The sequence below is a fragment of the Halobacillus hunanensis genome (genome assembly GCF_900166655.1).
Classification (GTDB): Bacteria; Bacillota; Bacilli; order Bacillales; family Halobacillaceae; genus Halobacillus_A; species Halobacillus_A hunanensis.
On the sequence record NZ_FVZB01000007.1, the window covers coordinates 286336 to 401678 of the forward strand.

A 115343-nucleotide genomic window follows, 5' to 3' on the forward strand; every position below is an offset into this window, starting at 1 on the left:
CACCACGTACATACAATAGCCCCTGTGTTGGAAGAGGCGATTCTACGAAACCCTCAGCTTGAACCGCTTTATTTGTTTGGCGGAAACGACCCATTAGAGGAAATGCAAAATAAGTTTTTGCAAGGTCCAGAGATGCAAGTAGATCAAATCGTAACAGAAGGCTCTCTGTCTTTGGGTTCATTGCAGGGAGAGGCGTATTTATTACCTGGGCATAGCTATCATCAACTTGCTCTTCACATTAAAGGTGTCTTATATGCGGCCGACAGCTATTTTAGTGAAGAACAATTGCGTAAGCACAAAATTCCGTATGTGACAGATGTGGATTTAACACTTAAAAGCCTGCACAAGCTCTTAGAACTTTCCTGTGAAGGGGCTTTGCCGGGCCATGGAGATTATGAAGAGGAATTCAAAGAGACCATTCAGGCAAATATAACGTATCATGAGCGACTCTTACACTGGCTTGAAACTTATCTGCAGTCACATCCAGAAGGTATTACTCATGAACAAATTATTTCAGCTATGTGCCAAAATTATGAGGTGAATGCTCCTCAATTTTCTCAATGGCTGTTATTTAGAACGGCTGTTACGGCCTATCTCGTTGCCTTAAAGAAACAGGAGCGGGTACAGGATAAGGTGGAGAAGTTTCGCTGGACTTTTTACCCTGTTAGTAAGGCATAATAAAAAGCTGTTCACCCGGTGTGTATTCAGCCATCAAAATTTGGTCCACACTCGAAAAACTTTGGTTGCGTAATTCATTTTGCAGCCATTGTTTATCAAATCCGGCTTCTTTCAGGTTATCCCAAATGACTTCTCCATCGCTTATAAAAATACTCGATAAAGAAACAGTAGATAAAGGGAGGTTCAAATCTTTCCTGGTCGGCGTCTGATGCTCCGATTTCTTTAACACGGAAATCGATCCATCGGTTTCAAGTACAGCATATTGTACGTCTTTTATCGTGAACACATCTTTAGAGCGCAATAAATGCTGAAGCTGATTAATATCTAATTTATTCTTCTTCAACTGCTTTTTCATGATTTTACCTTCATGAATGACGAGGGAAGGACTGCCTTCGAGAAGATGCCTTGTCCCTTTGAATTTTTGAGTTATAAGTTCGGTTACGGAGATCAAAATCCCCCAAAGGACAATCATAAACGCCATTTGTCTTAGTCCAACTTCGCCGTCATAAAGGGCATTCCCCACTAGCTCGCCTAATACTAAAGCAGAGATAAAGTCAAAGGGCGTAATTTGAGTAATTTGAGTTTTCCCAAGGAGCTTGGTTATAAGAAATAGGGCGAAGAACCCAAAAATAATTTCAGCGAACATTTGTAGATAAGCCATACCATCACCTGTTCCTCTAGCGTATTGTCTAGCTATCATTCTAGACGAAAAGGGTGGCTTCTATACAAAAAAGATCTGCCTGTGGTTAGGCAGATCTTTTTCATTTATAAGTCTTTAATCATGGTAACGTGGGGTATGCCGGCGTCCATAAATTCTTCAGAAACTGTCTGATATCCAAGACTTTCATAAAAGCCTTCCGCATGCGTTTGGGCATTGAGTTTCGCCTTCGAATAACCTGCGTGTTTAATGACGTTTTCCATATGGTCAATCATTTGCTGGCCATACCTATGACCTCGGTGAGCTCTTTCCACGCAGATTCTCTCAAGCTTTGCATAATCTTCGATAAATCGAAGTCTGGCTGCTGCAAAGGGCTTCCCATTCAGGTAGCCGACGAGATGTTTAGCGGAATCGTCAAAGGCATCGTGTTCATCGGCTTCTGAGACACCCTGTTCATCAATGAACACATTCCGGCGTATCTGAAAGGCATCGGTTAATTCTTGAGGATTTCTAACGGTGCGGATATCCACCTGCATTACTCGTCACCGAATCGAAAGGTTTCGTAAACACTCCAGGCTCCATTTTCTAACTGATAAAGCAGTTGAAAGCGATCCACTTTGTCTACGATATCAAAGCTATCCATACTTAAACTTCCATATACATCGGAAAACTCTTCATCAGAAAGCTTTTGCGCGATCGTAATGTGAGGTACAAAAGCATACTCCTGATTATCAGGCATGGTGCCATTACGTAATTTCTCGTTCAGTTGAATAATTGGGTCAGTGGGATTGACTTTTAAATAAATCGTGTTTGTTACAGGTGAAAAAGAACTGACCTTTGTTACTTCTACTGAGAATTGAGATGTATCTTTGGCGATTTTTTCTAACTCTGGAATAACTTCTGCTTCCAGCTTCTTTTCCTCTACTTCAAACGGTTCTTTTAGAGTAATATGTGGTGGAATCAGAGCGTAATGCGGGTCATAACGTTTACGATAAGAGTTCGCTTCATCCTGTACTTTTTTTGATGGAAAAATTGCTATACCATATTTCATTCGATTGATCCCTCCTAAATCTTTCTTTACACGCTACTTACGGCAATTAGCCAAATATCGTTAATAAAGCTCGTTTGAAATCCTGCTGCCAGGACTTCCAGGTATGATCACCATCGAGCTCATGAAACACATAAGATAAAGACTGCTGAGATAAGTATTGTTGTAGATCGAGATTGGGCGTTAGGAAATCTTTAGTTGCCCCATCTGTCGTCTCCACAGCGGTTTCTTTATTCCCAATCGTATGGTAAATCGTCAAAGATGACAAATCTTTAGCTGATTTTACAACTTCCATCACATGAGGATCTACATAAGGGCTTTGCATAATTACATTGCCAAATACGTTTGGAAATCGGGTTGCTGTCATTAAGGCCAGCGTACCTGCAAGTGAATCTCCAACGAGAGTACGCCCATTTCCCATATAGAAACCGGGAAGCTCTTCTTCTAGAAAAGGAACAACTTCCCTTACTAAAAAGTTAACATAATCACCTTGCTTGTTTCCATCAGGATGGTACTTGTCCCGACGATCATGCTTATTATGATAATGAATGCCAATGAAAATTGTGTTTTCAATCTGTCTATTCGCATGAAGCTGATCACTCAGCGTCGCAGCGCGTCCCATCTGAAAGTAGTCGTTTCCATCCTGCATAATACAAAAATGGTATTTATACAGGGGTGAGAAATTTTCAGGTGTGTACACTTTTAGTTTCATTTCTTCATTGAGATACTGGCTGTCGATGCTGTATTCAGTCATCTTCCCGTCTCTCCCCATTTGACCACCTCCTAACATCCGATCGAGTTCGCGCATGGAAATTCCCGTATCGTAAATCGTGTAACGTATCCCTTTTATTTTATCATATAATTGTGAAAAAAAGGAGAAGGGAACCGATTTGACCAGGTAGAAAATTTTCCAAACTAAAAAATTATCGAAATATGTTGACATTGATGTCATAGCATTGTATATTAATAGTTGTCCTAACAACAAGATGTTACATAATATGATTCCGTAGCTCAGCTGGGAGAGCGCCACCTTGACAGGGTGGAGGTCGTTGGTTCGAGCCCAATCGGAATCATCCATCAAAGTGCCGGAGTGGCGCGGTTTCCTATTAAAGGGGAGGCCGCGTCACTTCTTTTGTTTTTGGATTTTATCCCCCAGCATCCAGCCATGCTGCTATACGTATATCGGGCTACTTCCATCGTGAAAGGTATTATCACTTTTTGTAAGCTGGTGACTTTATTTGACTAACCTGTTCCATCTCTGAAAAGAAGTAGTATAATGTTATTTGTTGTCACTTGTTAAACTAAGGAAATAAGATTCAAAAAGGAATCTGCATCTCGCTCTAGGAGATAGAAGAATAATAAATGTCAACAGACATAATTAGCTACTATTAAAAAAAGCCAAGGTGTTGGGGCACCCTGGCTGAAAACAGAATGAGCATGAATGACTATTACCGTCTATTTTGCTGTAGAAACGCTATCAGCATACCAAAGCTCAACATTATGCTTATCGCTTCAAACGGAGTCACAGTAATCACCTCACTATGAGAGAGTTACTCATTCTGTGCATAGGACTTGCACCGTTAGTGTAACATAGATTACGTTATAATTTCAGAATATTACAAAAACTGGCGAAAATTACCTAATTAAGAATACCCTATATTGGTCCGTGTTACTGTGTCACTCCGTTTGGCAACTTCACTGTCAATGTATCCGTCTAAGGCTAAAATAAATATTTCCATTGCTACTGAGGATCATGCTCTCAATAAGTTATTTTAAATTAAGGCATTCCTTTTGTGGATTGTGATGGCTTTGAGGCTTCTAATTGTTCCACCATCCATTTGATGAGCTCCTCTTCTTTATCAGTCAACTTCCTACCTAATCCCTGCTCAAAGTCTTGCACAAGTGATGTATATTCATCTGTTTTTGACATGTATATACCCACTCCCTTAATAGACATTGTAGCAATTTCCCCAATAATTTGATAGGTGTATTTGTATTAGTGATTATTTCTTTTGTGATTTTTTTTGTAACAGATGGCAAAAGCTCCTAGTGTGCTCCTTATAAGTTACTAATAGTAGGGCTGGCAAAAATCCACAGAGGTAATCCCTGCGATGTGGAAGAGTATGATGATTTAATTGAGGTGGAGGAAGAGGAAAGAGTTCTTTTTTTCAAATGGTGGGAGACAGCTTGATGGACGGGTTTAAAGTTGTGATTATCGTTGCTGCTATGCTCTTGGGTTTATGGGGGTTCCGATGGGCAAAGGCTGTACAGGCAGGTGGAAACATGGCAACCAAGATTGTTACAAATGAATTTGTTGCTATGTTAAGTTTTGGTGAAATCTCTAGTAGTCTATCAGAAAAAACAGTGGCTACAATGTCTGCCTTGGCCTGGATTCAATCATGGATCCCCTGGTATCCGCCTTATAAAAGGTATGGAAAAAGGCTGAGACAAAACTGAATAAAGCATAAAATAGAGGTTGGAACAAAAGTAATTTTATCAATTGAAAATCCGAACTTAAGTAAAACTGTAATTGGTGCATATAACCGCTGCGAAAATATACTTCGCTTATACAGCCTTCGTTCGTCTTTTTACTTTAGATATTTACTTATGTCCCAGCCTCTTCGGTTGACGGAAGCAATACCTATGAAGTTTTAAACCCCTAAAATTTGTAACTCCCTTGGAAAAGAAGTTAGTACCTTAACCTTTCCGCTTTTATTTATATAAACTTCATCTTCAACGCGTACTCCGCCAAAACCAGGGATATAAATTCCGGGTTCGATCGTAAACACCATACCTTGTTCAGCTAGACCCTCATTCTTTTCATGGATCGATGGTTCCTCATGAACCTCTATACCTAGACCATGCCCAACACGGTTGTTAAAGTAATCTCCATAACCGTGGCTGTTTATGACCTTTCTAGCTTCGATATCGAATGTTTTGACAGGGGCGCCAGCTTCTACGGAATTCACTCCAGCCTGATTGGACTTCAGGACAATGTCATAGATTTCTTTTTGCTTGTCCGCTGCCTCGCCAATTATAAATGTTCTGGTTATATCTGAACAGTATCCGTCCTTAATGACCCCCATATCAATTAATAGGAAGTCACCTTTTTGAAAAGGCCGATCACCCGGGCTGCCATGGGGAAGAGCTGATTTTTCCCCAGATAATACAGTTGTTGAAAAGGAAGGACCTTCTGCTCCGAACTTCTTCATGAGATATTCCAATTCAGCAGTTAATTCTAGTTCAGTCATCCCTATTTTTACTTTTTTAATTCCTTCTGCAAGAACCTTTTCAATGATATAGACAGCCTGTTGTACGTAACCCATTTCACTTTCAGATTTTCTTAATCGTTGTGCGTTAATGGATGGTTGGATGTCTACATAAGAAGCTTCAGGAAAATGAGTTACTAATTGATTATGCTGATACATGCTTACACTCTTCATCTCAAGACCGAAGGATGTGATGTTCTCCCCGAGTGTATCTTTTAGTTTCTTAAATGGGTTTTCTTCATCTGAAATCGGAACGACCTGTTTAACAATAGATTCGTCAGCAGCTACTTCTTCATCCAATGCGGGAACAAATAAGGTGTATTCCTGGTTGCGGTTATCAGCAATTAATCCCATAAATCGTTCGTGTGGATCTGAGTTGAAGCCAGTATAATAGAATACATTTGCAGGTGATGTAATCATAGCCACATCAATATTTTGATTTTCAAGAGAGTTTTGCAGTGTTTCTAATCTGTTTTGATAATTGATAGCCATCGTAAGAACCTCCTATTCTGTTTGCTGAATTATTTATCGTAGTGATTAATATGGATATCGAAATATTGTTCCAGGACAGACGGTTTTTCACTATTGCTGACGTTCGTCTTTTGTTTTGCCTCATGACGAGTGACGATTAAAGAATTCCCTGAAAGTGTAACACGTCCATCCAAGGTGGCCAACGATACGATTTCCCTTTGCGTAAAGTGGGACTCTGGCGAGGTCTGATTAAAATGGCAGGCTTTTTCAAACTCTGATAGTTTTCTTGGTTTCGTGTCGAGGCGAAATAACGTTTCCGATTCGCCTTGGTTATCCTGTCTTTTTAAATCATAAATTCCCTCTTTTATTTTTACCATACAGTACACTCCACTAACATCTTCCCGTGTTTCACCAGTTAAAGGAAGTGGCATCCTAACGGAATCACCGAAACCGACATCCACTAAATACGGCTGGTCCATCTCGACAATAAGGCAAGCATGGCTCCCTTCCATGGTCCAAGAGCCGTCGGGACGCTTAACTGTAGCAGATACAAAACGGCTATTGAAACCAAGGCTTTGTAATAGCCAGTTAAACAGACCATTTAATTCATAACAAAAACCACCACGGTGGTTTAAAATTATTTTTCGATAATAATTTTAAATATCTAATGGGATCGGAACATGGTGGATCACGTTCAAATTCTCAAAAGGGATATGTAGCATATGTTGTAACTGAAGCTCATGAAGTGTCTCCAAAGTTACCCCCTTCGTATCAGCAAGACCCATTCGTTTTAAATACTGATCAACCTCCATTACCAGAATCCTCCTTTTGATTATGGAAAATAAACCGTATCATTCCTACTGATTCATCAATTTAATAATATCTGGATACATATTTTTTTCTTGAAGTTTTAGGGCATCATGACATGGAATGCCGAGGTAATCGCCATTTGAAATGCACGGATAACATCCTCAATGTAACAATCGAACAAAAAGAATACCTGTTGTCCAAGGTCTCTGGATGAATCCATTCCACCGCCTGAGCCCGTCAAGGTTGCCGCAACGAGTACCGCACTTAAAGGTGCGCCGATTTGAACAGCGCTGAGAGCCCCTTGTATGGCAAATGAAGCCAACCCCATCGGATCAAAAAGAATACCCCATTTATCCCAATATTGCAGCCACGGATTCGGTAGTAAAAATATAACGATATTCGTCAAGAAGACGGCGATAAATAAATCACCTTGCGTCTAAATGGTTGCAATTGGTATGCCAATTAACAAATTACGAATCGTACTGCCCCCAAATGCCGTTGTGAATCCTAACACTTGGACACCTAATCAAGGCACCGCTAATGGCAAAAGCAAGGGTGCCTATGATGTTAAGTACTTCCCACGTCATTGTATTTCTTCCTTTTTTAAGTTTAATGATATTCTATAACGATTCGTTCATTTTTCCAACTCATGCATGTTAGACGTTAATCTTATGAGAATTTTGGTCGGTTAACGTAGAAAAATAAAGGGTAGACTTAATTCAGAGGTGATAATATGGATCAAGAACAAGCCAAATCATTTCGGTTGGTGAAGAGGCGGGAGCTGTTGGTGCACGTCAACTGACAAAAGAGGGGTATGCCGATCCGTTAGATGCCCTAATCGTTGCGGAACCAACGCAAAACCACATCAAAATTGCTCACAAAGGGGCATTATGGCCGCAGATTGTCACATGCGGGAAAACGGCTCATGGTTCGATGCCGGATATGGGAACGAATGCGGTGGCTCATATGAATGAAATTATCCATAGGATGTTAGGTGAAGAATTTGAATTAACATACGAAGAAGACGATCTGCTTGATGGATCTACTTACAGCATTAACGTCTTCAACGGGGGAGCCAACACAAACGTTGTGCCTGACCAATGTTTCGTGAATATTGACATTCGAACGGTCCCGTCTCAGGATCATAATCAAATCATCGATCAAATCGACCAAATCATACAATCTACAAAAGGAACATACCCTGATCTTAATGCGGAAATCCGTATTTTGAACGATCAGACTCCAGTGAAGACTTCAAGTGAGGACCTTTTGTTAAACTGGTACAAGACACCGCTGAATCCTCATGTGGTTCAACAACACTGGGGGGAATAACCGGCTACACGGACAGTTCACAATTTACACATGCAGATCTTGTCCAAACTAAAGTTGAGTTCATTCTGTAAGTCTCGTCCTGAGAGAGATTCCCCGTTTTCGGCGGGAATATCATAAATCGTTATTTTGTGTTAGGGTATTTTTTATTAGAAACATTTGCATTTTGTACGAATGAACATAAATGATCCTACAAACAATTTGGTTACATAAAAAGGAGATCGCCATGAATAAAAATTCAAGGAAAGTGGAAATTCTGCACGCTGCAGCGAGCATTGTCAGTCGGGAAGGTATTTTCAATTTTACACTGGAGGCTGTGGCTAAAGAGGCTGGGATGAGCAAAGGTGGTTTACTTTACCACTATCCTTCCAAAGAGGCACTTGTGCAGGGGATGGTAGAGCATCTGGCAGAGAGCTACACAGGAAAAATTGAAAGTAATGCAGAAGATGATCCCGATGATATTGGTAAATGGACGAGAGCTTTTCTCAATGTCACGTTTAACCAAACCTACCCTAATAAAGATATGAACGCAGGGTTATTAGCTGCTAAAGCGGTTAACCCAGAATTGCTGAATCCGATCAAGGAAGCCTATGGCGAATGGCAGCATAGGATCGAACACGATGGGTTGGATCCCGTCATGTCGACCATTATCCGCCTGGCTACAGATGGAATGTGGCTATCTGAACTATTGGATATTTACCAAATCGAAGAGGATAGAAAAGATCAAGTATTAAGAACGCTAGAAGAGTGGGCCAAGAGTAGTCAACTAAACGACACAAACGACTGAACTTCCACCACTCAAACACTTCTTGATCAATTTGCCCTATCTTAATCCGGTTAATCCTCTATGCTCAATTGATGTTCTTAAACAGTTTTTAACGGGTTGTCTCAGATATTAAAATGGACCGTTATAAAAGGCACCTCCATATGTCGTGATTGTATATACGACGTCTGGAGGTGTTTTTTTATGCCATTAATTGGATTAATTTACTGACTCTTTATCATCTTTACGGTTAGAACTAAAAAAATAAATTGCATAAACTGTTTGTTTTAAAATTTTTTTGTTTTAAGCATTGCCATCAAAGGGTTTTTCAAATTCATATGGACCAACACTAATAATTTCCTTTTGAAAAGTGAACCGTCTGGATGGTATAGTAAAATTTGTGTTTTCAAGAAAGCAAAAGATTGACGAATCCAAACGAAAGAATACCATTCATACAGAACTAAGTTAGGAGGAATTTAGATGAATAACAAAACGTTAGTAACGGCAGCTGTTACAGGTGCAGGGGACACCCTTAAGAAGAATCCAAACGTTCCGGTGACCCCGAAGGAAATTGCGGATTCAGCAATTGCCTCCGCGAAGGCAGGTGCAACGGTAGCTCACGTTCATGCGCGTGATCCTGAGACAGGAGGCATCAGCCATAATGTGGAGCATTATCGTGAAATCGTTGATCGGATACGGGAGTCTGAAACAGATGTCATCATCAATATCACATCTGGTGGGGGCGGTGATTTTATTCCGAGCCTCAATACGCCTGCGGCCGGCGGGAATGGGACAGATATTCAAACACCTGAAGAGCGGCATGAACCGGTCGGAGAACTGCTTCCGGAGTTGTGTACACTCGATTGCGGCAGTGTGAATTTTGGAGACATGATTTACATGAGTCCGACCGACTGGCTCCGTAAGCAGGCGAAGTTAGTTCAGGAAAGTGGTGTGAAGCCGGAGCTTGAGTGTTTCGACACGGGTCATATTCGTTTTGCCAAGCAGCTTGTTGAGGAAGGACTTATTGATGGAGACCCGATGTATCAATTTTGCTTAGGTATCCCTTGGGGAGCAGATGCAGATGCTGAAACAATGCTTTATATGAAAAACCGCCTTCCGGACAACGCTCATTGGTCCGCATTTGGCATCGGTCGTATGCAGTTTCCGATTGTGGAACAAACCTCGCTGCTTGGCGGAAATGTCCGTGTTGGTCTTGAAGACAACATTTATTTGAAAAAAGGTGTTGCTGCCCGTAATGAGCAGCTTGTAGATAAAGCGACAGAAATTTTACAGGGGCAAGGAAAAGAACCAATGACACCACAGGAAGCAAGAGACTTACTAAACTTAAGAAACCCTTATGGAGGCTCTAACTAATGGCTGAACTGATTAATGAGGTTAATAAGGTAGCTGTAGTAGGAACAGGTGTAATCGGAAACGGCTGGATTGCTCGTTTTCTAGCTCAAGGATATGACGTTACAGCAACTGATCCAGCTCCGGGAGCTGAAGATCGTATGCGTGAGGCTGTTAACCATGCGTGGCCGGCCCTTGAAAAAATGGGACTGGTAGAAGGGGCATCACAAGATCGACTTCATTTTGAATCAGATCTGCAGAAAGCAGTAACTGATGTTGACTTTATTCAAGAGTGTGTACCTGAGCGTGAAGATTTAAAAAGAAAAGTGTTAGCTGATGTGGATCGCCACACAAAACAAGATGCAGTGATTGCGTCTAGTACATCTGGGATTATTCCGAGTACCTTGCAGGCGGATTGCCAGTATCCTGAACGCGTTATTGTGGCTCATCCCTTCAATCCGGTGTACCTTATTCCACTAGTTGAACTTGTCGGCGGCGAGAAAACGAAATCGGAAGTGATCGAAAAAGCAAGAGTGTTTTATGATTCCATTCAAATGAAGTCGTTAGTCATCTCAACTGAAATTGAAGGACATGTAGGCGACAGGCTTATGGAAGCGATTTGGCGTGAAGCGCTGCACCTTGTAAACGATGGTGTAGCGACTACCGAAGAGGTTGATGCCTCCATTGTTTACGGTCCTGGGCTGCGTTGGGCATTAATGGGGCCATTTTTGACACTTCATCTGGCCGGTGGAGATCAAGGGATGCGTCATATGCTTGAACAGTTTGGTCCTGCTCTGAAACTTCCATGGACGAAGCTTGAGGCGCCTGAACTAACTGATCAACTTTCCAACCGAGTGATCGAAGGCTGTGAACATCAAACAGAAGGCCAATCCGTAGCTGAACTAAACAAGCGACGCGATGAGTTTCTTATTGAACTTTTAGAATTACTGGAAAAATACTGGCCTGCAGCTAATTTAAACGGAAGATTATAAAGTCAATAGAAGAGTTTTCTGAAGGTGAATTAAAAAAACAGAATGGAGGGAAGTTACGTTGTCATTACAGGAAGTTGTTATCGCTAGTGCGGTTCGAACACCGACCGGATCGTTTTCTGGGAGCTTGAAAGACATTTCAGCTCCTGATCTAGGATCCATCGTGATCAAGGAAGCATTAAAAAAAGCAGGAGTCGATTATAAACAAGTTGACGAAGTGATTATGGGCAATGTACTTCAAGCGGGACTTGGACAAAACCCAGCCCGCCAAGCTGCAATGAAAGCAAAGATTCCGGAAACAACCTCATCGATGACCATCAATAAAGTGTGTGGTTCTGGTCTGAAGGCTGTCCATCTCGCTGCTCAATCCGTCATGCTTGGCGAGCAGGACGTTGTGGTTTGCGGTGGAATGGAAAACATGAGTCAGGCACCTTACGTATTGAAGGGGGCAAGAGAAGGCTACCGGATGGGTCATCAAACCGTTGTTGACAGTATGGTTCATGATGGCCTCTGGTGTGCATTCAACGATTACCACATGGGGGTCACGGCTGAAAACGTCTGCCAATCCCATCAGCTATCTAGAGAAGAGCTTGACGACTTTGCTGCTGCAAGCCAAAGGAAAGCGGCTGAGGCTATCGAAGCAGGTCGGTTTAAAGAGGAAATCGTACCTGTTTCCATTCCACAGCGAAAAGGGGAGCCGGTCTTGTTTGATCAAGACGAAGGTGTAAGAGCGAATAGTACGAGAGAAAAACTAGGTAAACTTCGTCCTGCCTTTAAGAAGGAAGGAATGGTTACGGCAGGTAATTCATCGGGCATTAACGATGGAGCCGCTGCCCTGGTTGTCGTAAGCAAGAAAAAAGCGCTGGAATTAGGGATTGAACCATTGGCAACGCTTCGTTCCAATGCCAGTGGCGGTGTGGATCCAAGTGTTATGGGACTTGGTCCGATTCCAGCAACGAAACAGGCACTTGAAAAAGCTGGACTGTCGATGGACGATATGAATCTGATTGAGGCAAATGAAGCCTTTGCAGCACAGTCGCTGGCAGTCGGGAAAGAACTAAACATTGACGATGAGATTTTAAACGTAAACGGTGGAGCCATCGCACTCGGTCACCCGATTGGTGCTAGCGGGGCGCGTATTCTTGTTACGCTCCTGCACGAGCTGATACGCCGGGACGAACGGTATGGTCTGGCCACACTCTGTATCGGAGGAGGTCAAGGGGTGGCAACGATCGTTGAAAGATAGCGTTAGTTAATTTTTTTCAAGGAGTGAGTAAATATGAAACCGATCGTGTCTTCATTTGAAGAAGCAGTAAAAAACATTCATGATGGGGCGACCATTCTAGTCGGCGGATTCGGTCTTGTCGGAATCCCGGAAAATTTAATTCTTGCCCTGAAAGATTCAGGTGTAAAAGATTTAACGATCATCTCAAATAATTGTGGTGTCGATGATTGGGGGCTTGGTCTGCTTCTAAAAAACAAACAGATCAAAAAAATGATTGGCTCTTATGTAGGTGAAAATAAAGAGTTTGAACGCCAAGTTATGGCTGGTGAAATTGAGATTGAGCTTGTCCCTCAAGGAACTCTTGCTGAGAGAATGCGTGCAGGCGGCGCAGGCATTCCGGCGTTTTATACACCTGCAGGAGTCGGAACGCCGATAGCAGAAGGACGTGAGGTCAGGTCGTTCGATGGAAAAGACTATTTGCTTGAAAAAGCGATCTCGGCAGACTTTAGCCTTGTGCGAGCCGCAAAAGCCGATACCATTGGGAATTTAATTTACAACAAAACCGCACGCAACTTTAACCCAATCGCTGCAGCGGCTGGCGAGGTAACGATTGCTGAAGTGGAGGAACTCGTTGAACCGGGTGAGTTAGATCCAGGGCAGATCCATACACCGAGCATTTATGTTCAGCAATTGATTGTCGGAGAACAAGAAAAACGCATTGAACGCCTAACAACAAGATAATCATCGAAGGGAGGAATCATGATGACGAAACAGGGCAAAGCAGTGATAAGAGAAAAGATCGCTAAAAGAGCGGAAAAAGAACTTAAGGATGGATATTACGTCAACCTTGGGATTGGGATGCCGACCCTTGTGGCGAATTACATTCCAGATGATAAGTGGGTGATGCTGCAATCGGAGAACGGTTTGCTTGGAATCGGTCCCTATCCATCTGAAGATCAAGTGGATCCCGATTTGATTAATGCTGGAAAGGAAACCGTCACTGAAGCAAGAGGAACTGCATATTTCAATAGCGCGGATTCATTCGGAATGATTCGCGGGGGTCATATCGACGTAGCCATTTTAGGTGGAATGGAAGTATCCAATGACGGAGATCTGGCCAACTGGATGATCCCAGGGAAAATGATTAAAGGAATGGGTGGAGCGATGGACCTGGTTCATGGGGCTAAACATGTGATTGTGATCATGGACCATGTCAATAAAAACGGTGATCCGAAAATTGTAAACGAATGCAGCTTGCCATTGACGGGAGCCGGTGTGGTTGACCGGATCATTACCGATCGTGCCGTTATAGATATCACACCAGAAGGTCTTGTACTTGTTGAAGTAGCAAAAGGATTTACGATAGAAGAAATAAAAAACCTGACTGAACCAGAGTTAATGGTCAGCGAAGATTTGAAGTTGGAAACTTATTAAACGAATAGTGGGAGGTGGTATGTATGAATAGACCACAACTTGATAAAAGAATTTTTTGGGGTGCGATTTTCGTCATTTGTTTGTTAGTTGCTCCTTTAGCTTTAGGTCCTGAGCAAGGATTAGCTATATTAAACGGTATACGAGGGTTTCTCACTGAAAAATTCGGCTGGCTGTACATGCTGTTTACAGTTGCCATTTTTGGCTTTTTAATCTGGTTAGCCACTGGTAAGTATGCGCATGTGAAGTTTGGTGAAGGGGAACCTGAATTTTCAACACCTAGTTGGATTGCGATGATGTTTACCGGCGGTATCGGAGGCGGCATTATGTATTGGGGGGCCATCGAGTGGGCTTTCTACTATACAGCTCCTCCTTTTGGCTTGGAACCCAAAACGGCTGAAGCAGCTCATTGGGCCGCCACCTATGGACTCTTTCACTGGGGGTTTACGGCATGGGCCATCTTCTGTTTACCAGTTCTGCCGATTGCTTATGCGTATCATGTTCGGAAACAGCCGACATTAAGTTTAAGCGGAGCTTGTAAAGGTGTTATTGGTAAATACGCTAGTGGATGGATTGGTAAAATAATCGACATCTTTTTCATATTTGGTTTAATTGGCGGAGCCGGCACTTCGTTAGGATTAGAGGTTCCGATGATATCTCAGGGAGTTTCTGAATTATTGGGCATCCCGAGATCTGTTACATTGGATGCGGTTATCATCGTCATTTGGACTGGGTTGTTCGGGCTAAGTGCTTTTCTAGGACTAAAAAAAGGAATCAAACTATTAGCGGATGTAAACATGTACCTTGCACTGATACTTGGAGCATTTGTGTTTCTATTTGGTGCAACGGTATTTATATTAACGACCTTCACGAATAGTGTTGGGCTGTTACTTCAGAACTTTATAAAAATGAGCTTTCATATGGACTTTACCAACGGATGGGAGTTTACTCAAACTTGGACCATCTTTTACTGGGCATGGTGGATTGCTTATGCTGCATTTGTAGGTTTATTTACAGCCAGGATTTCCAGAGGCCGAACGATAAGAGGCGTTATCTCTGGTATGATTATTGCAGGAAGTCTCGGGTGCTGGATCGTCTTTTCGATTTTCGGGAATACAGGACTTTACTTTGAACTGAATGACATTGTACCCGTTACTGAAATCTTAGCAAATCAAGATGCCTATACGGCCATCATTTCCATTGTCCAAGCCATGCCATTAGGTAATATTGTACTCGTTTTATTTTTAATGCTCATGATGGTTTTCTTGGCGACAACGCTTGATTCATCAGCCTTTACATTGGCTTTTGTTGCTACAAAGGAAATTAAATCAGAAGAAGACCCACCAAGGTGGCACCGGATTTTCTGGGCTTTTATACTGGCAGTTATATCTCTTGTGTTGCTATATAGTGGAGGACTGGGGGCTCTCCAAACGCTTTCGGTGATTACGAGTTTTCCGCTGATCTTTATATTTATCATTATGGTCATTTCCTTTATGAAATGGCTGAGGGAGGACTATCCGAAGGGTACAACTAAGGATGACTCATCTATTAAACGATCTGAAGCGAATAACAGAGACCAATAGTTCCTTAAATTTGGAAGCAATGATCCTTCCCTCCCAAAGTATTTTGCAAGACTGTTCTTATTCCACATGTACTTCTTCAAAATGATCTTTGTGGTGTCCACTTATAAGTCACTCTTAATACTTTACAACGTCTAAAAGGTATAAAGTGATAAGTAAGGCTCCTCTTTATGTAGAGGGGCCTTTTTTTCGTAATAAAAGATAGCCTTGGCTAATTGTATGTCTCAGTAGATGCAGGCGCTTGAATTCAGCTTGTAATTACATAATAAATATCCTCAATCTCTATACGAAACGATCATGGGGTGGATTAGACAAAAGTTTGAGATTATGGCCTGTTATTTTGCTTCATGCGTTGATTAACCAGCAAAGAAATTTATGGACTGAGGTTTTTTATGTGAAAAAAGAAGGCTGGAGCTATGTAGCTAGTGAGAGTGGCCTTGTTACAATTCTGCTCACGTCTATTGCTGAAATTTATATCTGTCAAAAATTCGATTCGTTAAAACCAGGATACAGAGTCAATAAAGGCTTTAATCTGTGACAATTTTCCCTGGAAAGGAAAACGAACAAATATTATAAATTAATTTATAATATTCGTGTTTATTCAAAATGCCTTAAGATTAACCAAGTAAGCGCTAACAATAAGAAAACGAGTGAAGATACTAGTTTTTCACCCCTTGAATAGTTGTGAAATATAATTTATAATCCAATAATACAAATTTTCCAACTTTTAAAAACGAACGATGTTTTTAAAAGCTATTCGTCTATAACTATATAATGAGTTTGCGTTGATTGTTATGGGTCGCACTATAGCAGGAGCAATTTCTGGAGAGAATGCAATTCGTTGCATCGCCGAAGGGTTCACAATCTCAGGCAAAGGGACAGGAGGATAATAAATACTTATTTGTTATTCTGACATCTAAAGAGGCTGGGGATCCCCATTCTCTTTTTTTTATTTTCATAAAACATAGTGGTTCTAATCAATTGAATAAGGGAGTTAGGATAACATGGAGAGAATTTATAATTTTTCAGCGGGTCCTTCTATACTGCCGCTGCCAGTATTAGAGAAGGCGCAGCAAGAGTTAGTGAATTATGCTGATTCAGGCATGTCTGTGATGGAGTTAAGTCATCGTTCGGAATTATTTACAGAGATTATTACAGGTGCAGAGCAGCTGCTGCGAGAGCTGATGACGATCCCGGAGAATTACAAAGTGTTATTTGTGCAGGGGGGAGCTTCGCAGCAATTTGCCATGGTACCGATGAATCTTTTGGGCAAAAGTGGCAAAGCGGATTACGTCAATACGGGGTCCTGGTCGAAGAAGGCGATCAAAGAAGCCGAGAAATATGGGGACATTCGCGTCATCGCTTCTTCAGAGGATGCAAATTTCACGCATATACCGGCTGTCAACAGCAGTATAATTAATCCAGAAGCTGATTATGTTCATATTACGACGAATAACACCATCGAAGGCACGGCATTTCACAACATTCCAGATACGGGAGATGTACCACTTGTAGCGGATATGTCATCTAATATTTTATCTGAAGATATAGATGTCTCTCAATTTGGGTTGATTTATGCAGGAGCGCAAAAAAATATCGGACCTGCCGGATTAACGGTTGTGGTTATTCGTGAAGATTTAATTGGGAAAGCATCGGAAAACTGTCCGGCGATGCTCAATTATCAAACACACAGCGACAGCGGATCCCTTTATAATACGCCGCCGACATTCGGCATTTATATGGCGAAGCTCGTTTTTGAATGGATTAAGGAAGCTGGCGGGCTGAAGGAAATAGAGCAGGTTAACCGTCATAAAGCTGAGATCCTCTATGATTTTATTGAGAAATCAGATCTGTTCTCATCTCCTGTAGAGAAAGGCAGTCGTTCGATCATGAACATTCCTTTTGTGAGTACGTCTGCCGAGCTGGATGCTGCTTTTATTAAAGAGGCAAAAGTGCGGGGGCTTGAGACATTAAAAGGTCACCGTTCTGTAGGCGGCATGCGTGCCAGCCTTTATAATGCGATGCCGGTTGAAGGAGTTCAATCATTGGTTACGTTTATGAAAGAATTTGAAGATCATTATAAATAAAAGGGGAGATACTGATGGGGACAGTAACAGTAGATAAATTGAACACGATCAAAACGTTTAATAACATTGCGCAGCGTGGCTTGGATGTATTCGACAAGGTGAATTATACAATAGATAACGAGAGTAAGAGCCCTGATGCAATTGTGGCTCGCAGTTATAACATGCATGAGATGGATTTTGACAAAAATTTAAAGGCGATTGCAAGAGCGGGGGCGGGGGTCAATAATATTCCCGTTGATGACTGCACGGAACGTGGAATCGTCGTGTTTAACACACCAGGGGCAAACGCAAATGCTGTCAAAGAAATTGTGCTAACCTCATTGATGGCGCTATCCCGCAATCTATTCTCCGGTGTATCCTGGGCCCAGACGTTAAAAGGGAAGGGCGAAGAGATTCCAAGTCTTGTAGAAACGGGCAAGAAACAATTTATCGGGCAAGAAATTAAAGGGAAAACTTTGGGTGTGATTGGTTTGGGAGCGGTTGGGTCTCTCGTAGCCAATGATGCACTGGACCTGGATATGAATGTGGTTGGGTTCGACCCGTTTATTTCGGTCAACACCGCCTGGAACCTCTCCCGCAATGTACAGCGCGCCATGTCCATGCAGGAGCTGTTTGCTTATTCTGATTACATTACAGTTCATGTTCCGTTAACGAAGGATACGAGCGGCATGTTTAATGAAGAAACCTTTAACACGATGAAACAAGGTGTAAATATTTTAAACTTTTCGCGCGGTGGTTTGGTGAATGAAGAGGATATGGCCGCGGCCCTTGAAAGTGGCAAGGTTGGCAAGTATGTGACGGATTTTCCGAATGAAAAGATCCTGGAAATGGAAAATGCTATTCCTCTTCCACATCTTGGTGCTTCTACGAAGGAATCAGAGGAGAATTGCGCGATTATGGCGGCTCGTCAAGTACAGGACTTTCTGGATACAGGAAACATTAAAAATTCAGTGAACTTCCCGAATGCGTCACTACCTTATACAGGAAAGCGTCGTGTGACAGCCTATCATCACAACGTTCCCAATATGGTCGGGCAAATTACGTCTGCTTTATCAAATTACAACTTGAACATTGCAGATATGGTGAATCGAAGCCGGGACGATTATGCATACACTATGATTGATATTGATAATGAAGTAAATGGAGATATTCTTCCTGACTTAGCAGGTAACATTGAAGAGATTGAAGGAATGGTTTCGGTACGGATTATTTAAACAGGTATATTAATAGCCAGAACATTACTGCGCTTTTTGCAATAATGTTCTGGCTATTTTTTTGGAGGTTGTGGGACGCTAAAAATGAGGTATTTAAGAATTCGGAGTAGTTATTTGAGAATCGTGCTTCGTTATTTGAGAATCCTAGTTCGTTATTTAAGAAAAGCATCTGTTTATTTCAGAATCAGTCCATGTTATTTAAGAATCACGCAGGAAAAACGTCACTACATGTTTGAAAAACGGTCCATAAGATTCAAAAGTATTTTTTATAGATTTGCTTAGCAGTCCTGGTGGCTAAAACCTGAGTGGTTAAGGTCGGATTTGCACTTCCGAGCCCGTTATTTAGGACACTGTTGTCTGCTATAAACAAGCGGCTGACTTGATATGACTCACAGTTTTGGTCGACGACATACCCCATTCTCATGGTGCTCATCATATGGATCATCATGCCGTCGGGCCAATCGGAATGGACCACTTTTCTTGCTCCGGCCTGGAGAAGAATGTCTGCTGCGATTTTTACTAATTGCTGCTTTTTTCGTAGCGTGTTTGTGGTTGGCGTATAACGTATTGATGGGATGGGGCCGTTTTCATCAGAAGCAGCGGCTGAAACCGAAACACCGTTTCTCCTGTCAACTTCATCATCCGTACAAATTAAGATATTAAGGGATGATTTATAATCTGCCATGAGCTCTATTAAATCTTCTCCCCTCACGCGGCCTTTTTGAATGGGATTGTGTGCTGACTCTTTCGTTCTTGATTTACCTAACGCATAGGTGAAGCTTGCCATTAATCCTGGGCTGGTTCCGATCGTTTGGATAGACCCTAAGCCGGGATAATCAAGCCTGGCACCAGATGTGTGGCCGACATATGGGTTTACCGAAGGACTTCCTAAGATAGAGAGCAGATCTTTCTCATTAAAAATTCCAGTGACCATATCCATCTGATGATTTACAAGTCCACGACCTGCCCATTTGTTAACAGGCAGAGCGGAATTCAGCCACAAACGGGGAGTTTCGATGGCACCCGCCGCTGCAACAATGCAGTCGGCAAATAATTCTTCCTGTTCTCCTGTCCATGTGTTCCTTGCTTTCACTCCAATTGCTCTTACTCCTTCCGCAGGGTGGTTTTCTGTGATGATTTTATAAGAGAATGTATTGGGCTGGACCTCTATATTGCCTGTCTGTAAAGCTGAAGGTACATAGCTGACATTTGTGGAACGCTTAGCAATTTTAGCGACAGAAGGGCCGTGCGGACAGCCGTTTATACAGTGCCCCGCAAGTGTACAGCCTTCCATCCATGACAACTGCTCTTCGGAGTAGGATGGATTAAGCAGTTGTGAATTAGGCGGCAAAATCGCGTTAGGCTGAGGTCGGTATCCAGGAGTTTTAACATCGAGAGTAGGTAATAGGTTCCAGCCGGCTTTTTTTGCACCAAAATAAAAAAGCTCTTCTTTAGAGGTCGTGGGGGCGAATTCTACAGGGAGCTCGGCCTCCACTTTTTCGTAATAAGGGGTCAGTTCGCTGTAAGTGAGCGGCCAGCTCCTATCAATAGAAGCTGGAAAGGCACGGGGAGAATTGGCTAAGTAGTGTTGTGTCGTCCCACCCACGCCTGAATTTTGCCAAACAAATCCCCTTTGGTGATAGGATCTGTTCCAGGGAGGATGTTCTCGATCAGCAGGCCCCCAGCGCAGCTTACCTGAAATTTGATCATTCATATTATTTTCTAACTTATTGTAATTCTCCTTAAACAGGACAACATCTAGATCATTCGGGCAACTGCTGGAAACACCTCCTGGTTCGATGTTTGGATGAGGCCATTTTTTGTTTCCATACCATGGCCCCGCTTCCAGCACAAGCACTTGCAGCCCCAGTTCTCCCAGTTCCTTTGCGATAACCGCTCCTCCGCCGCCTGCTCCGATTACAATTACGTCCGGTTTTTGCATGTAAAATCACTCCGATTTTAAGTTTTGCATGTTTAATAAGTAACCTCGGAAATCTCGATAGCCAAAAGATGGCCCGGGATATCCCGTATAGGACCAGCTGATTGGATACGTACAAAGATGTCTGAAGCTCGGTGGGTTACAGCGGGTTTCACCATAGCCATACCATTCAGAATAATACCCAAAATAAGTTAATTGATAGATAGAATCGACGGTGATCTGGATGAGGACGGGATCATTTCTATAAGGAACTGGAAGCATACCGGGAGGAATTTGCAGATTTAGTAAATAGTCCAGGGCGACGAATCGGTCCTTCCTGGATAACGTTGAGAAAAGTCCTTCGCAGGGAGAAAAAGACGAATGGCCGTACTCTTTATATATGAAAAAAGCGGCTACATCAAGAAGGTGGGAGGTTTTGTTTGCCAGTGGTGTTGGCAGACTGTCAAAAGACATCATAAGGTATTCCCAAGTACACAAGTCCACACCGCCATATTGAAACGTCCAACCAGATTGGTATGCCATGATACTGGATGGGATAAGCGTATCAACCACGGCCTTGAAATTTATTTGGGTAGAGTATGGGCATATAGGGTAACAAGCTGATGTGATCATGTAACCACCTCGTTATTTACCTGCTTAAGGATATAAATTATGGGTTACATTATTTTAGATCTTCTGGAGCGTAAATATGATGAATGAATACTTTTTTTAATCTTGAGAGGTGAAAAGGTCGTAATCACGAAATGAATAAGTCTATTATGTAGAAACCATCCGGCATAAAAAATGTACTGGTTATTACTTGAAAAGCGAGAGCAATACTAATACCTACTACTACAACTGTTGTGATCATATCTATAGCTTTAGTCAAAATCGATCCCTCCGTCTTTATGGTCAACCTCATTATCATCACAGTAACAAAGTATTTTCTATTATTCGAATAAGTTGTAAACTTTATGAAGGTTTAATGGGAAATCGGCGTCCAAAATATGGTAAAATATAGTTGGCATCAGTTATTGTGAGACCGGAGGAAGTTTTATTAAAGCAGGCGGGGGAGATTAAGATGGACAAAAAAATGAAATCGATAATTGGAGTAATAGGCTCTTTTCTTGTATGTTTTTTTGGTTTATATCGCTTACTGGTTGAAACCACATCGACTGCTGACTTATTGCTTGTTCCTATAGTGTTTGCGGTAACAGGTTTTATAGGTGTCATTGGAAATTCTCGTAATTTAATGATGCTAAATAACAGGTCACATTAAACATATGAAAGAACAATACGACTGGATTCGGTGTACAAGAGAAAAACTATTTCAATATTGTGAAACGATTACAGCAGAAAATTATACGTGTGAACTTGATCAATTCGGCTGGGGATCGATTCGAAACCTGCATGTACACGTTGCGGAATGTTATCAATCTTGGCTTGGTAACTTTGGGCTGCAAAAAGGTCTAACATTAGTAACGCCGGAGCTGGCCAGGAATGTGGAAGATATGAGAGAAATTTTTGAAAAAGTAGACCGGTTTGTTTATGAGTTTCTGGATGAGTTTGAAGGCCAGTGGAACATTACTATTTCAGGTCCTGTGTCATGGAAAGAGGGGGAAGAAGAGTTAACTCCTCTTTGGCTCTACACTCATACAGCTACTCATGAATTTCATCACAAAGGGCAAATGGTGTCGATGAGCAGGCAGTTGGGCTACATACCTGAAGATACCGACCTTATTGAACCAGAGAGATAGATAGTTATTAGTACAGCTATGAATGACACGATTTTCTGCTAAGGTCAGCTCGTGTCATTTCTATTTTATTTTCTGCTTTAGAAACTTTAAACCTGCTTGCGTGACATGGGGCTCAGATAAAGAGACAACTAGAAAATCATCAGGCCTTTTGTTTAAGCCGAAACCTGAGGCAAGGCGGTTTTTGAGCGTATGTTCAAGGAGATCATAAAAGGATTCTTCACTTAGGTGTCCTTGCCAGCGATCGACTTGCTTAGGATACTGCTGAATTGCGTCAAGGACTCGCGCGACTTCGCCATTAAATTCCTCAATCGATTTAAAAATGATGAGCACTCCCTTCTTAGTATCTAGATTATTAGATTTTGTGTTGACGATCATATCTCAAAAGAATATGTGTTGTGTTTCTTATACCCTCAATCCTGCATAACGAAGCACGAAATGTCGGGCAGGCGACAGCGGAATCTTGTTACTCTGGAAAGGAAGGAGGTCAGCTAATGGATTCGCTGAAAAGTATGAATGAAGCCATCAATTATATGGAAAAACATCTTCTAGACGAGATTGATTTGAAAGAAGTGGCAAGACGGGCATATTGTTCGGAGTATCATTTTAAGCGAATGTTTTCGTTTTTAGCCGGTGTGCCGTTATCGGAATATATTCGCCGCCGTCGACTGACACTGGCAGCATTCGAGCTTAAAAACAGTCAGGAAAAGGTTATTGATCTAGCGATGAAGTACGGTTATAACTCGCCAGATTCTTTTTCCCGAGCTTTTTTCAATATTCATGGCCTTACCCCATCTGAAGCCAGAAAAAATGGCCATTCTCTTAAAGCTTATTCGCGAATGACCTTCCAATTAGCCATTCAAGGAGGAGAAGAAATGAATTATCGAATCGAAGAAAAACAGCCATTTCGAATTGTTGGCAGGCAGAAAAGGGTTCCGATCATTTTTCAGGGAGAGAATCCGGAGATTACAGCGATGTGGAAAACGTTAAGTAAAGAGGAGATTAGTAAACTTAAAGATCTTTCTGATGTGGAACCAGCCGGATTGATTCAGGCGTCGACGAACTTTTCTGAAGGCAGGATGGAGGAAAAAGGGGAGCTTGACCATTATATTGGTGCTGCCACGACAAAGGAGGCCCCGGAAAACTTCGCCCAGCTTGAAGTTCCAGCCTCAACGTGGGCGGTGTTTGAAGCGGTTGGACCGTTCCCTGATACGCTGCAAAACATTTGGGGCCGCATTTATTCGGAATGGTTTCCGTCCTCGTCTTACGAACAAACAGAGGGTCCGGAAATATTGTGGAACGAGCATATGGATGTAACGTCTCCAACTTTTACAAGTGAAATTTGGATTCCCGTTATTAAAAAAGATTAGCTTTTTGACTAACAAAAATCCCCATTCCTAGGTGCAGGAGGGGATTTTTGCGTTTTTCTATTGATCGGTCAGTTCAATTATATAGGTCCCACGCTCTGTGATTAACGAAAAACGTGTATTGTCAAATTGGTATAAGCTCGTGTCCTCGAGTGGTATTTCGTAAAAAGATTCCGGGAGCGGCTGGGAATTGGGAGTTTCCGTTTGAATGGTTCCTGTTCCATTTAATTGCAGGGCATGCATCGGTTCGTACTCATCGAGTCGTCTCGTATTGGTTTCATATGAGATTGAATCCAGCTGCATCAAGGTTTCGTCGTGATCTTCGAGTTCTTGTTTAGTCACTTTAATGGTTTTGCCGCTCCAATGCTGGAGCAATTCGTTAAATTCCTCAACGGATAAGTATTCTCGGTTCATCATAATCCCTCCTGCTCTTTAGATTTTCCTAAGAGGTATGGAATCATACGGAAACCAAGGTTTTCGGGAGTGTGCGTGCTTGTACTTTTGAATTGTAAGACAGATTAATTGACGGAAGCAGTGCCAAACAGCTAAAGTTACCAGTAATAGGAATTAATTAGATTCTACTCTAGAACGCGTTTGTTTAAAGGGGAAAGCTGTATGCTGGAAGAGATGACAGAAGGGATTTACAAACTGGTGGTTACATTTCCATCAGGGATGCAAGAAGTGAATTGTTATTTGATCGAAGGTGTGCGGGGTTACACCGTCATTGATACAGGCACCTATTCTGAAGAGGCCAAGGCGGGCTGGGAGGAATTGCTGAAATCAGGAGCAGTGATCGAAAAAGTTGTGTTGACACATACTCATCAGGATCATATTGGGCTTGCAAGGTGGTTTCAGCAGGAGAAAGGGGTTCCTGTTTATACATCAACGATCAGTTACAGTGAAATGAAGAAACACCGTGATACGAATGTCGCACGCAATATCGATTGTTTAGTCACACGTCATGGCGGACCTGGTGTTCCCGAGGATGTAGCTGATGATTCGTTTATTTACGATTTCGAACCCGATGGTTTTTTTGAGAAAAACGATCAGATCCAGTTGGGCGACGATCTCTATGAGACGATTTGGACGCCAGGTCATGCTTGGGATCACGTGTGTTTTTATAATGAAGAGAAGCAAGTGATGATGATTGGCGATCATTTGTTAAATCATATTTCCCCTGTGATCGGGCTTTGGCTGGGCGAGGAAAGTAATGTCTTACAGGAGTACTATGGTTCTTTGGAACGCATCAGGACGTATAATGCTCGTGTTGCACTGCCTGGCCATGGGGAGGCGATCAATAATTTAGCTGAGCGGATAGATGAGGTCAGGAATAGGCATGATCAACGGCTTCAAGAAGTGTTGGATAGGGTTCAAGATCAATGGACCACAGCCCATGACGTATGTCAGGCTATGTATGGAACGTTACATATTATTTTATTTTTAAGTCCTTTCATGGCAACACTCACTCGGTTGATTTATTTAGAAGGGCTTGGAAAAGTGGAGCGGAAAATGATTGACGGGAAGGTGTTGTTTCGAGCGTATTAAACGAGTTGCCATAGGCTGCTACAGGGTATAGAACGGAAGGACTTTACTTTGCAAATTGGGGGAGAGTTAAGTATGGATGTTTTAGAAGCCATCAAGGCAAGAAGAGAAATTACTTCTTATAAGGATGAACCGGTTCCTGACGACATCCTGCGAAAAGTGGAGGATGCGGGAGTTTTTGCCCCGACAGGTAATAATCTTCCGTCAAAACATTTGATTGTAGTGAAGGAACGGGGGACGTTGGATAAGTTAGCGGAGACCACTCCCTATATGTCCTGGATGAAAAAAGCGCAGGCAGCTATTGTGGTGGTGGGGAAACCGGAAGTGAGCAAATATTGGCTGCAGGATGCTTCGTTTGCCTGTGCGTTTATTTGGCTTGAGGCTGTTGAAGTAGGCCTTGGTTCAGCCTTTGGAGCCATCTATCATGCACAGGATCAGCAAGAATCAGAGGAGCGCGAAACGCATGTAAGGAAACTTCTCGAGATCCCAGAGGAATGCCGCATTGTAGCGGGACTTGGACTCGGGTATCCGGACCAAACGCCAAAGCCAAAGACCCATGTGCCAAGAGATGAAATCGTCCGCTACGAAACATTTTAAAGAAGATAGGAAGGAATAAGGTTGTCCTAAAAGTGTAAACCACTTAAAGGACAGCCTTTTTACATATAATTCCCACCTCAGGTCATCCATTCATTTCCATTTTCAATAAAGGATCTACTGAACTCGCCTCGCTTTATCGATGTATTGAGATAGCTCCTTAACGTGATGCGATAACGTCCTGTCTCATAGAGATAGCGCCCTGTCTCAAAAAGATACCTCCCTAACTCGACGTCATAAAGACTTAACACACAAACATAACGCCCTAACTTAATCTAAGGCTGCTTGGCAGTAGCAGTGGTTGTTCTACCCTCAGCTGAGCTTAGATAGGGCTTGTTCATAAGCGGCAAGTGTACGCTGAACCTCCTTTTCCCCGTGAACCGTCGACAAACTGTAGCGATTTAATGGCTTCGTATAAATACCTTCGTTTAACAAAAGAAAATCCAACTGTTTTCTCATCGAAAAATTCGCTTGTTGAAAATCTCGATGGTTCCGTATCTTTTCTTTATCGGTGATCACTACATTGAAAATAGATCCGAGACCAATTGTCTGCATAGAAATTCCCTTTTTCTCAAACAGCTCACTGATTCCTTTTTTCAACTGGCGGGTTGTGGCCAGAACATGGTCGATCTCCTGTTCGAGTACGTTAATGGTGGCGATTCCTGCAGCTAGAATCGTTGGATGGCCGTTGTATGTGCCGCTATGAAACAAAACATCCCTTGCTTGGGAGGCATTACTTTGGCTGGAGTCGAACACATCCGAGTTGGAAGTCGGAGCACTTGTCATGAGCACATCTTGTTTTCCTCCTACAATCCCCACCGGAAAGCCGCCTCCGATTACTTTTCCTAATGTAGTAAGATCAGGAATGATCTCGTAAGCGGCCTGAGCGCCACCAAGTCCAATGCGAAAACCTGTCTTGACTTCATCAAAAATAAGCAAGATGCCGAGGTCTTCGGTAATCTTGCGAAGTCCCTCCATAAAGGATTGATCAGCTGGAATAAATCCGCTCTGAATGGGCTCCATAATTACCGCGGCAATGTCATCTTTCTTTTTACGTAAAATTTCTGCTGCAGCATCGATGTTGTTGAATGGCAGCACGATGGTGTGTTCCTGATGATACGGGTCGATTCCTTTTGATTCAATAACAGATGATGGCTCCGCAGCGGGTCCGGCATTGTCTATCGAAGGATTAACGCTCAAGAGGACTTGGTCATACCCTCCATGATAGTGACCTTCAAACTTGGCAATTTTGTGCTTGCCTGTGTAAGCATGGGCCATACGGATGGCTAAAAGGGTCGCTTCTGTACCTGAGTTTGTGTAACGGATTTTCTCCATACTCGGGTAATGCTGCATGATTTTGTGTCCCATCTCTATTTCAAGGCGGTGCGGGGTTCCGAATAAAAACGTCCCACTATCCTCCATCTGGGACTGGATAGCATGCGTCACGGCTGGATGGCCGTGGCCGAGCATCAGCGCCCCGTAGGAGAGGAGATAATCTACATATTTATTACCGTCAATATCATATAGATACGCGCCAGCGCCCTGATCCATAATAATTGGATAAGGATCGAAGGCTTTAATATTGGCTGTCACACCGCCGGGCATCACCTGTTTGGCATTTGCCGAGAACTCCTTGGAATTTGATGTTTTGCTTAGGAATTCCGCTAACGCTTCGTTTTTGATTTGCATAGGTACTCCACCTTTCTAGGAAATTTATATTGCTTATTTTATTTAACATGAAATTTATATTTCATTTTACATCGACGAATCAGATTTGTGAATAGGTGATTTCTTTTATATAATAAATATGAAATATATATTTCATCAATAACTAGGAAATTTCATAGTAAAGGAATCGATAAAGTATGGAAGACAATATTTATCAGTTTATGGCTGAAAAAATTTCACTTATGAGTAAATCACAGAAAAAAATAGCTTCCTATGTTTTGGAAAATACTAGCAGCGCTCCATTTTTAAATGTAGCTAAACTCGCGGCGGTAGCTGGAGTTAGTGAGGCAACGATCGTGCGGTTTGCTTTTTTTCTAGGATACTCCGGCTATCCAGAACTTCAGCAGGCTATGCAGCATGCTGTCAAACAGCAACTATCCACGACAGAAAGACTGAAGATGTCTTCAGAAGTGGGGGGAGGGAAAGAGCAGACAATCTATGATATGTTCCATCATGACCAGGAAAACATTCGCTTAACGATGGAACAACTAGATAAAACAGCTTTTTTTCAGGCGGTTGAATCATTACTTGAAGCAAAAAGCATCTATATTTCCGCTAATCGAAGTGCCGCTTCACTCGGTGTATTTCTTCAATATTATCTCAGTATTATGCTAGGTAATGCTGAAAGAGTTGGGACGGTGGAAAACAGTGCGGAACAGTTATACGAACTAGGGAAAGGGGATGTGGTATTTGCGATTAGTTACTCCCGTTATACACGAAGCACGATCAACATGGCAGCTTACGCAAAACAACAGGGAGCCACAACGGTCGTCCTTACCGATTCTTTGTTATCCCCACTCATACCGCATGCGGATGTGGCATTGACAGCTTCAAGCCAGCTCCCGACATTTATTGATTCTTTTGTAGCGCCTTTCAGTGTAGTTAATGCGCTGGTGGCGGCGATTGGGAAGGAAAGAAGGAGTGAAGTAGAGGAGCGTCTTGAGAAATTTGAAGATATCTGGGGTAATCTGGATATTTTTTATAAGGAAGAAGATTAATAAACCTAAAAGACAAAATTCAAGTCTGCATCATTCAACATTTTTGAATGGTGCAGGCTTTTCTATTATAAAAATTTTGTATAGGAACATCTCAATAAAAGGTGTGGTTTCTCAATGAAATTTGCGCCGAGCCATAAAACAGAATGACTTCTGCAACTTGGCTAAGCTCTATATATTGTTGTACCCTAAAAAGAGTTAATACTTATCATTCAATTCCTTAGCAGTCGTTTTCGGATCAAGAATCGTCATTATAATTGTGATCATGATATCCATTGTCTTTTTCAATGAAGAGCCTCCTTTTCATAAGCTTTGATCACATTATAGAAGCATCCTTGATAAACAAATAGAGAATAATATTAAAGGAAACTTACATTTTTGTAAGGTGTTCTTTTTAGAGAGGAAGATCGGTATGCCGAGCATTATGGTTGTAGAAGATAATCAGGAGTTAAGGAGCCTGTTGACTGATTATTTATCGAAATATGGATATGAGTGTAAGGCTGTTGATAATTTTCAGGATGTCTTAACAGAATTTCAGGAAATTAGTCCTGATCTCGTATTGCTTGATATCAACTTACCGGCTTTTGATGGGTTTTATTGGTGCAGGCAAATAAGAAAATACTCGATGTGCCCAATCATTTTCATATCGGCTCGAGAAGGAACGATGGACCAGGTGATGGCCATTGAAAATGGAGCGGACGATTATATAACAAAGCCGTTTTCGTTTGAAATTGTAACGGCGAAGGTGAAAAGTCAGCTCCGTCGAACGATGGGCGAGTATGCTCTCAAGCAGGAAGAAAAGCTAATTGAATTTGAGGGGTTGACCTATTATCCTGAAAAATTAGAGCTTGAATTTAACGATCAGACTTGTGAGCTGTCCAAAAAGGAAGCAGCGATGATCGAGGTTTTATTGGAGCGGGGAGATAAGGTCACGAGCCGTGATCGATTGATGGAGAAAATGTGGGATACGGATATGTTTGTTGATGAGAACACACTCAATGTGTACATATCAAGACTTCGTAAGCTGCTTAAAGATATGGGGATTGTGAATGCCATTGAAACGGTTCGCGGTGCCGGCTACCGAATAAGAAATACGTGGGATGGATAAATATGAAACTATTTTTACGGAGTCATTTGGCGTTAGGGTTAACCGTTATAGCACAAGGCGTGTTTACGTGGATCTATTTATGGTTTCTAGGGTTTCAAGGCTGGGAGCATGCGCTCTACGTGATTTTGATGCAGGTTTTGTTTATCTTCGGCTATCTTTCCTATCGCTGGATGGAGGAATATAAATTATATAAATGGATCGCATCAGAGGAGGATGGAACGAGGATAGTTCCAAACTTGGGGAATAGTTTTTTCTCAAAAGCACTGCAGCAGAGAATCCTTGCAGAGAAATCTGCATCCGATAAGAAAATTATTGAGAGTGAGGCGGTTGTAAAAGAGAGAGCTACCTTTATGAATCAATGGGTCCACCAAATGAAAACGCCCATTTCTGTCATTCAGTTGATGATTAAAGATTACGATGATCCTGTGTTTCAGGATATTCGAAAAGAGATTTTCCGTCTTGAAGAAGGGTTGAAAACCGTGCTTTATTCATCAAGGTTATCCTTGTTTGAAAAAGATTATTTTATTGAGTCTTTTGCGATTCAGCCGTTTATGCAAAATCTTATTAAAGAAAATAAACGGTTGTTTTTTCAGTTTGGGGTGTATCCGAATATCACCATGGAACAGGAAGAATTGTCGATTACCTCTGATCAAAAGTGGCTCAAGTTCGTGATCGAGCAAATCCTGGCCAATGCTGTCAAGTATTCCACAAAAAAATCGGATAAGCTGGATATTAAGGTGGAGGCACAAAGCGAGCAGGTGAAGTTAACGATCACGGACTATGGAATCGGTATCCCTGATCAGGATCGAAGAAGGGTATTCGAACCTTATTTCACTGGGGTAAACGGAAGGAAGTATCATGAGTCGACCGGGATGGGGCTGTATCTCGTCAAAGAAATTCTGGATAAGTTGACTCATGAATTTTCGATGGAAACGAAAGTAAATGAAGGAACGTCCTTTTGTATTTATTTTGAGGTGTAAAGGAATTATAGAATTAAGGCCTTGCTGTAGTTACAGGGAGGCTTTTTGTTGTTTAACGTAATTATACAATACTTGGCTATGGGTAAGGTTATTTTTGAAATTGGCTACATTCAGCTCGCAAGACTAGTTCATCACCACGGCGCAACAGGACGTGGGTGTTAAGTGTGAAAATATAGCTGAAGCCGGGAGAAACTACCTTCTACCATTGTGAAGTGTGGTTGTTTTTAAACATAGTTCTCTTTTTCACATTGGGTTTGAGGTCATACCGTTATTCCGTAATCGCTTACTTATCCTGAAGACTCAGCTTCGATGCACTTTGGGTTCGTTACGATATATGGGCTCAGGTGGCTGGGAAACGACTCGCTTTCCTGCGGGGGAAATGGCCAGCCTCTTTTAAGCGAAGCCTTCCGGATGCTTGTGAACCTAGAGTGTTTCCGTTTTTCTCACACCATCCGAAGCAACGGAAACATCCCCATAATGCCGGTCTTAGTCGAACATCGCCAAGCCTTCTCTACCAGGACGCACCGGTATTTTGTACATTCTTACAAAAGTGTAAGGTTCATGTAAGGATATACTATCGTAAACACCTTAAGTTCTTTTTACAATAGAGGCACAGTCATTCAAGGAGGTTTCAACAATGGAACATGTGCTTAAAGTGAATCAACTAAACAAAATTTATGACGGAAAAAATCCGTTTCAAGCCTTAACCAATATAACCCTGGACGTAGAACCCGGGGAGTTTGTCGGAGTAATGGGACCATCAGGATCAGGTAAGACAACATTCCTAAACCTTATTTCAACCATTGACCGCCCAACGTCAGGTGAGGTGATTATCAACGGGCAGCAGCCGCATCAACTAAAAAAAGAAAAGCTGGCTAAGTTCAGAAGACGTGAATTGGGATTCGTCTTTCAGGATTTTAACTTGCTCGATACGTTGACGCTGGAAGAAAACATTATGCTGCCGTTAGTGTTAGAGAAGGAGAAACCTTCTGTTATGGAAGAAAAACTGAGCAAAATTGCTAAAAAACTTGAGATTGACAAGATCCTGAAGAAGAGAACATTCGAAGTGTCAGGAGGACAAATGCAGCGTGCCGCTATTGCGAGGGCAATTATTCATAATCCGGCCTTGCTGCTTGCCGATGAGCCGACAGGGAATTTGGACTCAAAATCTTCTAAAGCCGTTTTGGAAGCGATGCTGGATATTAACCGACGAGAGCAAACAACGATGTTCATGGTGACGCATGATCCGTTAGCCGCCAGCTACTGCCACCGTGTCGTATTTATTAAAGACGGTGAACTCTACAATGAAATTTATATGGGAGATAACAGAAAGGTATTCTTCCAGCAAATTATCGATGTCTTGTCGATGCTTGGAGGGAATGCTGATGAACTTTTATCAACTCGCGGTTAAAAATGTTACCCGAAATTTGCGGTCCTATTTGGCTTTTTATTTGAGTAGTTCCTTTGCTGTGATGATCTTTTATCTGTTTGCCATGTTTATCTTTCATCCAGCTTTAGAAGAGGGGTATATGAACAATATTGCTCAGAAGGGCATGGCCGCAGCTGAATGGATTATTTTTGTCTTTTCGATCTTATTTGTTCTCTATTCTGTTAGTGCCTTTTTGCAAACGCGAAAAAGAGAGTTTGGTGTGTTGACAATAACAGGGACTTCACCACGGCAGTTACGCATTTTATTAACGGTTGAAAATATGCTGATTGGTCTTTCCTCCATCGTTTCGGGAATTGTCGGTGGAACGATTTTAGCTAAGCTGTTCTTTGCAGCAGGTGGATATGCCCTTAATATGGAGCCGTTATCATTATATTTCCCGGGAAAAGCGATGGGGCTCACAGCTGCCGTTTTCCTGCTGCTCTTTTTCCTCATTTCTCAGTTCATTCTTTTCTTTATTAAATCAGAGAAGACTGTTGCTCTGTTGAAAGGAGCGAAGGCACCTAAGCGGGAACCAAAGCCGTCCATATGGTTGTCTATCATCGCATTAGGCTTCTTGTGTACAGGGTATGGCATGGCTTTGACAGCTCAAATCAACATGCCGAACGCGGTGATCATTTTGATTACAACGGTGGTTGGCTCGTATTTCTTTTTTAGTCAATTAAGCATTTGGGCAGTAAAGCTTTTGAAAAAGAATAAACGCTTTTACTTAAAAGGCTTTCATCTCTTATCGGTTTCCGACTTAACCTATCGTTTAAAAGACAATGCAAGATTATTTTTTATCGTCAGCATTGTCTCGGCAGTAGCTTTTACGGCAACAGGAGTTTTGACCGTTTATAAAACAAATCTGCATGCTGAACGTACCCAATATGAAATCGAATATCTCTCTTTGCCTGATAATGAGGAAGAGGCGGCACACATCAATTCGATTGAAAAAAGTCTGAAAGAAAATGGTTTTGCTTTTACAACCGATGAAATCAAGACGATCGAGGCGCGGTATGAAAAAGAAGATGGATCAGCACCGCCTGTATTAATTTTCTCACAGGAGCAGTTCTCAACATTGCAGCCTGCTGTTCAAGAAGAATCACTTCAGGCTGGTCAGGCTATTTTTTACAAGGATAACCGTGGGGTTTTGAGCAAAGAGGATATCCCGGCAAACTTAGATCTTATGGATACGTCCCGTTCGATTGAGGTGAAAAAGGTCGAGTCCTCTGTGTTATCGATTTCCAGCGCGATGGTCGTGAATGAGGAAACGTTTCAGGAATTAAGGACATCCCTCGAGCCTTCTACTTTGTATGGATATAACTATCAAAACTGGAAGGAAAGCGTGGCGATTACTCAACAATTAAAGGGTCAGTTGTTCGGTAACTATTCAAACATCAATTTTGACTTTACTGCTAAGGCCGTTACGTATTTTATAACTGTGCAGCTCCCTAGCCTAAGCTTATTTATCGGTTTATTTGTAGCGATTGTTTTCTTCTTAGCAGCGGGAAGTTTTCTGTATTTCCGTTTATTCACGGATTTAGAAGCGGAACGTGAAAAGTATAAAGCCTTATCTAAAATTGGGTTAACTGAATGTGAGATGAAGCGAAGTGCCACCTGGCAATTAGGGATTTTATTTTTCCTGCCTTTTCTCATGGCTACTGTTCATACAGGATTCGCCTTAATGGTTTTAGAGAGGGAGGGCTTCTTCAATGTTTTCGCGCCGTCTGTGATCACGCTTCTTGGATTTCTAATCTTACAATTGATCTATTTTATAGTAGTTCGTTTTAGTTATGTAAAAAAATTAACAGCATCCTTCATGGATTAGCACAAAGGGGAGTAGGAGAACATGAAGAAAATAATGGGAATGTTAGTAGTGCTGGCTGTTGCTATCGTAGGATTTATGGCACTTCCGAATGAAGTGACCGATCGGTTGAATCCGTTAGTCCCTAAAGATGAGATTTTTGTACAAATTACTGAATCAGGAACTCCGCAAAGCCCAGGTGGATATGATTACACATTAGCGGGTTTTAACGCAGAGGGTGAAAAACGAGAAGTCACCTTTTATGCGGGTAAGGAACTGCGGAAGAACGCCTTCTTAAAGGTGTATGCGAAAGGAAGTTATGTTGGAGACGTGGGAAGAAGTTCAGGGTGAAGCATTGCCTGAAAAAGCGAAGTGGAAGTTCCTACATTAAAATCATGACAAGAGGGACCATAAGGCAAGCAATGATATCAAAAAACGAACGATAAAATATTAAATCATATAATCGCAGTCATTAGCGCAGTCAAAATACGAAGACTCCTGCGGCAACAGCGCGAGCCAAAGATCCCACAGGAAAGCGTTCTTTGCATTCCGAGGAATCTGAGGCCGTGCTCGCGGAAAGCGAAGTATTTTGACGGAGCGATGGTAGACTCCTTTCATTGGGCACAAATAATCCGAACTGATCTAATCGTTCGGATTATTTTATGCTTCATTCAGTTTTGATCCAGCCTCGTAACTAGCTCGGATTGTCTTTTTTGGAGTTTTTTAATAACGTCATCGTCTTGCGTACATATACAAAGGCCAAATATCCGAATCCGATCACAAGCAGCCCGCACAGCACCACCCAGGCTCCGTTCAGCCACTGCGGAACAAAGAGGGTAAGGAGCGTTAACAGAACCGCTGCGACCATAAAGGCAGATACCAATCGAACGATCATAGAGATCCCTCCAGAACATAATCAATTTTCTTTATTATAACGTTTCGCAATCTATTTTGTCGAAGAGAGAGATTGGTGGAGGATTATGATAAGGAACCACACCGTATGACTTTATCATCTACTCCTCCTGCTTTTGTACCATCTTGACTAATTGGCTGTAACATCGGCTTTTCCTCTTTTTTTTAGTGGTGGTTTAACTTTCCTGTATACATCTAAAGGCCTTTTGCATATAATAAGAACAAACGTTCGTACAAAAGGTGAGGGAAAATGGACTATTCAATTTATCCTAGAAATGATGTCTTGTGCATTGATATGAGATCTTTCTATGCAAGTATAGAGTGTGTCAAGCGCGGTCTTGACCCGAAAACCGCATTACTGGCCGTGGTGGGAGATACAACCAGGCGCGGCAGCATCGTTCTGGCTGCTTCCCCTTCTCTTAAAAAAAAGCATGGAATCAGTAACGTGAGCCGCTTCTTTGAATTGCCGGAGGACCCGGAGCTGGTGATTGCTCCCGCTCATATGGGGGACTACCTGGCCGTATCTGTAGAGATTACAAAGATGATGAAGAATTTTGTACCCAAAGAAGCGATTCACGTATATTCGGTAGATGAATTATGGGTGACAGTAAACGGCCTGCGGACGCTTTATGGTTCTCCTTATGAGATTGCTGAGCTGATTCAGTCCCGGATTCGGGAACAGTTTGGAATTGAGTGTGTCGTCGGCATTGGGGATAATAAGTTTTTGGCAAAAGTCGTTATGGATATTCATGCGAAAAAAGCGAGTGATGGAATTGCCGAATGCCGCTATGAGGATGTCGAGGAGTTGTTATGGCCATGCGACATCCATGAAATATGGGGGATTGGCTCACGGATGACAAGAAACTTGAATCGTATGGGCATTGTGACGCTCGGGCAGCTGGCGAAACATCCGTTGAAATACCTGAAGAAGAACTACGGGATCATGGGTGAACAATTATATTGGCACGCCTGGGGAATTGACCTCAGTCCTGTGTATGGAAATTTTGTTAAAACGGAACAAAAATCATATGGACACGGGATTACTTTGCTGAGGGATTATCAAAAGGAGGAGATCTTTGCCTGTCTGCTTGATCTGTGTGAAGAAGCCTGCCGGCGGGCGCGTTATGACGGCAAGGAAGGCAGGACCGTACACCTGGGCATCGGCTATTCAACCGAAACAGGCGGTGGGTTCAGTCGATCATTATCTGTGCAGATGCCGACAAATTCTACGATGGAGGTTTACCATATGTGCCTGCGCCTATTCAATCGGTTTTACGATGGCTCAAGCAAGATCAGGAGAGCTTCTGTAGCTCTTACCAATTTGGGAGAAGAAACGGACGTTCAACTGAGCCTGTTTGAAGATCGATCAAAAGAGAAAGCACTCGGGGCTGTGATGGACACGATTCGTGATCGCTATGGATCGACAGCTTTGCTGCGAGCCAGCAGCTATACGAGCGGTGGAATTATACCAGAACGCAGTCAGAAAATCGGCGGTCATTATGCGTAAAAGAGGTGAAAGAGATGGAAGGGTTATTAATTCGTGCAATGGAACAAAAACAAAAGCTGGAAATGATTTATTTGGATGCAGACGGCTATATGTCACAAAGAACCATCAGAGTTCTTGAGGTCAGGGAGGAGGACATTCTTACTTATTGTTATTCGCGGAGGAAAGTACGAATGTTTAAAAAAGCAAGGATATTGTCTCTAACCCCTTTAATGCTGCGGCGAAGACGATTGGAGGCACAATAATGGAAGATCGAAATCGAGATAGAGGGACAATCAAATGGACGTCGTTAATGCTGCCGGAACACGTGGAACTTATTAAAGAAGTCTGGCAGGAAGATGAAGGCGTTCCGAAGAAGGTGATCGATGAACAGCAGGCTGAGGAGAATGAGCTGGCCCTTCAGCGTGCAGTCCAAGAAGGGTTACTCGTCAGGATCACTTATTACAATGGATTTAATTATAGCTATAGGAAAGCAAAAGTATTGCATCTGGACCCTCATAGAAAAAAGCTGTCCTGCATGAGCACCAGCCATGAACGCATAACGATGGAGTTTGAGCAAATTTATGAGGTTGTACTGGTATAAGGTAAGTGAAGATTTATTCGTACGTTTGCACAAATAACCCATCATCTTTCAGCCACTCGGCTATGAAAACCGTTTGGGGATGGGAAATACCCTGGACGTTAAGCTGCTTTTGTAACCAGGCTTCATCAACGCCTAAATCAGCAAGTTCATCCCGTAGTACTTTCCCATCCCGGATCAGGGTGACAGGGACATGGACAGAGGCGATGGGCATATTGAAGTCCTCCTGTGTTGTTTTTTGATACTTCGTTTTTTTCAGGATACTGATGGACCCGTTTGCTTCTAAATAACAAAAAGCCACTTCCCGGATGGAGAAGGTTTCGCTTTGTCTGAGCAAGCTCTGCAGTTGATTCAAGTTCATACGATTTTTCTTTAATTCCTCCCGATCTACAACTCCATTTTTTATTAAGGCAGACGGTTTTCCTTCAGAAACACCTCGAAAGGGCAGAAACTTTTGCCCAAGGTATTCTACCAGAAATAATAACACCCCCCACAGGCTCACAGAGTAGATAATATAGAGGACGCCAATTTTATGATCGTAGAGGGCGTTTCCCAATAACTCGCCCAACACAATCGATGCGATAAAGGTAAAGGGAGTAATTTGACTAATAATTTTCTTACCGACAAACTTCACGATGATAAAAAGCAGAACAAACCCTATCAAAAGCTCGGTGGTCAGATAGATGAATTTCATCCATAATTGCTCCTATCTTAGTTGAAAAGTACAACTTTAGGGTTCCCGGTTACAGAGGGTTATACCATCACTCGGGTTCAAGATGCGAAAATAGTCGATCATGGACAGATCCTTGAGGTATAAAACTTATATAGTAGGTCAACAATTCTATTATGTGAGGGGGATTGTCCGTGTATTTTAAATCATCTAAAAGAAATAAGAAAAAAGAGCAAGATTATTCAAAGCGAGAGGACTTCTCCATTGAATTATCAACGAGTTTGGAAGAGAACATCATCAATATTAAGAAAATGCTGGATCAGCCAGGCGATCTGCTAACCAGACCTTTTGTTATCGGGGAAACGGGTCCTGCTTGTGCCATTATTTATATAGACGGTCTAACCGATACGAAAGTAATAAATGAAAGTATTATGAAAAATATCCAAAGTGGAGCCGATGAAATTGGGAAAGGGTTTGAGGAAGCAGAAACAGCTTTATTAGATCGTTTGTCGTATCATGTCATTTCAAGTGCCAGCGTAAAAAAAGTCACGACACTCGACGATGCATCACTAGCTATTTTATCAGGTGAAACAGCGCTTTTCGTTGATGGGACGGACGAGTTATTAATTATCGATACAAAAGGATGGGAAGACAGAAGCATCGAACAGCCTGTTTCCGAAGGGACAATCCGTGGACCAAGAGATGCATTCACGGAAAACATCCGGACGAATACGATGCTGATCCGCCGTCGTATTCGGGATGCAAATTTACGGTTTAAATCACATCAAATTGGACGACGCTCAAAGAATAATTTAACGGTTGCTTTTGTAGATGGTATCGTTCATCCGGAGCTAATCAAAGAGGTTAACAGAAGGCTTGAGACCATTGATTTAGATGATGCTCCGGAGTCAGGTTATATCGAGGAATGGATTGAAGATAGTTTTTTATCACCTTTTCCACAGATGCATAATACGGAGCGGCCGGACAAGGTGGCTACGGCGCTGACGGAGGGGAAGGTGGCGATCCTGCTAGATGGGACGCCATTTGTTCTAATTGCCCCCGCTACATTTGGGGCTATGATGCATTCCCCCGAGGACTATTATGAACGCTGGATGATCGGGAGTTTGCTCCGTACGTTAAGGTATTTTGCTGCGTTTCTTGCTGTTTTTTTACCTGCTTTGTATATTGCACTCGTTTCTTATCATCCAGGGCTGATTCCGTCAAAACTGGCTTTTTCGATTGCGGCGACAAGGGAAGGACTCCCGTTTCCTGCTGTAATCGAAGCCTTTTTAATGGAAATTACGATGGAACTTCTTCGTGAAGCCGGGATCCGTTTGCCTAAGCCTATCGGTCAAACAATTGGAATTGTAGGTGGTTTGGTCATTGGAGAAGCGGCTGTATCCGCTGGTATCGTAAGTCCGGTTATGGTCATTATTGTGGCTGTTACGGCGATAGCTTCATTCTCACTGCCCAGTTATAGTTTTGCGATTTCCATTCGGATGCTGCGTTTTGGATTCATGATTGCAGCAGCCTTTCTCGGTCTTTATGGGATTATTCTTGCTTACATTCTTATCAATATTCACATTGTCAATTTAAAAAGTTTCGGAATTCCTTATACAACACCGTTTGCTCCTGGATTTAAATCAGATTGGAAAGACTTGGTGTTACGCTTTCCGATTCCAATGATGACTAAACGTCCTAAGTTCATGCAGACAGAAGATGATACACGGATCGACAAGGAGGGTAAATCATGAAGTCGTTTGAATACGCCGATGAAGAAATAGGTAATAGTGAAATCGGATATGTGATCCCCTCCGTTGTGATTGGTGCCGGCATTCTATCCCTTCCGCGCGTTTTGGCGGAAGGGACGGTATCTGCCGATGGGTGGCTGCCTATCTTCGCGGGAGGTGGGATAGCGGTTCTGTTCACCTGGGTAGTGGCAAAATTGGCGTCGCGCTTTCCGAAGCAATCATTTCTAGAGTATAGTTCTGTACTCGTTTCTAAACCGCTTGCCTTTGTTCTAACAGCATGTATAGCACTATACTTCATGGTTTTTGCCTCTTATGAAATTCGATTCGTTGCAACTTTATCGCAACAATACTTATTCGCTTCGACCCCCAAAGAGGTATTATCTTTTGTTTTTTTACTTGTGGTCACGTATGCAGTTGCAGGTTCCAGGGTGGCCCTATTTCGATTGCATCAACTTTTTCTCCCTATCATCATTGGCATATTATGTATTGTTTTACTGATGACACTTCCGTTGATTGAAGTGAACCATATCCTGCCCCTTTTTAAAACAGATTGGAAGGGATACTTGCAAGGAACAAAATCTACTCTGCTTTCTTTTATGGGGTGGGGAGTTCTGTTATTTTATACGGGATTAATGAATAAGCCGAAAAAAGCCGTTAAGGCGGGTATGATCGGCATGTGCGTACCGATTATTTTATATGTGCTTCTTTATTTAGCGGCTATTGGAGTAATGTCGAACGTTGTAACAGCAAACCTCACTTACCCTACCAATGAACTAGCAAAAGTGGTTGAGGTCCCAGGTGGCTTTTTTGAACGAATGGAGATTATATTTTTTACCATATGGGTAATGGCGCTTTTTACGACCTCCATAGTCTTCTTTGATATTTCCGTGATGGCCATAAACTCTATTTTTAAAAAAGTGAAAAAAATAAAGTTGGTTCTTATTTTGGCACCTGTTATTTACTTGATGGGTATGCTGCCGCAAAACCGTCTCCAGCTTGCTAAAGTAAGCGAGGGTCTTGGATATGCGGGCATTTGTGTGTCGATTATTATTCCGGCATTATTAATAATCCTGGCTAAGTTTAGGGGGATAAGAGGAGATGGGTAAAAGAATATCTTATATCATTCTAGCTAGTCTATCCCTCCTATTCCTCACTGGATGCTGGGATCAAGTTCAGATTGAGCAGCGCGGTTTTGTCCTTGGTGCAGCGATTGACCTGGCAGATGCTCCATCAAATGGAGATCCTTCGTTTGCCTTAACCTATCAAATCGTAGCACCTGGAGGTTTAGGAGGAGGGAAAGCCCAGGGGCAGAGCGGACAGCAGAAGCCTTTTTTTAACGTGACTGCTCGGGGCAGCACCATGTTTGACATCACGAGAAATATGGCATCTGAAACGAGCCGAACGCCCTATCTCGGGCACAACCAACTGGTTATTATTTCAAGCGAAGTGGCGAAAATTCCCCATGCGTTTACTAATATATTAGACATCTTCCTCCGCGATCATGAAATGCGGAGAACCGTGAAGGTATTGATTGCCGCTGATCAAGCTAAAGGTGTGCTGCAATTTAAATCTCCTACTGCAAAACTGCCGGTTGCCCACATTGTTTCCATTGCAGAAAACGCACGTAAAAATATCGCGATTGCTCCTCCGTTACAAATTGGGGAGGTGCATGAATATCTGCTAATCGGAAGAAGTGTAGCTATCCCTCTCATAACCATGTCTTCGCAGGGTAAAAAAAAGCCTCAAATCAATCGGATGGCCGTGTATCATGGACCCTCCGAAAGAATGGTGGATATTCTTAGCAACGAGGAGACCAAGGGACTGAATCTAATTAAGGGAGAGGTTCAAGGAGGGGCGATCACGGTTGAGATAAAAGGAGAATCGGTTGTTTACGAGATTAGACGTGCTAAGTCAAGTATTGTGCCAAAAATAAAGGGGAAAGATGATATTAAGTTTAACGTAAAGATTGAAACAGAAGGAAAGATCGCAGAATCATTTGCAAACATCGATTACAGGGATCCTGCTAATGTTTCTAAAGTAGAGAAAAAAGTAGAAAAGGAGCTTGAGCGGCTGGCAACTGTCACGTTAGAAAAGCTTCATGAGGATTTACAAGTTGATGTGTTCGATTTTGCCCGTTATGTAAAGAAGGCTGATTATCAATTGTGGATGTCAATCAAGGAGGATTGGGATTCAGGAAAAAATTATTTTTCTCAAAGTACCATTTCTATTCAAACAGACACAGTCGTAAGAAGTGAAGGCGCTGTAATTGATACAGAGGAGTAACTGAAGTGGAGGAGAGTGTATATGTGGGATAATATAGTAGGCCGGTTCCCAACCACAATGATCATTATTTGCACGGCGCTTTCTTTTGCAGTCCCAATGGCTGTATATAAAGTGAATCAAGCTATCCATCAACATGGGGACCCTCCCTGGAAAAAGAATAAAGACAAGCAGACGAATCAATCAAAGTAAATTATGTAAGAGGGCTTTCGACCCTCTTTGTAAATCATCATGATTTAAGTGTTTGGAGCATTCGGGGCATCTTCGTAAGGCTGTTCTGTATCTTTGCCTTTTTCGTCGTGCGTTGGGTGCGCCCCGGGTACCTGCCGCGGCAAGTTCTGGTGCAAGTTGCGGTTTTCGTAGGTGAAGGCGCTATAAAACTGCTGATCACCTTCCCATGGTGTTTCCTTATTTTCAACCGGTGCTTTGTCATTAACCGGCGCTCCATAAGGTCCTTCCACAAACTCTTCAGACGTCAAAAAGTTACGCTGTGTTTCCACATTTGAGAAATCAGTGTATTGTCTTTTTTTACGTGCCATCCTAACACCTCAAATCATTTGATTTACCTATAGTGTTGCCTTGATGAGAAAATTTATTATGGGGAGACAGAGATAGGTTAAATGGAGGTTCCTCAACTGTGGAGCAGGAATAGAATAGACATAAGGGCAGGAATCATACACTTCCTGACATTCATGAACAAGAGGGATTGAACCATGGAAAATGAAATTATGCAGCAGGTTCTCCTTTTCACGACAGTGATTAGTCCATTCGTTTTTGGCGTCATTGAAGTAGTGAAAAAAGCGTTTCGGATTCCAAAAAAATATATCCCGCTATTAAGTGTGGGGATTGGTTTACTAGCCGGGATCGCGGCATTTCCATTCACAGATATGAGCCTTATGCTCAGAATTTGGGCAGGTGTCGGAGCTGGGTTATCCGGAACTGGACTGTTTGAGATGGTTAAGAAACGTGAAGGTTTTTCAAAAAAAGATAGCGATACAGAGTCATAGTCACACGTTTAGCAAGCGTGTGACATTTTTGTGACAAAAAAAGAAGGATAAGCCCAGTCGTGATGGGTAGTATCATGGTAAAGGATGAAAGAAACAAATTGGGTTTTTGAGATAAATAAGAAAAAAACTCAAACAATAAATAGTTCGGAATCCTTTTCATAGCTTGGATGTAAACGCTTAACTTAATAATCGAATAATCTAATAGTTCAGAAAACTTTTAAAAAACCTGTTGACCTTCTGCGAAAATGGAGTTAAAGTAGTCCTCAATCAACTTCATCGCTTTCAAAAGATTGCGCCTAGTTGATTCATGTGGAAGACCGACCCCGGACCCTGACAAATGTAGGAAATTCTTACACAGGGTCCCCCATATTAATTACTATCTTTGCCCATTTTAAACATTAAACTATTAAAGAAAGGAGTGCTTTGAATGAGCAGCCAGTGGATTTATTTAAGTGGCGAATACGTCGACAAAAGTGAAGCCGTTGTGTCAGTTTATGACCATGGTTTTCTCTATGGAGATGGGGTGTTTGAAGGTATTCGTGTCTATGACGGCAACATTTTTAAACTGGAAGAGCATCTAAATCGTCTCTATGATTCAGCAAAGTCCGTTATGCTTCACATTCCATATGAAAAGGAGGAACTGGAGCAGATTATTGCTGAAACTGTCCGCAAGAATCAACTGGAAACGGCGTACATTCGTGTGGTTGTCTCTAGAGGCGCCGGCAACCTCGGGCTTGACCCGACGAGTTGTGCTGAGCCACGAGTGGTTGTCATTGCCGAAGCACTTGCTTTATTTCCTAAAGAATTATATGAGCGGGGAGTTCGTCTGGCTTCTGCATCAAGCCGCAGAAACAGACCAGATATCCTGCCTCCCCAAGTGAAATCATTAAATTATTTAAATAATATTCTGGTGAAAATGGAAGCCAATCAAGTAGGTGTGGATGAAGCGCTTATGATGAACGATCAAGGATATGTTACGGAGGGTTCGGCAGATAACATTTTTATTGTCAAGAATGGCACGATCTACACTCCTCCGGTGTACCTTGGAGCGTTGGAAGGCATCACTCGCAATGCGATTATCGATCTTGCAGAGCAAAAAGGTTATAAAATGAAGCAGGAACCGTTCACAAGGCACGATGTTTATGTGGCTGATGAAGTCTTTTTAACAGGCACGGCTGCTGAAGTGATTGCAGTCGTAGAAGTGGATCAGCGAAAAGTGGGTGACGGAAAGCCTGGAGTCGTTACGAGCCATTTACTATCTGAGTTTAGAAAAATTACGACGACTGATGGCGTTCAAGTTTACCCGTCTAAAAATAAAGAGCAAGTAAGCTAGAAACGAAAAACAACTGAATCCAAAAACTCGAAGACAGGAATAAAGGAATAAGATCAAGCTTTCCCAGAGAGCCGGGGTTGCTGGAAGCCCGGAATTGCTGCTTATTCTGACATCATCCTTGAGTGTCCCGACTGAACGATTTCGTTAAGTAGGTGGGACCAGGTGTTAAAAACACACCTGTTATCAAAATGCGAGCTTGAAAACGATAAGCTCCTTAAGGCGTACGATTGTACGCGAATGAGGGTGGTACCGTGGAATAACAAGAAGACCTTTTCACCCCTCTTTCTCTCTACCAATCTGTGTAGAAGAGAAGAGGGAGGAAAAGGTCTTTTTTTATAGCTAAAGTGATCAACACTATTACTTTTTAGGAGGGATTAAAAATCTATGAAGGCTGAAGCAACTCACAACGTGAAGACAGCACCACGTACGGGAGCAGATTTGTTAGTAGAGGCACTAATCGAACAGGGGGTTGATACGTTATTTGGATATCCGGGTGGAGCTGTACTCCCGGTTTATGATGCGATCTACCGGGCAGGAGAGTCATTTGATCATATTTTGCCACGTCACGAACAGGGCGCAATTCATGCAGCTGAAGGCTTTGCACGAGTATCAGGGCGTCCGGGAGTTGTAATCGGTACTTCAGGTCCGGGTGCTACTAATTTAATTACCGGAATTGCTGATGCAATGATGGATTCTCTGCCGGTTGTCATTTTCACCGGGCAAGTGGCCAAGGGAGTGATCGGAACCGATGCCTTTCAGGAATCGGATGTGATGGGGATCACAACACCGATTACAAAGCACAACTACCAGGTTCAGCGCATTGAGGAGCTGCCAAGGGTCGTTAAAGAGGCATTTCATATTGCCACAACAGGACGTCCAGGACCGGTTGTAGTGGATATCCCAAAAGATATTTCTTCAACGGTTCACGAAGCAAAAGTGGATGCAAGCTTTCATTTACCGGGCTATCAGCCGACACTTAATCCGAACCCACTGCAAATCAAAAAGTTACATGATGCCTTACTGCAAGCGAAGAGGCCAGTAGTTTTGGCAGGAGCGGGTGTCATTCATGCAGGTGGATCTGAGGAACTCAGCAAATTCGTCGAGGCTTATGAACTGCCAATAACGACAACGCTATTAGGATTAGGGAGTTTTCCAGGCAGCAGCCGGCTCTCACTCGGGATGGCCGGGATGCACGGGACATACACAGCGAACATGGCGCTGTACGAAAGTGATCTGCTCATCAATATCGGAGCACGATTTGATGACAGGCTGACAGGGAATTTACAGCATTTTGCTCCGCACGCTAAAGTCGCTCATGTCGATATTGATCCAGCCGAAATTGGTAAAAACGTCCCTACCGACATTCCGATTGTATCGGATGCAAAGACTGCATTAGCAGCTCTGAATCATCATCCTTCTGGAAAACTTGAACACAGTGATTGGCTCGAAAAGACGCAGTCCAATAAAAATGAATTCCCACTGTGGCATCAGGACTTTGATTCCGACATTGCACCGCAGTGGCTCATGAAAAAGGTTCATGACTATACGAACGGGGACTCGATCGTGACAACTGACGTTGGGCAGCATCAAATGTGGGCGGCACAATATTATAGTTTTCATCAGCCTAATCGCTGGGTCACATCAGGCGGACTTGGAACAATGGGATTTGGCTTTCCGGCAGCGATCGGGGCACAAATTGCCGATCCAAATGCGAAGGTCGTATCTGTTGTTGGAGATGGCGGATTTCAGATGACCTTGCAGGAACTTTCGCTTCTTCAGGAAAGAAAGCTGCCGGTTAAAGTGGTCATTGTCAATAACCAGGCATTAGGGATGGTAAGGCAATGGCAGGAGAGTTTTTATGATAAACGTTACTCCCATTCGATTATTGATACGCAGCCAGATTTTGTGAAATTGGCGGAAAGTTATCAAATCCCGGGCTATCGACTTGATTCAAGGGAACAAGTAGAGGAAGTTCTACCGTCCGTATTAAATGATCCTCATCCAGCCGTTATTGACTGCCGAGTCATTCAAGAAGAAAATGTCTATCCAATGATTGCACCAGGAAAAGGGCTGCATGAAATGATCGGGGTGAAACGATGAAACGTATTGTCACAGCGATCGTTCACAATCGAAGCGGTGTGCTAAACCGTGTAACCGGCTTACTTGCCAAACGCCAGTTTAACATTGAAAGCATTTCGGTAGGCCGTACCGAAACGGAGGGCATTTCAAAAATGACCTTTGTAGTGGAGATCGAGGATGAACGAAAGCTTGAACAGCTGACGAAACAGCTGAATAAACAGGTAGATGTCTTAAAGGTATCTGATATTACTGATAAAGCAATCGTCGCCCGCGAACTGGCGATGGTGAAGGTCATCAGCAATCCGCAAGTTCGCAGTGAGATCCAGGGAATCATTGAACCGTTCAGGGCAACGGTGATCGATGTTAGCCGTGAAAATACGACGATTCAAGTAACAGGGAACTCAGACAAAGTAGATGCGCTGATTGATTTGCTTCGGCCATACGGCATCAAGGAATTAGCCAGAACAGGCTTAACCGCCTTCACTCGGGGCCACCAAAAGCAAGTAGCAGAAATAAAGTCTTACTCATTATTGAAATAAGGTGTTTTATCGATGAGTTTATGAAAAGTAAACCGATGATATAGAGGTTGATTGGCGCGGAAGGTGCGAGACTCCTGAGGGAGAAGCGGACAGGTGAGACCCCGCAGGCGGAGAGCGCCGAGGCGATAGCGCGTATAAGGAAGTTCGACTAAGAGCGGGAACAGATAGGAAGTTCGGTTAAGACCGGCACGTCCTGTGCCAACACCGAACTACCCCACATCCTGTGGGGCAAAAAATTAAAATTGGAAAGGATGAATGAACAATGGCACAAGTTTACTATCACAACGATATCAAAGATGAGGTACTAAAAAACAAAAAGGTTGCAGTAGTAGGATACGGTTCCCAAGGACACGCACACGCACAGAATTTGAAAGACAGCGGTTATAACGTTGTCGTTGGATTGAGAAAAGGGAAATCATGGGACCAGGCCGTAGAAGACGGAGTAGAAGTTAAAACAGTCGCAGACGCAGTAGCTGAAGCCGATGTTGTTATGGTGCTGCTTCCTGATGAGCATCAGCCAAAAGTGTATGAAGAGCAGATCAAACCAAATCTAAAAGCAGGATCAGCTTTAGCTTTTGCTCATGGCTTTAATGTTCATTTCAATCAAGTGGTAGCTCCTGATAACGTGGATGTTTTCCTCGTTGCTCCTAAAGGACCAGGACACCTTGTTCGCCGTACATTTGTAGAAGGAGCAGGAGTTCCTTCATTATTCGGTGTCGAACAAGATGTGACAGGTTCAGCCCGCGAAGTTGCTTTAGCGTATTCAAAAGGAATCGGCAGCGGTCGTGCGGGTGTATTGGAAACAACGTTCCAGGAAGAAACGGAAACGGATCTGTTCGGAGAGCAAGCTGTTCTATGCGGTGGACTTACAAGCTTAGTAAAATCTGGATTTGAAACGCTGACAGAAGCAGGTTATCAACCGGAAGTGGCTTACTTCGAATGTCTGCACGAGTTGAAGCTGATCGTTGACCTCATGTATGAAGGCGGACTTGAAGGCATGCGTTATTCTATCTCAGATACAGCCCAGTGGGGGGACTTCGTATCAGGGCCGCGTGTCGTGAATGAAGAAACAAAAGCTCGCATGAAGGAAGTTCTGAATGAAATCCAATCCGGTAAATTCGCGAAAGGCTGGATCCTTGAAAACCAAGCAAATCGTCCTGAATTTAACGCCGTGAATGCCCGCGAGAGCCAGCACCAAATCGAGAAAGTAGGGGAGGAGTTACGTGAATTAATGCCTTTTGTTAAGAAATCTCAATCAAAAGAAAAGGAAGTGGTCACTCATGGCTCACGTTAATGTATTCGATACAACGCTAAGAGATGGAGAACAATCTGCCGGCGTGAACTTGAATCGTTTAGAGAAGATTGAGATTGCTAAACAATTGGAACGACTGGGTGTAGATATTATGGAGGCGGGCTTTCCCGCTTCCTCCCAGGAAGATTTTGAAGCAGTCAGGGAAATAGCGAATACGGTTCGAAACTGTTCTGTGACTGCCCTTGCCCGATCGTATAGAAGCGATATTGATACAGCATGGGAAGCGCTGAAAGAAGGCGCTGAGCCACGGCTTCACATTTTTCTGGCTACGTCACCGATTCATATGACGCATAAGTTGAAAAAAACACCAGATGAGGTCGTGCAAACAGCGGTAGAATCCGTTGCCTATGCAAAAGAGAAATTCCCGTTTGTTCAGTGGTCAGCTGAAGATGCAACACGCTCTGACTATGATTTTCTCGTTCACATTATCGAAAAAGTGATCGAGGCGGGAGCAGACGTGATTAACCTGCCGGATACTGTGGGCTATACGACTCCTGTAGAATACGCTAAACTTTTCAATTATGTAAAAGAGCATGTGAAAAATATCGACCAGGTCACGCTGTCTGCTCACTGTCACGATGATCTCGGCATGGCGGTCAGTAACTCGCTGTCAGCGATTGAAGCAGGAGCTGGACAGATCGAAGGAACGATCAACGGAATTGGTGAACGCGCGGGAAACGCGGCACTTGAGGAAATATCTGTAGCGCTTGAAATTCGGAAAGATCACTATGATTTTCACACAGGATTGGTCTTGAAGGAAATCAAAAGAACGAGTGATCTCGTTAGTAAGCTGACCGGTATGCAAATCCCGGGCAACAAAGCAGTCGTCGGCCGCAATGCCTTCGCTCATGAATCAGGCATTCACCAAGATGGCGTATTGAAAGAAGCTACGACGTACGAAATTATCACTCCTAACATGGTTGGTATCGATTCCAACAACCTTGTTCTCGGAAAACATTCTGGTCGTCACGCCTTTAAGCAAAAGGCAGAATCACTAGGATTCCAATTGACAGACAGCAAACTGAAAGAGGCTTTTCATTCGTTTAAAGATTTGACCGGCAAGAAGAAAGAAGTGACGGATGGGGATTTGTTTGCGATTCTTACCGATAAACAGACGGAAAGTGAAGATGTAGCGAAATATGAATTGAAAGCTTTTCAAGTTCAATATGGCAGTATCAACCGGCCAACGGCTACGATCCTATTAACGAGGCCTGACGGCAAGGAAGCAGAGAAAGCGAGCACAGGTGAAGGCAGTGTTGAAGCGATCTACAACACGTTGGATGAACTGCTTGATGAAGAAGTGCACTTGCAAGATTACCAGCTCAGTTCAATTGGCAAAGGGAGAGACGCCCTTGCGGAAGTATACGTGCAGCTGACCGTTAACGATGTCACAACATCAGGACGCGGGTCCGCACAGGATGTATTGGAAGCTTCAGCTCACGCCTTTTTAAATGCCGTCAATCGTACACTGCAATCCAATGAACAGCAAGTAAAAAAAGTTCAAGCATAAGGAGGGAAAGCAAATGAAAAAGCATATTGTTCTATTGCCTGGTGACGGTATTGGCCCGGAGGTAACAAAAGCAGCGAAGAGAGTGCTGGAAACAACAGCAGAACAGTTTGGTCATACGTTTACGTTTGAAACACAGGACATTGGGGGAGCGGCGATTGATTATCAAGGAACTCCTCTTCCTGAGGATACTTTAGCTGCCTGCCGTAAAGCAGATGGAATCATGCTTGGCGCAGTGGGCGGACCGAAATGGGATCATCTGCCTGGCCACCTTCGCCCTGAGAAGGGATTGCTCGGAATTCGTAAACAGCTCGGATTGTTTGCAAATCTTCGACCGGTCAAAGGGTTCCCATCGCTTTTACATGCTTCTCCTCTAAAGCGAGAGGTTGTGGAAGGCAGTGATTTGCTAATTGTAAGGGAGTTAACAGGTGGTCTTTACTTCGGAGAACCGCGGGAGCGCCGCAATCAGAACACAGAAGTCGTAGACACCTTAACTTATACACGAGCTGAGATTGAGCGGATCGTTGATCAAGCCTTTCAAAGTGCACAGCTTCGGCGCCGCCATCTGACTTCAGTCGATAAAGCGAACGTGCTGGAATCAAGTCGAATGTGGAGAGAAATCGTGGAAGAGAAGAAACACGACTATCCGGATGTAGAAGTAGAACACATGCTCGTTGATGCTGCAGCGATGAAATTGATTACAAATCCGGGCTATTTTGACGTATTGGTTACGGAAAATATGTTTGGGGATATTTTAAGCGATGAAGCCTCCGTACTGACAGGGTCACTTGGCATGCTGCCATCAGCAAGTATTCGCCAGGACGGTCTTGGGTTATATGAACCCGTCCATGGCTCAGCACCAGACATTGCCGGTCAGGATAAAGCTAATCCGCTTGCTGCCATTTTGTCAGCAGCTATGATGCTCCGTCATTCTTTTCAAATGAGTGAAGAAGCGGATGAGGTAGAAGCAGCTGTTCATGCCGTGCTTCAGGACAAATATCATACAGCCGACCTTAAGGTAGCTGGCGGAGTGGTAGTAAGCGGGAGTGCTCTTGCTCGTAAAGTATCTGAACAAATGAGTTCCCATGATACGACGGAAAATATTATGCGATGTTATGTCTAAGCTGGGGAAGGAGAGGTCATAAACATGGGTCAACCGAAGACGATTATTGAAAAAATTTGGGATCAGCATGTGGTCCATCAAGAAGAAGATAAACCAGATTTGCTCTATATTGATTTGCATTTGGTTCATGAAGTCACTTCTCCTCAGGCTTTTGAGGGCCTGAGGATGAGTTCTCGAAAAGTTCGTCGCCCGGACCGCACGTATGCCACGATGGATCACAACGTTCCGACGGTCCATCGCAATGTGATTAAAGATGCAGTGTCTAAGAAGCAAATGGAAACACTGGAGAGCAATTGTGAGGAATTTGGTATCCGTCTCGCTGACATCAACCATCCTGATCAAGGGATTGTCCACGTAATTGGTCCAGAGCTTGGGTTAACGCAGCCAGGTAAAACGATCGTGTGCGGAGACAGTCATACGTCCACGCACGGAGCTTTCGGATCGTTAGCTTTTGGCATAGGCACGAGCGAAGTAGAGCATGTATTAGCAACGCAATCATTGTGGCAGGCTTCCCCGAAAACGCTGCAAGTGAAAGTGGATGGTGTGCTCGGTACAGGAGTAACAGCCAAGGATTTGATTCTAGCTATTATTGCTAAGTTCGGTGTTCGTTTTGGCACAGGCTATGTGATTGAATATACTGGCGAGGCGATTAGATACTTGTCGATGGAAGAGCGGATGACGATTTGTAATATGTCGATTGAAGCTGGAGCAAGAGCCGGACTGATCAGCCCTGACGATAAGACAGTGCAGTATTTAAAAGGGAAACGTTACGTTCCTGATGGCGAAGAATTTGGAGCAACTGCAGACGAATGGAAAGCGTTAGCCTCAGATCCAGGTGCTGTTTACGATGCGACCGTTGAAATCGACGCAACTAAGGTAGAACCACAAGTGACATGGGGAACCAATCCATCACAAGGTGTCCCAGTAGGAGCTGCCACGCCTGATCCGGCAGCACTTGATGATGAGCAGGAGAGAGATAGTGTACAGCGGGCCCTTGATTATATGGGACTGCAAGCCAATCAATCGATCCAGTCGATCCCTATTGAGCATGTATTTATCGGTTCCTGTACGAATTCGAGGTTAAGTGACTTACAAAAAGCTGCGAAAATCGTCAAGGGCGGTAAAGTAAATGAAAACGTCAGGGCCCTCGTTGTCCCTGGCTCCCAAACGGTCAAAGAGCAAGCCGAGGCTGAAGGGTTGCATACCATTTTCCTAACCGCTGGATTTGAGTGGCGTGACGCGGGATGCAGCATGTGCCTGGCGATGAATGATGATATTGTTCCGCCTGGTGAGCGATGCGCTTCAACGTCCAACCGTAATTTTGAAGGGCGGCAAGGGAATGGGTCGAGAACTCATCTCGTTAGTCCAGAGATGGCAGCCGCTGCTGCCCTCGAAGGTTATTTTGTCGATGTAAGAAAATATGCTGCAGCTGTAGGAGGGTAAGCGATGGAACCATTTCAACGACATAAAGGATTGATTTATCCTCTCGACCGATCCAATGTCGATACAGATCAGATCATCCCAAAGCAGTTTCTTAAACGAATCGAACGACAAGGGTTCGGACAGTTTTTATTTTATCATTGGCGGTTTCACGATGATGGAACACCGCGCGAGGACTTTACGTTGAATGATCCGAAGTATAAACAGGCCACAGTACTAGTGGCCGGTGAAAACTTCGGATGCGGATCTTCTCGGGAGCATGCACCGTGGGCAATTCAGGACTATGGATTTAAAGTGGTCATCGCCCCGAGTTTTGCAGATATTTTTTATAACAATTGTTTTAAAAACGGAATTCTTCCTATTGTATTGCCGAAGGAGCAAGTCAATGAATTGTTAAGGCAAGCTGAGGAAGAATCATTGCAGATAGAAGTGGATTTAATCGATCAGTTCGTAAAAAGCGAAAATGGTGTAAAAGCGTCATTTGAAATCCAGCCCTATCATAAGAATATGTTAGTAAATGGCTGGGACGAAATATCAGTGACACTTAATTATGGAGAAGCCATTGATCGTTATGAAGCACTGCATGCAAAATAAATTTTACGAGGAGTGAAGACATTGGGGATTTCTTAACATTACCACGGGTGTTTGAGGCGAAGGAACACCTCTATGATGTGGTCCATCAAACATCGTTCAAAACATCAGAAACTTTCAACCAGTCAACAGGAAGCCAAGTGTACATGAAGATGGAGAACCAACAGAAAACAGGTGCGTTCAAAGTGAGGGGAGCTTCCTTTAAGATTGCTCAATTAACCGAGTCAGAAGCACGGTGCGGGGTGATTGCTGCTTCCGCTGGCAACCATGCCCAAGGTGTCGCTCTGGCTGCTGCCAAACGCGGAATTTCGGCGAAAATTTTTATGCCGGAAGCGACACCAAAAGCAAAAGTGCAAGCCACTGAAGCCTACGGAGCCGTTACTGTTCTCACTGGTGAATCCTTCCAAGAGGCCTATGGAGCGGCTATGGAGGAGCAGAAACGCTCAGGAGCCACTTTTATTCACCCGTTTGACGATGTCGACATTATGGCAGGGCAAGCAACCGTGGCCGTTGAGATGTTGCAGGAACAGCCTGATCTTGACACGATTGTCGTACCAATTGGCGGGGGAGGGCTGATTGCAGGAATTGCTTATGCTGCAAAACAATTGAAGCCGTCCATTAACGTCATTGGTGTTCAGTCATCCGAAGCGTCGGCTACCTGTAATGCTTTTTATAAAACGGGTCCTAAAAAGTTGACCACTGTGTCAACGATTGCAGATGGCATCGCCGTGAAAGAGCCTGGCACATTGACTTTTCGTTACATTAAAAAATATGTAGACGGAATTGTCACGGTCAACGAACAGCAAATCGCCAGTGCGATTGTTCATTTGCTCGAGCGGGAGAAGACACTCGTAGAAGGGGCAGGAGCTGCTGCACTCGCAGCTGTGTTAGCGGAAAAATTAGCCCTATCCGGTGAGAAGTGCGGTGTCGTCGTCAGTGGCGGCAATATGGATGTCTCTCGATTACCTCATGTACAGCAATTGGCTTTAGCCAAACGAATGGTAATGGTTTAAGGTAATCCAAGTAAAAGACACCACTTCAGAATGAATCTGGATGGTGTCTTTATTCATGTGAAAAGCCTCAACCTGGTGGTACCAGATTGAGGCAGTGATTAGTCATCCAGCTGCTTTTTAATGGTTATTTTCTCGGGATTTAATCCATTCCCGAGAGATCCGTACAGACTTCCTTGCGAGGGATCAATCAACTCTCGATTGTCAAAATAAGCCCGTGGTGTTTTCCATAAGGCAACAAGCGCTTTGCTAATCGGCATCTCATGATAGCGCTCTGGCCACATTTTTTTAATATGATGTTTAACCAGCGGGTAGTGCTTAGAACTCATACCTGGGAACAAATGATGTTCGGTGTGGTATGAAAAATTAAAATGAATGTAATCGATCCATTTCGGAACGGTCACAGTCAGGCTATTCGCTAACGGATCATTGACAGGAACGAGCGGGTTCAAACGGTGGTTGGTTGAAATGTAGCTCATTACGATCAAATTAGCGATCAAGAGCGGGATAAAGAAGGCAAACAACCACTTTTCCCAGCCAATGATAAACAGCAGCCCAATCCAGGTGACCCATGGAAGAATCATTTGCAGCCAAACTTCAGGCTGCTTCTTCGGTTTGAAATCCTTAATATAAGCGAAAAACATTTTCAGTGAGTGGGCAGAAAATTGAATGGCTAGTGAGGCAAACGCAAAAAAAGCTCGAATGAACAAGGGAAGTCGGTAGATCCAGCGAACCATTTTACTTTTGCTCAACCGTTCAAGTGTCGGCCATGCATCGGGATCGTTCTCATCGTGTTGTGTATGAATGTGATGGTTTAAGTTATGCCACTTTCTCCAAAGCTTCGGCCCTGTACTGAGCGGCCAGAATGCAATGGCACCTAAGAGATCCCGAATCCACGGCTTTTTCACGACCGTGCCGTGTAGAATCTCGTGGCCCAAGAACCCCATGCCGGCAAAACTTGCCCCAAGAACAAGTGAAATCGGTAAGTAAATGAGTGGGTGCCAATCAAACAAACTAATTAGCAATAAGCCTGTAATCACAATAGCTAAGTAAGCTAATCCTCCCCACAAACGTTTCGGAGCAGGTTTAAAAACGCCCTTCGGCATATGTTTAGCGATACGCTTGGCGTACCAGCCGTATGAATGAAAATCTTCCATGAAATTCTCCTTTTTTACGAGACCGGGGAGCTTAAGAGACCTACCGGAATCCTAATTCCTTTAATAGTAGCAAGTGGAGCCATAGCGTGTCAATTAAAAAATATAGGCTGGTCCTAATAACAAGTCTTAATAATAGAAAGGAAATTGAGCATTGACACATTTGTGAGTCTTAGGTATGATTACATTGATGATAATGATAATCTTTATCATTTAGCTAGTTGGGCATGAGAAAGAAATAAGATGATACAGGTTGGAAATCCTAAACGATACATATATATGATAACCTGTTTTGTTCCATATATATCCATGTTTTTTTCTTAAGATGGCCTATAATAGAAAGGATGGAGAAAAAGGTGAAAAAACTCGGTATAATCAGTTTGTTTTTGATGATAGCTGTCCTGACAGCTTGTAGTGGAGGAAATGAGAATTCCGGCGAGGAAAGCAGCAATGATTCTCAGTCAAAGGAAGAAACGCGTTCAGTGAACATTAAGGATGCAATGGGGGAGCAGACGATTGAAGGGACTCCTAAGAAAGTCGTTGTTTTAGAATGGACATATGCTGAAAATCTTCAAGCTTTAGGTATGGAACCTGTCGGAGTTGCAGGACTTGACCAATATAGCCAGTGGGTCAACGTCGGCATCCCTTTCAGTGACAAGGTGAAGAATGTAGGCACACGTGCTGAACCGAACCTTGAAGCCATCGCAAGACTCGATCCGGACTTAATAATCGGGGTAAAGTTCCGTCATGAACAAATTGCAGATCAACTAAAAGATATCGCTCCTACGGTAATGTTTGCACCGTACTCAAAAGAAAGTGCACAAAACCAGTATCAGAATATGATCGATGAATTTAAGAAGATGGCTAAGATCCTCGACAAACAGGAAAAAGCCGAGGAAGTTCTCACGGCTATGAAACAGACGTTTAAAGAACAGCAAGCTCGTCTTGAAGAGGCGGGGCTTTCGGATATCAATTATGTGATTACCCAGGCGTTTACGGCTCAGAACACCCCAACATTACGGTTGTTTACCGACAATTCTATCGTCGCTCACGTAATGAAGAATATGGGAATGAACAACGTCTTTGAGTCAGACAAGCTGGAGACTTATGGCTATACACAAACTACGGTCGAGACGTTACAAAATTATCAAGATGCTCATTTCTTCTATATTGTACAAGAAGAGGACAACATCTTTACTGATCAGCTGGCGGGGAACCCGGTTTGGGAAGAGTTAGCTTTTGTAGAGGAAGGCCGTACTCACCAGCTTCCTGGAGAAACGTGGACATTCGGCGGACCTTTATCTGCTGAAGTTCTAGCCAAACAAATTGTAGATTCTGTGGTAAAATAATCTAGGTTGATCAATGAACCTTCATGAAGTGAAATCCCGTCTTGATCTTTTCTCGTTCAAGGGCGGGTTTTTGCTTATATACATAGTTTACGTTTTTACCTAACCGGCTTGATCCGCTTTTACTTTATCTAGCTTTTCAAGGCAGGGACTCGTGACATAAGCAACTCCACTTATGAGATCAAAGAGCGGATCTCGAAAGTGTTTTTGCTTATGCAATCGTCCCTAACCGCCTTGATCCGCTTTTAAGAGAGAGTAGTGATGTTATGAATCAAATGATGAAACAAACAATGATTGGCGTCCTGACTTTTGGAGGCGGGGCTGCTTTGTTGTGTATATTAACGTTTATCCATATTAATCAGGGGAATGTGGCTATTCCAGCTGGGACAGTCATAGAGGCAATCTTAAATCCTCAGGATAACTTAGATCATCACACAGTTCGGATTCTGCGGCTGCCGCGTGCTGTAATGGGTATTCTAGCGGGAGGAGCGCTTGCAGTGTCAGGGGTTGTGCTGCAAACCGTAACGAAAAACCCGCTGTCCTCAAGCAGTACGCTTGGCATTCATTCAGGAACCTATTTTGCCGTCGTCTTGTCCACGATCTTTTTCCCGTTTGCGATGTTCGGAAATGGAATTATTACAGCCTTTATCGGAGGGGTTGTCACGTTTCTGATTGTCTACTTGTTATCAGGAGCAGGGAATGCTACTCCTGTACGAATGGTGTTAGCAGGGATGATCGTCACCTTTTTATTTTCTTCCTTGACTGCGGTGTTGCAAATTTTTTACGAAAATGAAGTACAAGGTCTCTTTCTGTGGGGATCTGGCACACTGGTGCAGAACAACTGGGAAGGTGTACAATTTTCCTCCCCGTTTATTTTGGTATCGCTCGTCTTATTATTAATCTATGCTGGAAAACTCAATACGCTGACCCTTGGAGATGATGTAGCGACCGCATTAGGGCAAAATGTCCGTTCCGTCAAATTCATTACGGTTATCGCAGCGGTGCTATTAACATCTGTGACGGTGAGTGTTGTCGGTCCGATCGGGTTTGTCGGCCTAGTTGCTCCGCATATTATCAAGCTGATCGGTTATCGTTCTCACATTCCGCTGTTGATCGGTTCCTTCATATGGGGAGGCAATGTCCTGCTGTTGGCTGACGTCATGGCTAGAATCATTGATCCTTCCTTCTCTGAACTGCCGGTCGGAGCGATTACCGCTCTCGTAGGATCACCTTGGTTAATTTGGCTTGTCCTTCGGATGAGAAATGACAACAATACGGAGGAGAGCGGAACGATTATGGCTGGTAAGGCCGCAGCCAATATCTCGTTAACAAAAATTGTTCCGACCTTATCGGTAGTCATTCTCATCACAGTTTTCGTCAGTATGGCCTCAGGCAATTTCGGCTTTGAACCCATACTAACGATAAACGCCCTGTTTGGAAATGCAAATGAGTTTATTCGGAATTTCATCATTGAGTTAAGACTTCCTCGCTCGATGGTGGCCCTGTTCAGTGGGGCGATTCTCGCAGTCAGCGGACTGATTTTTCAAGGTGTGCTGCGTAATCCACTGGCTGACCCATCGGTAATCGGGATTACATCTGGAGCTGGGGTTGGGGCGTTGACCACCATGTATTTATTCAGTGTATCAGCGGTCTGGATCCCTGTTGGGGCAATGGCCGGGGCTTTCGTGTTCTTTCTGTTCGTCATGATTCTTGGAGCAAAAGCTAACTTTCATCCGACTACACTTGCTTTATTAGGAATTGGCATATCTGCATTTGGCTCAGCGATCATTCAAATTCTGGTCGTGCAGGCTGATATGGGCGTAGCTTCTGCATTAACTTGGCTGTCTGGAACGACATATGCTAGAGGGTGGCCGGAATTGCTGCAATTCCTGATTTGGCCGGTACTCTTATTTATTCCGATATTAGCGGTTCACATTAAGACATTGGATGTGCTGTCCCTTGGCGATGAAACAGCGAAAGGTTTAGGGCTTGGAGTGACATCGGTTCGCTTCCAAATGGCCCTTCTGGCTACGTTACTGGCAGCATGTAGTGTAGCGGCAGTCGGTTCCATCGGATTCGTAGGCTTAATTGCTCCGCACTTTGCTAGACTGCTAGTCGGCAGTGCCAATCAAAAACTATTACCCGTTACAATGTTGATCGGCGGTTTCTTACTCGTTTTGGCCGATTTATTCAGCCGCACGTTGCTGGCTCCAAATGAAATTCCCTCAGGGATTTTGGTAGCCTTGATCGGAGCGCCTTATTTCTTATGGCTGATGAAACGCCGTTCGGTATAAATGCGCGAAATATGCTATGATAGGTTAAAAATTAAAGGGAGTTTACGTATGATTGAATTTATAAAATGTCATGGATCAGGAAATGATTTTATTTTAATTGATGAACGATCTGAAGCGTATTCGTTTTCAGAACAAGACCGTTATGATCTTTCAATGTTGCTTTGTAATCGTGTGGACGGCGTCGGTTCTGACGGCATCTTATTTGTCCTCGACAGCACTAAAGCCGAGGCCAGAATGCGCATGTTTAACTCAGATGGTACGGAAGCTGAAATGTGCGGCAATGGGCTGCGTTGTGTTGCGCGCTATATAATAGAAGAAACTGGTAAGCAAGCGGTCGAGATTGAAACGGACAAAGCTGTTCTTGCCGTAAGTCAAGTAGACCCGATATATTCAGGAATTGATACATTTTCGGTAGCGATTGAACCGGTTTCTTTTGCCGTTGAATCCCTGCCGATGAATCATTCTGGAGCTGAAGCGGTAAATGTCGAAGTGCCGGCACTGTCAAAAGACTATCGTTTCACTGCTTTAAGTGTACCTAATCCACATATCGTGGCCGTGGTAGACGATTACCAAGAAGAAGAATTTGCAGCGATCGGTAAAAAAGCCAATCAGCTGCCGGACGTTTTTCCAAACGGGGTTAATGTCAGCTTTATGAAACTGCTGGGACCGAACAAAGTGTTTGTTCAAACATATGAACGCGGAGTTGGGTTAACGAATGCCTGCGGAACCGCTATGTCGGCTTCCTCGCTTGTCTCAACTTTGCTTGGAGGAAACGATCTTGACACGCCGATTGTAGTCATTAATAAAGGCGGACTCGTTAATTGCGTTGTTAGTCACGAAAATGGACGTTATTCTATCCAACTGCAAGGGAATGCTACCTATGTGTACCGCGCCACGCTTGAAGTTGACTTAGATAAAATGACTTGGAAACAGGCAGACTCTGAAACATTTCAGGAGGAAATTGCTACGTATAAGCAACTTGAGCAATACGCTGCATCACAACTCTGATAGAGGGAGAGATGAAATCCAATGATGAAAACATTCTCAGTCCATACAAATCATCATGATCAAATGGTTGACATCACGCGTGATATTGTCAATTGGATCAAGGAACAAGGGGTCACGGATGGGGCAGTTATTGTATCATCCATGCATACGACTGCCGGTATCACGGTCAATGAAAATGCCGACCCTGACGTGAAAACGGACATGCTGAGAAGGTGGGATGAAATTTTTCCATGGGAAGATCAAAGAGATAAACATATGGAAGGCAATACAGCGGCCCATATGAAAACGAGTTACGTCGGTCACTCTCAAACCCTAATCATTGAAAACGGTGAGTTGGTATTAGGGACGTGGCAGGGGGTTTACTTCTGTGAATTTGATGGTCCGAGGCGGAGAAAAGTAAGCGTTAAATTATTGAAGTAAGAAAAAAGTGTCAGTTCCTCATTTAAGTGAGGGGCTGACGCTTTTTTTGCACCCCGCGAATGGGGGATTGGTGTTGTTCCGGACCTCCTTGAGAAGGGATTATGATGCCACGTCATGATGGGTCCTCTGAAAATTGGAGAGCTATTTAGTGTACGAACAGCTCTCCATTTATGCGCAAAAAAAGAACCTGGAAAGTTTTGCCAGGTTCTTTTATATTGCGAACAAACGAACACGATGATATAATCATATCACGTCTGTGATATTCCTGATGAGTATAATTATATCCTATTATACTATAATCTTATCATGGAGGTAAGTTCCTGTCAAATGTTTTCGCAATTTTATGGTGAGGAGAGATAATGGATGAGTTGTTCTTTAGTTCTCGGTTTTCATGAAATGGAAAAAACGCAGCAATCGCTCGTTGGTGGAAAAGGGTTAAATTTAGGGGAATTATCAAAAATTGAAGGAATACAAGTACCTGAAGGATTTTGTGTGACAACAGCGGGATATCAAAAAGCCATTGGACAAGACGAAAGGTATTATGCTTTATTAGATCAACTAACTTTGCTAAAAGTAGAGGAGCGAGAACAAATTTGTGAAATTAGCAGGAAGATTCGTCAACTCATTATGGAAGTAGAAATTCCTTCTGATGTTGTGAAAGAAGTTGGTCATTATCTCTCACAGTTTGGCGCAGAATATGCCTATGCAGTGCGATCTAGTGCGACTGCGGAAGATTTACCACATGCCTCATTTGCTGGCCAACAAGATACCTATTTAAATATCATCGGAAAAGAAGCAATCTTACTGCATATCAGCAAATGTTGGGCTTCGCTGTTTACGGAACGTGCGGTAATTTACCGTATGAAAAACGAATTTGACCACAGCCAAGTTCATTTATCTGTTGTTGTTCAAAGGATGGTTTTTCCACAGGCTTCAGGGATTTTATTTACCGCTGATCCAATTACTTCTAACCGGAAGCAACTGTCAATCGAGTCCAGTTTTGGACTTGGAGAAGCACTGGTCTCTGGCCAAGTCTCTGCTGATTGTTTTAAAGTACAGGATGAGAAAATCGTTGATAAGATGATAGCGACTAAAAAACTGGCTATCTATGGACAAAAAGAAGGCGGAACAGGGGCTCAGCAGATTGAAATTGATCAGCAAAAGACTCAAACCCTCACTGACCAGCAAATTTTACAGCTAGCACGCCTTGGGAGACAGATCGAGGCTTATTTTGGATGCCCACAGGACATTGAATGGTGTTTGGTTGAAGGTACGTTTTATATTGTCCAGACTCGTCCCATAACGACTCTATACCCTATACCTGAAACAAATGATCAAGAAAATCACGTCTATATATCTGTTGGACATCAGCAAATGATGACCGACCCTATGAAACCATTAGGAGTATCATTATTCCTATTAACAACTAATGCGCCTATGAAAAAAGCTGGTGGAAGGCTGTTTGTGGATTGCGCAGCTTCTCTAGCTTCACCTGTCAGTAGAGAAAATTTATTGAATGCCATGGGACAATCCGATCCGCTTATGCATGACGCACTCATGACTATAGTAGAGAGGGAAGGCTTTATAGAGTCGTTACCGAATGATGAAAAAGCACCGAGGCACAATGAAAGTAATGAAGATAAGCCTGAAAGTTTTTTGGAACAAGTCGGAAATGACCCGTCAATCGTTCATGAATTGATTAAAAATAGTGAAGCATCATTAGAAGAGTTAAAACATAACATTCAAACGAAATCAGGGCCGGAATTATTAAAATTTATTCTAGAAGATATCCAGCAATTAAAGCAGATATTATTTGACCCACAAAGTTTGCTCGTGATTAAGGGAACTATGGACGCTTCATCCTGGATTAATGAGAAAATGAAGAAATGGTTAGGGGAAAAAAACGTAGCAGACACGCTGTCTCAATCTGTACGAAACAATATTACATCGGAAATGGGTCTGGCACTTATGGATGTCGCAGATGTGATTCGTCCTTATCCGGAAATAATTGATTATTTACAACATGAAAAAGAGGATAACGTTTTCGATGACCTGATTAAGTTTGATGGTGGACAGGAAGCCCGAGACGCTATCTATGCTTATCTCAAAAAATACGGAATGCGAGGCAGCGGAGAAATCGATCTTACTAAAGATCGTTGGAGCGAAAAGCCATCTGCACTTATTCCAATGATTCTAAGTAACATCAAAAACTTTGAGCCTAATGCTAGCAAACGGAAATTTGAGCAAGGGCAACAGGAAGCTTTGAAAAAGGAACAGGAGTTATTAAAGCAATTGAAGCAATTACCAGGCGGTAAACAAAAAGCCGAAAAAGCAAAACGAGTGATCAGTTTTATCCGCAATTTTATCGGTTATCGTGAATATCCAAAGTACGGCATGATTAATCGCTACTTCGTTTATAAGCAAGCTTTACTAAAAGAAGCCGAACGACTCGTTCAAGCCAATGTTATTCATGATCAAGAAGATATATATTACCTTACTTTTGAAGAACTTCGCGAAGTTGTAAGCACATGTAAACTGGATTATAAGATCATCAGCAAACGTAAAGACGAGTACAAGGTATATGAAAAACTAACTCCTCCACGTGTTTTCACGTCTGATGGTGAAATCATTACAGGTGAGTATAAACGAGAAAATCTCCCGGCCGAAGCTATTGTAGGTCTACCTGTTTCTTCCGGAGTTATAGAAGGAAGGGCACGTGTCATCTTAAATATGGAAGATGCTGATCTAGAAGGTGAAGATATATTAATCACCTCCTACACTGACCCTAGCTGGACACCGTTATTTGTTTCTGTAAAAGGGTTAGTAACTGAGGTTGGCGGGCTGATGACCCATGGAGCAGTGATCGCACGTGAATATGGCTTACCAGCAGTTGTCGGTGTAGAAGATGCTACCAAACTGATAAAAGATGGGCAGCGAATTCGCGTACATGGAACAGAAGGGTATATCGAGATATTGTAATTGCTGGATACGTTCAGATGGTAACATTGCTTTTCAACCACCCATTCATTTTCGGTGGTTGAAAAGCAACTAACAAATATAAAAAAGCCGCATTATTCCGTTTTGGAAAATGCGGCTTTTTACTGTTGAAAGAAAATTTGTACTGAACACTTAGTGCTTTTTAACAGATAGAATCTTTCGGGCTTGGATTGCTTAATCCGAACATCGGCCGGATATACAAGGCCAGATACGTTCCAGCCAAGGCCATAATCGCCCAGACCCAGCCGTGAAGGCTGAAGGATGCAATGCCGCCAAAATAAGCGCCAATATTACAGCCGAACGCCAGACGTGCTCCATAACCCATAAGAATTCCGCCTAGTATAGACGAGGTCGCTACTCCAGGTTTGACTTTCCCTGGTTTAAAATTACCCTGGAAACTTGCGGCAATGAAGGCACCTAAAATAATTCCAAAATTCATCACACTTGTTGAATCTGTTAGAACAGATTGATTAAGAGCTTCCGTATTCCCTTGCCAATACCCCCAGCTGGCGACATCTACTCCGAAGGTTTGCAAGAATTTAGATCCCCACAGTGCGAAGGCTGAAGTAATTCCCCACGGATTGCCGCGCACTGAGAGTGTAATGGCGTTGAGGACAGCTAATACAACAGCTGCCACGAGCAACGGCCAGGCACCGCGCCAGATTTTTTTCCAACCTGAAGTTGTTTTCAGCGGAGCCATTTGCGGCGGGTTCTTCTTTCGGGCGATCTTGACTGTAATCGCATAAATCCCTGCAAATACAACGAGCTGCAGTACCCAGCCGCCTAAATAGCCGAGGCCAGTGCTTTCGGCCAGTGAAATCGCGGGCAGGGCAGGCAGGTCACGCCAAAACACAATGTGGTAGGCACCGAGCACAGAGCCGCCGATAAAGCCTAACAAGGTCAGTACCATTGACGATTGGCCTCCACCAACCGTATAAAGGGTGCCGGAAGCACAGCCTGAGCCCATTTGCATGCCGATTCCAAACATAAACGCTCCGGCAATCATTCCAATACCGACAGGAGATACGTAGCCAGAAGGCGTCGTTCCAGTAAAGCTAAAACCGGTTGCGAGAATGATAGCAAATAGAGTTGTTGCTACAGCGAGCATCACCATATGTGCCTGTAATCCCTGCACATTTCCGACAGACATTAAACGTCTAAAGGCAGAAGTAAAGCCAAAGCGTGCATATAGGAGAGCGAGGCCAAAGGCGATTCCAATGATAAATAAGATTCCTTGGGTAACAGTGGTTACGGATACGATCGTTATAAATAAAAGGAGTGCAGCCAGAATACCTATAATCACTAACGGTTTTTGCACGGGGTTTAATGGAGCAACCATTGTCGTGGATTGCTTATTCCACGGTTTTAATTGGGTAGCCATATTAATCCTCCTTATTCCTAGTTGTAAACTTTGTTTTAAGATCGTCATTATCATAAAATAACTGAACCTATTTGTAAAACTATTGAACTCGAAATCAATTTTTATTAAAAATAGCGAATAATTTTTAAAATTGAGGTTAAATTGTAAAAAGAACGGGTAAAGAAATGGATAGTTACATAAAGGATGGTGAATAAATTGGCAACAAGTAAGAAATCATGGCATGTTATTTTCTTGCTAAAAAGTGACCGGGTTGTTGCCCACGATCTTGATTTAAGCGAGGAAATGACAGAACGGGAAACCTCTGAGTTTATTGTGAAACAGCTTGAAAAAGGAGAATGGTGGTTTTTAGAAGATGGTGTAGCCATTCACACAAATAGTGTGGAAAGCTTCTATCTGGATAAGGCAGCCAGGCATACAAGATTCTCCCGTGAATAGTTGTATAGGGAAGGCCAGCTCTCAATAGGAGCTGGCCTTTTTTGTGGGTTGGATAATGGGTTCTACCCAAAATAAATAGAATTCTCCCCTAAATGAATAAGATTCGGCCGAAACTCTGGAAGGTTCGGCCGAGGCAGTGGAGGATTCGACCCATAACGAGCATTATTCTTCCCTAACAGCAAAAGATTCTCCCCAAACCGAAAATTCCTTTGCAAACGACAGGTTCAATTTCAGGATTCCAGTATTTTCACCTGAATTTGCTGACGTCCAAACTTTAATGCTTCATCAAGTTCGCTCATGAAGATGTCAATTCGGTTTCCTTCAATTGCACCGCCAATATCTCCTGCAATAGCCACTCCATAACCAGGAACTTTGACCTTAGAGCCTAGCGGGATCACATCGGGGTCAACGGCAATCACTTTTTTGTTAGGATTGGCAAACAGGTCGATACCGGTATAGGTTGTCCCGCTGCATCCTTCGCAGCTCGCTGTATAAGCTGTTGCCTCAACGTTTACGACTCTTTTCACCTTGTCAAATCGTTCATGGTCGGATGATTTTTTATCAAGGTCGAGCGTTTTCCTTTCGGCTTTATGGATAACCTCTTCTTCTGCCACTTCATCGGCATGAATAGCTGAAGAAGCTGGATCTATATGGGGTAAACCGATTAAATAGATGAATAGAAATGATAGCGTTATGATAGATGCTTTCATGACTTTTGTCCCCTTTCTTTTTCAGTCACTCGAGCATTATAACAACCTTAAAGGTACTAAACAATTAAAAAAGGCCTACAATATGATTACGGTACTGTTACAAAACAACCATTCTTTACATGGGCAGGAAGGACTTGCTAACTATACTGGGAATTGGCTTTATGGAAGGTGTTTCTATCAAAAATTTGAATGTTTTTCTAGACTGTGAATCTCTATCGTGTTTAGAGCGGGCTTGCTATAGATGCTATTTTTTCCAAAGTCAATATAGGCTGAAAGAATGATCCCTTGATCAGGCTTGTCCATAGGAAGGTCAAGATACATCTGGTCGATTCTGACTTTCTGATTCCGTTGCAAACAAGAGTCTTTCTTACGTGTATGCAGTCTTATTTGCCCATCATCATCTAATTTTTTGTCCCATTGATGGCGACCGGACATGGGAGCTGTGCTCTTTCCCATACATTCTCCATTCAACTTACTTTCAATGGAAGAGTCGAGAGTGAAGACCAACTCTGGCATCGGTAAATCAATTTGCGTAAGGTTTTCTACCGTAAATTTGAGGTGAGTTCGAATTTTCTCATGACGATGGTCGATGACTAGATTGTGTGTGAAATAGCCAAACACGAGCCTCGGCTGATTCAGAACGCTGTCCAGGTGTTGAACTCGGCCGTTAAGCCTGTCCGTAAATCGTTCTCCATTCATTACGTTCATCTCCTTAGTGGTTACTAGAAAAATTGAATTATTACTAGTATATGAGGAGACGTATGGATTATGGCTTTTATTATGCTAAGTGGACCGCTACCTAGTCAGGAGCGGTCCATGGTTGTTTATAATAGGAAATCATCGATCTGTTCGACGTTTCTTTCCACAGCAAGAGGTGCGCTTTTTGGGTGTTTTTTTCTGAGGGCGTACTTTTTCTGGACGGTCGCTCAATGAGAACACTCCTTTCGAAAAGTATGAATCTGAATAGGAAAGACTATTGTTTATCCTATGCATCAGAATAAGAAGGGGCCCGTGTGTTCAACTAATTTGTCAAAAAAGCTAAAAATATAAGTCGAAAATGCTAAAATTGGCGGTCGGTAATAGGGAAAATCATGATATAATGTTCTTACTATGTTCGCTGATAAAATCAACTATATTTTAGAAAATAAAAGGAGGACGGGCCCATCAAATTTTGTGAAGAATGTGGAAGTGGAAATAGCCCGGGCTCGCATTATTGCTCCCAGTGTGGTGAAAAATTAAAGAGTGAAGATTCACCTATACCCGTGAACTCCCTACTCCCTGTGCACAGGAATCGGAAGTGGACCATTATTGCTCCTCTTCTTACCTTCATTCTTGCTTTAGGGGGAATTGGTCTTACATATATGTATGAAAAGAATGTGAATGAAGAAACGCTTGCGATCAAAAAAGAAGCTGAACAGGCTGCCCTAAAGGGAAAGTATGAAAAGGCTGAGTCGATGTTATCCGAGGCAATCGAGAAACGGCCTGATTTTACAGCGCTTCAAAAGGATTTGACAAGTGTGCGTTCTGTTCTAGTTATGAATAATGATCTCAATAAAGTGGCGGAATATATTAAAAATAGTCGGCTGGAAGAGGCCCAAACAAGTTTAACAACTATCCAAAAGCAAATTTATAATGAGCAAAGTCAGCTATCGGTAACGCTTCTCCCCAAAGTTGAACGACTAACTTCAAAAATAACAATCGGTGAAATAAACAATCAACTAAAACATCTGACCAATATTGATGAGTTAGCCGATAAGTTAAATACGCTGTCAGGGTTGGATTTGAAAGAAGCCGCTCGTGCCCGTAGTAAAATTAATGAAAAAATTGTTTCAATTGCTGCTAAAAAAGCAGAAGCGGCTATGGCTGACAAACAATTTAATGAGGCGATCGCTACGGTAGATGAAGGGCTGCAGTACGTTGTGAACAATGAAAAACTGATTCAATTAAAGAACCGGGTCAAACAGGAACAGCAAGCTTTTGAGCAGCGTCAGGAAGAACGGATTAAGCATGCCATGGAGAAAGCGGCAGAAGAGGACCTTATGAATCGAAAACATGCGGTGAAAGTACTTGAAGTCAAAGCTTCTAAAGATAAGTATGGAGATATCAAAGTAACCGGTGAAGTCGGCAGTGAAGCGACGAAAATCGTCAGCTCCATTAAGGTGACATTTGAATTGAAAAATAAAGATGATGAAGTTGTGAAGACGGATACAGCTGAAGTTTATCCGATGTATGTTAATCCGGGAGACAAGGGCAAGTTTGAGAAAATGTATTATGAGCTTAAAGAAGAGGAAGTAACAGTAAACATTACGAACGTTGAGTGGTACGTAGAATAGGAGGACGGCGAATGGACCGAAGATGGCTCATAAGCCTGATCGTTATGCTCTTATGTATAGGGGCAGGAATTGGGGGCAGTGTTTACGTTAAGAACAGTGTCCCAAAGCAGCTCGAAGCAAGCTCCAAGCTAAGTCAGCCCGTCTCGAAGCAAGCCAGTAAGACCATGGCGAAGAGCACTCAGGATATTATTTATGAATCTCAGAAATTGGTTGTCCAAATTGAGCTGAAAAATGGATCAATCGGGTCCGGATTCCTCTACAATAAAAAAGGGGATGTGATCACGAACGCCCATGTGGTGGCTAATGCCAAAGAAGTGACGGTCGTAACAGCTGATTCGAAGGAAATGAAAGGGGAAGTGATTGGGATTAGCCGAACGACAGATGTAGCGGTTGTTCGTGTCCCTGGCCTTAAAGACCGATCCCCTCTGCCAATTGATACGAACGCAGATGTAGAACTTTTGACGGAAGTGCTTGCGCTTGGAAGTCCGCTTGGTTTGCAAAACACGGTTACTACCGGGGAAATCAGCGGTCTTAACCGAAATTTTGAACTCGCGCCATTTACTTATGAAAATGTTTATCAAATCTCCGCGCCGATTTCACCAGGCAATAGTGGCGGTCCGCTGTTAAATGGGAAAACGGGGGAAGTGATTGGCATTAATTCGGCAAAACTTGGTCAGGAAACCATTGGGTTCAGTATCCCGATTCTCGATATCCTTCCCATGGTAAAGAAATGGTCGCAATCTCCTATGAAGGAACTGCCCGAATTTCCTGAATTGAAGGCTAAGGGGGAGAAGAATACTCCTGTTCATAGCACAGATGCGGATCAAGCCACCTATGTTGTGCAATACTTTTACGATAGTATAAACCAGGGCGACTTTGTGACTGCCTACTCGTTATTAGGAAGTAAGTGGCAAAGCAACACGTCTTACGAGGAGTTTCGTGCCAGCTACAATCAGAAACTGTCTGCAACGATCGATCATATCGTAGCTGACCCTGTAGAAGGGGAGAAGGTGGAAGTGACAGCTTTTGTTACAGCAGAAGAAACGAAAACAGGCAGCGTTGAAATGAAAAAATATAAGTACCATTATGTAGTAGGCTTCGAAAATGATCAGATGAAAATAATCTCTGGCAGTGGAGAACAAATCTAAAAAGAAATGATCCCTTTTGATATAAAAGAGGGATCATTTTTTTATGTTCAATTTGCAAAAAACTGTGACGAAACTTTTATAAACACATAAAATGTAACTATAACTAAAAAAGTTGCACTAAGGAAAGTTTTCCACTACACTATGGTTAGGTTAACTAGAAGGAGAGAGGATGTATGGATGAATTATTGCTTGCTTTTGGCCTGACATTAATGGCTGGATTAGCCACCGGAATCGGCAGTGTGCTGGCTTTCTTTACGTCGACCACCAACACAAGATTTCTGTCGATAGCGCTGGGATTCTCAGCAGGTGTCATGATCTATGTATCGATGGTAGAGATCTTTTTTAAAGCCAAAGAATCACTTGTCGGGAGCATGGGCGTTCAAGCGGGAAGCTGGGTCACGGTCGCGAGCTTCTTCGGCGGGATGCTTGTCATTGCCATTATTGATAAAGCTATTCCAAAACAGGGGAATCCCCATGAACCGAAAAGTGTAGAGGATATGTCCAAACCTCGTGCTGAGGTTAAAAATCAACAGTTGTTAAAGATGGGAACGTTCACAGCCCTAGCTATTGCGATCCACAATTTTCCGGAGGGAATTGCCACGTTTACTTCTGCCTTGCAGGATCCGTCGCTTGGAATTGCCATTGCGATTGCGATCGCGATTCATAACATTCCTGAGGGGATTGCTGTGTCGGTGCCAATTTATTATGCAACAGGTGATCGCAAGAAAGCTTTCAAATTATCTTTCCTGTCAGGATTATCTGAACCTGTCGGGGCGATCGCTGCATACTTAATTTTGATGCCGTTTCTTAGTGATACATTATTCGGTATCCTCTTCGCTGGAGTGGCGGGGATTATGGTGTTTATCTCGTTAGATGAACTGCTGCCGGCATCCCGGCAATATGGAGAAGCTCATTTGTCTATCTATGGTGTAGTGGGCGGTATGGCGGTAATGGCTGTCAGTTTATTATTATTTATATAGACAAAAATGGCTGCGCGGAAACTCATTTACCGCGCAGCTTTATTAGTAAGTTCGTTCTTCGATTAAGTCATCGATTACGGTGGCAATCTTCTGTTTGGACCGTTGAATTAATCGCCAATTTAAATAGATCGTTCGCTCGTCTTTATATCCTAACCTTAATTTGTCTGGCTCAGGTAAGATCGTCCATTTATGGAGGGTGCTAAACTTTTCCTCTGCCTTTTCTTTCAGCCACTCTTGCTTTACTCGTTCAAGCTCTCTTTGCTTGTCCTGATGTGTGAACTGTTCCAGATAGGTGTAATAAAACTTCCCTTTGCTAAAATGGAAACTAACTGCAGAGCCTGCTTCCATTATGACTTGATAGGACCTCCCTAAGTACGTGATTCGAACTGGCTGCTCAGTTTCCCATTCGACTGTTTCATAAAGATCGTGATGGAGTTTCTGCCATTTCTCATTCATCCATTGTGTCTTTTTATGTAAAAAGTCATCTACCTTGTTCGATGGCTTCGCTGCAGGTGCTGTTACCTGTACGCCATTCAAGTCATCCAAATAAATTTTGATAAAGTGAACATCGGATAATGTCGTTAACGTATACTCAATTTTCCTTTGTTCGTCTTCGATGATGGGCATAATAATCCCCTTTCTTGTTATCTATGAAGTAAGTAATTACTGTTCTTTTCTATATTGAACTTGAGCTCAGTGGTTTACCGCTAGGATCTGGTTAAGGTTCCGTATTTTTTAAGTAAAAGGACGAACGATGTGTTGTTTTAGCGGAGAAAATATATGGAGACTCCTGTGGGAGGAAAGGCCTAGGTGAGGCCCCGCAGTGCGCCAGCACGAGGAGACTCAACAGCCGCCCGCGGAAAGCGAAGTATATTTTCGTAGCGGTTTTTATGCACCAATCATAGTTTTTACTTTGTTCGGATTTTCATTGGTATGAACAATTTTGTACCAATCCCACGGAAAGCGAGTTATTTTCCCCGACCACCTTCTTCTCATTACTATTTTAATAGAGAGGAAGAAAGGCGTCAAAACAGAAACATAGCCCGAAGACTCGCTTAAGAGGTCTCCGAGCTATGAGCTTACTTACATACTGCTGCCCCGATGATGATTAAAAGGATAAATAGAACAATGATCAGGACAAATTCATCACCGCGACGACGTCTTCCACAACCACAGCCTCCGTAGTACCCCATTAACACCCCTCCTTTTAAGTCATACGTTAATGTATGATTGCCTAGTTAGTTGGTAAAGGCGGATGTCCTGGATAGAAAAAAGTTCTTCTACACAGAGGAGATCTATAGAGAAATCTTCGTTTGCCGCTGCTGGAAATCTTCATCCGGATAATAGGTGTTTTTTACTAAAATGTTTGGACCCAGGCATTTAACGGCTGGGCAATGACAGTTTAAACTGGCCGCCGTTTCGGTCCGATTCCACGCCTTATAAGCTTCCGGCAAAGATGTATCTTGAATATTGCCAAGCCCAGGTTCATCACCAAAGTCGGTGACGATAATATCACCGGTAAAAATATTCACATTCAAACGAGAGCGTCCGTCCGGATCGTTTCTAACAGTGACATTTTTCTCCGCGTAAAGACGTTTCAGCAGTGCTAAATCTTTTTGGTTTGAACTGCATGGATAATAGGGTAATGTACCAAATAACATCCATGTGTTCTGATCCCTGTGATCAAGCAGGCGGGTAATCCCTTCACGCATCTCCTCAAGGGATAAGGTTTCAAGACTTGAAGCAAAGTCTACTGGGTACATAGGGTGAATTTCGTGTCTCGCACAGCCCATTTCCAGCACGTGATCGTGGATCTGTTCTAAATAAGGATAGGTGCGCTTATTTAACATCGTTTCCGCAGACACCATCACGCCTTCTTTCGCAAGTCGCTGCGAATTCTCCACCATTCGGTCAAAGTACATTTGGCGGTTGGCTTCAGAAGGTTTTCGTTCCATATTGGCAAATCCGGTATGAATAAATTCTTCGATCGTTCCCCAGTTATGGGAGATATGCAGCACATCTAGATAAGGAATAATCGGTATGTATCGCTCATAAGGCAATGTTAGATTGGAATTGATTTGGGTTCGGACTCCCCGCTCGTGAGCATAGGCAAGCAGCGGCAATACATATTGCTCCACAGACTTCTTCGACATCATTGGCTCCCCGCCGGTAATGCTCAAAGTCCGCAGGTGGGGGATTTCATCTAATCGCTTCAGTATCAGCTCAATCGGCAATGCGTCAGGATCCTTATTCTGCAACGTATACCCGACAGCACAATGTTCGCAGCGCATATTGCACAGATAGGTTGTTGTAAATTCGATATTCGTAAGCGTCATCTCGCCATGTTCATCAACATCCATATAAGCCTCCCATGGATCATAAGAAGGGGATAGCTCTTGTAACTTGTGGTTCATGAAAAACGACCTCTCTTGTAGAAGTATTTCTGAAAATCACTCTCTAGTTTATCATGATTATCCCCTCTATAGGTGGGATTAGCGAAAATCAATCGATAAGCAGGGAGTCGTCAGCTTATCTTGAATTAAAGAAAATAGGAGGGAAATCGCTTTGCAATCTACGATCATCATTACAGGAGCGTCAAGCGGATTTGGCTACCAGACAGCGTTAAAATGTGCCGAAAAAGGCATGCATGTGATTGCCACGATGAGAAATATCAACAAAGCAAAGATGTATGAATCAACTGAAATTCATGAACGTGTACGAGACAACATTGATGTGTGGCCGCTTGATGTAACAAAGGACGCCTCCATTGAACAATTTAAGCAGCAACTCAGCCAATTAGAACGGGTCGACGTGCTCGTCAATAATGCTGGATTTGCCCTTGGCGGCTTTCTGGAACAGGTGCCGCTTGAATCTTATCGACGCCAGTTCGAGACGAATCTGTTTGGAGTAATTGCCGTTACGCAGGCTGTGCTGCCGATTATGCGTCAACAAGGAAGAGGAAAGATTCTCAACGTCAGCAGTATAAGTGGTCGCATCGGCTTTCCTGGTTTATCTCCTTACGTTGCTTCTAAACATGCGTTAGAAGGTTTGACGGAGAGTCTGCGATTTGAGGTGAAGCCGTTTGGAATCGATGTGTCGCTGATCGAACCAGGTTCCTATGCAACGAATATTTGGAGCAGTGGCATGGAACTGCCTAAAGCCGCCTATGACCCTGAATCTCCATATGCTTTTTATATAAAAGCGTTATGGAAGGCGTTAAACCGTGAAGCCCATGGCGACCCAATGAAAGTAGCTGGCTTAATGACGAAAATATCCAGTCCATCAACCGCGAACAAACTTCGCTACCCGATCGGTCCGGGTGTGCGCATGAATTTATTTTTGAAAAAAGTGCTCCCATGGTCTTTGCTTGAACGTACCGTGTTGAAAAAATTACTAGGTAGAAACTGGAGAAACGAATATAGATAGGAGAGATGTATAATGATGAAAGGCACTGAACCTATTTTTACAGAAGGAAATGAAATAGGAATTCTGGTTAGTCACGGATTTACTGGAACGACTCAAAGTATGAAGCCCCTAGCTGACGCCTATACAAAAGCTGGTTATACCGTTGCTTGTCCGCGATTGGAAGGACATGGAACGACACCTGAGGAAATGGAGGACTCCAACCACGAGGATTGGATTCAATCCGTTGAGGCCGCATATCAATGGCTTGACGAGCGCTGTTCGAACATCTTTGTAGTCGGATTGTCTATGGGCGGAACCCTGACTTTGTACTTGGCTGAGAAGTACAAGAAGATCAAAGGAATAGTACCTATTAACGCGGCGATCGACATTCCATCTATGGAAAAGGTGATGGAATCAGCGGAGGATCGGTTCGTAGATGCTATTGGCTCTGACATTAAAAAGCCAGGGGTGGAAGAGTTGGCGTATGATAAAACCCCGGTTAACGCGATCCGTTCCCTCATGGCCTTGATGAAACAAGTTCATGAAGGGCTTGCTGAAATCCATTGCCCAGCCTTACTATTTGTCTCGGACGAAGATCATGTCGTGCCGCCGGACAATTCAGAAACGATTTTTGACATGATTTTCTCAGAACATAAAGAGCTTGTTCGAATGGAAAACAGTTATCATGTGGCGACGCTCGATAACGATCAAGATTTAATTATTGAGCGCAGCCTGGAATTTTTTCAAATGTATGAGAGGGCTATGTAAGGAACAGAAGTATAAGCGGCTTTTGGGATAAGACATAGGGAAGTTTGGCATTCAAAGAACAATTGTTATTTATATTATCTTGAAATCAAGTCTTCATGAAAAGGGCCATTATCCGGAAGACTCGAATTCGAGATAATAGCCAGTTTTGAAACGATATCTATACTCATTCGTATATGGATTAAAGTGCTTTTTAGGAGTGGTAGTTATCTTAGACCTTGTGATATTTGGTGTAGTTGCTGTTGGAGGTGGAATCGTTGCTCTAATTGGGTTTTTGGTCATGTTAGGGAGAAAAATTACTGAACCCAATAAAGAATTACAGCAAAAAGTTGAAAGCCTTAAAAACGAAGTGAAAAGCCTCAAAGATAAAAGGTAACTCCGTTTCAAGCCATTCAGTAAAGGGGGGCAATTCTGTAGTAAGAATTGTGCTCCTTATTTATGTAAAGGGACTTTTTCTGGAATGATGTATTGTACAAATGATGGAATTTTAAAATAATTGTTAGCAGATATTAACTGGAATATAGGGGATTCTCTGTGTTGTCAGAAACACAGGAATAGAAAGGAGACAGGATGAAAAGAATTATTTTGATCCTATTATTGATTGCAAACGGCTTTTATATAGGCAATATTCTTATTGACTTTGGTATTAGGTTCTCAAGTATTTGGAATGTATTTTTCGGTATAGTGTTTGTTATTAGTATTCTCTTGTCAGGGATGTTTCTGTTTCGATCTAAAAGGGAGTCGGGAAACCATCCTTATTTATCTGTTGCAGTTCTTTCAATAAGTTTTGCATCTTTAGGTTGGTTTACCTTCTTTAATTATTTGTCTTTAATAATGGGGTAGTTAAGTTGGAGGTGAATTTTTAAATAACACTCAGCATTTGATCTTAAATTGCTCAATTATCGGGCGCATTTCCGGAATAAAGGATTTGCGCTTATTTTGCATGAATGGGGCGATTGTCGAGAAATGGGTGCAAAGTTGTAGGGAAAGCAGACATAAAAAGGGTTTGAAATGATAAAATAAGTGACACTGGAGATCCATATAAATTTGAGCCCAATCAGGAAAAGGAAAACCGTCAAGGTGATAGATCGACAAAGGTTTGTGTACTAAAGAATTAATATAATTGTAAATTATCATTAAAAGCTTGCATTAATAGAGGTATTTGGCAAAATTGGAATTAAGTGTTCGTGTCACATTAGATGCTTCGAGTAAAGAAGTGGTATATACAAAAAGGGAGAAAATATGATACCAAGAAAATTCATTACAGCAATTATCACGCTCATTTTATCGGTATCGATTTACAGTGCGATCTCCAAGGGACCGATTTCTGAAAACATATCATCTTATTTTTTTATTCTAACGTTTGCTATTCTATGCGGTACTCTTATGTCAATAATCATTAGTTATTTTGTAAGAAACAGAAAATTTAATAGTTTTGCTCTCCGTCTTTTTCTTCATATTGTGATCGCAGTCATACTACCTATGATTTTTGTTAAGGAACACTACTTTCAAATAATGTTTTATATGTCCTTACCAGTAAGCACTTGCTATTTTGTAATCGATGAATTATTACGATTTAACTCTAATCGCAGTTGAGAGAGATCAAGCTCCTATCATGAGTTTTATGCAACATACTTAGAACAAATACCATTGTTAACTCTAGAACATGGTAGATTTGGATACTTAAGTTTACAGTTTTGCTTATTAAAGAAACGGGCGCTTTCCTTGAATAAGGAACAAGCTCTCTGTCTTGCGTAAAAAGGCATTTAATTGAGTAACTTCTTGTGATGGCTATGGAAAATTTGAAATAATTTCTATTAGGTTAAGGAGACAGGATAATTGAATAAAGGACTTCATTGTTAAGTAACAATGTCTGTATAGAGGAGTGTAATTATTTATAAAAGACTTTTACATTATGGATTGAAGCTTGTAGGAATACTCATTCTACTTTATTTGATGAAGATTACAAACGAGGAATTGAAAGTAGCTAATCAAAGGCAGATTAACATCTTCCTAGAACTTACAAAAATGACCACTTGGGGTGTTTTGTTTGGTATTATGGTGGAGTCTAAGAAGCTAATTTCACTATTTAAGGGCTATTTAAAAATCAACTGGGTACTTCTAACGCTTTCAATATTCCTTTTAGCCATTATATACATTCCTAGAATATATGTTGTATCTTGGTTTAGCTTAGATATACCCTTTTACATACAGATGTTTAACGTAACAGAATCCCGAACGGCACTAGCTATCCTATCCGGTATTTTACTCATTAGGTCGTTAACTAAGGGGGAAAATGACATTTCAGCGTGATTATTTTTTTAGTGAGTACAACGCATTTAGAGGGAGTTAAATAATGAAAAAACAGTTATTTATATACAGCTGTATTACAGTACTCATTGCTGCCGGGTGGTTTACATATGAAAAAATTACTAGTGATACCTATGAAGGAATGACCATTGTTCCAGAACGACACAAAGATATTCCCTTATTTAATGGATTGAAGCCAACGGAGCATCAATATGTCATAAAAGGGAATCAATGGAACGATATTTATAATTTTTACTTAAATGAACTTTCTTTCCGCGGTTGGAAGGTTGAGTATGAGGACTCAGCTCTTTATGATGATAATAATGAAAATGATTGGTCAGGTTTTTCTTCCAGATGGAGAAAAGAAGGGTTTAACGGTGAGTTATGGATATCAGCTCATTATAATCAATTTACAGACCAAACAGAGGTTATCTTCGATAAAGCTGAAGAATAACCAAGTTTCATTGAAGGAAATAGGGCAATTGGTTTATTAAGGGGGCGCGTTTATCGAATAACGCGTCCTTCTATATAGGGAGCTTATCTAGTAAGTGCACTTTTTTAAACAGTTTAACTGAGTCCGAACAATATTCATCCGGTTTTAAAGCGGGCGAAGAACTGAAGAAGTTACATAAACTATCCGCCCCCTCCGATTATCCTTCATGGTACACAGTAAAAAAGCAGAAGATAGATAAATACTTATTGAATTTAGAGAAGATAAATTTAGATGATGAGTTGAGGATGATGCTAGAGAATTACATCATAAATAATGAAGTTTTAATGAAAAATAGACCCAACAAGTTCCAACATGATGATTTCCACCCTTCAAATCTTTTAATAAATAATAAGCAATTTTCAGGAATTATTGATTTTCAAAGAATGGACTGGGGAGACCCCGTTCATGACTTGCAAAAATTAGGTTTTTTCTCAAAGCCAGTTAGTATTGAATTTACGAGAGGAATTATTGAGGGTTATCACAATGGAAAGGGAATAAGCGATTCATTTTGGGAGCTATTCACATTTTACAGTGCAGTGCACATAGTTTCAGCTCTAGTTTGGGCAAAAAGAAGAAGTCAGGAACATTTCGATCTACTCCATAAATATTCTCTGGATGTTATGAGTGAACATTTCACTTTAACTAAAATAAACCAATTAATTTACAGTTTTAATAGAGGTGATAAAGATCGAAAACAATGTTTATTCTCTTTCAAACGAAAGGTTATCATTAAGGGAAATCAATGAAAATGACTGGACAGATATACATAAGTACGCATCGAAGGATATTGTGTGTCAATATCAACCCTGGGGACCTAATACAGAGGAAGAGTCTAAGAGTTTTGTTAAGCAAATAATATTAGATGCTTCCAAAGAAAAAAGGACAAGATATGCCTTCGCCGTTGTCTACAATAAAGATATGATCGGTGTGGGAGAACTCAACATTAGAGACTTCACTAACAAGGTTGGAGAAATTGCTTATATTGTAAATCCAGATTACTGGGGACAAGGAATTGCAACAAATGTGGCTAAACTTCTAATAAGGTTCGGTTTTGCTGATATACAACTTCATCGTATATACGCCACCTGTGATCCTAGAAATATAGGTTCATCAAAGGTTTTGCAAAAATCTGGTTTGACTAAAGAAGGTAAAATTCGAGAGGATCTATTAATAAAAGATGGATGGCGAGATTCTTTACTATATAGCATCTTGGAATATGAATGGTTATGAAGAAAAAATTTTAAGTTTAATTGTAGATTATTTCGAAATCGAGTCTTCAGTTAAAGGAGCGCAAATCCGGAATAAGGATCTGGGCTCTTTCTTTGTGAAAAGGGCCATATTCTTGAATAAGAAAGGGAAATAATAATATAAATAGGAGCCATAAATTATTTAATTAACTTACACACATGTTAATATTATATAGAAGAGGTATCTCTACCAACAATGGTAAATATTTTTGATGGTTGCACTTTCATAAGGATTGATGGAAAAAGTTATATTCACTGAATATAACTTTATGTAGGAGTGGAATAGTTGAAAAATATATCGATTTTAATAGCTGATGATGAGAAGGAAATTGCAGATCTTGTTGCAATCCATTTAGAAAAAGAAGGTTATGGTGTTATTAAAGTATCTGATGGTCAAGAAGCCATTCATTTTATCAAGACTCAACCAATTGATTTGCTGATTTTGGATATTATGATGCCGAAAATGGATGGACATGAGGTAGCCCGTCACATTCGCGAACAACATAATATGCCTATCATTTTTTTGAGTGCCAAAACTTCTGATTTCGATAAGGTACATGGATTGGCGATTGGAGCAGATGACTATGTAACCAAACCATTCACCCCCATTGAATTGGTTGCTCGTGTAAATGCTCAATTGAGGCGCTTTATTAAGTTAAATCATCCCCATATGGATAATGGGAAGACCTTAGAATATGGTGGATTAGTTATTTCTCCTGATCAACGCACTGTTACTGTATATGGCGAAAACATTGAACTAACGCCGAAGGAATTTGATATTTTGTATTTATTAGCCAGTCATCCAAAGAAAGTTTATAGTGCTGATAATATTTTTCGTAAGGTATGGGGTGAAGCATACTTTGAGGGTGGCAATACCGTTATGGTCCACATTCGTACTATACGGAAAAAACTTAAAGAAGATAAACAAAAAGACAAATGGATTAAAACTGTGTGGGGCGTCGGGTATGCATTCAATGGTTAACATAGCTAGAAGTTTTCGCTCGAAAATGATTCTGTTATTTGGTTTAAGTATGCTTCTCTCTGGTATTATAACCTATTTATTCTATAAAGGACTTCAATTTTACTATCACACAATGGTTAGCTATGGGGATCCGTTGGTTCAGTTTCGTTTATTCATAGGCAGTATTGGTGAAATTAACTTTTTTTTATTACTGTTTATCCCACTCTCGATATTGTTCTTCTTTTTACTAACGAAGCGCTATTCGACCTATTTTAAAGAGATTTCAAACGGAATTCATTATCTCGCTCATGGTGACTTTAATCACCGTGTTCAAATCCTATCAAATGATGAATTTAAGGATATTGCGCAAGACATTAATCTGGCAAGTGAAAAATTGCAACAGGCCATCGAAAGAGGGGATTTTTCAGAAAGAAGTAAAGATCAGTTAGTCGTAAATCTGGCTCATGATTTGCGAACACCGCTCTCCTCTGTTCTAGGTTATTTAGATTTAATCCTTGAAGATGAGAATCTGACGAAAGAACAGACTAGACATTTTTTGAAGATTGCTTTTACCAAATCTCATCGGTTGGAAAGACTTATTAATGAATTATTCGAAATAACAAGAATGAACTATGGCATGCTGCCTGTTGAAGGAAAACAAATTAATATAAGTGATCTGCTAAAACAACTAAAGGAAGAATTGTATCCTGTCTTTGAAAAAAATAATTTAATAGCTCGAATAAATATTGCTACCGATTTACCTATATTGGGTGACGGAGATTTATTAGCGCGCGTATTTGAAAATATTCTGGTCAATGCAAATAGATACGGATATGATGGTCAGTATGTAGATATTAACGGTTTTATTGATTCAGGGGAAGTAGTTGTCCAAGTTATGAATTATGGAAATTGTATTCCTTCCGATGAACTTCCATATATCTTTGATATGTACTATACCAATGACAAAGCACGGGTTTATCAGGATGGCGGGACAGGTCTTGGCCTATTCATCGCAAAAAATATTGTGGAGCAGCACAATGGAACAATTACGGCAGACAGCAGTTTAATACGGACGATATTTGAAGTCCGTTTACCGCAGGAAAATATACAAAATGACAAAGTTTAATCCCAAGTCAAAGATTTAAGGAAAATTTAAAGTTTACCCCACTCTTTTTTTAAAAAGATTTTCCTATCCTTTAGATAAGTTAAGAAAAGGGGGAAACTGAAATTGAAGAAGTGGGTTTTTTTATGTTTAATATTGGTCTGCGGTTTTGCAGTTTATAATATCACACCATTCTTTGAAGATATGAATGATATTAAAATAAATCAGCAAGATCAGGAAGAAAATGAAGTGTTCGAGGTGTATTCTGGAAACACTCAAAAGATTAAAATTGCAGAAAAGCAAATATATGAAGGAAATCTGTTATTAGTTAACAGGGAATATCCCGTTCGAAAAGAAAGTGTTATAACAGATATTACAAGTTTAGTTAACCATAAAGAATTGACGAAGGGATATGGGTTACATAATACCAATATTCGCTTGTCAAAGATGGTGACACAAAAGTTTTCAAAGATGGTTGATGCCGCCAGAAAAGATGGGGTTAGTAATTTTTTGATCAGTAGTGGTTTTCGGAGTTTTGAAAGACAAAAAGAGCTTTACAAAGAAAAGGGGCCTGACTATGCTTTGCCAGCAGGCCATAGCGAACACAATTTAGGATTAGCGCTTGATGTTGGATCTACCCAAACGACAATGTACAAGGCATCAGAAGCTGAGTGGATTGAAAAAAATGCCTGGAAATACGGTTTTATTTTACGCTATCCAAAAGGCAAAGCAGATGTAACAGGCATTGAATATGAGCCATGGCATATTCGCTATGTTGGTTTGCCTCATAGCGCTATTATGCAGGAAAAGAATTTTGTCTTAGAAGAATATTTAGGTTATCTAAAAGAAGAAAAGAGCATTTCTGTTAAGGTTAATGGAAAACAATATAGCGTTTCTTATTACCAAGTATCTCAAAGCATTACAATTCATGTACCTGATAACCACCATTACGAGATTTCAGGGAACAATATGGATGGTGTGATTGTGACAGTGTTTCCCTAATCAACACATACTAGCCTGTCCAGGCGTTGAACGGTTCCGGTGTGTTTTGATCAATGAATAAACAATTCTTTCTTAAAATATCTTGAAACTGAGTCTTAAATAAACGGGGCGCGATTATTCAATAAGAATAGTCGCCTTTTCTTTTGCATAGAATTATGCTTCTTCTCCGAGTACTTAATTTCGAGTTAATGGATTATCTAAAGGTTGAGTAAGTGGGAGGGTTTTGAAATAATTGGAACTATGCTGAGTTGATTGTCAGGAAATTACACTTTTCTCAGCAGCATTACCTTTTCAAAATATTACAAATTAACATGGGATTGGAGATATAGTTATGTGGGTAATATTAGGGGTTATTGCTATAGTAGTAACTTTTATAAATCTTTATATGTACACAGCAGGAAAGGATTATAAGCTTGCTATGGCGATGGGGTTATCATTTACAGCATTAACGCTTTGTGCAGAATACAGTCTTGTCTCTGATTGGGTAGAAGTGGAAGATTGGGCAGCTTTAATGGATGTAGTACCTGGTATGGAAAGGGCATTATGGTTTTTGACAATCGTTTCTATCTTACTAAATATAGCACCTATACTTTTAGAACTAAAAGGTAAGAAATAATTACTTATTGTCACTTTATTTTTATAATATGCAATTATTGTGTAGATTTTTATGTATAACTATCGGATGCGTTAGTTGAAAATATGCTTCAATTATCTCGGAATCAAGTCTTCACGAAATGGGCGCAAAAATTGAATAACTAGCTGCCTTTGTTCAGTCCATCTTATTGTTTTACAGCTATGGGTGCAGGTTACTTCAAGAAAGAAATCGGGTTTGTCTTTTATGCCTTTTATGAAACTTCTTATTGATATGTTCGTATTTAAACTGAGGGGGGAATGAGTAATGGAGGCATTCGAACTGAGCTTTAAAAATAAACGTGTAAGAATGTGGTTTATATGGGTGCTTCCTGTAATCATCCTATCAGGAATACTATTTTTTCCTTTACCAGTAGAGTACCATTGGATACCTTCTTTTCTTCCTATCATTGCTATAATTATCTTTTATGGTTGGGTCAAATTTGATAAAAATAAAATTTAACCATTTTATTCCATTAAAGGGCGCGTTTATCGAATAACGTGGAGTAATTTGTGGGTTGGATAGTAATAATATTGAGGTGTTATGATGAAAAAAATACTAAAAATGCTTTCTTTAACTTGTTTCGTAATCTGTGTCCTTCTCTGGATACCTAATTTATTGTTTCAAGTACCAAGTGATTTATTTTTAGAGATATTTATTATCGCTCCTATAGGAGTACTCTTAGCTATTTTTAGTAAAACTAAATGGCTCATAATTGGTAATACAATCATGTTTTTTAGCTTCTTTATATTGATGGGCTTAGGATCTATTATAGAGGCTATTATCCACTCCTAAAACACTAAAATCATGATTCAATAATAAAGAATACATAGGCTTTAAGGCGCTTTATTTTTTATTCGGATTATCTTGATATTGAGTCTTCCTGATAAGGGCGCATTTCCGGAATAAAGGATTTGCGCTTTTTATGCATGAATAGGGACAGTTAATTGAACAACGCTTCAAAAGGAGTTATTTTTAATGCTTAAATCTGAAAAACACAATTTGATAGCCAACATTCTTGTTTGGATTGCAGCACTTATAATTATTTATAATGCTATAACTTTTGAACCGTCTTTATGGTTTAACATTGCTTTTCCGTTGATAATGGGTGTACCAACATTTAGATCAATCCGTAGAATTCTCAAAAAGGATGATTGAAGGATGATTGAATGCTATTATTTATTGAGTTAACCGTGGATTTTAATTAAGGATTTTCCTCAATCGGACGCTTTTCCTTAATAAGGAAAAGCTCCAATGTCGCATATAAGAGCAATTGTTGTAGTAGTTAGCTTAATAACTGGCATCTACACCACCAACAAACATTTCAAGATAAAAGAGCAAGAAATTAAATTAGAACGAGAAAGGTTAGAGGTGGAAAGAAAAAGCCTGGAATTAGAAGAGAAAAAGACTTAGTGAAACGATAATTTTTGTTCAACTAAAGGGCGCAATTCTGGAGCAAAGGATTGCGCTTTTATTACTGTATGGGTCCATATTCTGGAAAAAGTTATTGTGTAACTCATTTTAGTTCCTTCTGCTGCTTTGAATGTAGAAAGATTAAATAACTAAAGACTTTCCTTTTGAGTTGTGGCTAGATGTTACAATGAAATTACCGGCATAATTTACATAATTAGGAGTGTAGAAATGAAAAAAGTAAGACTTGTTTTTTTGGGACTAATACTTCTCTGTGCTTGCTCGACAGGGGGAGAAGTTGAGACAGATAAGACTAGTGAGAATGATGAGACAACAGGTACAACAACTTATGGATTCGAACAAGACCAGGACGGGCCTGAAGAAAGCAAATGGTTACTACCAAACTCTTATCAAATAACGATTGATGATTCTTTTGAGATGGTTTCAAGATATGAAACAGGCTCTTCTGAAGAGAAAATGTTTTTTTGGCATAAGCCTTCAGCTAGCGAATTTTCGTTTAAACCAGAGAAATCACCAGAAAAATTTGAAAAAAAAGTCCCGACGATCGAAATAAAACCAATCAATAAATATCACCGATATATGTATATGCATTTAACAGGAAGTGAATCTCAAAAGAGTATGGAAGCTGTTAAAAAAGAGGTTAAAGAAAATTCTGAAGTGTACCTTGAAGAAGTGAAGGAACGAACAGTAGAGCTGTTAAAAGGTGATCCGACAATTTACACGAAGGAAGACTATGACATTGAGCCTTTCACCTATATGATTGAAAGTGAAACAGAGCAAGGTGTGCTTCACTATGAATTGATCGGTGAAGTGGAAAGTTCCTATCTCAGAGCTACATTAACCATCCCGGTGAAGAAGAAAGAAGAGCTACTTGGGAACATGTTAAGTTCTATTCGGACGATTACATATAAAGAAGAAGAGTTTAAAGATAATGCAGTATTAGATGAACCGACAAGTTTGTCCTATGAACCCGCAGAGAATCTTAAAGGTGATTATCCTGAAGTAGGCTATTCCTTTGAGGTACCTGAAGCTGCGACGTTTAGGTATTCATATCCAACGTATCATGCATATCGTTATACATTTGACACGCGTTATAAGGAAAGCATCGAAAAAGGAAATTTCAGCTTAAACCATTCAGAATTAATCGTTCGGGTAGAAAAACTGGAGAATGCGAGAAATCGAGAAGAAGAACTGCGTACTAAGGGCCGTTTTGATTTTGTTACTGCTCAAAGTGATCATGCCCAGTCGATCACATACTTACATGAAGAGGAAGATTTTGATACCGGTATATTCTCTACTGCCGTGCGTGTCGAATTCGATGGTTATGAAAAATACTGGTTTTTAAGAGAAGTAGACGGTCATGTTTACGAGGTCACTTTTGATATTACCTTTGAGGCTCCAGAGTATAAGGAATTATTAGACAATTATTTGAATGTTGTGCGTACCTTCGAGCTTATAGGTATAGAAGAATAGCAAACAAACGTACAGAAATCTTAAATAATTAAAATGGTAAAAAATTGATCTTCCAATACCATCTAATAGAAGTTCTGTCCTTGTTCAATATAAGGCGCGCTTTTCTTGGGTTGCCGAGCGTTTTTGTGCCCTATTTAGGTATTTTAAGAGAAAATAATGGATGGGAGTTGAAATAGTGAAAGGTTTTATAATGTTGCTGGCAGTTGGCCTATTATTAAGCGGTTGCGGCAATGAATTGGATGTAGAACAAGCAGAATCGCAGGAAAAGCAGCTAGAAATCGTGAATAAATTACTAGAAGAAACAGACGGCCATACCAGGGGCGCGTTTGAACAGTTACCAGCGGAAACCAGCGAATATATGAAGCAAAATCCGGATTTATTGCGGAAATTTACACAGGGTGAACCCACATTTATGGGAATCATTGACACGTTACGTCTAGGCACAAATGTTAAGTTAGGGCCGGAAGATATACAATTAGTTTATGACACCCTAGAAAATGATAGCGAAGTAGCGATATATGAAAATGGAATGAAATTTTCCGATAGCTTTATTGCTAAATTAAAATCCAACTAAACGATAGAAACAACCTTTTTTTAAGAGGTGGATTGTCAACACAAGGCTAGACAATCCATGCGTTATCTTGAAATTGAGTCTTCTGCATAAGGGGCGCTTATCTGGAGTAAGGTAAGTGCCGTTTTTATGAAATAAAGGATTGAGTTAGTATTTGGATTTTGAAATAATTGGTATTAAACAGATAGCATTACTGAACACCAACTATTTCAAAGGATGTGTAATAACTGGGTGAGTTGGATTATAAATTAAGTGAATTTACCAGAATGCACGATGAATTTATCAATGATTGGAACGAAGCAATGATTTCAGGTGACACTTCTTCCTTAGAAAGAATGACTAATGATTACTATGTTGCTTTTTTTAAAGGAACGAATGAACAACCTATTATTTTTAACCGAAAAGATGCAGTAACAGGAATGAGACAATCAGTTAAACAGATGTTAGGTGCTAATAAGAGGTTTGAAAATAGAATAATTCGCCTAAAGAATAATAATCACACGGTAGTATTTTACGAACAGTTGATTTATAAAGGTGCGGAATTATTATCGAGGTTATTTACTATTGAAGATTGGCAGTTTCTTGATGGGAAATGGATGATAGTTAGAGAGATAGAAGAGCCCATTGATTAATTTCAACCTACCTCTACTTTATGTGGAGTATGATCTATCGGTTTCCAAAAGAACAAAAAAGATATACAAATGGCAATTGATCTAAAGGGGGCTAAAAAGAATATTATGAAGGATATAGAAAAGTTACTTTTGGACATCACGATATATATCAAAGATAAATATGACTGCCATACGATACTCTTATACGGTTCCTATGTAACAGGAGACTACACAAATGAGAGTGACATTGATCTGATCGGGTTTACCAATTCAACTGAACAGTATAACGAAGTTGATCTTTTTAACGGAAAGCAGTTAGACGTTTGGATTCATCCGACCAATGATATGAAAAATTACGAGCAATTTTTGAAACTACATCAAGCAGAAATTTTGCTTGATGAACAAGATAAGGCTGGTTCGTTTATGGAAAAAGTTCAACGTTTATTTGAGGAAGGACCTAAGAAACTCTCTTCCGATGAGAAGGTGTTTCTAAGAACCTGGCTGCAGAAGATGGAAAAGAGGTCTAGAAAAGGAGACCTTGAGGGAAATTACCGTTTCCACTGGATGTTAAAAGATAGCTTAGAGATATATTTTGAACTTAAGGATCAGTGGTATTTAGGTCCGAAGAAGTCATTTCGTTGGCTCAAACAGAATGATCCTGAAGGCTATCACCTTATTCAAATGGTGTTGAATGAACCGAATGTATGTAATCACGTAACGGAATGGATCAACTACATAACAAGAAAGTAGCCTTCTCTTTTGTCAAATTTTATTAATTTTATCTTGATATCAAGTCTTCTGGAAACGGGCGCGCTTCTTGAATAAAGGAGCGCGTCCTGTTTAATTGTGGAATAAGGATTGTCAACATTGCACATTTGAATGCTATTCCTCAGGAGAACATTAGTAACAAGCTTATTACACTGACAAATAAAATGGCTTCATATACAATAATACTGTTTAATACTCAATTGGCTTATTATATGAATCGGGAAGGAGAACCTAATGATTAAAGATAAAAATATACATTTACGGACATTTAAAACTAGTGATGCTCAAGCAATGCTGAAATTACAAAAAGAAAACCGCGATTTCTTCGAGCAATTTGCAATGACTCGTACTCGTAACTTCTATACAATCGAAGGACAACTAGAAAGGATCAAAAAGGCTGAAGAAAATATGAGACAAGATAAGGACTATTATTTTGGGATTTTTGAAAATGGTGAGAACAGGTTAGTAGGAACAATCAATCTTTTTCATATTCTTCGAGGGTCATCCCAAAGTGCCGTTATCGGCTACTTCTTAGACAAAGAATATAATGGTAAAGGATTGATGACGGAGGCTACAAGGCTGATCGTAAAATATGCCTTTGATGAGTTGAAACTACATCGTATAGAAGCTGGGGTACAGCTACACAATATTGGCTCGATACGGGTTTTAGAGAAATCAGGATTTCATCAAGAGGGCATTGCTAGAAAAAACACCAAGATAAATGGAAAGTGGGAAGATCATCAGGTTCTAGCCATCATTAATCCTAACGATTAACTGATACATACACTTTGAACAATGTTGTAGACTTTGTTAATTCAGAAGTCAATTGTTTTATTCACCAAACGGGCGCTTATCTGTAATAAGATAGGCGTTATTTTAATTGGAATAAAGGATTGAGTAAATTGCCTGGATTTGAAATAATTGGTATAAATAAATGGGGCAGTTTTCTTGAAGAATTGATTTAATAATTTTTAATAGAACTGAGGAGAGAAGAGTTTGAGGGTTTCTGCGTGGCTTCTACTATTTTTTCATACAGTAATCTTAGTACTTTGGATAATGAACTCTGGATACTTATTTTCGTTGTTTGGAGTAGTATTTTGGAGCACCTCTGTTGCCGTTGGGTTTATTGTCCAAAAACAGATAAAAGAGCAACTGTTAATAAAGCAACTACTAATGTCATCAAGTTACTTTATGGTTTTTCTTACTATAGTTACTGTCGGTATATATATTGTCACAAGTTCTATGCCTTAATTTTGTATTCCACAATAGGAATTATAAAAAAGGGGGGTTATTTGAAAAGGGTGTTTGTATGGTTATTGGTTCTGTTATGCGCTGTTACTTTAATTGGTTTTCAATCTGCAAAAGAGGAAATGACATTATTAGATAACGTATCTAAAATATCAATTTCAAAATCCGAAGGTTATGGAGGATTAAATGAAAAATTCTTTACTTCTTATGATAAAAAGGAAATATCATCAAGATTTGAAGAAATTCTTAAAGTAGCTAAGGGAAAAAGTTCGGGTATGAACAATAATAAACCTGACTACGACATATTAGTTGAGTATGATAATGGTGAAACCAATGGATTACATTTGATTCTCGGAAATGAAGGAGAGGAAAGTCTGTTTATGTATGTTGGTCACGAAGAAGATATTTTCAAAGTTGGTCCTGAGGCAACAAGAGAATTAAGGCTAATAATTAAAACAGAAAAATAAAAACACTATTCAATCAAGAATAAAGGGTATGTGCCTCTGATGCTGATCAGGGACAGGTTTGTTTAACAAGGGTATTGATTTAAAAAGGGGGGTACAGTTTTGAACAAGAATACATTAGGGATTTTGTCACTTTTGACCGTAGCAATAAGTGTCATATTTTTCTTTATAATCAGAGGAACCAATGCTAATTTAACTTTGGGTATAAGCGTGTTTACAGTTCTTTCTGTACTTGGGGTTATCTTTGCTCTCTTATCTAAAAAACTGTGGTTTATTATTGCAGGAATTCTATTGAACGGAGCATTGATAGTGTTCGCCTATTTACTGTTGCTTGCAGTAGGAATTAGTGAACCATAAAAAACCTTCTTCAAGAAACGGGGCGCTTATCTTGAATAAAAGTAAGCGCCAATCTTACATATAAGGGCCAGATTGTGAAGTAATAAAAAAGGCTTTTGATACTTATTTAAAAGGCATATTTTTCTGGGAGAGGTTAAAACTAACCCTAAATCCAAAAGAAAATTGGAGGATCATTATGCCCAGTGTAAAAATGATGTTTAAAAACGCAGCGGATATTATAGAGTCCTTAACTGATAACCATAAAAATCCATTACATATCGGTGAAGCGATGGCTTGTTGGACATATTATAGTTTTGTGTCGAGTGCCCTTATTAACGTGGAAGTAGGTCTTAACACAACAAACGATTCTAAATTGAGGAAGTTTTTTCAAGATAGCTATAAAGTGATGAAATCTCATCAAAACGAATTAAATGAATTTATGCGACAGGAAGGAGTTCCTTTATCAGATACTCCTGAAGCTAAGCCGAAATCTGATCCGAGCGCTGTACCGTTAGGAACAAAATTTACGGATAATGAACTGGCTAACACGATTAATATTAACTTTGTGGCAGCTGCCGATATGTATGCAGCTTCAGCAAGCCAATCTCTTCGGACGGATGTTGCAATGATGTTTCTAAAATTTCAAACTGATAAATTATCCCTTGGACTGAAAATGAAGGAATTAATGCAAACAAAAGGCTGGCTTAAAGTCCCTCCTTTTTATCATCCTCCTGGGGGATCGCCTACGGAAAATAAAAGTTAGGATATAAAAAAAATCAAAGGTTTGTATGAATTGATTATGCCGCAATACGATTGGGCGCTTATATTTAAGAATATGGAATTATGGATGAGCAGGAAGTATGCTATAATTGGAAAGTCTGAAAATTCATCATATTATTTCTAGACAATAATTGTTATAGGAGGCGTTCATTATGTTAAACAAGATGGCAAAAATCGTGAATAAATTTATGGGGATTACGCCGCATTAACAAAGTTGTTTAGCGTTTTCCCAAATTCTGAAAGGGGAAACATTTGTGAATACAGAAAACGTGAAGCTTGTCGAACTAAATGAAGAGAACTGGTATGAGTGCTGTGAATTAGAGGTATCAGCAGAACAAGCAGAATTCATAGAATCAAATGCAATATCAATAGCTCAATCAAAGTTTGAGACTACATTAAAACCTTATGCTATATATTTTGAAGAGAGAGTAGTAGGCTTTTTAATGTACAACTCGGTTCAAGAAGAACTTGATGGTTATTGGGTTTATAGAATAATGGTTGACAAAGAATTCCAAGGTAAGGGTATAGGCAAAGCGGCAACTAATTTAATGATTCTAGAAATGGAAAAATTGCCGAATGCAACGAAAATTGTTGTAGGTTATCATCCTATGAATAAAGGTGCCCACCAGCTTTATTCCAGCTTAGGGTTCTTAGATAATGGAGATAGGTTTGGTAAAGAAATGGCTGTTATTAAATATATAAACCAGTAATTAATTAAAAAGGACCCCATACTGGTCCTTTTTTTGTAATTGGATACTTTGAATTTTAGTTTTTACGCAATAACTGCCAATAGAGAGATTCTAATAAAGAGAGATTATCTTGAATTCCATAATACGGGATCGTTGTCCCAACCAGCCTCAAACATGTTTCTACAAGTAGGGGGTGGACAGTATTGCGGACGGGATCAAGAGTCCCACGGGCGCGAACGTCCTACCCCGGCTACCTCAAGAATAAAACCTATTAAAAATAGGTCAACCAGTAAATGACTGGCTGACCTTATAATACGAAAGGGGCGCGTTTATTGAATAACGCGTCCTTCAGAATAAGGACAGATTGCGAAGTAACTTCTTGTGAAGATGGTGAAAATTTGAAATAATCGAAATTATGATAAATTCTTTAATTAATCAAAGAACAGGAGATACATATGAAAAGAGCAGCATTTTGTACCACTTTTTTTGCCCTAGTATTACTAGCAGGATGTACAAGAGAACCATCCTTTGAAAAACACTTTAACGAAACAATGGATAATCAAGGGAGCTCATACAATCTAATACATCACAAGTTGGATGTGGTGGATAAAGATGATGCAATTGCCATTTACAAGAAGGAAGATAAAATCTGGCTTTCCTACTTTAAAAGAATGGACAATAAGTGGATAAATCAGGAAGGGCACGGCTTAAAATGTGGTGCCCAGATTAATTGGACATCAATAAATGGATATATTTTTTCCGGATTAATTTGTGATAATGGTATTTCAGAAGTGTATATAGACAACAATACAGCTAAATTTATCAATATAAACGATGGAAAAAGGTATTGGTACATAGTCACTCCTAAACAACGAGACATTGAAGAAGTTGAAGTGAGATTTGTGAAAAAAGACGGTACAGAGGAAATTGTTGATAATTACAATCCAAAAATTGAATAAGGAATGAGTCTAATTATTAATATTAGCAATCTGTTCAAGTTCATTTACGACCTGTTTAAGAGGTTTTCTTGTATCAATCTCAACATTCGCTTCGTCTCTTAATAACGGCTCAACTGTTTCAGTGTTATGCATAATTTCCTTTCGTTGCACGAGCGTTTTTTCATAATTGTTTATGGTATGAGGTTCTATTAGTTCAATCATAACATCGAGGGGAGCAATAAATAAAAATAACACGTTTTGATTTATCAAAACGTGTTATTAACAGATTCAAAAGTTAATTTTAATAACGCCAAAGGATTATCCTCCCCGTAACTTGCCTGTTAACACCATAAAGTTTTGCTACATCTCCATAATATAGGCCAAAAGCCATATTAGTAAAATGGGTGCTGTTTCCATATGGTTCGTTAAAGATTGGTTTATATGCTGTACAATTTCCTGTTGCCGCACTACATAGCCGAACCTTTAACGCATCCTGAGATCCCCAATCAGTAATGTTGACACCAACGTTACCACCACTAGGAACTTTCATATATCCATCCCATTGTCCATCCCCAGTGGTGAACCAGAAGGTTTTTTTAGCATCGGCTGATGCTGAAGAAGAATAGCCAAATAAAGTAATAGAAACAACTGCGATTATGACTAACATAGACATAAATCTTTTCACTATTTAATTCACCTCTCTTTCGCACCTTATAAAGGTATGTTGGGGGAACTTGTCATATGTAGGTGAAGAAACTATAAAAGTAAATTTTCTCCTGCTGTCGGAAATGTTATGGTTCCTATATAAAACAATAAACGGAAGAGATAACGGAATATGCGGAAATTTGAAATAAATGTTATTAAATCGTCATAAGCTGAAAGGTGTTATTTTTATATAGGGAGTTGAAAAAATGAAGAAATTAGGTGTAATTTTTGCTATGTTGGCTGTTTCATTGATAATTCCTGCCACATCTTTTGCCAATGGATGGGATTATCAAGGGCGCGATGTATTTACCGAGGAAAGTAAGATCTTTAAATCAGGTGGAGGCAGTTTTAAATTTTGTTTATCTTCTAATAGTAAAGATGGCACCTATCGATTATATGAAGAAGACCCTTATAGTACAGACGACTGGGTACCCAATTCTGCCCTTGACTCCGGCTATGATCCTACTTTTAAAGATGGAACTTTTGGATCAGGTAACAACTGTATAGTCTACAGAACCTATGACATTGACGAAGAAGTCGATGGTGCCAATGATCAAGCCGAATTTTATATTAAGAAATGGACTGGTGGGAATTCAACTGTCACAGTATATGATTAAATTCCTTTTGATGACAATATACTTCTCATTTGAAGTGCTTTTTTAGTCTTGTTTTTCCTAATGATCAAGATGGTACCGAACTTTTCATTAGAATTAAAGTTATTCTATTAAAGAGGGTGCATTTCCGGAATATAGATTTGCGTCCCTTTTGCATTTAAGGGTTATTTAATTAAACAGTGGTCTCTAATATACAAGGTAAAATTGGGGAACAATAACCTTCAATACCAACCTAAAAGGGGATTATTGATGAACAAAATAATGTTATTTACTTTACTGGTAATCGTCATTTTAAACCTCCCTCCAGTTTTCACTCACGCTGAAGAAAAACGGAATGAAGATCTAATGAAGATTATTAAAGAGTTTGTACCTTCAAGCTCACTCCTGATAAGCCCTAAAGAACCTGTATCAACGAAGCCATTTGAACTATATGACCTTAACGAAGATGGACAGGAAGAAATAATTATTACTTTTGAAATAAAAGCAAAAGAACAACCCTCTCCCTCACAGTTCGGAGCAATAGTATTAAAGAAAGGAAATGAAGGATGGAAAAAAATATGGGAAACAAAAGCACAGGGAGTAGGCCTACATTATTCAGGTGTTGCTGATATCACTAGTGATGGTAGGAAAGAATATCTATTCGGTGTGACAATCGGTGCTTCAGCAGGAAATAAACTTGAGATATTTAGGAGGAGTAATAGTTCTTTAAAAGAAATCGCAGATGTTTTATATCATAGGATTGAGCTATTAAACGATAAAAATGTTGGAATTGCTGTTTGGCAGAGGTACGTCGCCGACACCTATTTTGTGGACGTTCTAGAATGGAATGGACAAAAATTGGTTTTTGATGAAGAACTTTATTTTAAATACTATCCTGTTATAGAAAAATTTTATTACGATAAAATTTCTAAAAGAGATACGTGGTTTTACTGGTACACACTTGCAGATGCTCAAATTAAAGCAAAATTATATGAAAAAGCCACTAAATCTATACAAAAAGGAATTGCATTAGCTAAGCAATTATCAATGCCTGATGTTGTCCAAGACTTTAATCAACTAAATTACAAGCTTGGAGAAATGAAAAAGTCTTCTTAAGTAATAGCAGCTAACGTAAGCTGTACACTTGTTCGCGAATTCCAGATAATAGAAGATTAATGATATTATAAGGTGGATTATCTTGAAATCAAGTCTTCTGCTAAAGGGGCGCAATTCTGGAGCAAAGGATTAGGTTTTACTCTAAATATGATTTTGATCTTAGAATTGATAAACTATTGGCAGAAATACTTGACATTTCAAGGTCCAATTTAAAAAACTGGAGATTGATGGAATGTTAATGCTAAATCCAAATATAAATATGAAGAAAAAATTATTGATAATTTACAAGTAACAGTTGCAGGTAGTTTGTATAAGAGTTAAGGCTGTGATTTATTCATAAAAGTCTTCAGTTATTATGTTATTTGCGCTTTATAAGTAATTACAGGGGCTAACTCTCAGAAGGGGAAGGAGTTTAGCCGCTTCTTAAATACCAAAAAAACTTTTGTTGAAGCCTTGGGGGAAGAAAGCTATGATTTCTGTTTAGGGAAAATCTCTTTTTATTGTTAAATCCAGCTAGGAATGGGGTTTGAACGAGATGATTTCTTTAAGGAATGTTCAAGATGCAGATTTAGAACAGTTATTACTTATTGAGAATGAGGGCTTTTCGTTAGATGAAGCTGCAACAAAAGAAACATTTTTGGAGAGGATTCAGTTGATAGCTGATACCTTTATTGTGGCAGAAAGGGATGGGGAGATTCTTGGATATATTAATGGACCTGTTATTAATCAACCTTACATAACCGATAATCTTTTTACGGAAATCAAAGAGAATCCGAAAAAAGGAGGATATCAGAGTGTTTTAGGATTAGCAGTGGCCAAACAAGCAAGAAGTCAAAGGGTTGCAAAGAATTTAATGGAGAGAATGGAAGAGCTTGTAAAGGAAAATGAAAGAGAAGGAATTACTTTAACCTGTAAACAGGAATTAGTATCTTTTTATGAAAAATTGAGGTTTGATAACCATGGCATGTCTGAATCAAAACACGGTGGAGTAAGTTGGTATAACATGGTCAAATTAAGAGAGGGTATGAATTGATATTTTTCCATGTAGCTGATAATGAAGTAATCTATTAGTAACCTGGAAAATCTGGTTAATAATAATATACTAGGGACGCAAATCTGGAATAAGACTTGCGCTCTTTCATTTTGAAAAGGGGGCTTTTCTGAAATATTGAATTTAAACTTCTGTGGTGATTGTTACGACTAACTTTCTATTTTAAAAGGAATGGCATGGTACAATAGCATTCCTATAGAAAGGGAATGAAAATAAGGGGGTTTACATGCCTGTGTGGGTGGATATAGAGGACCTTTCATTCATAGTGTTAAACCTAAAGAAGTTGCTGAAAAAATACAATCTATGTTCAACTAAAAGAGCGCGATTGTTATACAAAGAGTTATCCTTATGAAGTATTGGAATACAAAGAATGGAGTGAATAACATAGAATCTAATTATCTTACGAGGAAATTCTGGTAGCGGAGAAACGATGATTGCGAAAAGTCTACAAAATCCTTTTGGAGCATTTTGGAGAAGGAACTCTTTTAGTTTCTCAGGATATCGTCCGACGAGAAGTGTTGTATCCTAGTGAATACATTATTAATTGTATAGCGCATATTTTGAATGATGTTACAAAGCAAGGATGATTTTTAGCATGAGAAAAGTATATTTGTTTGCCATTCTTTTGTTGATTGCCCCATTAACGGGATGTTCGTTTTTTCAAGATGACGAACCCTCACCCCACCCCCAATCAAATGAGGAGGACGCAAACGAACAAAACGATCAAGCAACCAATGAAGCGCAAAACAACACTATGAGCGCAAAGGAAATGCTAACAAAAACGGTTGCTGCCGCTAAAAAAGGGAAGATCGCAGGCAGTAACTTCGTGGCCGGACAAACTAAAATATCGGAGGTGATTCAATCATGGGGGAAACCTGGTCATGTTAATGAAATAGAGCGGGGAATATATGCCGCTTACCCGAAAAAAAATATGACATTTGGGTATCGTGAGGATGAACCCATTTTTGACGTGCGATTCGATGACGCCCTGGTTCACAAGTTAACCTTTTCATTGATTAAGCAAAACCTGGGTGAACCGGATACCATTCATTATTTTAAAGATGCACAACATAATCAAAAAATTCTAGTATATAACGTTAATAAAACCTATCAACTGAAATTCATTGTGCCGAAACCGACAAAAAGCCATTCCAATCCTCATGTTGATCATATTTCTGTTTTTAAACCGGATCCCATTAGAAAAAGGGTCCGAAGTATGACGTTAGACGAGAAAATCGGGCAAATGGTCATTGCTGGCATTGATGGAACTTCACTTAGCGGGCACACAAAAAAATTGATCAATCATCAGAAAATCGGCGGTTTTATTTTGTATCAGCAAAATATTCAAACCACAGAACAAACGCGAACCCTTTTAAACGATATGAAAACTGAGAATGCCGATAATCGCCTGCCTCTGTTTTTGAGTGTTGACCAGGAAGGCGGAAGCGTCGATCGTATGCCTGATGAATTTGTAGATTTTCCGACGAATCGGGCCATTGGGAATGTGGGCAACCCACAATTCTCCTACAAAGTGGGGCAACTGCTTGGAAAAGAATTACAAGCTTTCGGCTTTAACATGGACTTTGCGCCGGTATTGGATATCAACAGCAATCCAGACAATCCCGTCATTGGAGACCGGTCATTTAGTGCCAAACCGGGAATCGTCAGTAGGCTTGGGATTCAAACGATGAAAGGTATTCAAACCCATAATGTCATTCCGGTTGTTAAACACTTTCCCGGACATGGCGACACATCCGTTGATTCCCATGTCGGCTTGCCGAAGTTGAGCGATGGTTTGGAACATTTACGCAACTTTGAGTTGGTTCCTTTTAGCAAAGCTATTCAAAAGGGAGCTGATGCCGTTATGATCGCGCATATTTTATTCCCCAAGCTTGACACGGATTACCCGGCATCCATGTCCAAAAAAATCATTACCGGAATCTTGAGGAACGAATTAAATTTTGAAGGTGTCGTTATCACGGATGATATGACCATGGGTGCCATCAGCAAAAACTACGGGGTCGGTAAAGCTTCTGTCAAATCGGTCAATGCCGGGAGTAATATTATTCTGGTTGCCCATCAATACAACAAAGTCACCAAAGTCATACAGGCGCTCAAAACAGCAACTCAAAACGGAGACATTCCAAAAGAAAAGATCAATAACAGTGTCTACAAAATTATTCAATTAAAACGGAAATACGATCTCTCAAATCAAAAAGCAGGACCCATTGACGTTCAGGCTGTTAATGATTCCATTCGATCAGTGCTCAACCAGTATATGGATTGAAGCAAGGTCGCAAAACAAGGGCTGGTTTTTGAGTTGACAATCTAACAACTAGAATAAATTACGAAAAGTTTCTGGGAAACGACAGTGAACTAAACTTCCGATCTTTCGCAAACGGACTTCCTAATCGAACCAGATCGCGCTCTTTGAATCGGGTCAGTTTGTAAAATAAGTTTATTATGAGACAAAAATTAACTAAATCTTCAACAGATAAAGCGTTATAAGGAGTTTGTGGGGGTATAACAGAGTATTTTGGTATCTCTTCTTTTATTGTGCGAGTAATATTTCTATTTACCTCAGGTGTGTCTTTTTGGGTCTATATATTTTTGGTTTGGGGTTTAGATGAAAGGCCATCGTTGTAACACGGAAAGTTCCGTTATCGGGCGCAATTCTGAAGCAAAGGATTGCGCTTTTATTAATGTAGTGGGCCATATCGTTGAATGACGAAAAAGGTAATGGAGAAAAGTTATTTACTGGACCCAACACGGAACAGGAAAGGATGTTGGACTACTCTAACGAAGATTATGAAAAGTTCGCCAAGAGTGTTTCTGAGTATCGAAAAACTTTTAAACCCTATTTAAGCGAAAATTTTTTTGAGAGTTTTGTAAACCTTGCTGGGCCATTGAGGTTCTTAACCATGGCACATCCTAATTATGAGTTGAAAGTTGATGATATAAAGATTGAAGAAAAAGAAAATTATTACGAGTTCACTGTGAAAGTGTCCTATACGAATAGTAAAAGTAATCAAAGTAAAACGAAGAAGGTTAAGGGTCACGCACAGACTAATGAAGAAGGTAAAGTCACAAGCATTAATTATATTAATGCTGAAGAGTTTCGCACCGCATTGGACTAAGGAAAGGAAAGTTAATATGAACGGGCGTAATAATGGAATAAAGGAGCAGCATGAATATATATGTCGAAGTAGGCATTTAAAGGAACAAAGCGGTGGCTTGCATTAGCTGTCCTCGAACCCCGCGAAGCGTATGACCGTTTAATTGAGTTTGGTGAGGATAACGATATAACAATCTATAAAAACGAAAGACTATGAAATTCTAGGAAGAATGAACTGATATTGTTATACAACTTTCGGTCAGAAGTTTCACTTAGAAGGATGCAGCTGAAAAACTCAGAAGCTGAAACAGCCTTCTGAGTTTTTTACCAACTGGCCTTTTTTACACCAGGAAGCTGGCCTTTATGGGCAAGTTCACGAAACTTAATTCTGGATAGTCCAAACTGTCTCATATACCCATGTGGTCTCCCTGTAGCAACACAACGATTATGAAGGCGGGTAGGGGATGAATCCCTTGGTAGTTTGCGTAATGCTTCATAATTGCCTTCTGCTTTAAGTTGCTTTCGTATATCTTTATATTTTTCATACGTCGCTTGACGTTTGCGTTCTTTTTGAACCAAAGCTTGTTTAGCCACTGATCTTTCCCCTTTCTTTAAATAGTAATTGTTACGATTTAAATTTTATTCCTTTGTTATCTTTTTGTCAAATAGAGGAGCAGTTTGTCTGGATTGTCATAGTGATTGATACAATCTAGAGATTGCTTTATAATAGATTCATAGCAAAAGAGCGAATGAATATAAGCCTTCAAGGGGAGCTTTATGCTGAGAGTGAACAGACTTGTTCAGACCCTTCGAACCTGTCAGTTAATACTGACGTAGGGATGGTGGCTTTTTTGATGGCGATGCAATGGGACTCCTCCATCAGGAAGCTTCCCTGTGGCATCGCTTTTTTGTGTGGAAAAAAAGGAGGTAAAGTAATGCGAAGTAAACGTGTGTTATTTCTAGTCGAGGTAGCGATTTTTTCGGCATTGGCCATCTTACTTGATATTATTCCATTTCTTTCATTTAAACTTTGGGCCCAGGGAGGTTCGGTTTCGTTTGCGATGGTTCCCGTGTTTATCATGGCGTTCAGATGGGGGCTTGGCGGCGGCGTATTGACAGGACTGCTGCTCGGGTTTTATCAAATTTTATTAGGGGCTTATATTTTGACTCCGCTGCAAACGTTTCTTGATTATTTTGTAGCGTTTGGTGTGATTGGTCTTGCTGGACTATTTGCCAAGCCGGTATGGGAGGCAGCTCGCTCGAGAAAGATTAAGAAATTGGCAGTCTGGATTATATTAGGCGCTTTTATCGGCAGTTTGTTCCGCTTCATGGGCCACTTTGTAGCAGGAATTGTCTTTTATGGAGAGTTTGCCCCAGAAGGTCAGCCAGTTTGGTTGTACTCTTTAGTTTATAATGGTGGATATATGCTGCCAGCGTTTATCGTGAGTGCGATTGTATTATGTCTGCTGTTCTCACAGCGGCCGACTTTATTACTCAATCGTTCGTAAACCAGGAACCTATTTTCACAGCTTCGCGCTATGAAAATAGGTTTTTTCTTTTCTCTAGAAAAAATAGAAAGGAAAATCGTTAAAAAAGGTCGAATAAATGAGTAGGAAGGGAGTAGAAGACGATGAACCAATCAAACATAATAGCTACATATTCTATTGTAGGTTTTGATCCAGAAACAGAAGAACTAGGGGTTGCCGTTCAATCGAAATTCTTAGGCGTCGGAGCTGTCGTCCCATGGGCAAAGGCCGGAGTTGGTGCGGTTGCCACACAAGCTTTTGCCAATCCTGCTTATGGTCCCGAGGGGCTGGAGCTGCTCAGCAAAGGATTGACCGCTCAGGAAACTGTCGACCAATTAATCGCTGGAGACGCAGGTGCACCAGACCGTCAACTTGGGATTGTAGATGCGAAAGGCAGAGCCGCCACGTATACTGGGAGTCGCTGTTATGACTGGGCTGGGGGAGTCACTGGTGAACACTATACTGCTCAAGGTAATATTTTAGTCAATGAAGCCACTGTCACTGAAATGGGGCGGGTTTTTGAAACGAGCACAGGTTCGTTAGCAGACCGTTTGTTAAAAGGGCTTGAAGCCGCTGAACAAGCTGGCGGTGATAGTAGAGGAAGACAGTCAGCCGCGATTTATGTCGTGAAGGAAAAGGGTGGCTACGGTGGACTAAGTGATGTCTTTGTCGATTTACGAGTCGATGATCACCCTGAACCAGTTCAGGAATTATCTCGTATTTACAAGCTTCAACAGCTTTATTTTGGGGAATCAAAACAGGAGAATATTAAGGCGCTTGAAGGGGAATTGAAAAATAAGGTCGTTCATCATTTGTATCGGACTGGGTTTTTATCGAACAACGATCCTGATTCAGATGATCTCCACCATTCGCTTACAACGTTTTTGCATAGGGAGAATTTTGAGGCCCGCGAGCAGGAACGTGGGTTCATAGATCTTGAAGTCTATCATTTTCTAGAACAAATGGTTGTATAAAAAGAAAGGGGAATAGAGATGTTTAAAAAATTAATGGCGCGTGCTGGAATTGGAGCCGCCAAAGTGGATACACAGCTCGAGAAATTGGAGTTTCAGCCTGGCGAAGCAGTTGATGGCAAAGTAGTCGTGCAAGGCGGAGAGGTAGACCAGGAGATTGACCAAATTACTGTATTTCTGATGACCGAAGCCCTCAGAGAAGCGGACGATAAGAAAATTAAAGAAACGGTCAAGCTCGATGAATATCGGATTTCAGAGGCATTCGTCATTCGTGCTAAAGAGACGAAAGAGATTCCATTTACGATTGAAATTCCGATCCATGCCCCAGCAACGCTGAACAGGCTTCCACTGTGGTTTGAAACTGGCCTTGATATGCCAATGGCCCTTGATGCGGGAGATCGTGATTACATTAAAGTTTCTGTTCACCCGTACACAGAATCGATCCTGGAAGCGGCAGAAAGAGACCTTGGTTTTCGTTTGAAAAAAGTAGAGATGGAATACTCAAAAAGACATGGTTATGTCCAGGAATTTGAGTTTCTGCCTGGTGGTGAATTCAGAGGATATCTAGATGAGTTAGAATTAATCTTCTTCCTCGATCATCAAGGTGTTCGGGTGTTTATGCAAGTTGATCGTAAAGCTAGAGGGTTAGGCGGTTTGTTTGCTGAAGCGCTGGAAATGGACGAATCCAATATTCAGCTGTACTTTTCTAAGGATGAGCTGGAGGCTGGGGCGTCGTCATTGGCGAGGAAATTGGGCACAGCTATACGGGAACATGCTGGATAAGAACCAAAATACGGGGTGTTCTATTTTAGAAAATAGCTGCCGGATCAAATCGATTCGGCAGCTTATTTTTTTTTGACTTTCTCATATAGTTAGATTACTATCTAATTAGATGATCATTAAATTAAAGGAGGGGAAACGATGCAGTTAAATAAGATGGTCGACTTTCATAAGGCTGTGGGAGATCCAACGCGATTAAGGATTGTGTCACTTTTGCTGAATGGGCCGCTCCATGGCCAGGCGATTGCTCAAAAACTTGGACTGAGACCGCCCACGATTACCCATCATATAAAAAAGTTAAGGGATACTGGGATGGTATATTCACGACGAGATAGAAATACGATCTATTTCCATTTAGATCAAAAGAGATTGGAGTTTATGGCCACAGCGATACTACGAATGGGAGATGAGACCGTGAAGAAAGACGAATTACATGTCAACGAAGCTGAACAGCGTAAGATCCTCAATAGTTTTATTGCAGAAGATGGACGGCTGAAGCAGATGCCGAGTCAACTGAAGAAGAAACTTGTGATTTTATCCTACTTGGTTCAAGGATTTGAACGCGGAAAAGTTTATGAAGAACATGAAGTAAACGACTACATTAAACAGTTTTATGACGATTATGCAACGATGAGACGTGAATGGATCATGCAGCAGTTTATGTATCGTGAAAATAATCGATATGAGCTCAACCCGGAAGAAATGTGGCCGATAGTCGTAAAAAGGTGATCATAGCATCACCTTTTTATTTGGATAACTAATTAGATATTTATCTAATTTAGAGGAGATGATAATCATTTTTCTTCATCACCATTCTTACAAGTATTTATTCTACTCAGGTATTGTGAACGGGGTGGGGGATCGGTTCAGCCAGGTGGCTGTATTAGCTTTATTACTGGAATTGACAGGGTCAGGTTTGGCAGTAGGCATTTTAATGGGGATGCGTGTTATTCCTTATTTGGTCTTGTCTCCTGTTGCAGGAAAGCTCGCTGATAGATGGGACCGCCGTAAAATGATGATGGTGACTGATCTAGCCAGGGTTCCCTTTGCACTCTCGTTCCTTTTTGTTCAATCAAAAGAAGATATCTGGATTCTCTACTGCAGTATGTTTATCCTGGCATGCGGTGAAGCCATTTATCAGCCGGTTAGAAAAAGCAGTATTGGGGTGTTGGTGGAAGAGCAGCATTATACAAAGATAAATGGGTTCGAGCAAGTGGTCATCGGGATTGTGCTTATTCTTGGATCCGTTACAGGCGGGCTGGTCGCATTCTTTATCGGAAAAGAGGTTGCCTTTATCCTGAATGGATGTACGTTCTTGGCCGCCGCAATTCTAATTTATCCTCTTACTATTAAATGGCAGGAGTCGAGCCAAACACGTGCAGCAAGCGGGTCAAAGTCACGGGTCAGGTTAGATCCTATTGTTCTATTTGTCGTTGTAATCCTGGGTATTAGTGCAGGATTGGATGGGTTATTCAATGTTCTAATTAGTTATTACGGATCAGAAACATTCGATATGGGTGAGTTAGGAATCGGGATGCTTTACGGATCACTAGGAATAGGGCTTGTACTCAGTTTCTTTATTTCTAATTGTGTAAAAGGAAAAATGCTTCTTATCGGAATCATCACGATCGGATTGGGAGGAATTTTGCAAATGCTGGCCAGTCAAGCGTCTGTAATATGGGCGACTGGACTGGCTTTTGCAGGAATCTCGCTTTTTGGCGGGGTAGGGGCTGCATGCTTTGATAGCATCGTAATGGCCAGAACCGCAAAATCCGAGCAGGGAAAAGTATTCGGATTGATAGAATCCTTAACAAATGTCGTGATTGGTCTGACGATGTTTGGAACAGGATGGCTTCTCGATCTGTTTGCTGCCAGGAACGTGGGCTATATGGGAGGAATCTCAGCTGTTGGGTCTATGGTCCTGTTTTTCATTCTCTATCGTCTATATTTTCATAAAATTATATAAATTCCTCGAAAAATGGTAAAAAAATATGAAAAAAGGTCGATAAATATTATAGAAGAGGGGGAGTGAACATGAAGCTATTTAAAAAAGTTTATGGATTTTTCACGAAGAGAATTCAGCGTCAGATTCTTTTTCCGTTTTTATTTTTAATTTTATTAACAGGATTTGTAGTAGCCGGAACAAGTTATTGGTTTAGTTTGAACAACACGAAGGAAACGATGACGAAGAATGTCGAGCAGCAAATGACCATGATGAGTGATTCATTTGATACCTTGTTTGACAGTATCAGTCATAACGTAAATCGCTATGCTGAAAATAGTCAGCTCGCTAACCCGCAGGAAATGAGCGACAACATTCTTGCGAGTTTTACCAGTACCAAAGAAGCCAACCCTTACATCTTGAACATTTATATGGGGGACAAGGATACGAAGGATATGTTTATTTTTCCAGCTACCGAACTGGGGGAAGATTATGATCCAACCACTCGCCCATGGTTTACGAAATCGGTAGAACAGACGGGGGAAGTCATTTGGACAGAGCCCTATACTGATGCCGCGTCAGGCGATACCATCGTAAGTGCTGCCCGGGCGATCGAACAAAATGGTGAGGTTACCGGGGTGTTTTCGATCGATTTTACTGTGAATACGTTGTTTAGCATGATTGAAAAAGTAGAGGTCGGTCAGACTGGTGACGCAATGTTAGTCAGTGATACAGGCATTTACCTCGCTCATCCAAATGAAGAAATGGTCGGTAAATCTGCTGAAAAGGCGCCATTTTATGAGAAATTAATGTCAAGTGAAGCAGGATCTTATGAATATAGCGAGGGTGGAGAACAGAAAATTATTGCCTTCGCGACCAATCCTAAAACTGGCTGGAAAATGGCTGGGACAGTAAATGTATCAGATTTTGTGGCTCAGGCCAACACGATCATTTTACCGATTGCGATTGTGCTTGCGGTTGTGATATTGATTTCCTTAGCCATCGCGGTATTACTGACGCGTTATCTCACTAGACCGATTAAGCACTTGCAAAAATTAATGAATAAGGCTGGGCAAGGGGATTTTGCCATTGCTGTGAAGATTGATCGAAATGACGAAATTGGTGAGCTGTCAGAGGATTTTGACCGAATGATGGGATCCATTCGTGAACTGATTGCAAGCGTGAAGTCGTCTTCTAATCTCGTTAGCAGCTCTGCTGAGAATGTAGTCGCCAATGCCGAACAGAATGCGGCAGCTTCAAACGAAATTTCCCGGGCAATACAAGATATTGCGAGCGGGGCTCAATCGCAGGCAGAATACATGGAAAGCAGTGTGAATTCATCGCAAACGCTTGCTTCAACGATTAACGATGTAGTCACTCAAAGTGAACGAATTAAGACACAGTCTGATGAGTTGCTCAATCGTTCTGAAGAAGCGAAGTCGATTGTGGAGAAGCTGCGCAATCACTCCAATCAAACGACGAATATGACAACTGAAATGAAAGAATCGATTCATGAATTGCAGGATAGTTCGGAAAATATTAATCAGGTCGTAAGTACGATCTCAGGGATTGCCGGACAAACGAATTTGCTGGCACTCAATGCAGCTATTGAAGCGGCCAGAGCCGGAGAAGCTGGAAAAGGGTTTGCCGTCGTAGCCGAAGAAGTGAGAAAGCTTGCTGAACAGTCTGAATCGGCTCTGACCGACGTCGCAAAAATGATCCACCATATGCAAACTCGAACGGCAGCCATCGTTGAGTTGATCGAACAAACAGGCGAGGTCGTTGTAGAACAAGAGCAGTCGGTTAATGCCACCGAGCAATCCTTTGAAGGAGTATTTGCGAATATTTCGGACAACGTTCAGGCGATCAATCAGATTATTTTCTCCATGAAGCAAATGGATACAGAGAAAAATCAACTGGTTGCCACCATTGATGAGATTAGTTCTGTAACAGAAGAAACAGCTGCAGGGGCAGAGCAAGTGTCGGCCTCTATCCAGGAAAGCAATTCAGCGATGGAACAGCTCAATCATTTGGCCGAGGAACTTGAAAATGTCGCCTCATCGATGAATGATTCTTTAAAAAATTTCAAGCTGGAAGAAGACGACCAAGACGCTGCAGGAGAAGTTGTGCAGTTAGAGAAAGAGAACGAGTGGAATCAAAAAGCCGGATAATTATTGTGACCCGAACACGGGTCACAATTTTTTTGTGAGGCTGGGACATAACTAATCTTTTTGATGAAAAGACGAACGAGCGTGTTATAAGCACCAATCATAGTTTCTACTTAGTTTGGATTTTCATTTGATAAAAACAATTTTGCCCCTGTTATTGTTTCTTTCTAAGAGGTTTGAGAATACGTGAAAAGGGAATATTTTAGTAAATTGGTTGAAACGAGGGTGGAGCTTATGATCTAGCGATTCGGGCGCTCAGTTGTTACAGCAGGAATAAGCTAAGCCCTATCTATAATCAGGGCAGTGCTTTATGATGGATATAAGAATGGATTACATTACATAAAGAAGGAGGAACTTATATTGTTAGAACGAGAGCATACAGTTGTAACGATTAATGAGAAGGAATATTTAGCAGACCCTGGCCAGAACCTTGTGGAACTGCTCAATACAACGGATGAGAACGTCCCTCAGATTTGTTATAACGAGTCACTAGGTCCGATTGAAACATGTGATACATGTATCGTCCAAGTAAATGGAGAGATGGTGCGGGCTTGTGGAACGAAAGTCGAAGCGGGAATGAAGGTTCAAACGAAACTGCCTCATGTACATAAAGCACAGAAAGAGTCGTTGGACCGTATTTTAGAAAATCATGAGCTTTACTGCACGGTATGTGATTACAATAACGGTTCCTGTGAAATTCATAACACGATGGCAGAGTTTGGTCTTGAGCACCAGTCCCGGCCATTTGAACCTAAGCCGTACAACCGTGATGAATCCGGCTCCTTTTATCGGTATGACCCGGACCAGTGTATTCTTTGCGGGCGATGTGTGGAAGTTTGCCAGGATATCGAAGTGAATGAGACACTAACGATTGATTGGGAGCGCCAGGAGCCGCGGGTGATCTGGGATAATGATGTGCCGATTGACCAATCATCCTGTGTTAATTGCGGTCAGTGTGCAACGGTCTGTCCTTGTAATGCCATTATGGAAAAAGGAATGGAAGGGGATGCTGGATTTCTTACAGACCAGCAGCCTGGAATTTTAAGATCGATGATTGAATTAACGAAGAAAGCTGAAACAGGCTATGGGCCGCTTTTTGCGGTGTCAGACACGGAAGCGGAAATGCGTGAAGAGCGAATTAAGAAAACCAAAACAGTATGTACGTACTGTGGTGTCGGTTGTTCGTTTGATGTGTGGACGAAAGATCGAAAAGTCCTTAAGGTTGAACCGAGTGCTCAATCTCCAGCTAACGGGATTTCCACATGTGTGAAGGGGAAGTTTGGCTGGGATTACGTCAATAGTGAAGAACGCTTAACGAAACCGTTGATTCGCAGAGGCGACTCGTTTGAAGAGGTAGAGTGGAATGAGGCGATTGCTTATGTCGCTGAACGTATGAAAGAAATTAAAGCTGAAAAAGGGGCAGACGATTTAGGATTTATTTCTTCCTCTAAAGCTACGAATGAAGAGTCTTACCTTATGCAGAAATTGTCCAGGCAAGTCATCGGGACGAATAATGTGGACAATTGTTCCCGTTATTGTCAGTCCCCGGCCACTAAAGGATTGTTCAGAACGGTAGGGCACGGTGGCGATTCGGGTTCGATCGACGATATCGCTAAAGCAGATCTTGTGATTACGATCGGTTCAAATACAGCTGAATCTCATCCTGTACTCGCTTCCAGGATCAAACGGTCTCATAAGCTGTTTGGCCAGAAGCTTTATGTTTTCGATCTGAGAAAACATGAGATGGCTACAAGGGCTGACCGCTTTTATCAGCCCAATTCCGGAACAGATTTAGTGTGGCTGTCAGCCGTCACGAAATATATTTTAGATCAAGGCTTGGAGGATAAAACCTTTTTAAACGAATGGGTTAATGGGTTTGATGAATACAGAGAAAGCCTTGAGCCATTTACAATGGACTATGCTTCAGAATTAACGGGCATTCCGAAAGAGGAGCTTATCGAAGTAGCCGAAGAGATTGCTTCGTTTGAACGTGTGGCCATTTGTTGGGCGATGGGCGTGACACAGCATACACTCGGAAGTGATACGAGTACTGCGATTTCAAACTTGCTGCTAGTTACCGGCAACTATATGAAGCCGGGCTGTGGAGCATATCCACTGAGAGGACATAACAATGTTCAAGGCTGCAGTGACTTTGGCAGTATGCCGAACTTCTTCCCGGGTTATGAGAAAACAGAAGATGATGACGTGCGCAAGCGTTATGAACAAGCGTGGGGTGTCGACCTTCCAAAAGAACCGGGGAAAGATAACCACCAAATGATTGAAGCGATCCATGACGACAATCTTAGCGCCATGTATGTAATGGGGGAAGATACAGGGATCGTTGATGCCAACATTAATTATGTAACTGCCGCCTTTGAAAAATTAGATCTCTTTATTGTTCAGGATCTCTTTTTAACAAAAACGGCTGAGTACGCAGATGTCGTATTACCTGCATCACCGAGCCTCGAGAAAGAGGGCACGTTTACGAATACAGAACGTCGTATCCAGCGTTTATACAAATCTCTGGATCCGCTGCCTGGATCCAAACCAGATTGGGAGATTCTTCAGCTGATTGCAAAAGAACTTGGGCATGACTGGGGCTATGAGCATCCTGGAGAAATAATGGAGGAAGCGGCCAGCCTGACTCCATTGTTTGCCGGTGTCTCCTATGAACGATTAGAAGGGTATAATTCCCTGCAATGGCCAGTCGCTGAAGATGGATCAGACGAGCCAGTTCTATTTCTCGATGGGTTTCCTTTTGACGACAAAAAAGCCAAATTGTTCCCATTGGACTTTGAACTGGAATATAAAACAACCGACCACTATGATTTACACGTCAACAATGGCCGTATTCTCGAGCATTTCCATGAGGGCAATATGACGTACAAGTCTGAGGGCATCACCCGCAAAACACCAAATGCGTGGATCGAGGTGTCAGCAGAATTAGCGAAAGAACGAGGTTTGAGCGAAGGAGCGACCGTGAAATTATTCTCCGATGCCGGGGAAGCGGATGGCGTCGTGACGATCACAGATCGAGTAAGAGGAAAAGAACTGTACATTCCGTTAAATGATAATGGAAAGTTAGCTGTTAATTTCTTAACAGACAACAGTGTAGATAAGGATAGTAATACGCCTGCCTATAAGGAAATAGCGGTCCGCATGGAAGTAGTGAAGAAAATAGGGAAATCACCAATCCCGTCAAATAATCATCGAAGAGGAAACCCAGTGCCGCAAATCAGTGTGCAAGTTCAGAAGAAATGGGAACGGGATGATTATGAATTCCCAGGAAATCAGGTGAATAAGAATGGCTAAGGCAATTAGACGTGTTAAACCGATGGAAGTACCGCGTGAAGAACAAATTGAGAAAGATGTGTCTGAAGTAAAAGAAGCTGTTGCTGATAATAAGGATGCTATATTAAAAGGGATTAAACTGCTTAAGGCGTTGGAAGAAGGCGGAACACTCGATTCCGCCTACGCCTTTACGAAGAAGAAGAAAGAGGCATTAGGTTATGTAGCTAATGAGTTAAATCGTGAGCAGTATACACCTTTAATTGAAAACCTTCCGGAGTTGATCTTCCTGATTGGCGAACTTGATGTGAAATCGCTTCGTGAAGTAACCGAGAGAATGAACCAGGGAATTGAACAGATGAATACGGGGGATCCAGCTGCCAAAACCTCTGTTTTTGATCTGGCTAAAGCCCTGAAAGACCCTGAAATAAACAGAAGTATCACGATGATGATGCAGTTTTTAAAAGGGATGGGCCGTCAGTAATCATAAAAAAAGGCTTCTCGATTTTAATTCGAGAAGCCTTTTTCATGCGCTACAGTCCTGTTTCAAGAAAGAACCAAACAATCATAATCAACTGGATGACGACTTTTGCCACAGACCCACTGAGAAAACCGAATAAAGAGCCTAAAGAAGCTTTAAACGCTTCCTCTGTTGAACGTTTTTGAACGAGTTCAACGATGAGAACGAGAATGAAAGGAAGGATGATTAACCCAAACGGCGGAATAATAAACGAGCCGACGATCACACCAATGGCCGCGGAACGCTCTCCCCATTTACTGCCGCCGTATCGCTTCACGAAGTAGCTGTTCGCAATGATATCAGCGACAATTAAAATCACCGTTAAAATGACCATGCCGATCCAGAATAAGATCGATAATTCCTCTCCATTTATAAAGAAAAAGTAGGCGAGGAACCCGAGCCAAAGTACAAGCGGGCCTGGGATAATCGGGAAAATGATACTAGCAAAACTGGCTAGAAACAGGGCAATAATAATAATCCAAATCAGTATATCCATGTAATCGATGTCCTCCTACAGATCATGTACTGTATGTACTATACGTTGTACATCATTCATTAGTTTCAGTCATTTTTATCGATGACCTCATTCATTCTATCACAGGCATAAGAAAAACCGGACTCATTTAATACGACGTCCGGTTTTCTTTAGCTATTAACCTCATTTAATTCCTAAATCCTGTCGATCAGGTGGTGCCATAAACTCAGGTCCGACCGGTTCCTTAATGTGTTTTAAGAGAATTTCATCGATATCATGCATGCTTTCTTCATCGATTGTAAAGCTGCTGACCTCTTCAACAGGGTCCAATTGTTCCGGACGGCGTCCGCCCATAAGCGCAATGCCTGAGCCGGGCTGTTGAAGCACCCATTTCAGCGCCAGGTGGAGGACACGTTTGCCAAACCGATTCTGCGCCAGCTTATCCAGCTCTTCTACAGCATTCAAGTATTGATTGAATCGTGGCTGTTGAAATTTTGGATCATTGTTCCTCAAGTCATCTCCTTTGAATTCACGATCAGAGGTCATTTTTCCTGACAGTAATCCGCGGCATAAGGAGCCGTAAGTGACAGTCGTGATATTGTGTTCTTTTGTATACGGCAGCACTTCATCTTCAATACCGCGTTCAAACAAGTTGTACGGAGGCTGTAGAGTGTGAATGGGAGCGGCCTCTCTAAATATGTCCATTTGTTCGGGAGAGAAGTTACTTACGCCAATGGCCCTGATTTTTCCCTGTTTGTACAAGTAATGGAGAGCTTCTGCGGTTTCATGAAGCGGGGTCATTGGGTCGGGCCAGTGAAGCTGATAAAGATCAATGTAATCCGTTTGCAGACGTTCCAGCGAATCTTCAACTTCTTGATGGATGCGCTCCTTGCTTCCATTTCGAAAGACCGTTTCGTCCTTCTGCCATTCCATACCTACTTTAGTAGCCAGCAGGATATCATCCCGGCTGCCTTTCTCTTTGAGCGCTTTGCCGATAATCTCTTCGGAACGGCCGAAACCGTAAGCTGGAGCTGTATCAATCATGTTAATTCCTTTATCTAATGCGGAATGGATTGTTTTGATCGATTGTTGTTCGTCCGTTCCACCCCACATCCAGCCGCCTATGGCCCACGTACCCAGACCAATTCGGCTGGCTTCTAAATTCGTATTACTTATATTCTGTGTTTCCATCTTTCCACCTCCAAGCGGCTTAAGAAAATCTTCTCAGTGAATATACCCGGTTTTGACGGTGGTTAATCAGGATGGTTATTGTTCACCAATACCAGCTATTGCTACTCCCTATCGACTTAGCGATGTGTTATGATTGATTACAAATTATTGATCAAACCGTGATTAAAGGCAATCATACGAGGTGGTAACCTAATGAGAAGAAAAGATTCTGATAAAGAACGGCACATCTTAATAACAGCGATGAAACTTTTCTCATCTAAAAATTATAATCGGACCTCCATGCAGGAGATCGCAGATAGCTGCGGCATTTCAAAGGGGAGTCTGTATGTTTATTTTAAGTCAAAAGAGGATTTGCTTTTAAATATTCTTCATTATTATTTTCAATATATTGAAGACCAAATCATGCTGGTTGAGCAAGATGAATCCTTGTCACCAAAAGAGAAATTCACGAAAGAAATTGAAATCAAATTAGGTCATTATATTGAAAATCAAGAGTTCTACAGACTGCAGGGGCAGGAAATTTCGGGGCTGTCTGATAAAAACATTTATCGGTATTTGCGTCAGCAAAACATTGCTCAAGTAAAATGGTTTGAGCAATATTTAATTAACATTTACGGGAACCAAATCAAACCTTACGCCGCTGATGGAGCCTTCTTTTTTATAGGAATGATTAGACAGTATATGGAACTGATTGTCTTGAATCAGTTTCCGTTACATATAAAAAAGGTCGTTCGATTTTTAATGATTCAAATTGACTTGATCATTAAGGGGCTGCTGGATCATGATGTTGAACCGTTAATGAACGAAAATTTATGGTCTCTATACCTTGAGGAGGCTAGCGAAGATAAAATCCACCCCCTTGAATTGATTAAACAATTGAAGAATCAATTAAAAGAGGAATCGATTACTCAAACTCTAAAAGAGGAGGCAGTTCAGTCCTTGACCATCCTGGAACAAGAGCTTATGAATATGCAGCCGAGATCAGCTATTCTTAAGGGAATGCTTCATAACCTTGAATCGATTGATTCCCTTAAAGACACAAGGATGAAGCTAGCCGATAGTTTAGGAATGAATGAGTAACAAGTAAAGAGTTTATGAAAGGGCCAAGATGAACTTGAGAATTCACCTTGGCCCTTTCTAATGTCTATTTATACACTTTAATAGGAAGATGAGTTAAAGACTGCCCAGGAGCTGAGCTTGTTAAATGTTCCTCCAAATCAAACGATTCTACAGGTTCGATACGAGAAAACTTTTGTAAGAATGTTTTTAGAGCAATCGTTAATTCTAATCGTGCTAGAGGGGCACCCAGACAAAAGTGCGGTCCTTTACCGAATGTTAAATGCTTCTTGTTGTTTGCTCGATGGATATTGAGAGAGAACGGGTCGTCAAACATGTCTTCATCAAGATTGGCCGCACTCATCCAAGCCACGACAACATCCCCTTCTTTTAGTTCATGTCCTAACAAGTTGTTGTCTTTTTTAACGGTACGGTCTCGTTTAGAGCTTTGAAAACGATAGCGAAGCATTTCTTCTACAGCTTTTGGAACCAATTCGACATCATTTCGAAGTTCTTCATAGAGGGATGGGTCATCGTAAAGCAATGCATAAAAGGAATTCGCCAGCGCGTGACTCGTTGTTTCAACACCTGCCCCTAAAATAGCCATCGTCGTTCGGACAATTTCATCATCGGTAAACTTCTCACCGTCTACTTCAGATTTTATTAAGTCAGAGATGATATCCTCAGCTGGATTTGATCGTTTCTCCACAACAATAGGGTAGAGGTATTGGTAATATTCTTTGGCAGCAGCCTGCTTCTTCAGATCCATTTCCTCTTGGTTTTCTTTGTCAAAAGGCTGGAATAGGATGTCAACCCAGTGTTTAAACTTTGATTGATCTTCGATAGGCACACCAAATAATTCTGTGATCACCATGCTCGGCAAAGGGGCTGCCAATGCTTCTACGATATCAACAGTAGAGTTTCCTTCAATGTCTTCTACGAGTTCGGCAGCAATCCGCTCAATGCGAGGTTCCCAATTTTTTAAACTGCGAGGTGTAAAAGCTGCCGCTAATAAGGAACGTCTTTTTCGGTGATTCGGTGGATCAACCATCGTTACGTTGACAGCATCGGGAATCGATCCTTCTTTGTTATTGGCCCCCACAGGAATGGTTGTCCTAGATCCCTCACTTGAAAAGACCTCATAGTTACTTAATACTTCTTTTACATGCTCATATTTAAAAACATGCCACGTATTTGTTGCTTCATTATAATGAACAGGGTGATGATGGAGCATTTCTTTGTACCAATTAATTGGAAAAAATTCTTCTGAACGTGTCTGAAACGATTTGACTTCTTTCAGTGAGATGACTTCTTTATTCATAAAAATAGCTGTCTCCCTTCAAAAATTATCCTCACAATTGGTGGAACACTACGAGTCTCTTATTTTCCTTGCAAATAACTTTGAGAAAAGTGAATCATAACGCTTAATTTTGCTCCGAAAAAGGGTGATCGGCTACCTTGATTGCACCCGTGGGGCATTCCTCTAAGGCTTCTTCTAGTTGTTCAACTTTATCCTCGGATATAGGGACAGATCCTTGATTCTGGTCTGTTTTGACGAATGCTAATCCCTCATCGTCAAGATCGAAAATGTCTGGAGCCAAGCCCTCACAATTACCACAGCCGATACAAGCTTCCTGATCAATCATTGCGTATTTTGCCACCGCAAAACCTCCCATCTTTCTCAGTTTTTCTTTGTCGAACTTGTCTCTTTATTCATCATTTTGACTTATTAGTTCATTTTTTGACCAATAAGTCATTTATACCGTAACACACGGATTAATTCTCAATCATGAGTCTTTCGGATAGTTTTTGAAACAGGTTCATGTTGAATTTGGGGGCTTATAGATAAGAAGTCTTTCCATTAACTGGAGAGAACCTCCTATGGAACACCGAAAGGAAGCTATACAAAAAAGGCGACTGACTCAGCAGTCAGCCGCCTTTAGTATAAATTATTCTTCGGTATCTTTTTCAACCATATGTTTTAACATAGAAAGTTTATTATCCCAGAACTTCTCGAAGTAGGAGATCCATTCTTGCACTTCCAGTAATTGAGCAGGCTGAAGCGAATAAATTTTTTCACGGCCTGATTTGCGGTCTGTTACCAGGTCGGCATCTGCTAAAACATTCAAATGCTTTACTATCGCTGTACGACTGATTGAAAAATGACTGCCTATTTCTTTTATGGAAGAATCGTTTTTCGCAAGCAGTTCCAGCATTTCTCGTCTTGAAGGATCGGCAATAGCCTGATAGACATCATGCTTAGGTGCCGCCGTCATCTGCCCTCGACAACCTTTCGCAATCTTTCATGGACGATGCTTTCCCAGCCATTATTCATCGTATTACGTGTATCCAAATGAGTTTTGTCTGTTGGACGCATCTTCTCATCGGGATGTCCCCAACCTGCGTGAATCAACGTAAATTCCGTTTTCCCCTCAACTTCTTCTAATAAAAAATGTACGACCCAGCCCTGATCCCCCCAGGAAAAGGAAAGTTCCTTAGGCGGGTTTACCGTTAAGACTTTACATGAAGATGTTTCAAAAGGCGATTCAAGATAAAACTCATGCCCCTCAATGGGCTTTAAATTATTGGGCATAAACCATTCAGCCATGCCTTCTGCGGAAGAGACAGCTTGCCATACCTTTTCTACGGGGGCATCAAAGATAACTTGCTTTTTAATTTCTGGTACGGTTTGATTTTGATCCATACGTAACCTCCTAAATATAACACCATTTGGTTTTATTTAAATTATAACACCAAAAGGTTACATGTCAAACTGTGATGGGGCGCGCCATGTTTCGGGAATCAGTTAGATACCAGATATAACCTATATATTTGCTGATGGGTATTGTGAGAAAGAACCATGTCATTCATTTTTTTTGATGTGTGGTAAAATAAAGCTCAAGCTTATAATCGTTTTACTCAGCAGGAACTTTAAAGAGGAGGGGGAGTTTGCAAAGTGAAGTTAAACCAAGATACACAGTATATAAAAAGTCTCAAATTAAAATCTGAAGATCTACCCTCATATGAGACTTTCCCCTTTTGCTTACCAGTGATCAAAAATTTTACGGAACTGTTTTTCCATCCCAATGTTACCTATATTGTTGGGGAAAACGGTATGGGAAAATCAACACTTTTAGAAGGTATCGCCATAAAGTTTGGTTTTAATCCTGAAGGTGGTACACTGAATTTCAATTTTTCGAGTTATGATTCCCATTCTATCCTCGATCAATACTTACTTTTGTCTAAAGGGGTGTACAGACCTAAAGATAGCTTTTTCTTTCGTGCTGAAACATTCTACAATCTAGCGACAAATATTGAGGAGTTAGACAAGTACCCATCTTCAGGACCTAAGATTGTTGATTCATTTGGAGGAAAATCTCTACACAAACAATCTCATGGAGAATCTTTTTTTGCAGCCTTTACGAATCGTTTTCAAGGGAATGGATTATATATATTGGATGAGCCCGAAGCTGCACTATCTCCCATAAGACAACTGTCCATGCTGACTCGAATCCATGAACTTGTTCAAAAAGGTTCGCAATTTTTAATCTCCACTCATTCCCCAATGATCATGGCTTATCCTAATGCTAAGATTATTGAACTTAGTGATGAGGGAATGAACGAGACACAGTTAGAAAATACAGGGCACTACAGTA

The 115343-nt window shown here is 41.3% G+C and carries 118 protein-coding genes, 1 tRNA gene, 3 pseudogenes and 2 riboswitches (2 of these 124 only partly in view); of the genes and pseudogenes, 87 read left to right on the forward strand and 35 right to left on the reverse strand.

The features are described 5' to 3' along the window. A protein-coding gene (locus B5354_RS14035; protein ID WP_079529441.1) for an MBL fold metallo-hydrolase crosses the window boundary here: on the forward strand, window positions 1-678 show its 3' portion. 228 nt of this gene lie to the left of the window's left edge; the window shows 678 of its 906 coding nt (coding positions 229-906); its start codon lies beyond the left edge, outside the window; it ends in the stop codon at window positions 676-678. Here the strand turns inward: B5354_RS14035 and B5354_RS14040 are convergent. The 4 genes from B5354_RS14040 to B5354_RS14055 all read right to left on the reverse strand — a co-directional run bounded on the left by B5354_RS14040 (window position 665) and on the right by B5354_RS14055 (window position 3156). Beyond that, window positions 665-1339, reverse strand: coding sequence for a DUF421 domain-containing protein (locus tag B5354_RS14040; RefSeq protein ID WP_079529442.1), 675 nt, complete (start codon window positions 1337-1339; stop codon window positions 665-667). The two genes, B5354_RS14035 and B5354_RS14040, sit on opposite strands and share 14 nt — an antisense overlap. Before the next feature lie 104 nt (window positions 1340-1443). Further along, window positions 1444-1872, reverse strand: coding sequence for a GNAT family N-acetyltransferase (locus tag B5354_RS14045; protein WP_139377142.1), 429 nt, complete (start codon window positions 1870-1872; stop codon window positions 1444-1446). Continuing rightward, complete coding sequence (locus B5354_RS14050) at window positions 1872-2387, reverse strand: YjcG family protein (RefSeq protein WP_079529443.1); 516 nt, start codon at window positions 2385-2387, stop codon at window positions 1872-1874. Before B5354_RS14050 ends, B5354_RS14045 begins: the two co-directional genes overlap by 1 nt. A gap of 46 nt (window positions 2388-2433) precedes the next feature. Next, window positions 2434-3156, reverse strand: coding sequence for an alpha/beta hydrolase (locus B5354_RS14055; protein WP_079529444.1), 723 nt, complete (start codon window positions 3154-3156; stop codon window positions 2434-2436). A gap of 228 nt (window positions 3157-3384) precedes the next feature. Between B5354_RS14055 and B5354_RS14060 the strand changes: the two genes are divergently transcribed. Beyond that, a tRNA-Val gene (locus B5354_RS14060) sits at window positions 3385-3457 on the forward strand. Between the two features lie 375 nt (window positions 3458-3832). Here the strand turns inward: B5354_RS14060 and B5354_RS21080 are convergent. Beyond that, window positions 3833-3919, reverse strand: coding sequence for a putative holin-like toxin (locus B5354_RS21080; RefSeq protein WP_425432154.1), 87 nt, complete (start codon window positions 3917-3919; stop codon window positions 3833-3835). A 242-nt stretch (window positions 3920-4161) separates the two neighbouring features. Further along, window positions 4162-4314: a hypothetical protein gene (locus B5354_RS20530; protein WP_176142498.1), complete on the reverse strand. Its 153-nt coding sequence runs from the start codon at window positions 4312-4314 to the stop codon at window positions 4162-4164. Between the two features lie 260 nt (window positions 4315-4574). Between B5354_RS20530 and B5354_RS14070 the strand changes: the two genes are divergently transcribed. Further along, window positions 4575-4841 carry a nucleoside transporter C-terminal domain-containing protein gene (locus B5354_RS14070; RefSeq protein WP_245804798.1) on the forward strand — a complete coding sequence of 89 codons (267 nt, stop codon included), beginning with the start codon at window positions 4575-4577 and terminating at the stop codon, window positions 4839-4841. 194 nt (window positions 4842-5035) lie between these two features. Here the strand turns inward: B5354_RS14070 and B5354_RS14075 are convergent, their stop codons facing one another. The 4 genes and pseudogenes from B5354_RS14075 to B5354_RS20990 all read right to left on the reverse strand — a co-directional run bounded on the left by B5354_RS14075 (window position 5036) and on the right by B5354_RS20990 (window position 7448). Then, a complete protein-coding gene (locus tag B5354_RS14075) occupies window positions 5036-6145 on the reverse strand; it encodes a M24 family metallopeptidase (RefSeq protein ID WP_079529446.1) in 1110 nt (369 codons plus the stop codon). A gap of 29 nt (window positions 6146-6174) precedes the next feature. Beyond that, a pseudogene (locus B5354_RS14080) lies at window positions 6175-6936 on the reverse strand (arylamine N-acetyltransferase family protein). Window positions 6937-7034: 98 nt separating this feature from the next. Next, a complete protein-coding gene (locus B5354_RS20985) occupies window positions 7035-7340 on the reverse strand; it encodes a TRIC cation channel family protein (protein WP_342743013.1) in 306 nt (101 codons plus the stop codon). Between the two features lie 30 nt (window positions 7341-7370). Beyond that, entirely contained in the window at window positions 7371-7448 is a 78-nt protein-coding gene (locus B5354_RS20990; RefSeq protein ID WP_342743035.1) for a TRIC cation channel family protein, read from the reverse strand. 386 nt (window positions 7449-7834) lie between these two features. Here B5354_RS20990 and B5354_RS14090 point away from each other — a divergent pair, with 386 nt between their 5' ends. From B5354_RS14090 to B5354_RS14140, 10 genes are all read left to right on the forward strand, one after another. Further along, complete coding sequence (locus B5354_RS14090; RefSeq protein ID WP_245804835.1) at window positions 7835-8266, forward strand: peptidase dimerization domain-containing protein; 432 nt, start codon at window positions 7835-7837, stop codon at window positions 8264-8266. 223 nt (window positions 8267-8489) lie between these two features. Further along, on the forward strand, window positions 8490-9050 hold the full coding sequence (locus B5354_RS14095) for a TetR/AcrR family transcriptional regulator (RefSeq protein ID WP_079529448.1): 561 nt from the start codon (window positions 8490-8492) through the stop codon (window positions 9048-9050). Between the two features lie 456 nt (window positions 9051-9506). Continuing rightward, window positions 9507-10400: a beta-keto acid cleavage family enzyme gene (locus B5354_RS14100; RefSeq protein WP_079529449.1), complete on the forward strand. Its 894-nt coding sequence runs from the start codon at window positions 9507-9509 to the stop codon at window positions 10398-10400. Continuing rightward, window positions 10400-11368, forward strand: a complete 969-nt coding sequence (locus B5354_RS14105; RefSeq protein WP_079529450.1) for a 3-hydroxyacyl-CoA dehydrogenase NAD-binding domain-containing protein — start codon at window positions 10400-10402, stop codon at window positions 11366-11368. The genes B5354_RS14100 and B5354_RS14105 overlap by 1 nt, the downstream gene beginning before the upstream one ends. A 58-nt stretch (window positions 11369-11426) precedes the next feature. Next, window positions 11427-12611: an acetyl-CoA C-acetyltransferase gene (locus B5354_RS14110; protein WP_079529451.1), complete on the forward strand. Its 1185-nt coding sequence runs from the start codon at window positions 11427-11429 to the stop codon at window positions 12609-12611. Between the two features lie 33 nt (window positions 12612-12644). Next, complete coding sequence (locus B5354_RS14115; protein WP_079529452.1) at window positions 12645-13331, forward strand: CoA transferase subunit A; 687 nt, start codon at window positions 12645-12647, stop codon at window positions 13329-13331. Between the two features lie 18 nt (window positions 13332-13349). Next, complete coding sequence (locus tag B5354_RS14120; RefSeq protein ID WP_425432133.1) at window positions 13350-14024, forward strand: CoA transferase subunit B; 675 nt, start codon at window positions 13350-13352, stop codon at window positions 14022-14024. A 23-nt stretch (window positions 14025-14047) separates the two neighbouring features. Next, entirely contained in the window at window positions 14048-15604 is a 1557-nt protein-coding gene (locus B5354_RS14125; RefSeq protein ID WP_079529454.1) for a BCCT family transporter, read from the forward strand. A gap of 809 nt (window positions 15605-16413) precedes the next feature. After that, window positions 16414-16493, forward strand: a riboswitch (glycine riboswitch). A gap of 112 nt (window positions 16494-16605) precedes the next feature. Further along, window positions 16606-17688, forward strand: coding sequence for a 3-phosphoserine/phosphohydroxythreonine transaminase (gene serC, locus B5354_RS14135; protein WP_079529456.1), 1083 nt, complete (start codon window positions 16606-16608; stop codon window positions 17686-17688). A gap of 14 nt (window positions 17689-17702) precedes the next feature. Continuing rightward, entirely contained in the window at window positions 17703-18902 is a 1200-nt protein-coding gene (locus B5354_RS14140) for a phosphoglycerate dehydrogenase (RefSeq protein WP_079529457.1), read from the forward strand. A gap of 253 nt (window positions 18903-19155) precedes the next feature. On the opposite strand, the gene B5354_RS14145 is transcribed toward B5354_RS14140, so the two are convergent. The 3 genes from B5354_RS14145 to B5354_RS20925 all read right to left on the reverse strand — a co-directional run bounded on the left by B5354_RS14145 (window position 19156) and on the right by B5354_RS20925 (window position 21709). Continuing rightward, entirely contained in the window at window positions 19156-20844 is a 1689-nt protein-coding gene (locus B5354_RS14145) for a GMC family oxidoreductase N-terminal domain-containing protein (RefSeq protein ID WP_079529458.1), read from the reverse strand. A gap of 6 nt (window positions 20845-20850) precedes the next feature. Continuing rightward, window positions 20851-21453 carry a hypothetical protein gene (locus tag B5354_RS20300; protein ID WP_139377144.1) on the reverse strand — a complete coding sequence of 201 codons (603 nt, stop codon included), beginning with the start codon at window positions 21451-21453 and terminating at the stop codon, window positions 20851-20853. Between the two features lie 124 nt (window positions 21454-21577). Continuing rightward, entirely contained in the window at window positions 21578-21709 is a 132-nt protein-coding gene (locus B5354_RS20925) for a hypothetical protein (protein ID WP_281252744.1), read from the reverse strand. Window positions 21710-21901: 192 nt separating this feature from the next. On the opposite strand from B5354_RS20925, the gene B5354_RS14155 reads away from it, so the two are divergent. Continuing rightward, window positions 21902-22099 carry a hypothetical protein gene (locus tag B5354_RS14155; protein ID WP_079529460.1) on the forward strand — a complete coding sequence of 66 codons (198 nt, stop codon included), beginning with the start codon at window positions 21902-21904 and terminating at the stop codon, window positions 22097-22099. A gap of 4 nt (window positions 22100-22103) precedes the next feature. Beyond that, window positions 22104-22577, forward strand: a complete 474-nt coding sequence (locus tag B5354_RS14160) for a DinB family protein (protein ID WP_079529461.1) — start codon at window positions 22104-22106, stop codon at window positions 22575-22577. A 60-nt stretch (window positions 22578-22637) separates the two neighbouring features. On the opposite strand, the gene B5354_RS14165 is transcribed toward B5354_RS14160, so the two are convergent. Next, entirely contained in the window at window positions 22638-22952 is a 315-nt protein-coding gene (locus tag B5354_RS14165; protein WP_079529462.1) for a hypothetical protein, read from the reverse strand. A 116-nt stretch (window positions 22953-23068) separates the two neighbouring features. Between B5354_RS14165 and B5354_RS14170 the strand changes: the two genes are divergently transcribed. Then, window positions 23069-23944 (forward strand): AraC family transcriptional regulator, encoded by an 876-nt coding sequence (locus tag B5354_RS14170; protein ID WP_079529463.1) that lies wholly within the window; start codon window positions 23069-23071, stop codon window positions 23942-23944. Between the two features lie 57 nt (window positions 23945-24001). Here B5354_RS14170 and ymzB read toward each other — a convergent pair whose 3' ends face one another. Next, a complete protein-coding gene (gene ymzB, locus B5354_RS14175) occupies window positions 24002-24355 on the reverse strand; it encodes a protein YmzB (protein WP_079529464.1) in 354 nt (117 codons plus the stop codon). 201 nt (window positions 24356-24556) lie between these two features. On the opposite strand from ymzB, the gene B5354_RS14180 reads away from it, so the two are divergent. Both B5354_RS14180 and B5354_RS14185 read left to right on the forward strand, forming a co-directional pair. After that, window positions 24557-25486, forward strand: coding sequence for an MBL fold metallo-hydrolase (locus B5354_RS14180; RefSeq protein ID WP_079529465.1), 930 nt, complete (start codon window positions 24557-24559; stop codon window positions 25484-25486). Window positions 25487-25558: 72 nt separating this feature from the next. Continuing rightward, the gene (locus B5354_RS14185) at window positions 25559-26080 is read left to right on the forward strand and encodes a nitroreductase family protein (RefSeq protein ID WP_079529466.1); all 522 of its coding nucleotides are present in this window, start codon (window positions 25559-25561) and stop codon (window positions 26078-26080) included. 309 nt (window positions 26081-26389) lie between these two features. On the opposite strand, the gene B5354_RS14190 is transcribed toward B5354_RS14185, so the two are convergent. Next, window positions 26390-27766: an aspartate aminotransferase family protein gene (locus B5354_RS14190; RefSeq protein ID WP_079529467.1), complete on the reverse strand. Its 1377-nt coding sequence runs from the start codon at window positions 27764-27766 to the stop codon at window positions 26390-26392. 176 nt (window positions 27767-27942) lie between these two features. Here B5354_RS14190 and B5354_RS14195 point away from each other — a divergent pair, with 176 nt between their 5' ends. The 6 genes and pseudogenes from B5354_RS14195 (at window position 27943) to B5354_RS14220 (ending at window position 34512) form a co-directional block, all read left to right on the forward strand. Next, window positions 27943-28803, forward strand: a complete 861-nt coding sequence (locus B5354_RS14195) for a MurR/RpiR family transcriptional regulator (protein WP_079529468.1) — start codon at window positions 27943-27945, stop codon at window positions 28801-28803. 409 nt (window positions 28804-29212) lie between these two features. Next, entirely contained in the window at window positions 29213-29908 is a 696-nt protein-coding gene (locus B5354_RS14200; RefSeq protein ID WP_079529469.1) for a response regulator transcription factor, read from the forward strand. Between the two features lie 2 nt (window positions 29909-29910). After that, the gene (locus tag B5354_RS14205; RefSeq protein WP_079529470.1) at window positions 29911-30888 is read left to right on the forward strand and encodes a sensor histidine kinase; all 978 of its coding nucleotides are present in this window, start codon (window positions 29911-29913) and stop codon (window positions 30886-30888) included. A gap of 637 nt (window positions 30889-31525) precedes the next feature. Beyond that, window positions 31526-32299, forward strand: coding sequence for an ABC transporter ATP-binding protein (locus B5354_RS14210; protein WP_079529471.1), 774 nt, complete (start codon window positions 31526-31528; stop codon window positions 32297-32299). After that, window positions 32274-34145, forward strand: coding sequence for an ABC transporter permease (locus B5354_RS14215; protein ID WP_079529472.1), 1872 nt, complete (start codon window positions 32274-32276; stop codon window positions 34143-34145). Before B5354_RS14210 ends, B5354_RS14215 begins: the two co-directional genes overlap by 26 nt. A 21-nt stretch (window positions 34146-34166) precedes the next feature. Next, a pseudogene (locus B5354_RS14220) lies at window positions 34167-34512 on the forward strand (YxeA family protein). 303 nt (window positions 34513-34815) lie between these two features. On the opposite strand, the gene B5354_RS14225 reads toward B5354_RS14220, so the two are convergent. Then, window positions 34816-35016: a hypothetical protein gene (locus tag B5354_RS14225; RefSeq protein ID WP_079529473.1), complete on the reverse strand. Its 201-nt coding sequence runs from the start codon at window positions 35014-35016 to the stop codon at window positions 34816-34818. A 267-nt stretch (window positions 35017-35283) separates the two neighbouring features. Between B5354_RS14225 and B5354_RS14230 the strand changes: the two genes are divergently transcribed. From B5354_RS14230 to B5354_RS14240, 3 genes are read left to right on the forward strand one after another with little or no spacing between them, the layout of a single operon-like run. Beyond that, entirely contained in the window at window positions 35284-36540 is a 1257-nt protein-coding gene (locus B5354_RS14230) for a DNA polymerase IV (RefSeq protein WP_079529474.1), read from the forward strand. Between the two features lie 14 nt (window positions 36541-36554). Further along, window positions 36555-36782 (forward strand): hypothetical protein, encoded by a 228-nt coding sequence (locus B5354_RS14235; RefSeq protein WP_079529475.1) that lies wholly within the window; start codon window positions 36555-36557, stop codon window positions 36780-36782. Continuing rightward, complete coding sequence (locus B5354_RS14240) at window positions 36782-37120, forward strand: YolD-like family protein (protein WP_079529476.1); 339 nt, start codon at window positions 36782-36784, stop codon at window positions 37118-37120. The genes B5354_RS14235 and B5354_RS14240 overlap by 1 nt, the downstream gene beginning before the upstream one ends. Before the next feature lie 13 nt (window positions 37121-37133). On the opposite strand, the gene B5354_RS14245 is transcribed toward B5354_RS14240, so the two are convergent. Further along, window positions 37134-37811, reverse strand: coding sequence for a DUF421 domain-containing protein (locus tag B5354_RS14245; protein WP_079529477.1), 678 nt, complete (start codon window positions 37809-37811; stop codon window positions 37134-37136). A 170-nt stretch (window positions 37812-37981) separates the two neighbouring features. Between B5354_RS14245 and B5354_RS14250 the strand changes: the two genes are divergently transcribed. From B5354_RS14250 to B5354_RS20535, 4 genes are read left to right on the forward strand one after another with little or no spacing between them, the layout of a single operon-like run. Beyond that, window positions 37982-39541, forward strand: a complete 1560-nt coding sequence (locus B5354_RS14250; RefSeq protein ID WP_079529478.1) for a spore germination protein — start codon at window positions 37982-37984, stop codon at window positions 39539-39541. Further along, window positions 39538-40644: a GerAB/ArcD/ProY family transporter gene (locus tag B5354_RS14255; protein WP_079529479.1), complete on the forward strand. Its 1107-nt coding sequence runs from the start codon at window positions 39538-39540 to the stop codon at window positions 40642-40644. Before B5354_RS14250 ends, B5354_RS14255 begins: the two co-directional genes overlap by 4 nt. Further along, window positions 40637-41821 carry a Ger(x)C family spore germination protein gene (locus B5354_RS14260; RefSeq protein ID WP_079529480.1) on the forward strand — a complete coding sequence of 395 codons (1185 nt, stop codon included), beginning with the start codon at window positions 40637-40639 and terminating at the stop codon, window positions 41819-41821. Before B5354_RS14255 ends, B5354_RS14260 begins: the two co-directional genes overlap by 8 nt. A 21-nt stretch (window positions 41822-41842) precedes the next feature. Then, window positions 41843-42010 carry a hypothetical protein gene (locus B5354_RS20535; protein ID WP_176142499.1) on the forward strand — a complete coding sequence of 56 codons (168 nt, stop codon included), beginning with the start codon at window positions 41843-41845 and terminating at the stop codon, window positions 42008-42010. A gap of 44 nt (window positions 42011-42054) precedes the next feature. Here B5354_RS20535 and B5354_RS14265 read toward each other — a convergent pair whose 3' ends face one another. Continuing rightward, entirely contained in the window at window positions 42055-42357 is a 303-nt protein-coding gene (locus tag B5354_RS14265; protein WP_079529481.1) for a hypothetical protein, read from the reverse strand. A 174-nt stretch (window positions 42358-42531) separates the two neighbouring features. Between B5354_RS14265 and B5354_RS14270 the strand changes: the two genes are divergently transcribed. From B5354_RS14270 to ilvA, 10 genes are all read left to right on the forward strand, one after another. Further along, window positions 42532-42825, forward strand: coding sequence for a holin (locus tag B5354_RS14270; protein ID WP_245804799.1), 294 nt, complete (start codon window positions 42532-42534; stop codon window positions 42823-42825). Window positions 42826-43252: 427 nt separating this feature from the next. Then, window positions 43253-44158, forward strand: coding sequence for a branched-chain-amino-acid transaminase (gene ilvE, locus B5354_RS14275; protein WP_079529482.1), 906 nt, complete (start codon window positions 43253-43255; stop codon window positions 44156-44158). A 384-nt stretch (window positions 44159-44542) separates the two neighbouring features. Continuing rightward, window positions 44543-46258 (forward strand): biosynthetic-type acetolactate synthase large subunit, encoded by a 1716-nt coding sequence (gene ilvB / locus B5354_RS14280; RefSeq protein ID WP_079529483.1) that lies wholly within the window; start codon window positions 44543-44545, stop codon window positions 46256-46258. Further along, window positions 46255-46776, forward strand: a complete 522-nt coding sequence (gene ilvN / locus B5354_RS14285; protein ID WP_079529484.1) for an acetolactate synthase small subunit — start codon at window positions 46255-46257, stop codon at window positions 46774-46776. Before ilvB ends, ilvN begins: the two co-directional genes overlap by 4 nt. Before the next feature lie 262 nt (window positions 46777-47038). Further along, window positions 47039-48070, forward strand: coding sequence for a ketol-acid reductoisomerase (gene ilvC, locus B5354_RS14290; protein WP_079529485.1), 1032 nt, complete (start codon window positions 47039-47041; stop codon window positions 48068-48070). After that, window positions 48057-49598, forward strand: coding sequence for a 2-isopropylmalate synthase (locus B5354_RS14295; RefSeq protein ID WP_079529486.1), 1542 nt, complete (start codon window positions 48057-48059; stop codon window positions 49596-49598). Before ilvC ends, B5354_RS14295 begins: the two co-directional genes overlap by 14 nt. A 13-nt stretch (window positions 49599-49611) precedes the next feature. Then, window positions 49612-50718: a 3-isopropylmalate dehydrogenase gene (gene leuB / locus B5354_RS14300; protein ID WP_079529487.1), complete on the forward strand. Its 1107-nt coding sequence runs from the start codon at window positions 49612-49614 to the stop codon at window positions 50716-50718. Between the two features lie 24 nt (window positions 50719-50742). After that, the gene (gene leuC / locus B5354_RS14305; RefSeq protein WP_079529488.1) at window positions 50743-52161 is read left to right on the forward strand and encodes a 3-isopropylmalate dehydratase large subunit; all 1419 of its coding nucleotides are present in this window, start codon (window positions 50743-50745) and stop codon (window positions 52159-52161) included. A 3-nt stretch (window positions 52162-52164) separates the two neighbouring features. Then, a complete protein-coding gene (gene leuD / locus B5354_RS14310) occupies window positions 52165-52752 on the forward strand; it encodes a 3-isopropylmalate dehydratase small subunit (protein ID WP_079529489.1) in 588 nt (195 codons plus the stop codon). A 47-nt stretch (window positions 52753-52799) separates the two neighbouring features. Continuing rightward, window positions 52800-53762 carry a threonine ammonia-lyase gene (gene ilvA / locus B5354_RS14315; RefSeq protein WP_425432135.1) on the forward strand — a complete coding sequence of 321 codons (963 nt, stop codon included), beginning with the start codon at window positions 52800-52802 and terminating at the stop codon, window positions 53760-53762. A gap of 98 nt (window positions 53763-53860) precedes the next feature. On the opposite strand, the gene desB is transcribed toward ilvA, so the two are convergent. Then, a complete protein-coding gene (desB, locus tag B5354_RS14320; protein WP_079529491.1) occupies window positions 53861-54916 on the reverse strand; it encodes a Delta(10) desaturase DesB in 1056 nt (351 codons plus the stop codon). Window positions 54917-55269: 353 nt separating this feature from the next. Between desB and B5354_RS14325 the strand changes: the two genes are divergently transcribed. The 5 genes from B5354_RS14325 to ppsA all read left to right on the forward strand — a co-directional run bounded on the left by B5354_RS14325 (window position 55270) and on the right by ppsA (window position 62960). After that, the gene (locus tag B5354_RS14325) at window positions 55270-56262 is read left to right on the forward strand and encodes an ABC transporter substrate-binding protein (protein WP_079529492.1); all 993 of its coding nucleotides are present in this window, start codon (window positions 55270-55272) and stop codon (window positions 56260-56262) included. Window positions 56263-56525: 263 nt separating this feature from the next. After that, window positions 56526-58553 (forward strand): iron ABC transporter permease, encoded by a 2028-nt coding sequence (locus B5354_RS14330; RefSeq protein ID WP_079529493.1) that lies wholly within the window; start codon window positions 56526-56528, stop codon window positions 58551-58553. A 48-nt stretch (window positions 58554-58601) separates the two neighbouring features. Then, the gene (dapF, locus tag B5354_RS14335; RefSeq protein ID WP_079529494.1) at window positions 58602-59561 is read left to right on the forward strand and encodes a diaminopimelate epimerase; all 960 of its coding nucleotides are present in this window, start codon (window positions 58602-58604) and stop codon (window positions 59559-59561) included. 21 nt (window positions 59562-59582) lie between these two features. Beyond that, the gene (locus tag B5354_RS14340; RefSeq protein ID WP_079529495.1) at window positions 59583-59981 is read left to right on the forward strand and encodes a secondary thiamine-phosphate synthase enzyme YjbQ; all 399 of its coding nucleotides are present in this window, start codon (window positions 59583-59585) and stop codon (window positions 59979-59981) included. A 363-nt stretch (window positions 59982-60344) separates the two neighbouring features. Then, window positions 60345-62960, forward strand: a complete 2616-nt coding sequence (ppsA, locus tag B5354_RS14345) for a phosphoenolpyruvate synthase (RefSeq protein ID WP_079529496.1) — start codon at window positions 60345-60347, stop codon at window positions 62958-62960. A 160-nt stretch (window positions 62961-63120) separates the two neighbouring features. Here the strand turns inward: ppsA and B5354_RS14350 are convergent, their stop codons facing one another. Continuing rightward, entirely contained in the window at window positions 63121-64359 is a 1239-nt protein-coding gene (locus tag B5354_RS14350; RefSeq protein ID WP_079529497.1) for a YeeE/YedE family protein, read from the reverse strand. Between the two features lie 195 nt (window positions 64360-64554). On the opposite strand from B5354_RS14350, the gene B5354_RS14355 reads away from it, so the two are divergent. Further along, window positions 64555-64794: a hypothetical protein gene (locus tag B5354_RS14355; RefSeq protein WP_245804800.1), complete on the forward strand. Its 240-nt coding sequence runs from the start codon at window positions 64555-64557 to the stop codon at window positions 64792-64794. A gap of 230 nt (window positions 64795-65024) precedes the next feature. On the opposite strand, the gene B5354_RS21085 is transcribed toward B5354_RS14355, so the two are convergent. Both B5354_RS21085 and B5354_RS14365 read right to left on the reverse strand, forming a co-directional pair. Continuing rightward, window positions 65025-65504, reverse strand: a complete 480-nt coding sequence (locus B5354_RS21085) for a 3D domain-containing protein (protein WP_079529499.1) — start codon at window positions 65502-65504, stop codon at window positions 65025-65027. Window positions 65505-65681: 177 nt separating this feature from the next. After that, the gene (locus tag B5354_RS14365) at window positions 65682-66203 is read right to left on the reverse strand and encodes a hypothetical protein (RefSeq protein ID WP_079529500.1); all 522 of its coding nucleotides are present in this window, start codon (window positions 66201-66203) and stop codon (window positions 65682-65684) included. A 662-nt stretch (window positions 66204-66865) separates the two neighbouring features. Here B5354_RS14365 and B5354_RS14370 point away from each other — a divergent pair. From B5354_RS14370 to zupT, 3 genes are all read left to right on the forward strand, one after another. After that, window positions 66866-67837, forward strand: coding sequence for an FxLYD domain-containing protein (locus B5354_RS14370; RefSeq protein ID WP_079529501.1), 972 nt, complete (start codon window positions 66866-66868; stop codon window positions 67835-67837). Between the two features lie 11 nt (window positions 67838-67848). Beyond that, window positions 67849-68985, forward strand: a complete 1137-nt coding sequence (locus B5354_RS14375; protein WP_079529502.1) for a S1C family serine protease — start codon at window positions 67849-67851, stop codon at window positions 68983-68985. A 173-nt stretch (window positions 68986-69158) separates the two neighbouring features. Further along, a complete protein-coding gene (gene zupT, locus B5354_RS14380; RefSeq protein ID WP_079529503.1) occupies window positions 69159-69965 on the forward strand; it encodes a zinc transporter ZupT in 807 nt (268 codons plus the stop codon). Window positions 69966-70007: 42 nt separating this feature from the next. Here the strand turns inward: zupT and B5354_RS14385 are convergent, their stop codons facing one another. From B5354_RS14385 to yfkAB, 3 genes are all read right to left on the reverse strand, one after another. Further along, on the reverse strand, window positions 70008-70592 hold the full coding sequence (locus B5354_RS14385) for a YgjP-like metallopeptidase domain-containing protein (protein ID WP_079529504.1): 585 nt from the start codon (window positions 70590-70592) through the stop codon (window positions 70008-70010). Between the two features lie 452 nt (window positions 70593-71044). Next, window positions 71045-71158 (reverse strand): YjcZ family sporulation protein, encoded by a 114-nt coding sequence (locus B5354_RS14390; protein ID WP_079529505.1) that lies wholly within the window; start codon window positions 71156-71158, stop codon window positions 71045-71047. Between the two features lie 102 nt (window positions 71159-71260). Then, window positions 71261-72379 carry a radical SAM/CxCxxxxC motif protein YfkAB gene (gene yfkAB / locus B5354_RS14395; RefSeq protein ID WP_079529506.1) on the reverse strand — a complete coding sequence of 373 codons (1119 nt, stop codon included), beginning with the start codon at window positions 72377-72379 and terminating at the stop codon, window positions 71261-71263. Window positions 72380-72530: 151 nt separating this feature from the next. Here yfkAB and B5354_RS14400 point away from each other — a divergent pair, with 151 nt between their 5' ends. From B5354_RS14400 to B5354_RS14520, 21 genes are all read left to right on the forward strand, one after another. Then, window positions 72531-73391: an SDR family oxidoreductase gene (locus tag B5354_RS14400; protein ID WP_079529507.1), complete on the forward strand. Its 861-nt coding sequence runs from the start codon at window positions 72531-72533 to the stop codon at window positions 73389-73391. 12 nt (window positions 73392-73403) lie between these two features. Then, entirely contained in the window at window positions 73404-74138 is a 735-nt protein-coding gene (locus tag B5354_RS14405; protein WP_079529508.1) for an alpha/beta hydrolase, read from the forward strand. Window positions 74139-74334: 196 nt separating this feature from the next. After that, window positions 74335-74511, forward strand: coding sequence for a hypothetical protein (locus B5354_RS20540; protein ID WP_176142500.1), 177 nt, complete (start codon window positions 74335-74337; stop codon window positions 74509-74511). A gap of 1980 nt (window positions 74512-76491) precedes the next feature. Next, entirely contained in the window at window positions 76492-76899 is a 408-nt protein-coding gene (locus B5354_RS14420; protein ID WP_079529511.1) for a hypothetical protein, read from the forward strand. 74 nt (window positions 76900-76973) lie between these two features. After that, window positions 76974-77684 carry an aminoglycoside phosphotransferase family protein gene (locus B5354_RS14425; RefSeq protein ID WP_281252771.1) on the forward strand — a complete coding sequence of 237 codons (711 nt, stop codon included), beginning with the start codon at window positions 76974-76976 and terminating at the stop codon, window positions 77682-77684. After that, window positions 77626-78168: a GNAT family N-acetyltransferase gene (locus tag B5354_RS14430; protein WP_079530592.1), complete on the forward strand. Its 543-nt coding sequence runs from the start codon at window positions 77626-77628 to the stop codon at window positions 78166-78168. The genes B5354_RS14425 and B5354_RS14430 overlap by 59 nt, the downstream gene beginning before the upstream one ends. A 303-nt stretch (window positions 78169-78471) precedes the next feature. Further along, complete coding sequence (gene vanR, locus B5354_RS14435; protein ID WP_079529513.1) at window positions 78472-79167, forward strand: vancomycin resistance response regulator transcription factor, VanR-F/VanR-M family; 696 nt, start codon at window positions 78472-78474, stop codon at window positions 79165-79167. Then, complete coding sequence (locus B5354_RS14440) at window positions 79160-80272, forward strand: sensor histidine kinase (protein WP_079530593.1); 1113 nt, start codon at window positions 79160-79162, stop codon at window positions 80270-80272. The genes vanR and B5354_RS14440 overlap by 8 nt, the downstream gene beginning before the upstream one ends. A 102-nt stretch (window positions 80273-80374) precedes the next feature. Continuing rightward, window positions 80375-81250 (forward strand): VanY-A/VanY-F/VanY-M family D-Ala-D-Ala carboxypeptidase, encoded by an 876-nt coding sequence (gene vanY / locus B5354_RS14445; protein WP_079529514.1) that lies wholly within the window; start codon window positions 80375-80377, stop codon window positions 81248-81250. Window positions 81251-81581: 331 nt separating this feature from the next. Continuing rightward, a complete protein-coding gene (locus B5354_RS14450; RefSeq protein ID WP_079529515.1) occupies window positions 81582-81866 on the forward strand; it encodes a hypothetical protein in 285 nt (94 codons plus the stop codon). Window positions 81867-82148: 282 nt separating this feature from the next. After that, the gene (locus B5354_RS14455) at window positions 82149-82343 is read left to right on the forward strand and encodes a hypothetical protein (RefSeq protein WP_079529516.1); all 195 of its coding nucleotides are present in this window, start codon (window positions 82149-82151) and stop codon (window positions 82341-82343) included. 1179 nt (window positions 82344-83522) lie between these two features. Further along, a complete protein-coding gene (locus tag B5354_RS14470) occupies window positions 83523-84785 on the forward strand; it encodes a hypothetical protein (protein ID WP_079529519.1) in 1263 nt (420 codons plus the stop codon). A gap of 175 nt (window positions 84786-84960) precedes the next feature. Then, window positions 84961-85359: a hypothetical protein gene (locus B5354_RS14475; RefSeq protein ID WP_139377146.1), complete on the forward strand. Its 399-nt coding sequence runs from the start codon at window positions 84961-84963 to the stop codon at window positions 85357-85359. Window positions 85360-85592: 233 nt separating this feature from the next. Beyond that, window positions 85593-85988 carry a hypothetical protein gene (locus tag B5354_RS14480; protein ID WP_245804801.1) on the forward strand — a complete coding sequence of 132 codons (396 nt, stop codon included), beginning with the start codon at window positions 85593-85595 and terminating at the stop codon, window positions 85986-85988. Window positions 85989-86093: 105 nt separating this feature from the next. Further along, window positions 86094-86717, forward strand: coding sequence for a nucleotidyltransferase domain-containing protein (locus B5354_RS14485; protein WP_176142501.1), 624 nt, complete (start codon window positions 86094-86096; stop codon window positions 86715-86717). A 252-nt stretch (window positions 86718-86969) separates the two neighbouring features. Continuing rightward, the gene (locus B5354_RS14490; RefSeq protein ID WP_079529523.1) at window positions 86970-87509 is read left to right on the forward strand and encodes a GNAT family N-acetyltransferase; all 540 of its coding nucleotides are present in this window, start codon (window positions 86970-86972) and stop codon (window positions 87507-87509) included. A 518-nt stretch (window positions 87510-88027) separates the two neighbouring features. Then, window positions 88028-88450: a YhfM domain-containing protein gene (locus B5354_RS14500; protein ID WP_079529525.1), complete on the forward strand. Its 423-nt coding sequence runs from the start codon at window positions 88028-88030 to the stop codon at window positions 88448-88450. Window positions 88451-88549: 99 nt separating this feature from the next. Then, entirely contained in the window at window positions 88550-88804 is a 255-nt protein-coding gene (locus B5354_RS14505; RefSeq protein ID WP_079529526.1) for a hypothetical protein, read from the forward strand. A 175-nt stretch (window positions 88805-88979) separates the two neighbouring features. Then, the gene (locus B5354_RS14510) at window positions 88980-89546 is read left to right on the forward strand and encodes a DUF3231 family protein (RefSeq protein WP_079529527.1); all 567 of its coding nucleotides are present in this window, start codon (window positions 88980-88982) and stop codon (window positions 89544-89546) included. Between the two features lie 271 nt (window positions 89547-89817). Further along, window positions 89818-90273 carry a GNAT family N-acetyltransferase gene (locus B5354_RS14515; RefSeq protein WP_079529528.1) on the forward strand — a complete coding sequence of 152 codons (456 nt, stop codon included), beginning with the start codon at window positions 89818-89820 and terminating at the stop codon, window positions 90271-90273. 434 nt (window positions 90274-90707) lie between these two features. Beyond that, window positions 90708-91211 (forward strand): hypothetical protein, encoded by a 504-nt coding sequence (locus tag B5354_RS14520; RefSeq protein ID WP_079529529.1) that lies wholly within the window; start codon window positions 90708-90710, stop codon window positions 91209-91211. A gap of 9 nt (window positions 91212-91220) precedes the next feature. Here B5354_RS14520 and B5354_RS20930 read toward each other — a convergent pair whose 3' ends face one another. Continuing rightward, complete coding sequence (locus B5354_RS20930) at window positions 91221-91343, reverse strand: hypothetical protein (RefSeq protein WP_281252746.1); 123 nt, start codon at window positions 91341-91343, stop codon at window positions 91221-91223. Between the two features lie 148 nt (window positions 91344-91491). Next, on the reverse strand, window positions 91492-91875 hold the full coding sequence (locus B5354_RS14530; RefSeq protein ID WP_079529531.1) for a hypothetical protein: 384 nt from the start codon (window positions 91873-91875) through the stop codon (window positions 91492-91494). 226 nt (window positions 91876-92101) lie between these two features. Between B5354_RS14530 and B5354_RS14535 the strand changes: the two genes are divergently transcribed. From B5354_RS14535 to B5354_RS14560, 6 genes and pseudogenes are all read left to right on the forward strand, one after another. Beyond that, entirely contained in the window at window positions 92102-92512 is a 411-nt protein-coding gene (locus B5354_RS14535) for a hypothetical protein (RefSeq protein WP_079529532.1), read from the forward strand. Window positions 92513-92758: 246 nt separating this feature from the next. After that, window positions 92759-93604 carry a hypothetical protein gene (locus B5354_RS14540; RefSeq protein ID WP_079529533.1) on the forward strand — a complete coding sequence of 282 codons (846 nt, stop codon included), beginning with the start codon at window positions 92759-92761 and terminating at the stop codon, window positions 93602-93604. Between the two features lie 535 nt (window positions 93605-94139). Continuing rightward, a complete protein-coding gene (locus B5354_RS14545; RefSeq protein ID WP_079529534.1) occupies window positions 94140-94637 on the forward strand; it encodes a GNAT family N-acetyltransferase in 498 nt (165 codons plus the stop codon). A 613-nt stretch (window positions 94638-95250) separates the two neighbouring features. Further along, a complete protein-coding gene (gene nagZ, locus B5354_RS14550) occupies window positions 95251-96942 on the forward strand; it encodes a beta-N-acetylhexosaminidase (RefSeq protein ID WP_139377147.1) in 1692 nt (563 codons plus the stop codon). 233 nt (window positions 96943-97175) lie between these two features. Further along, window positions 97176-97301 (forward strand): annotated as a pseudogene (locus B5354_RS14555) (PspC domain-containing protein); the annotation flags it as partial. Window positions 97302-97375: 74 nt separating this feature from the next. Continuing rightward, window positions 97376-97792: a hypothetical protein gene (locus tag B5354_RS14560; RefSeq protein ID WP_079529536.1), complete on the forward strand. Its 417-nt coding sequence runs from the start codon at window positions 97376-97378 to the stop codon at window positions 97790-97792. A gap of 302 nt (window positions 97793-98094) precedes the next feature. On the opposite strand, the gene rpsN is transcribed toward B5354_RS14560, so the two are convergent. Then, window positions 98095-98364: a 30S ribosomal protein S14 gene (gene rpsN, locus B5354_RS14565; protein ID WP_079529537.1), complete on the reverse strand. Its 270-nt coding sequence runs from the start codon at window positions 98362-98364 to the stop codon at window positions 98095-98097. Between the two features lie 162 nt (window positions 98365-98526). Continuing rightward, a riboswitch (TPP riboswitch) is annotated at window positions 98527-98627 on the forward strand. A 78-nt stretch (window positions 98628-98705) separates the two neighbouring features. Here rpsN and thiT point away from each other — a divergent pair. The 8 genes from thiT (at window position 98706) to B5354_RS14605 (ending at window position 108929) form a co-directional block, all read left to right on the forward strand. After that, window positions 98706-99278, forward strand: a complete 573-nt coding sequence (gene thiT / locus B5354_RS14570; protein ID WP_079530594.1) for an energy-coupled thiamine transporter ThiT — start codon at window positions 98706-98708, stop codon at window positions 99276-99278. Window positions 99279-99400: 122 nt separating this feature from the next. Continuing rightward, complete coding sequence (locus tag B5354_RS14575) at window positions 99401-100270, forward strand: DUF1028 domain-containing protein (RefSeq protein ID WP_079529538.1); 870 nt, start codon at window positions 99401-99403, stop codon at window positions 100268-100270. 18 nt (window positions 100271-100288) lie between these two features. Beyond that, window positions 100289-101050 (forward strand): sporulation protein, encoded by a 762-nt coding sequence (locus tag B5354_RS14580; RefSeq protein ID WP_079529539.1) that lies wholly within the window; start codon window positions 100289-100291, stop codon window positions 101048-101050. A gap of 138 nt (window positions 101051-101188) precedes the next feature. After that, window positions 101189-101776, forward strand: coding sequence for a DUF2087 domain-containing protein (locus tag B5354_RS14585; RefSeq protein ID WP_079529540.1), 588 nt, complete (start codon window positions 101189-101191; stop codon window positions 101774-101776). Window positions 101777-101834: 58 nt separating this feature from the next. After that, window positions 101835-103013, forward strand: a complete 1179-nt coding sequence (locus B5354_RS14590; protein WP_079529541.1) for an MFS transporter — start codon at window positions 101835-101837, stop codon at window positions 103011-103013. A gap of 68 nt (window positions 103014-103081) precedes the next feature. Then, on the forward strand, window positions 103082-105160 hold the full coding sequence (locus tag B5354_RS14595; protein WP_079529542.1) for a methyl-accepting chemotaxis protein: 2079 nt from the start codon (window positions 103082-103084) through the stop codon (window positions 105158-105160). 357 nt (window positions 105161-105517) lie between these two features. Continuing rightward, window positions 105518-108469, forward strand: a complete 2952-nt coding sequence (gene fdhF, locus B5354_RS14600; RefSeq protein ID WP_079529543.1) for a formate dehydrogenase subunit alpha — start codon at window positions 105518-105520, stop codon at window positions 108467-108469. Continuing rightward, window positions 108462-108929, forward strand: a complete 468-nt coding sequence (locus B5354_RS14605; RefSeq protein WP_079529544.1) for a helical membrane plugin domain-containing protein — start codon at window positions 108462-108464, stop codon at window positions 108927-108929. Before fdhF ends, B5354_RS14605 begins: the two co-directional genes overlap by 8 nt. A 49-nt stretch (window positions 108930-108978) precedes the next feature. On the opposite strand, the gene B5354_RS14610 is transcribed toward B5354_RS14605, so the two are convergent. Then, entirely contained in the window at window positions 108979-109461 is a 483-nt protein-coding gene (locus B5354_RS14610; RefSeq protein ID WP_079529545.1) for a DUF456 domain-containing protein, read from the reverse strand. 162 nt (window positions 109462-109623) lie between these two features. Beyond that, complete coding sequence (locus tag B5354_RS14615; RefSeq protein ID WP_079529546.1) at window positions 109624-110631, reverse strand: aldo/keto reductase; 1008 nt, start codon at window positions 110629-110631, stop codon at window positions 109624-109626. A gap of 192 nt (window positions 110632-110823) precedes the next feature. On the opposite strand from B5354_RS14615, the gene B5354_RS14620 reads away from it, so the two are divergent. Continuing rightward, complete coding sequence (locus B5354_RS14620) at window positions 110824-111711, forward strand: TetR/AcrR family transcriptional regulator (RefSeq protein WP_079529547.1); 888 nt, start codon at window positions 110824-110826, stop codon at window positions 111709-111711. Window positions 111712-111775: 64 nt separating this feature from the next. On the opposite strand, the gene B5354_RS14625 is transcribed toward B5354_RS14620, so the two are convergent. From B5354_RS14625 to B5354_RS14640, 4 genes are all read right to left on the reverse strand, one after another. Continuing rightward, complete coding sequence (locus B5354_RS14625; RefSeq protein ID WP_079529548.1) at window positions 111776-113008, reverse strand: cytochrome P450; 1233 nt, start codon at window positions 113006-113008, stop codon at window positions 111776-111778. Between the two features lie 103 nt (window positions 113009-113111). Next, a complete protein-coding gene (locus B5354_RS14630) occupies window positions 113112-113348 on the reverse strand; it encodes a ferredoxin (RefSeq protein ID WP_079529549.1) in 237 nt (78 codons plus the stop codon). A gap of 288 nt (window positions 113349-113636) precedes the next feature. Continuing rightward, complete coding sequence (locus tag B5354_RS14635; protein WP_079529550.1) at window positions 113637-113963, reverse strand: ArsR/SmtB family transcription factor; 327 nt, start codon at window positions 113961-113963, stop codon at window positions 113637-113639. Beyond that, the gene (locus B5354_RS14640) at window positions 113960-114391 is read right to left on the reverse strand and encodes an SRPBCC family protein (RefSeq protein ID WP_079529551.1); all 432 of its coding nucleotides are present in this window, start codon (window positions 114389-114391) and stop codon (window positions 113960-113962) included. Before B5354_RS14640 ends, B5354_RS14635 begins: the two co-directional genes overlap by 4 nt. A 252-nt stretch (window positions 114392-114643) precedes the next feature. On the opposite strand from B5354_RS14640, the gene B5354_RS14645 reads away from it, so the two are divergent. Next, on the forward strand, window positions 114644-115343 hold the 5' portion of the coding sequence (locus B5354_RS14645) for an AAA family ATPase (RefSeq protein WP_079529552.1). The gene runs 56 nt beyond the window's last position; only the first 700 of its 756 coding nucleotides appear in the window; the start codon lies at window positions 114644-114646; its stop codon lies beyond the right edge, outside the window.

What these genes read in the sequence shown, in the direction of transcription:
- B5354_RS14040 (WP_079529442.1), bottom strand. Translation starts at nt 1,339, where the DNA reads ATGGCTTATCTACAAATGTTCGCTGAAATTATTTTTGGGTTCTTCGCC.
- B5354_RS14045 (WP_139377142.1), bottom strand. Translation starts at nt 1,872, where the DNA reads ATGCAGGTGGATATCCGCACCGTTAGAAATCCTCAAGAATTAACCGAT.
- B5354_RS14050 (WP_079529443.1), bottom strand. Translation starts at nt 2,387, where the DNA reads ATGAAATATGGTATAGCAATTTTTCCATCAAAAAAAGTACAGGATGAA.
- B5354_RS14055 (WP_079529444.1), bottom strand. Translation starts at nt 3,156, where the DNA reads ATGGGGAGAGACGGGAAGATGACTGAATACAGCATCGACAGCCAGTAT.
- B5354_RS20530 (WP_176142498.1), bottom strand. Translation starts at nt 4,314, where the DNA reads ATGTCAAAAACAGATGAATATACATCACTTGTGCAAGACTTTGAGCAG.
- B5354_RS14070 (WP_245804798.1), top strand. Translation starts at nt 4,575, where the DNA reads ATGGACGGGTTTAAAGTTGTGATTATCGTTGCTGCTATGCTCTTGGGT.
- B5354_RS14075 (WP_079529446.1), bottom strand. Translation starts at nt 6,145, where the DNA reads ATGGCTATCAATTATCAAAACAGATTAGAAACACTGCAAAACTCTCTT.
- B5354_RS14095 (WP_079529448.1), top strand. Translation starts at nt 8,490, where the DNA reads ATGAATAAAAATTCAAGGAAAGTGGAAATTCTGCACGCTGCAGCGAGC.
- B5354_RS14100 (WP_079529449.1), top strand. Translation starts at nt 9,507, where the DNA reads ATGAATAACAAAACGTTAGTAACGGCAGCTGTTACAGGTGCAGGGGAC.
- B5354_RS14105 (WP_079529450.1), top strand. Translation starts at nt 10,400, where the DNA reads ATGGCTGAACTGATTAATGAGGTTAATAAGGTAGCTGTAGTAGGAACA.
- B5354_RS14115 (WP_079529452.1), top strand. Translation starts at nt 12,645, where the DNA reads ATGAAACCGATCGTGTCTTCATTTGAAGAAGCAGTAAAAAACATTCAT.
- B5354_RS14120 (WP_425432133.1), top strand. Translation starts at nt 13,350, where the DNA reads ATGATGACGAAACAGGGCAAAGCAGTGATAAGAGAAAAGATCGCTAAA.
- B5354_RS14125 (WP_079529454.1), top strand. Translation starts at nt 14,048, where the DNA reads ATGAATAGACCACAACTTGATAAAAGAATTTTTTGGGGTGCGATTTTC.
- serC (WP_079529456.1), top strand. Translation starts at nt 16,606, where the DNA reads ATGGAGAGAATTTATAATTTTTCAGCGGGTCCTTCTATACTGCCGCTG.
- B5354_RS14140 (WP_079529457.1), top strand. Translation starts at nt 17,703, where the DNA reads ATGGGGACAGTAACAGTAGATAAATTGAACACGATCAAAACGTTTAAT.
- B5354_RS14145 (WP_079529458.1), bottom strand. Translation starts at nt 20,844, where the DNA reads ATGCAAAAACCGGACGTAATTGTAATCGGAGCAGGCGGCGGAGGAGCG.
- B5354_RS20300 (WP_139377144.1), bottom strand. Translation starts at nt 21,453, where the DNA reads ATGATCACATCAGCTTGTTACCCTATATGCCCATACTCTACCCAAATA.
- B5354_RS14155 (WP_079529460.1), top strand. Translation starts at nt 21,902, where the DNA reads ATGGACAAAAAAATGAAATCGATAATTGGAGTAATAGGCTCTTTTCTT.
- B5354_RS14160 (WP_079529461.1), top strand. Translation starts at nt 22,104, where the DNA reads ATGAAAGAACAATACGACTGGATTCGGTGTACAAGAGAAAAACTATTT.
- B5354_RS14165 (WP_079529462.1), bottom strand. Translation starts at nt 22,952, where the DNA reads ATGATCGTCAACACAAAATCTAATAATCTAGATACTAAGAAGGGAGTG.
- B5354_RS14170 (WP_079529463.1), top strand. Translation starts at nt 23,069, where the DNA reads ATGGATTCGCTGAAAAGTATGAATGAAGCCATCAATTATATGGAAAAA.
- ymzB (WP_079529464.1), bottom strand. Translation starts at nt 24,355, where the DNA reads ATGAACCGAGAATACTTATCCGTTGAGGAATTTAACGAATTGCTCCAG.
- B5354_RS14180 (WP_079529465.1), top strand. Translation starts at nt 24,557, where the DNA reads ATGCTGGAAGAGATGACAGAAGGGATTTACAAACTGGTGGTTACATTT.
- B5354_RS14185 (WP_079529466.1), top strand. Translation starts at nt 25,559, where the DNA reads ATGGATGTTTTAGAAGCCATCAAGGCAAGAAGAGAAATTACTTCTTAT.
- B5354_RS14190 (WP_079529467.1), bottom strand. Translation starts at nt 27,766, where the DNA reads ATGCAAATCAAAAACGAAGCGTTAGCGGAATTCCTAAGCAAAACATCA.
- B5354_RS14195 (WP_079529468.1), top strand. Translation starts at nt 27,943, where the DNA reads ATGGAAGACAATATTTATCAGTTTATGGCTGAAAAAATTTCACTTATG.
- B5354_RS14200 (WP_079529469.1), top strand. Translation starts at nt 29,213, where the DNA reads ATGCCGAGCATTATGGTTGTAGAAGATAATCAGGAGTTAAGGAGCCTG.
- B5354_RS14205 (WP_079529470.1), top strand. Translation starts at nt 29,911, where the DNA reads ATGAAACTATTTTTACGGAGTCATTTGGCGTTAGGGTTAACCGTTATA.
- B5354_RS14210 (WP_079529471.1), top strand. Translation starts at nt 31,526, where the DNA reads ATGGAACATGTGCTTAAAGTGAATCAACTAAACAAAATTTATGACGGA.
- B5354_RS14215 (WP_079529472.1), top strand. Translation starts at nt 32,274, where the DNA reads ATGAACTTTTATCAACTCGCGGTTAAAAATGTTACCCGAAATTTGCGG.
- B5354_RS14225 (WP_079529473.1), bottom strand. Translation starts at nt 35,016, where the DNA reads ATGATCGTTCGATTGGTATCTGCCTTTATGGTCGCAGCGGTTCTGTTA.
- B5354_RS14230 (WP_079529474.1), top strand. Translation starts at nt 35,284, where the DNA reads ATGGACTATTCAATTTATCCTAGAAATGATGTCTTGTGCATTGATATG.
- B5354_RS14235 (WP_079529475.1), top strand. Translation starts at nt 36,555, where the DNA reads ATGGAAGGGTTATTAATTCGTGCAATGGAACAAAAACAAAAGCTGGAA.
- B5354_RS14240 (WP_079529476.1), top strand. Translation starts at nt 36,782, where the DNA reads ATGGAAGATCGAAATCGAGATAGAGGGACAATCAAATGGACGTCGTTA.
- B5354_RS14245 (WP_079529477.1), bottom strand. Translation starts at nt 37,811, where the DNA reads ATGAAATTCATCTATCTGACCACCGAGCTTTTGATAGGGTTTGTTCTG.
- B5354_RS14255 (WP_079529479.1), top strand. Translation starts at nt 39,538, where the DNA reads ATGAAGTCGTTTGAATACGCCGATGAAGAAATAGGTAATAGTGAAATC.
- B5354_RS14260 (WP_079529480.1), top strand. Translation starts at nt 40,637, where the DNA reads ATGGGTAAAAGAATATCTTATATCATTCTAGCTAGTCTATCCCTCCTA.
- B5354_RS20535 (WP_176142499.1), top strand. Translation starts at nt 41,843, where the DNA reads ATGTGGGATAATATAGTAGGCCGGTTCCCAACCACAATGATCATTATT.
- B5354_RS14265 (WP_079529481.1), bottom strand. Translation starts at nt 42,357, where the DNA reads ATGGCACGTAAAAAAAGACAATACACTGATTTCTCAAATGTGGAAACA.
- B5354_RS14270 (WP_245804799.1), top strand. Translation starts at nt 42,532, where the DNA reads ATGGAAAATGAAATTATGCAGCAGGTTCTCCTTTTCACGACAGTGATT.
- ilvE (WP_079529482.1), top strand. Translation starts at nt 43,253, where the DNA reads ATGAGCAGCCAGTGGATTTATTTAAGTGGCGAATACGTCGACAAAAGT.
- ilvB (WP_079529483.1), top strand. Translation starts at nt 44,543, where the DNA reads ATGAAGGCTGAAGCAACTCACAACGTGAAGACAGCACCACGTACGGGA.
- ilvN (WP_079529484.1), top strand. Translation starts at nt 46,255, where the DNA reads ATGAAACGTATTGTCACAGCGATCGTTCACAATCGAAGCGGTGTGCTA.
- ilvC (WP_079529485.1), top strand. Translation starts at nt 47,039, where the DNA reads ATGGCACAAGTTTACTATCACAACGATATCAAAGATGAGGTACTAAAA.
- B5354_RS14295 (WP_079529486.1), top strand. Translation starts at nt 48,057, where the DNA reads ATGGCTCACGTTAATGTATTCGATACAACGCTAAGAGATGGAGAACAA.
- leuB (WP_079529487.1), top strand. Translation starts at nt 49,612, where the DNA reads ATGAAAAAGCATATTGTTCTATTGCCTGGTGACGGTATTGGCCCGGAG.
- leuC (WP_079529488.1), top strand. Translation starts at nt 50,743, where the DNA reads ATGGGTCAACCGAAGACGATTATTGAAAAAATTTGGGATCAGCATGTG.
- leuD (WP_079529489.1), top strand. Translation starts at nt 52,165, where the DNA reads ATGGAACCATTTCAACGACATAAAGGATTGATTTATCCTCTCGACCGA.
- desB (WP_079529491.1), bottom strand. Translation starts at nt 54,916, where the DNA reads ATGGAAGATTTTCATTCATACGGCTGGTACGCCAAGCGTATCGCTAAA.
- B5354_RS14330 (WP_079529493.1), top strand. Translation starts at nt 56,526, where the DNA reads ATGAATCAAATGATGAAACAAACAATGATTGGCGTCCTGACTTTTGGA.
- dapF (WP_079529494.1), top strand. Translation starts at nt 58,602, where the DNA reads ATGATTGAATTTATAAAATGTCATGGATCAGGAAATGATTTTATTTTA.
- B5354_RS14340 (WP_079529495.1), top strand. Translation starts at nt 59,583, where the DNA reads ATGATGAAAACATTCTCAGTCCATACAAATCATCATGATCAAATGGTT.
- ppsA (WP_079529496.1), top strand. Translation starts at nt 60,345, where the DNA reads ATGAGTTGTTCTTTAGTTCTCGGTTTTCATGAAATGGAAAAAACGCAG.
- B5354_RS14350 (WP_079529497.1), bottom strand. Translation starts at nt 64,359, where the DNA reads ATGGCTACCCAATTAAAACCGTGGAATAAGCAATCCACGACAATGGTT.
- B5354_RS21085 (WP_079529499.1), bottom strand. Translation starts at nt 65,504, where the DNA reads ATGAAAGCATCTATCATAACGCTATCATTTCTATTCATCTATTTAATC.
- B5354_RS14365 (WP_079529500.1), bottom strand. Translation starts at nt 66,203, where the DNA reads ATGAATGGAGAACGATTTACGGACAGGCTTAACGGCCGAGTTCAACAC.
- B5354_RS14370 (WP_079529501.1), top strand. Translation starts at nt 66,866, where the DNA reads ATGTATGAAAAGAATGTGAATGAAGAAACGCTTGCGATCAAAAAAGAA.
- B5354_RS14375 (WP_079529502.1), top strand. Translation starts at nt 67,849, where the DNA reads ATGGACCGAAGATGGCTCATAAGCCTGATCGTTATGCTCTTATGTATA.
- zupT (WP_079529503.1), top strand. Translation starts at nt 69,159, where the DNA reads ATGGATGAATTATTGCTTGCTTTTGGCCTGACATTAATGGCTGGATTA.
- B5354_RS14385 (WP_079529504.1), bottom strand. Translation starts at nt 70,592, where the DNA reads ATGCCCATCATCGAAGACGAACAAAGGAAAATTGAGTATACGTTAACG.
- B5354_RS14390 (WP_079529505.1), bottom strand. Translation starts at nt 71,158, where the DNA reads ATGGGGTACTACGGAGGCTGTGGTTGTGGAAGACGTCGTCGCGGTGAT.
- yfkAB (WP_079529506.1), bottom strand. Translation starts at nt 72,379, where the DNA reads ATGAACCACAAGTTACAAGAGCTATCCCCTTCTTATGATCCATGGGAG.
- B5354_RS14405 (WP_079529508.1), top strand. Translation starts at nt 73,404, where the DNA reads ATGATGAAAGGCACTGAACCTATTTTTACAGAAGGAAATGAAATAGGA.
- B5354_RS14420 (WP_079529511.1), top strand. Translation starts at nt 76,492, where the DNA reads ATGAAAAAACAGTTATTTATATACAGCTGTATTACAGTACTCATTGCT.
- B5354_RS14440 (WP_079530593.1), top strand. Translation starts at nt 79,160, where the DNA reads ATGGTTAACATAGCTAGAAGTTTTCGCTCGAAAATGATTCTGTTATTT.
- B5354_RS14450 (WP_079529515.1), top strand. Translation starts at nt 81,582, where the DNA reads ATGTGGGTAATATTAGGGGTTATTGCTATAGTAGTAACTTTTATAAAT.
- B5354_RS14455 (WP_079529516.1), top strand. Translation starts at nt 82,149, where the DNA reads ATGGAGGCATTCGAACTGAGCTTTAAAAATAAACGTGTAAGAATGTGG.
- B5354_RS14470 (WP_079529519.1), top strand. Translation starts at nt 83,523, where the DNA reads ATGAAAAAAGTAAGACTTGTTTTTTTGGGACTAATACTTCTCTGTGCT.
- B5354_RS14485 (WP_176142501.1), top strand. Translation starts at nt 86,094, where the DNA reads ATGAAGGATATAGAAAAGTTACTTTTGGACATCACGATATATATCAAA.
- B5354_RS14490 (WP_079529523.1), top strand. Translation starts at nt 86,970, where the DNA reads ATGATTAAAGATAAAAATATACATTTACGGACATTTAAAACTAGTGAT.
- B5354_RS14510 (WP_079529527.1), top strand. Translation starts at nt 88,980, where the DNA reads ATGCCCAGTGTAAAAATGATGTTTAAAAACGCAGCGGATATTATAGAG.
- B5354_RS14520 (WP_079529529.1), top strand. Translation starts at nt 90,708, where the DNA reads ATGAAAAGAGCAGCATTTTGTACCACTTTTTTTGCCCTAGTATTACTA.
- B5354_RS20930 (WP_281252746.1), bottom strand. Translation starts at nt 91,343, where the DNA reads ATGCATAACACTGAAACAGTTGAGCCGTTATTAAGAGACGAAGCGAAT.
- B5354_RS14535 (WP_079529532.1), top strand. Translation starts at nt 92,102, where the DNA reads ATGAAGAAATTAGGTGTAATTTTTGCTATGTTGGCTGTTTCATTGATA.
- B5354_RS14540 (WP_079529533.1), top strand. Translation starts at nt 92,759, where the DNA reads ATGAACAAAATAATGTTATTTACTTTACTGGTAATCGTCATTTTAAAC.
- B5354_RS14545 (WP_079529534.1), top strand. Translation starts at nt 94,140, where the DNA reads ATGATTTCTTTAAGGAATGTTCAAGATGCAGATTTAGAACAGTTATTA.
- nagZ (WP_139377147.1), top strand. Translation starts at nt 95,251, where the DNA reads ATGAGAAAAGTATATTTGTTTGCCATTCTTTTGTTGATTGCCCCATTA.
- thiT (WP_079530594.1), top strand. Translation starts at nt 98,706, where the DNA reads ATGCGAAGTAAACGTGTGTTATTTCTAGTCGAGGTAGCGATTTTTTCG.
- B5354_RS14575 (WP_079529538.1), top strand. Translation starts at nt 99,401, where the DNA reads ATGAACCAATCAAACATAATAGCTACATATTCTATTGTAGGTTTTGAT.
- B5354_RS14580 (WP_079529539.1), top strand. Translation starts at nt 100,289, where the DNA reads ATGTTTAAAAAATTAATGGCGCGTGCTGGAATTGGAGCCGCCAAAGTG.
- B5354_RS14585 (WP_079529540.1), top strand. Translation starts at nt 101,189, where the DNA reads ATGCAGTTAAATAAGATGGTCGACTTTCATAAGGCTGTGGGAGATCCA.
- B5354_RS14590 (WP_079529541.1), top strand. Translation starts at nt 101,835, where the DNA reads ATGATAATCATTTTTCTTCATCACCATTCTTACAAGTATTTATTCTAC.
- B5354_RS14595 (WP_079529542.1), top strand. Translation starts at nt 103,082, where the DNA reads ATGAAGCTATTTAAAAAAGTTTATGGATTTTTCACGAAGAGAATTCAG.
- B5354_RS14605 (WP_079529544.1), top strand. Translation starts at nt 108,462, where the DNA reads ATGGCTAAGGCAATTAGACGTGTTAAACCGATGGAAGTACCGCGTGAA.
- B5354_RS14610 (WP_079529545.1), bottom strand. Translation starts at nt 109,461, where the DNA reads ATGGATATACTGATTTGGATTATTATTATTGCCCTGTTTCTAGCCAGT.
- B5354_RS14615 (WP_079529546.1), bottom strand. Translation starts at nt 110,631, where the DNA reads ATGGAAACACAGAATATAAGTAATACGAATTTAGAAGCCAGCCGAATT.
- B5354_RS14620 (WP_079529547.1), top strand. Translation starts at nt 110,824, where the DNA reads ATGAGAAGAAAAGATTCTGATAAAGAACGGCACATCTTAATAACAGCG.
- B5354_RS14625 (WP_079529548.1), bottom strand. Translation starts at nt 113,008, where the DNA reads ATGAATAAAGAAGTCATCTCACTGAAAGAAGTCAAATCGTTTCAGACA.
- B5354_RS14635 (WP_079529550.1), bottom strand. Translation starts at nt 113,963, where the DNA reads ATGACGGCGGCACCTAAGCATGATGTCTATCAGGCTATTGCCGATCCT.
- B5354_RS14640 (WP_079529551.1), bottom strand. Translation starts at nt 114,391, where the DNA reads ATGGATCAAAATCAAACCGTACCAGAAATTAAAAAGCAAGTTATCTTT.